This window comes from Pseudomonas sp. CROZ-RG-20F-R04-15 (genome assembly GCF_022662375.1).
Taxonomy (GTDB): domain Bacteria; phylum Pseudomonadota; class Gammaproteobacteria; order Pseudomonadales; family Pseudomonadaceae; genus Aquipseudomonas.
Map to the genome: position 1 here is coordinate 519,044 of NZ_JAKNQL010000001.1, position 111,981 is coordinate 631,024.

A 111,981-nucleotide genomic window follows, 5' to 3' on the forward strand; every position below is an offset into this window, starting at 1 on the left:
GAAAGCGACCAAGGTCGATGGCGTCTACACCGCAGACCCGTTCAAAGACCCGCATGCCGAGAAGTTCGATCATCTGACTTATGATGAAGTACTGGATCGCAAGCTGGGCGTGATGGATCTGACCGCTATCTGCCTGTGCCGCGACCACAAGATGCCGCTGCGCGTATTCAACATGAACAAGCCCGGTGCCCTGCTGAACATCGTCCATGGCGGCGCTGAAGGCACCCTGATCGAGGAAGGTCAACAATGATCAACGAAATCAAGAAAGACGCTCAAGAGCGCATGCAAAAATCCCTGGACTCTCTGGCCCATGCTTTTGGCCAGATTCGTACCGGCAAGGCTCACCCAAGCATTCTGGGCAGCGTGATGGTGCCGTACTACGGCGCAGACACCTCCATCACCCAAGTGGCCAACATCACTGTAAAAGACTCGCGCACTCTGCAAGTCGTGGCGTTCGAGCGCAACATGCTCGCGGCAGTCGACAAGGCAATCCAGAGCGCTGGTCTGAACCTCAACCCGACCAACCTGGGCGAGTTGCTGCTGATCTCCATGCCTGCCCTGACTGAAGAGACCCGCAAGGGCTTCACCAAGCAGGCGCGCAGCGCCGCCGAAGACGCGCGTGTTGCCGTGCGCAACATCCGTCGTGATGCTTTGGGCGAGCTGAAGAAACTGGTCAAGGACAAAGAAATCAGCGAAGACGAAGAACGTCGTGCCGCTGCCGATATCCAGAAGCTGACCGACAAGGCCGAGGCTGATATCGACACGGCTACCAAGCAAAAAGAAGCGGATCTGATGGCCGTATAAGGTTCGAGCTTTTAATGGACAAGACCAAGCAGACTGCGCCGTCCGCGGTGCCGCGCCATGTCGCGATCATCATGGATGGCAACAATCGCTGGGCGAAAAAGCGCTTTATGCCGGGTGTCGCCGGGCATAAAGCGGGCGTGGATGCAGTGCGTGCCGTGATCGAGGTGTGTGCCGAGGCCAAGGTCGAAGTGCTCACCCTGTTCGCGTTTTCCAGTGAAAACTGGCAGCGTCCGGCCGATGAAGTCAGTGCCTTGATGGATCTTTTCTTCAAGGCGCTGCGTCGTGAGGCCAAGCGCCTCAACGACAACAACATCAGCCTGCGCATCATTGGTGATCGTTCGCGCTTCCACCCTGAACTTCAGGCGGCGATGCGCGAAGCCGAGGCCATGACCGCCGGCTCCAACCGCTTCATTCTGCAGATCGCTGCCAATTACGGCGGTCAGTGGGATATCGCGCAAGCGGCTCAGCGTCTCGCGCGCGAAGTTCAGGCCGGACATTTACGTCCGGAAGACATCACCCCGGATCTGCTGCAAACCTGTCTGGCGACCGGCGATCTGCCATTGCCCGACTTGTGCATCCGCACCGGTGGTGAGCACCGCATCAGCAACTTCCTGCTGTGGCAACTCGCCTACGCCGAGTTGTACTTCTCCGACCTGTTCTGGCCGGACTTCAAACACGATGCCATGCGTACTGCGCTGGCCGATTTCGCTTCGCGTCAGCGTCGCTTCGGTAAAACGAGCGAACAGGTCGAAGCTGGAGCCCGGGTTTAATGCTTAAACAACGAATCATCACTGCGCTGATCCTGCTGCCGATTGCCTTGTGCGGGTTTTTCCTGCTGGAAGGCTCCGGTTTCGCTTTGTTTATCGGTCTGGTCGTGACTTTGGGTGCCTGGGAATGGGCGCGTCTGGCAGGCTTTACCGGGCAAGCGTTCCGTGTCGGTTTTGCCGCGGTAGTCGCGTTCATGCTGTTTATCATGTACATCCTGCCCGGGCTTGCTCCGTGGGTGCTGGGTGCGTCTGTGTTGTGGTGGGCGGTGGCGACCTGGCTGGTGCTGACCTATCCACGCTCCAGCGCGCACTGGTCCAGCGCAGCAACCAAGCTGGTGATCGGCCTGCTGATTCTGCTGCCAGCCTGGCAAGGTCTGGTGCAGATCAAGCAGTACCCGCTGGGTAACTTGCTGATCATGGCCGTGATGGTGCTGGTCTGGGGAGCCGACATCGGTGCTTACTTCTCCGGCCGCAAGTTCGGCAAACGCAAGCTGGCCCCGCAGGTCAGTCCGGGCAAAAGCTGGGAAGGCGTTTATGGTGGCCTGGCGCTGAGTCTGCTGATTACCGCCATTGTCGCGTTTGTCCGCGACTGGACCGTCGCCGAGCTGCTTAAAGGTTTGCTTGGCGCTGCACTGATCGTCTTCATCTCCGTTGTCGGCGACCTGACCGAAAGCATGTTCAAGCGTCAGTCCGGCATCAAGGACAGCAGTAATCTGCTGCCCGGTCATGGCGGTGTGCTTGACCGTATCGACAGTCTGACCGCAGCGATTCCGGTATTTGCCGTACTGCTGTGGATGGCTGCACCGTGAGTCGCCCTCAGCAGATTACCGTTCTCGGTGCGACGGGCTCGATCGGTCTGAGCACGCTGGATGTCATTGCCCGTCATCCTGAGCGTTACCAGGTTTTCGCGTTGAGTGGCTTCACGCGCCTCAGTGAGCTTTTTGCCTTGTGCGTGCGCCACGTGCCGCAGTTTGCCGTGGTTCCCGAGGCGGCTGCCGCGCGTGGCTTGCAGGACGATTTGCGCGCCGCCGGTTTACCGACCCGTGTGCTGGTGGGGGAGGAGGGGCTGTGTCAGGTCGCTGCTGCTCCGGAAGTCGATGCAGTGATGGCGGCGATCGTTGGTGCGGCAGGTCTGCGTCCAACCCTGGCGGCCGTCGAAGCTGGTAAGAAAATTCTCCTGGCCAATAAAGAGGCGCTGGTGATGTCCGGCGCCTTGTTCATGCAGGCGGTGCGCAAGAGCGGTTCGGTGTTGTTGCCGATCGACAGTGAGCACAACGCGATTTTCCAGTGCATGCCACAGGATTTCGCCCGTGGATTGAGCTCGGTGGGTGTCCGTCGGATTTTGCTCACAGCCTCTGGCGGCCCGTTCCGACAGACGCCGATGAGTGAGTTGGTGCATGTTTCACCTGATCAGGCGTGTGCGCATCCGAACTGGTCCATGGGTCGCAAGATTTCGGTCGATTCGGCCAGCATGATGAATAAGGGGCTCGAGCTGATCGAGGCCTGTTGGTTGTTTGATGCAAAGCCATCGCAGGTCGAGGTGGTGATTCACCCGCAGAGCGTGATTCACTCGCTGGTCGATTATGTCGACGGTTCGGTTCTGGCGCAGTTGGGCAATCCCGACATGCGTACGCCGATCGCCAATGCCCTGGCCTGGCCAGAACGCATCGATTCGGGCGTGGCGCCACTGGATCTTTTCGCTGTCGCGCGTCTGGATTTCGAAGCGCCGGATGAAGAACGCTTCCCTTGTCTGCGTCTGGCACGGCAAGCCGCCGAGGCTGGCAACAGTGCTCCTGCGATGCTCAATGCGGCTAACGAAGTGGCGGTGGCAGCGTTTCTCGACGGACGGGTCCGTTACCTCGAAATCGCGAGTATCATCGAGGAGGTCTTGAACCTCGAGCCGGTCGTTGCGCTGGCAGATCTCGATGCCGTGTTTACGGCTGATGCCAAGGCGCGAGCTCTGGCTGAGCAATGGTTGATGCGTCACGATCGATAGAATTTGCAACACAATGGCTACACGCGGCACTGAACAGGATTGCGGAGAAAGTAGATGAGCGCGCTCTATATGATTGCCGGCACCCTGATCGCCTTGGGTGTGCTGGTCACCTTTCACGAATTCGGCCATTTCTGGGTCGCGCGTCGCTGTGGCGTCAAGGTTCTGCGTTTCTCCGTAGGCTTCGGCATGCCGCTGCTGCGCTGGCACGACAAGCAGGGCACCGAGTTTGTGGTCGCAGCGATACCGCTGGGCGGCTACGTCAAAATGCTCGATGAGCGCGAAGGCGAGGTACCGGTCGATCAGCTTGATCAGTCGTTCAACCGCAAAACTGTGCGTCAGCGTATCGCCATTGTTGCGGCCGGCCCGATTGCCAACTTCCTGTTGGCGTTGGTGTTCTTCTGGGTGTTGGCCATGCTCGGCAGCGAGCAGATTCGCCCGGTCATCGGTGCCGTTGAATCCGGCAGCATCGCGGCCAGTGCTGGTTTGAGCGCAGGCCAGGAAATTGTTGCTGTCGATGGGGAGCCCACGACCGGTTGGGCTGCCGTCAATCTGCAATTGGTCCGGCGCCTTGGTGAAAGCGGCTCCCTGCAGTTGCAAGTGCGCGAACAGGGCACGACTGTCGATTCACCGCGTGAGCTGAAGCTGGATAACTGGCTCAAAGGTGCTGATGAGCCGGATCCGATCCGCTCTTTGGGTATCCGCCCGTGGCGTCCGGCTTTGCCGCCAGTACTCGCCGAACTCGATCCGAAAGGCCCGGCTCAGGCGGCTGGTCTGAAGACCGGCGACCGTCTTTTGGCGCTCGACGGTCAGGCGCTGAATGACTGGCAGCAAGTCGTCGATACCGTTCGTACGCGTCCTGATACCAAAATCATGCTGCGTATCGAGCGCGACAGTGCTCAAATCGACGTCCCTGTGACGCTGGCGGCACGCGGTGAAAGCAAATCGCCAAGCGGTTATCTGGGGGCGGGTGTAAAAGCTGTCGACTGGCCGCCGGAGATGATTCGCGAGGTCAGTTACGGGCCGCTGGCTGCAATTGGCGAGGGTGCCCGTCGCACTTGGACCATGAGCATTCTGACGCTCGATTCGCTAAAGAAAATGCTGTTCGGCGAGCTCTCGGTAAAAAACTTGAGTGGACCGATAACCATTGCTAAAGTGGCGGGCGCTTCTGCCCAGTCGGGCGTCGCTGATTTCCTGAATTTCCTTGCTTATCTGAGTATTAGCCTGGGCGTTCTGAATTTGCTGCCCATTCCTGTACTGGATGGGGGGCATTTGTTGTTTTATCTGATCGAGTGGGCGCGTGGTCGTCCCTTGTCGGATCGGGTGCAAGGTTGGGGGATACAGATCGGTATCAGTTTGGTGGTCGGGGTGATGTTGCTTGCTCTGGTCAACGATCTGGGTCGACTGTAACGCTTCGCTGAATTGCGAATCTGCCGCATTTTGCGGCAGTTTGTTTATTGCCAGTTGGAATAAGAAAGGACTTCATGAAACGTCTGCTGCTAACTGCGGTTCTCACCGTATTGATGATCGCCGAAGTTCACGCCGAGTCCTTCACTATCTCTGATATTCGCGTCAATGGCCTCCAGCGGGTCTCCGCGGGTAGTGTCTTTGGTGCCTTGCCGTTGAACGTCGGCGAGCAGGCGGATGATCGTCGCCTGGTGGAATCCACTCGTGCGTTGTTCAAAACCGGTTTCTTTCAAGATATCCAGCTGGGCCGCGAAGGCAACGTTCTGGTCATCACGGTCGTCGAACGTCCGTCGGTCGCCAGTATCGAGATCGAAGGCAACAAGGCGATCTCCACTGAAGACTTGATGAAAGGTCTCAAACAATCCGGTCTGGCCGAAGGCGAGATCTTCCAGCGCGCCACCCTCGAAGGTGTGCGTAACGAACTGCAGCGTCAGTACGTCGCGCAAGGTCGCTACTCGGCTACGGTCGATACCGAAGTGGTATCGCAACCGCGCAACCGCGTTGGTCTGAAAGTGAAGATCAACGAAGGTACTGTTGCCGCCATTCAGCACATCAACGTGGTGGGCAACACGGTTTTCCCTGAGGAAGACCTGACTGACCTGTTCGAGCTGAAAACCACCAACTGGCTGTCGTTCTTCAAGAACGATGACAAGTACGCCCGTGAAAAACTTTCCGGTGACCTTGAGCGTCTGCGTTCCTACTATCTGGACCGTGGCTATATCAACATGGATATCGCTTCGACCCAGGTGTCCATCACCCCGGACAAGAAGCACGTCTACATCACTGTCAACGTCACCGAAGGCGAGAAATACACCGTTCGTGACGTCAAGCTCAGCGGTGATCTGAAAGTCCCTGAAGATCAGGTCAAGTCCTTGTTGCTGGTGCAGAAAGGTCAGGTGTTCTCGCGCAAGCTGATGACCACCACATCCGAACTGATCACCCGTCGTCTGGGTAACGAGGGTTACACCTTCGCCAACGTCAACGGCGTACCGCAGCCACACGATGACGACCATACCGTTGACATCCTGTTCGCTGTCGATCCGGGCAAACGTGCCTACGTCAACCGCATCAACTTCCGTGGCAACACCAAGTCCGAGGACGAAGTGCTGCGCCGTGAAATGCGTCAGATGGAAGGCGGCTGGGCTTCGACCTACCTGATCGACCAGTCCAAGACCCGTCTTGAGCGTCTGGGCTTCTTTAAAGAGGTCAACGTTGAAACTCCGGCTGTTCCGGGTGTCGACGACCAGGTTGACGTGAACTACGCCGTTGAAGAACAAGCTTCCGGTTCGATCACCGCCAGCGTTGGTTTCGCCCAGAGTGCCGGTCTGATCCTTGGTGGTTCGATCACCCAGAACAACTTCCTCGGTACCGGTAACCGCGTCAGCGTCGGCCTGACCCGAAGCGAATACCAGAGCCGCTACAACTTCGGCTACGTTGACCCGTACTGGACCGCCGATGGCGTGAGCCTGGGTTACAACGCGTTCTATCGCACCACTGACTACAAAGACCTCGATGTCGACGTAGCGAGCTATGCGGTAGACAGCCTGGGTGCCGGCGTCAACGTTGGCTACCCGATCAGCGAGACATCGCGTCTGACCTTTGGTCTGTCCGCTCAACAGGACACGATCAAGACCGGTACTTACACCGTTGACGAGATTTTCGACTTCGTAAACAAGGAAGGCGACAAGTACCTGAACTTCAAGGCTTCGGCCGGCTGGTCCGAGTCGACTTTGAACAAAGGCGTACTGCCGACCCGTGGCCGTTCCCAGAGCCTGACCCTGGAAACCACCATTCCAGGCAGCGACCTGTCGTTCTACAAACTTGATTACCGTGGTCAGCTGTTCCAGCCGATCAGCGAGAACTACACCCTGCGTCTGCACACCGAGCTGGGTTACGGCGACGGTTATGGTTCGACTGACGGCTTGCCGTTCTATGAAAACTACTATGCTGGTGGTTTCAACTCGGTTCGTGGCTTCAAGGACAGCACTCTCGGCCCGCGCAGTACGCCGAGCCGTGGTACCAACCCGGGCACGCTGGCTGACCCTGATCAGGATCCGCTGCCGTTCGGTGGTAACGTCCTGATCCAGGGTGGTGTCGAGGTTCTGTTCCCGCTGCCATTCGTGAAAGATCAGCGCTCCTTGCGTACTTCGGTATTCTGGGATGTGGGTAACGTATTTGACTCGCAGTGCAAGGACACTACCAATGCGAACGGCTCGACGTCGAACACCAAGTGCAACGACATCAGCCTGAGCAACATGGCCAGTTCCGTGGGTGTGGGTGTGACCTGGGTCACCGCACTGGGTCCTCTGAGCTTCGCGTTGGCCATGCCGATCAAGAAGCCGGATGAGGCTGAAACTCAAGTGTTCCAATTCTCCCTCGGCCAGACGTTCTAAGCGTCTGACCCAAGATAACGACAATGGATTTTGTAGGAGTGCATCGTGCGTAAGTTGACTCAATTGGTTCTCCTGGCCTCCTTGATGGTGGCAGGCCCGGCATTTGCCGACATGAAAATCGCTGTTCTGAACTATCAGATGGCTTTGCTCGAATCCGACGCAGCCAAGAAGTACGCCGTGGATGCCGAAAAGAAGTTCGGTCCGCAACTGACCAAACTGAAAACCCTGGAAAGCAGCGCCAAGGGCATTCAGGACCGTCTGATGGCCGGTGGCGACAAAATGCAGCAAGGTGAACGTGAGCGTCTGGAACTGGAATTCAAGCAAAAGGCCCGTGACTTCCAGTTCCAGTCCAAGGAGCTGAACGAAGCCAAAGCTGTTGCCGATCGCGAAATGCTCAAGCAACTGAAGCCGAAACTGGATAGCGCAGTGGAAGAAGTCATCAAGAAAGGTGGTTTTGACCTGGTGTTCGAGCGTGGCGCAGTGATCGATGTCAAACCTCAGTACGACATCACGCGCCAGGTTATCGAGCGCATGAATCAGCTGAAGTAACCCATGACCGTGACTATCAAGCTCGGCCAGTTGGCCGAGTTCCTCGGCGCCACCCTGCGTGGCGACCCTGAGAAGCAAATTACTGGGCTAGCCACTTTGCAAGAGGCTGGCCCAGCTCAGTTGAGCTTTCTGGCAAACCCTCAATATCGCAAATACCTGGCAGGCTCGCAGGCAGCAGCACTGCTGCTCAAAGAGGCCGATGCTGAAGGTTTTGCCGGTAATGCGTTGGTGGTGCCTGATCCTTATCTGGCTTACGCACGCATCTCACACTTGTTCGATCCCAAGCCAAAAGCCCCTGCCGGTATCCATCCTTCGGCGGTCATTGCGGCAGACGCAGTGGTTGATCCAACTGCCAGCGTCGGCCCATTCGTGGTGATCGAGGCCGGTGCGCGGATCGGTGCGCAAGTGACACTGGGCGCGCATTGCTTCGTCGGTGCCCGCAGCGAAATCGGCGAAGGCGGCTGGCTCGCTCCTCGCGTGACGCTGTATCACGACGTACGTATCGGCCAACGCGTAGTGATTCAGTCCGGTGCCGTGCTTGGTGGTGAAGGCTTCGGCTTCGCCAACGAAAAAGGTATCTGGCAGAAGATCGCCCAGATCGGTGGCGTGACCATCGGCGACGATGTCGAGATTGGCGTGAATACCGCCATCGACCGCGGCGCTCTGGCCGATACCGTAATCGGTAATGGCGTGAAGCTCGACAATCAGATCCAGATTGCCCACAACGTTCAGGTCGGTGATCACACCGCCATGGCGGCGTGCGTCGGGATCTCCGGCAGCACCAAAATCGGCAAGCATTGCATGCTCGCCGGCGGTGTCGGGCTGGTCGGCCACATTGATATTTGCGACAACGTTTTCCTGACCGGGATGACCATGGTGACTCACTCGATTACCGAGCCGGGTGCCTATTCTTCCGGCACAGCCATGCAACCGGCGGCCGAGTGGCGCAAAAGCGCGGCCCGCATTCGTCAGCTCGATGACATCGCGCGGCGTTTGAAACAGCTGGAAAAGCGCGTAGGGGAAGTGACCCCTGACGGCAATGCTTCATCAGATGGCTGATACCATTTCCATATCAAGTGTGCACAGCCGCTAGACTGCCTCCTTGATTTGCTAGAGGAGTGCGCGTCAGTCGCGCTCCCAATCTTTACATAGGCTTCCCCCCGAAATGATGGACATCAACGAGATTCGCGAATACCTGCCTCACCGTTACCCGTTCCTGCTGGTGGACCGGGTGGTGGAACTGGACACTGAAGGCAAGCGCATTCGCGCCTACAAGAATGTCAGCATCAATGAACCGTTCTTCAATGGTCACTTCCCAGCGCATCCAATCATGCCGGGCGTGCTGATCATCGAAGCGATGGCTCAGGCTGCCGGGATCCTCGGTTTCAAAATGCTTGACGTGAAGCCAGCCGACGGCACGCTTTACTACTTCGTCGGTTCCGACAAGCTGCGCTTCCGCCAGCCAGTCAAGCCGGGCGACCAGCTGATTCTTGAAGCGACCTTCATCAGCTGCAAGCGCAAGATCTGGAAATTCGAATGCCAGGCTTCGGTGGACGGCAAACCGGTCTGCTCGGCAGAGATCATCTGTGCGGAACAAAAAGTATGAGTTTGATTGACCCTCGCGCAATCATCGATCCGTCGGCCGTTCTGGCTGACGGCGTCGAGGTCGGCCCGTGGTCGATCATCGGCGCAGGTGTGGAAATCGGCGAGGGTACCGTGATCGGGCCGCATGTGATCCTCAAAGGCCCGACCCGCATCGGCAAGCACAATCGTATCTACCAGTTTTCCTCGGTAGGCGAAGACACGCCCGATCTGAAGTACAAGGGTGAAGAAACCCGCTTGGTGATCGGTGACCACAACGTCATCCGTGAAGGTGTGACCATTCACCGTGGCACCGTGCAGGACCGTTCGGAAACCACGCTGGGCGACCACAACCTGATCATGGCCTACGCGCACATCGGCCATGACAGTGTCATCGGCAATCACTGCATTCTGGTCAACAACACCGCATTGGCCGGCCATGTGCATGTGGATGACTGGGCAATCCTCTCCGGGTTTACCCTGGTTCACCAGTATTGCCACATCGGCGCTCACAGCTTTTCCGGTATGGGCACTGCCATCGGCAAGGACGTTCCGGCGTTCGTCACCGTATTCGGCAACCCCGCCGAAGCGCGCAGCATGAACTTCGAAGGCATGCGCCGTCGTGGTTTCAGCGAAGACGCGATCCACACCCTGCGTCGCGCTTACAAAACCGTCTATCGCCAAGGCCTCACGGTCGAGCAGGCACTGGCCGAACTGGTCGAACCTGCTGCGCAGTTCCCGGAAGTCGCGATATTCCGTGACTCCATCCAGTCGTCGACTCGCGGCATCACTCGCTGATCATGGCCAATCTGCGTATTGCGCTGGTGGCAGGTGAAGCTTCCGGTGACATTCTCGGCGCCGGTCTCATGCGCGCCCTCAAGGCACAGCATCCGGCGGTTGAATTCATCGGCGTCGGCGGTCAGTTGATGCAGGCCGAAGGCCTGACCTCCTACTTTCCGATGGAACGTTTGTCGGTCATGGGCCTGGTGGAAGTACTCGGGCGCCTGCGTGAGTTGCTCAAGCGCCGCAAGGACCTGATCGCCACGCTGATCGCCGAGAAGCCGGACGTGTTCATCGGTATCGACGCCCCGGACTTCAACCTCAATATCGAACTCAAGTTGCGTCAGGCCGGGATCAAGACCGTGCATTACGTCAGCCCGTCGGTGTGGGCGTGGCGGCAGAAGCGTGTGCTGAAGATCCGCGAAGGTTGCGACCTGATGTTGACGCTGCTGCCGTTCGAAGCAAAGTTCTACGAAGAAAAAGGCGTACCGGTACGGTTCGTCGGTCACACGCTGGCCGATACCATTCCGCTGGAAGCTGATCGCGCTGCGGCGCGTGCCGAACTGGGCCTGTCCGACGGTCCGTTGGTGGCGTTGATGCCCGGCAGCCGTGGTGGCGAAGTATCCCGCCTCGGCGCGCTGTTCCTCGATACTGCCGAACGTCTGCGTGCGATGCGCCCGGGTTTGCGCTTTGTCATTCCGTGCGCCAATGCCGAACGCCGCGCGCAGCTTGAAGAGCTGCTCGCAGGCCGCGATCTGCCGGTGACCCTGCTCGATGGCAAATCGCATCTGGCCTTGGCGGCGTGCAATGCGGTGTTGATCGCCTCCGGCACGGCCACATTGGAAGCGCTGTTGTACAAGCGGCCGATGGTGGTGGCGTACCGTTTGGCACCGCTGACGTTCTGGATTCTGAAGCGCATGGTCAAGAGCCCGTACGTGTCCTTGCCGAATCTGCTGGCCCAGCGTCTGCTGGTCCCGGAATTGTTGCAGGATGATGCTACGGTCGAAGCGTTGGCGCAGACCCTGTCGCCGCTGATCGAAGGCGGCGAGGAACAGACCCGTGGCTTCGACGAGATCCACCGCACGCTGCGGCTGGACGCCTCCAATCAGGCGGCGGACGCCGTCCTTAACCTGATCGGTCAAACACGATGAGCAAGACAAGCATGCAGATGGGCCTGGATTTCACCCTGGTTGCCGAAGTTGAAGATTTGGTCGCCGGTGTCGATGAAGTCGGTCGTGGCCCGTTGTGCGGTGCGGTGGTGACAGCGGCGGTGATTCTCGATCCGAACCGGCCGATTCTCGGTCTCAACGACTCGAAGAAACTCACCGAAGCCAAGCGTGAAAAGCTCTACGACGAGATCATCGAGAAATCCCTGAGCTGGTGCATCGCTCGCGCCGAAGTCGAAGAAATTGACGAGCTGAACATTCTCCACGCGACCATGCTGGCCATGCAGCGCGCAGTGGCCGGCCTGCACATTCAGCCGAAACTGGCGATGATCGACGGCAACCGCTGCCCGCAACTGCCGATGCGCGCCGAAGCGGTGGTGCAGGGCGACGGCAAGGTGCCGGCGATTGCCGCTGCGTCGATTCTCGCTAAAGTCAGTCGCGACCGTGAAATGGCTGCGTTCGAATTGATCTATCCGGGTTACGGCATCGGTGGCCATAAAGGCTACCCGACGCCCGTTCATCTGGAAGCGTTGGTGCGTCTCGGCCCGACGCCTATTCACCGGCGCTCGTTTGCCCCGGTGCGTCTGGCTTATGAAGCGCTCGAAGGCCTGACGCAGGTTTAGTCGCAAGGCTGATGTTTTGTTCGAGGCCCGGTACAATCCGGGCCTTGTTGTCTTTATGTAACTGGACAGGATCACTATGCCGGCTTCATTCGTTCATCTACGCCTGCACACTGAATACTCGCTGGTCGACGGGCTGGTGCGGATCAAGCCACTGGTCAAGGCGCTGACCGGCATGAACATGCCGGCGGTCGCGGTCACCGACCAGAACAACATGTGTTCCCTGGTCAAATTCTATAAAAACACCATGGGCGCTGGCATCAAGCCAATCTGCGGCGCCGACCTGTGGCTGTCGAACAAGGACCCGGACGCGCCGCTGAGCCGGCTCAGCCTGTTGGTGATGAACGCCAAGGGTTATCGCAACCTCACCGAGTTGATCTCGCGCGGCTTCATCGAAGGCCAGCGCAACGGCATGATCATCATCGAGCGTGAGTGGGTCGCTGAAGCCAACGAAGGCCTGATCATGCTGTCCGCCGCCAAAGAAGGCGAAATCGGTATGGCCATGATCGGCGGCAACCCGGCTGAGGCCGAAGCGCTGGCGCGTGAATGGATGGTGGTGTTCCCGGATCGCTTCTATCTGGAAATCCAGCGCACCAATCGGCCCAACGATGAAGAGCAACTGCACGGTGCTGTCGCGCTCGCTGACAAGCTCGGCGCGCCGCTGGTGGCGACCAACGATGTGCGCTTCATTAAGCAGGAAGACTTCGCCGCCCACGAAACCCGCGTCTGCATCGGTGAGGGCCGCGCCCTCGACGATCCGCGCCGTTCGAAGAATTACAGCGATCAGCAATACCTGAAAAGCGCCGAGGAAATGATCGAGCTGTTCAGCGATATTCCCGACGCCATCGAAAACACCGTCGAGATCGCCAAGCGCTGCAACATCGAAGTGAAGCTGGGCACGCACTTCCTGCCCAACTTCCCGATTCCCGATGGCATGACCATCGACGAATATTTCCGCAAAGTGTCCTTCGACGGTCTCGAAGAGCGCTTGGCGGTGCTGCTGCCCAAAGACACCACCGAAGATTACGAAGCCAAGCGTCAGGTCTACGTCGACCGCTTGAATTTCGAGCTGGATATCATCATCCAGATGGGTTTTCCCGGTTACTTCCTCATCGTTATGGACTTTATCCAGTGGGCCAAGAGCAACGGCGTGCCGGTAGGTCCTGGGCGCGGATCGGGTGCCGGTTCGTTGGTGGCCTACGTGCAGAAGATCACCGACCTCGACCCGCTGGAATACGACCTGCTGTTCGAACGTTTCCTTAACCCGGAACGGGTCTCGATGCCCGACTTCGACGTCGACTTCTGCATGGACGGTCGTGACCGGGTGATCGATTACGTGGCCGAGAAATACGGCCGCAACGCGGTAAGCCAGATCATTACATTCGGTTCCATGGCCGCAAAAGCGGTGGTGCGTGACGTGGCGCGGGTGCAGGGCAAGTCCTACGGCCTGGCTGATCGTCTGTCGAAGATGATTCCGTTCGAAGTCGGCATGACCCTGGAAAAAGCCTACGAGCAGGAAGAAATCCTGCGTGACTTCATCAAGGTCGATGAAGAGGCTGCGGAAATCTGGGAGATGGCGCGCAAGCTTGAGGGCGTCGTGCGTAACGTCGGTAAACACGCCGGTGGTGTGGTGATCGCGCCGACCAAACTGACCGACTTCTCGCCGATCTATTGCGATGAGGCCGGCGACGGTCTGGTAACCCAGTTCGACAAGGACGACGTTGAAGCTGCCGGTCTGGTGAAGTTCGACTTCCTCGGTCTGCGTACGCTGACGGTGATCGACTGGGCGCTGAAGACCATCAACCGCGACCGCGCCAAGGTCAACGAACCGCCACTGGACATCGCGTTCATCCCGCTGGACGACAAACCGACGTACTCGTTGTTGCAGAAAGCTGAAACCACGGCGGTGTTCCAGCTTGAATCGCGCGGCATGAAAGAGCTGATCAAAAAGCTCAAGCCCGACTGCCTCGAAGACTTGATCGCACTGGTGGCCCTGTTCCGTCCGGGCCCGCTGCAGTCCGGCATGGTGGATGACTTCATCAACCGTAAGCACGGTCGCGCCGAACTGGCGTACCCGCACTCGGACTACCAGTACGAAGGCCTCAAGCCTGTTCTGGCGCCGACTTACGGCATCATCCTGTATCAGGAACAGGTGATGCAGATTGCTCAGGTCATGGCCGGTTACACCCTCGGCGGTGCAGACATGCTGCGTCGGGCGATGGGTAAGAAAAAACCCGAAGAAATGGCCAAGCAGCGCGGCGGTTTCATTGAGGGTTGCAAGACCAACAATATCGACGCCGACCTCGCCGGTAACATTTTCGACCTGGTGGAAAAATTCGCCGGTTACGGCTTCAACAAGTCTCACTCCGCTGCTTACGGTCTGGTGTCGTACCAGACCGCCTGGCTGAAAACCCATTACCCGGCGCCGTTCATGGCCGCGGTACTGTCGGCGGACATGCACAATACCGACAAGGTCGTGACCTTGATCGAAGAAATTCGCACCATGAAGCTGCGCCTCGACGCGCCGGACGTGAACACGTCGGAGTTCAAGTTCACGGTGAACGATGAGGGCCGGATCATCTATGGCCTGGGTGCGATCAAAGGCGTAGGCGAGGGGCCGGTTGAGGCGATCACTGAGGCGCGTCTGGCGGGGCCATTCAAGGACCTGTTCGATTTCTGCGCCCGGGTCGACCTCAAGCGCATCAACAAACGCACGCTCGACGGCTTGATCCGCAGCGGCGCTCTGGATCGCCTTGGCCCGTACTTCCACGATGAGCAAAAAGCCTACCAGGCCAACATCGACCGCAACCGCGCGGTGCTGCTGACGGCCATGGAAGAGGCGATCAAGGCCGCCGAACAAACTGCACGCACTCAGGACAGCGGGCACTCGGACCTGTTCGGTGGACTGTTCGTCGAAGAAGACGCTGACGTTTACGCCAACCATCGCAAGGCCAAGGAGTTGACGCTCAAGGAGCGGCTCAAAGGGGAGAAAGACACCCTGGGCCTGTACCTGACCGGTCACCCGATTGATGAATACGAAGGTGAAATCCGTCGTTTCGCCCGCCAGCGCATCATTGATCTGAAACCGGCGCGAGATACCCAGACCGTCGCAGGGATGATCATTGCGCTGCGGGTCATGAAGAACAAGAAGGGCGACAAAATGGGGTTCATCACCCTGGATGACCGCTCTGGACGCATCGAGGCCTCGCTGTTTTCCGAGTCGTTCCATGCGGCGCAGTCGTTGTTGCAGACTGACGCGATGGTCGTCGTCGAAGGCGAGGTCAGCAATGACGACTTCTCCGGCGGCCTGAAGCTGCGGGTCAAGCGCGTGATGAGCATGGAAGATGCCCGCACCAACCTGGCCGAAAGCCTGCGTCTGAAGCTTCAGACTCAGGACTTGAAAGGCGATCAGCTACGCTGGTTGGGCGAGTTGCTCAAGCGTCATCGCGGCGCGTGCCCGGTGACCATGGAGTACACCAGCCCCGATGCGAAGACCTTGCTGCAGTTTGGCGAGACCTGGCGGATCGACCCGGCGGATGCCTTGATTCAGGCTCTGCGTGACCAGTTCGGGCGAGACAACGTCTTCCTCCAATACCGTTGACCGGTGAGTGCCATCATGGCGCTCGCCCGCAACCTGAATTTTTAATCTCGACCTCAGCGCGCCTCTCCCTTAAGGTAGGGCGCGAATAGACAACCGGCCGGCCCAAGCTCATTTGGGACACGACCCAAGACGGACGCCTATGAACCCGAATTTTCTAGATTTCGAACAGCCGATCGCCGACCTGCAAGCCAAGATCGAAGAGTTGCGCTTGGTCGGTAATGACAATTCGCTGAATATCGGCGATGAGATCTCCCGCCTGCAGGACAAGAGCAAGACGCTGACCGAAGACATCTTCGGCAAGCTGACCAGCTGGCAGATCGCACGCCTGGCGCGTCACCCGAAACGCCCGTACACCCTTGACTACATCGAGCACATCTTCACCGAGTTCGACGAACTGCACGGCGACCGTCACTTCTCTGACGACGCCGCTATCGTTGGCGGTATCGCCCGTCTGGATGATCAACCGGTGATGATCATCGGTCACCAGAAAGGCCGCGAAGTGCGCGAGAAAGTTCGCCGCAACTTCGGCATGCCGCGTCCGGAAGGCTACCGCAAGGCTTGCCGTCTGATGGAAATGGCCGAGCGTTTCAAAATGCCGATCCTGACCTTCATCGACACCCCGGGTGCTTACCCGGGTATTGACGCTGAAGAGCGCAACCAGAGTGAAGCGATTGCCTGGAACCTGCGCGTGATGTCGCGCCTGAAGACTCCAATCATCGCCACCGTTATCGGTGAAGGTGGTTCCGGTGGTGCACTGGCGATCGGTGTCTGCGATCAACTGAACATGCTGCAATACTCGACCTACGCGGTGATCTCGCCGGAAGGTTGCGCCTCGATTCTGTGGAAAACCGCAGAAAAGGCCCCGGATGCCGCTGAAGCGATGGGTATCACCGCCGAGCGCCTGAAAGGTCTGGGTATTGTCGACAAGGTGATTGGCGAGCCTTTGGGCGGCGCGCACCGTGATCCGGCGGCTGCGGCGGCTTCTATTCGTGCAGAGCTGAGCTCGCAACTGGCGATGCTGAAGAAATTCGATAACGAAGCGCTGTTGAAGCGCCGTTATGATCGACTGATGAGCTACGGTCTCTGATCGAACGCCGATTTAGCTGACAATGCAAAACACTGTGGGAGCGAGCTTGCTCGCGAAGGCGTTATAACAGGCAACGAAAATGTTGAATGTTGAACCGCTTTCGCGAGCAAGCTCGCTCCCACATTGGTTTCGGTGAAGGTGAAAAAATGAGTCAGTTCTCGATTGATTTGCCTTCCCGGTTATTACTGAGCCTTGAGCCTTGGCGCAACGCCACTCATTGGCTTATCGCATTCTCCGGTGGTCTCGACTCCACTGTTCTGCTGCATCTGCTTGCCCATCTCGCAAAATCCGAATCCCTCCCTCCACTCAACGCTATTCATATTCACCACGGCCTCCAGGCTGCGGCTGACGCTTGGCCGCAGCATTGCCAGTCCGTGTGCGATGCGCTGGGTGTTCCGTTGCTGATCGAGCGGGTGAAAGTGCAGCCGGGTGCCAGTCTGGAGCGCGCAGCGCGGAATGCGCGGTACGCTGTGTTCGGTTCACTGACGCAAGCCAATGATGTGTTGTTGACAGGTCAGCATCGCGATGATCAAGCGGAAACGCTGTTGTTCCGGCTGCTGCGCGGTGCCGGTGTGCGCGGATTATCCGCGATGCCGCGGCAGCGTCCGATGGGGCAGGGGACGCTGATTCGTCCATTGCTCGATGTTTCCCGGGCCGAACTCGAAGCGTATGCGCAAGCTCATCAATTGAGCTGGATTGAAGACCCGTCGAATCAGGATCGGCAGTTCTCGCGCAATTACCTGCGGCATCAGGTCATGCCGTTGCTGAGCGAACGCTGGCCGCAAGCGCAGACAAGCATGGCTCGCAGTGCCGCGCATCTGCGTGAAGCCCAAGGATTGCTGGATGAGCTGGCGCAGATCGATCTGACGCAAGCCGCTACCGCTCATGATTTCGAATGGCTGGGATTGCCGTCTCTGGAGTTGGCGTCGCTGGCGGCGTTGTCTGCCGCCCGCCAGCGAAACGCCCTCAGTCACTGGCTTGAGCCGCTGACGCGCCTGCCTGACACCGACCATTGGTCGGGTTGGACGGATCTGTGCGATGCCGCTCCTGATGCGTCACCGGTCTGGCGTCTGGCCGATGGCGAGTTGCACCGCAGTGCCGGTCGTCTGTGGTGGCTCAGCGGTCACTGGCTACGCACGCCGATGATCGACGCCGAGTGGCAGATCCCGGCGTCAGCGCTACGCTTGGCCGATAACGGACGTGTCATGTTCAGCGGGCAGACTCCCGTCGGGCCTTTGCAGATTCGCTATCGGCAGGGCGGCGAAGTCATGCATCTGGCGGATCGCGGTCACCGTGATCTCAAGCGCCTGCTCAATGAGCGTGCGGTGCCGGGGTTCGTGCGTGGCAGATTGCCGCTGCTGTTTCGCGGCGATGAATTGCTCGCGGTGGCGAACCTGCCGGGGCTTGATGGCCATCTGCAGGACGGCTGGAAATTGCATTGGCTGCCAACAGACGAAGATCAAGGTTTGAGCTGAAAGGAGCATTCCGGTAGACTACGCTCCCTTCTTGATACAACTTCTGTGGATTCGCCTGAATTGCAGGAGTTGCCGATTACCAAGCAGTCTTTGCTGGGCGATTCCAAAAAATGTGTAGCGAGCAACGTACCGGTGTTTCACCTGCCGGTCTGTCCCAACGCGGCGGTTTTTTTGAAAGGTGCACTGTGATTAATGCAGGTGATCGGGGGCTTCGGCCTTCCTTCGCTTTCCCCGGCGGCTCGTACCGCTTTAACGCAGACTTCTAGGGTTTTTCATGACGCGCTACATATTCGTCACGGGCGGTGTTGTTTCTTCATTGGGGAAAGGCATTGCATCGGCTTCATTGGCGGCCATCCTGGAGGCGCGGGGACTTAAGGTCACCATGCTGAAGCTGGACCCGTACATCAACGTCGACCCGGGCACCATGAGCCCGTTCCAGCACGGTGAAGTGTTCGTCACCCACGACGGCGCCGAGACCGACCTGGACCTGGGTCACTACGAGCGGTTCATCCGCACGACCATGACCCAGAACAACAACTTCACCACTGGCCGTGTCTACGAGCACGTGCTGCGCAAAGAGCGCCGTGGTGACTACCTGGGTGCAACCATCCAGGTGATCCCGCACATCACCGACGAAATCAAGCGCCGCATCATCAAGGGTGCCGGTGACGCTGACGTGGCAATGGTTGAAATCGGTGGCACCGTCGGTGACATCGAGTCGCAACCGTTTCTCGAGGCGATCCGCCAACTGCGTTTCGAAATCGGCGCCAAGCGCGCGATGCTGATGCACCTGACACTGGTGCCGTACATCGCCACTGCCGGCGAAACCAAAACCAAGCCAACTCAGCACTCGGTAAAAGAGCTGCGTTCGATCGGCCTGCAGCCAGACGTGCTGGTGTGCCGTTCCGATCACCCGATCGACATTTCGTCGCGTCGCAAGATCGCCCAGTTCACCAACGTTGAAGAGCGTGCGGTGATCGGCCTGGAAGATGCCGACACCATCTACAAGATCCCGGGCATTCTGCACTCGCAGGGTCTGGACGATTTTGTTGTCGAGCGTTTCGGCCTGCAATGCGGCAGCGCTGATCTGTCCGAGTGGGAAGCTGTGGTTGATGCCAAGCTGAACCCGGAACACGAAGTGACCATTGCCATGGTCGGCAAATACATGGAACTGCTGGACGCGTACAAATCGCTGATCGAAGCGATGAGTCATGCCGGCATCAGCAACCGCACCAAGGTCAACCTGCGCTACATCGATTCCGAAGACATCGAGAACCAGGGCACTGCGCTGCTCGAAGGTGTCGACGCAATCCTCGTGCCGGGCGGCTTCGGTCTGCGCGGCGTGGAAGGCAAGATCACTGCCGTTCAGTACGCTCGTGAAAACAAGGTTCCGTACCTGGGTATCTGCCTCGGTATGCAAGTGGCGGTCATCGAGTTCGCTCGTAACGTCATGGGCTGGAAAGACGCCAACTCCACCGAGTTCGACCGCGCCAGCGGCCATCCGGTTGTCGGTCTGATCACCGAGTGGGAAGACGCGACCGGTGCCGTCGAAGTGCGTACCGAATCGTCCGATCTGGGCGGCACCATGCGTCTCGGCGCACAGGAATGCCTGCTTGAAGCCGGCTCCAAGGTGCACGACTGCTACGGCAAGGACGTGATCGTCGAACGTCACCGTCACCGTTATGAAGTGAACAACAACCTGCTGCCACAAATCATCGAAGCCGGCCTGAAGATTTCCGGTCGCTCCGCTGACGCGGCATTGGTTGAAGTGGTTGAAGCACCGGATCATCCATGGTTCGTCGCTTGCCAGTTCCACCCTGAGTTCACCTCGACGCCACGCGATGGCCATCCGCTGTTCAGCGGTTTTGTCAAAGCAGCGTTGGCTCAACACCAGAAGAAGGCGTAACCCCGATGGCACAGAAGATCATCCGCGTCGGCGACATCGAGATTGCCAACGACAAACCCATGGTGCTGTTCGGCGGCATGAACGTGCTGGAAAGCCGTGACATGGCCATGCAGGTTTGCGAGGAGTACGTGAAGGTCACCGAGAAACTCGGTATCCCTTATGTGTTCAAGGCCAGTTTCGACAAGGCCAACCGTTCTTCTGTGACCTCCTATCGTGGTCCTGGCCTGGAAGAGGGCATGCGCATCTTCCAGGACATCAAACAAGCTTTCGGCGTGCCGATCATCACCGACGTCCACGAGCCTGATCAGGCCGCGGTCGTCGCTGAGGTCTGCGACATCATTCAACTGCCGGCCTTCCTGTCGCGCCAGACCGATCTGGTCGTCGCGATGGCCAAGACCAATGCAGTGATCAACATCAAGAAAGCCCAGTTCCTCGCGCCTCAGGAAATGAAACACATCCTGAACAAGTGCGTGGAAGCGGGTAACGATCAATTGATCCTCTGCGAGCGTGGTTCGAGCTTCGGCTACAACAACCTCGTGGTCGACATGCTCGGCTTCGGCATCATGAAGCAGTTCGAGTACCCGGTATTCTTCGACGTGACCCACGCGCTGCAAATGCCGGGTGGTCGTGCCGACTCCGCTGGTGGTCGCCGTGCCCAGGTTCTGGATCTGGCCAAGGCGGGCATGAGCCAGTCGCTGGCAGGTCTGTTCCTCGAAGCGCACCCGGATCCGGACAACGCCAAATGCGACGGCCCTTGCGCCTTGCGTCTGGACAAACTGGAGCCATTTCTGGCCCAGCTCAAAGCTTTGGACGAACTGGTGAAGAGTTTTCCGACGGTAGAAACCGCGTAACACTCAATTCTCCGGTAAAGTACCGCACGATTTGTCGCTCATGCCCTCGGGCATGAGCGTTATCGTCTGCAAGTCTGCCCGCTGCACCCCCTTGCCGACGGTAAAAAGATTTCCTCTAGCTGCGTCGTTTTCGTCAACTTTGGAGTGTTTACAACAATGGCAAAAATCGTCGACATCAAAGGTCGTGAAGTTCTCGACTCCCGTGGCAATCCCACCGTGGAAGCGGACGTGCTTCTCGACAACGGCATCATCGGCAGCGCTTGCGCGCCGTCCGGTGCATCCACTGGCTCGCGTGAAGCGCTCGAGCTGCGTGATGGCGACAAGAGCCGTTATCTGGGCAAGGGCGTGCTCAAAGCGGTAGCCAACATCAACGGTCCGATCCGCGATCTGCTGCTGGGCACCGACCCAAGCGACCAGAAAGCCCTGGATCACGCGATGATCAAGCTCGACGGTACTGAAAACAAAGCGACCCTGGGCGCCAACGCCATCCTCGCCGTGTCCCTGGCTGCGGCCAAGGCTGCTGCTCAGGATCAGGATCTGCCGCTGTACGCACACATCGCCAACCTCAACGGTACTCCGGGTGTCTACTCGATGCCGGTACCGATGATGAACATCATCAACGGTGGCGAGCACGCCGATAACAACGTCGACATCCAGGAATTCATGGTGCAGCCGGTTGGCGCCAAGTCTTTCTCGGAAGGTCTGCGCATGGGCACCGAGATTTTCCATCACTTGAAAGCTGTGCTGAAGGCCCGTGGCCTGAGCACTGCCGTTGGCGACGAAGGCGGTTTCGCACCGAACCTGGCGTCCAACGAAGACGCGCTGAAAGTGATCTCCGAAGCAGTGGCTAACGCCGGTTACAAGCTGGGCACCGACGTGACCCTGGCTCTGGACTGCGCGGCCAGCGAATTCTACGAAGACGGCAAGTACAACCTGTCCGGCGAAGGTCAGGTGTTCACCGCTGAAGGTTTCGCTGATTACCTGAAAGGCCTGACCGAACGTTATCCGATCATTTCGATCGAAGACGGTCTGGACGAGTCCGACTGGGCTGGCTGGAAAATCCTCACCGACAAGATCGGCGAGAAGGTTCAACTGGTGGGCGACGACCTGTTCGTGACCAACACCAAGATCCTGAAAGAGGGCATCGATAAAAACATCGCCAACTCGATCCTGATCAAGTTCAACCAGATCGGCACGCTGACCGAAACCCTGGAAGCCATCCAGATGGCCAAGGCTGCCGGTTACACCGCGGTGATCTCGCACCGTTCCGGCGAAACCGAAGATTCGACCATTGCCGACCTGGCTGTGGGCACCTCGGCTGGCCAGATCAAGACCGGTTCGCTGTGCCGTTCCGACCGTGTTTCCAAGTACAACCAACTGCTGCGTATCGAAGAGCAGTTGAATGGCAAGGCCAAGTACAACGGTCGCAGCGAGTTCCGCGGCTAAGTACAAATCGATGGAAGGACACCGGATTGTGTCGAAAAAGTCGTGACAGCGATGGATTTGCCACTAATCTGATGCCTTGAATGCACAAGCCTGGATCTTCCAGGCTTCGTGCTATCAGATGTTTCAAAGTTTTGGCGTGGCTGTCTTTTTTCACTGGATACCTGATATTCGATGCGCAGTCCTTACTGGTTGTTTCTCGTTTTGCTCTTGCTGCTGGCCGGTCTGCAGTACCGCCTGTGGGTGGGCAATGGCAGTCTGGCGCAAGTCGCCGAGCTGAATCAGCAGATTGCTGATCAACATGCCGAGAACGAAGGTTTGCTGGAGCGCAACCGAGTGATGGACGCTGAAGTCAGCGAGTTGAAAAAGGGTATGGAGACCGTTGAAGAGCGGGCTCGTCACGAGCTGGGCATGGTCAAGGACGGCGAAACCCTTTACCAGTTGGCCCAATGATCAATTCCCTTCCGGCCTTCTGGGCCGTGATTCCTGCCGCGGGCGTCGGTGCCCGAATGGCCGCGGACCGTCCCAAGCAGTATCTGCAACTGGGGGGGCGCACAATTCTTGAACACAGCCTCGGCTGTTTCCTCGATCACCCAAGCCTCAAGGGGCTGGTGGTCAGTCTTGCAGTTGATGATCCTTACTGGCCAAACCTGGCCTGCGCCAGCGATCCGCGCATTCAGCGGGTAGACGGCGGGACCGAGCGTTCTGGTTCGGTGCTCAATGCCTTGCTGCACCTGCATGCGCAGGGTGCCGATGACGAAGATTGGGTGTTGGTGCACGATGCGGCACGGCCGAATCTGAGTCGCGATGATCTTGACAAGTTACTCGATGAACTGGCGGATGATCCGGTCGGCGGTTTGCTCGCGGTGCCGGCGCGCGACACGTTGAAGCGGGTCGATAAACACGGTCGTGTGGTTGAGACCGTTGATCGCAGCATTATCTGGCAGGCGTATACGCCGCAGATGTTTCGCCTTGGTGCGTTGCATCGGGCGTTGGCGGACAGTCTGGTGGCAGATGCGGTGATTACCGATGAGGCTTCGGCGATGGAGTGGGCGGGCCTGGCGCCGCGTCTGATTGAAGGGCGGGCGGATAACCTCAAGGTGACCCGGTCTGAAGACCTCGAATGGTTGCGCCAGCGTTGGGCGAATCGACGCTGAGTGCTGTGGCGCCTAATGCGCAGCCTTCGCGACCAATCTCGCTCCCACCTTTGATCTGCGGCTGACACCAAATTTGCATTTACTGCGGTTCCCCTGTGGGAGCGAGCTTGCTCGCGAAGGCGGCCGCACGAACAACCCATCTCTCAGCTTCGATACTCCGGTCGATCAGCCAACCCTTCCTTCAAAAAATCCACCAACTTGCGCACTTTGGGCGACAAATGCCGCTGCTGCGGATACAGCGCCCACACCGCCGTATTCGGTGGCTGATGCGCCTCCAGCAGCGAAATCAACGCGCCACTGTGCAGATGCTCCAACACGTAGTAATCCGGCAACTGGCACAGTCCAACCCCCTGAAGCGCTGCGTCCAGCACCGCCTGCCCACTGTTGCAGCGCCAGTTTCCCTGCACGCGCTGAGAAAACTCCCGGCCATTTTGCTCAAGCTGCCAAATATCCGAGCTGCCGATCAGGCAATTGTGCCGGCTCAGTTCCGACAAGCTGTGTGGCCGACCGTACCGTTCAACGTAGGACGGTGAAGCGCAGAGAAACATCCGCCTCGGCGCCAGTCGTGTCGCGACCAGCCGCGAATCCTGCAAGCGACCCAAACGAATCGCCAGATCCAGACCTTCATGCACCAGATCGAGCTGGCGGTTGCTCAATTCGATATCGATGCGCAGCTGCGGATAAAGCCCCATGAAACGCGTCACCAGCGGCACGATAAAACGTTCGCCGTAAGCCACGGCACACGTCATGCGCAGCATGCCTTTCGGTTCGCTGGTCAGATCGCCGACCGCACGCAAGGCCTCTTCGCGTCCGTCCTGCAAGCGTTGGCAATGTTGCAGAAAGGTCTGTCCGGCTTCAGTCAGCGTCACCCGACGGGTGCTGCGATAAAGCAGACGCGTCTGAAGGCGCTCCTCCAACCGTACGATTTGTCGACTGACATGGGAGGAAGAAACGCCAAGGCGCTCGGCAGCGGCGGTGAACTGGCTGCATTCGGCAACGGCGACGAACTCGTCGATGCCTTCCCAGCGATTTTCGGACATCGGGATTATCCCTGTGTGGCAATAATTTTTTGCTTTTGTCCTGATTATTCATCGTAAGGCCATGTATTACACTCCTTGTCTGGTTTTTTTATTCAATGGATTCACTGGAGAGTCAGCATGATCAAGTCGCGCGCCGCCGTTGCCTTCGAGGCCAAGAAGCCGCTGGAAATCGTAGAAGTCGATGTAGCCATGCCCAAGGCCGGTGAAGTGCTGCTGCGCGTGGTAGCTTCCGGTGTTTGCCATACCGACGCCTACACCCTGTCCGGCGCGGATCCGGAAGGCATCTTCCCGTCGATCCTCGGTCACGAAGGTGGCGCCATCGTTGAAGCGATCGGCGAAGGCGTGACCTCGGTTGCCGTCGGTGATCACGTCATTCCGCTGTACACCCCGGAATGCGGCCAGTGCAAATTCTGCAAGTCGGGCAAGACCAACCTGTGTCAGGCGATTCGCGCAACCCAGGGCAAAGGCTTGATGCCGGACGGCACTTCGCGTTTCTCCTACAAGGGCGAAACGATTTTCCACTACATGGGTACTTCCACGTTCTCGGAATACACCGTGTTGCCGGAAATCTCTGTGGCCAAAATCTCCAAGGACGCGCCACTGGAAAAAGTTTGCCTGTTGGGCTGTGGCGTCACCACCGGCATCGGTGCAGTGCTTAACACCGCCAAGGTCAAACCGGGTGACACCGTGGCGATCTTCGGTCTGGGGGGCATTGGTCTGTCCGTGGTGATCGGTGCCGTGAAAGCCAAGGCAGCACGCATCATCGCCATCGACATCAACCCGGCCAAGTTCGAAATCGCCAGGCAACTCGGTGCAACCGACTGTGTGAACCCGAAGGATTTCGATCGTCCGATCCAGGAAGTGATCGTCGACATGACCGATGGCGGCGTCGACTTCTCCTTCGAATGCATCGGCAACGTGCAACTGATGCGCGCCGCGCTCGAGTGCTGCCATAAAGGCTGGGGCGAATCCGTGATCATCGGTGTGGCCGGTGCCGGTCAGGAAATAGCCACCCGTCCGTTCCAGTTGGTGACCGGTCGTGTCTGGCGTGGTTCGGCATTCGGTGGTGTTCGTGGTCGCACCGAATTGCCAAGCTACGTCGACATGGCGCAGAGCGGTGAAATCCCGCTGGATACTTTCATCACCCACACCATGGGTCTGGAAGATATCAACAAGGCGTTCGACCTGATGCATGAAGGCAAGAGCATCCGTACCGTCATTCATTTCTGATCAATCGTGGCGACACGGCTGCAAGTCTTGAAGGCTTGCGACCGTGACCGCGTAGGAGTCTTTACATGAGTCTGGAAAACATCTCCTGTCAGAAGAGTTTCGGCGGCTGGCACAAACGCTATCGTCATCGCTCCGATGTGCTCGGCTGTGACATGGTGTTCGCCGTGTACCTGCCGCCGCAGGCGGAGCAGGGCGGCAAGTTGCCGGTACTGTACTGGCTGTCGGGCCTGACCTGCACCGATGAAAACTTCATGCAGAAGGCTGGCGCGATGCGCATGGCGGCCGAACTCGGGTTGATCATCGTCGCTCCGGACACCAGCCCGCGCGGGCCGGATGTACCGGGTGATCCGGATGGCGCGTGGGATTTCGGGCTCGGCGCCGGGTTCTATCTGAATGCCACACAGGAACCGTGGTCGCGTCACTATCGGATGCATGACTATGTCGTGCAGGAATTGCCTTCACTGGTGGAGGCGCATTTTCCGGCATCGGATAAACGCAGCATCAGCGGCCACTCGATGGGCGGTCACGGTGCGTTGGTCTGCGCACTGCGAAACCCAGGTCGCTATCGATCGGTGTCGGCGTTCTCGCCAATCAACAACCCTATGGATTGCCCATGGGGCCAAAAAGCGTTTTCCCGTTTCCTCGGTGAAGACCGCTCGAAGTGGAAGGAATGGGATGCCTGCGCACTGATTGCCGACGCGGACGAAAAACTGCCGCTGCTGGTCGATCAAGGTGATCGCGACGACTTCCTTGCCACTCAGCTCAAACCTGAAGCCTTGCAACAAGCGGCAAAACAAGCAGGCCATCCGCTGACGTTGCGCCTGCAACCGGGCTACGACCACAGCTATTTCTTCATATCGAGCTTCATAGACGACCACTTGCAGCATCACGCACGCGCCCTTAAGGCCTAATGCAGGTAGAATCACGCCCTGACAAAAATCGGGGCGTTTTTTTTATGCGTATTGGCCACGGCTATGATGTGCACCGTTTCGCTGAAGGCGATTTCATTACTCTGGGCGGCGTGCGCATTGCACACAGCTTCGGGCTGCTCGCTCATTCCGACGGTGACGTCCTGCTGCACGCCTTGAGCGATGCCTTGCTCGGCGCGGCGGCGCTGGGTGATATCGGCAAACACTTCCCGGACACCGACCCGCAATTCAAAGGCGCCGACAGCCGCGCGCTGCTGCGTCACGTGGTCGCGCTGATCCACGCCAAGGGCTGGAAAGTCGGCAATGTCGATAACACCATCGTTGCCCAGGCGCCAAAAATGGCCCCGCATATCGAATCGATGCGCGCGCTGATCGCGGCGGATCTACAAGTTGAGTTGGATCAAGTGAACGTGAAAGCTACCACCACCGAAAAGCTTGGCTTTGTCGGTCGCGAAGAAGGCATCGCCGTGCACTCCGTTGCCTTGTTGCTGCGCGCATGAATGAACTGCAACTGCTCGGCCCACGGGCCTATGGCGAACCCCTCGGCAGCGCAGTACTGAAAGCCATCGCTGAAGATTTTCAGGTCGATGAAGTCCTCGATATCCCGTTCAGCGGTGACGGCGAGCATCTCTGGATCTGGGTCGAAAAGCGCGGCCTCAACACTGAGGAAGCCGCACGGCGTATTGCCAAGGCTGCCGGCGTGCCGTTGCGCACGGTCAGCTACGCCGGGCTCAAGGATCGTCAGGCGCTGACCCGTCAGTGGTTCAGCGTGCAACTGCCGGGCAAGGCCGATCCGGATCTGTCGACGGCGGAAAACGACACGCTGAAGATCCTCAAGACCACTCGCCACAAGCGCAAGCTGCAACGTGGCGCGCATTCGGCCAATGGTTTTACCTTGCGCCTGACTCAGTTCGCTGGCGACAAAGACGCGATTGAACAGCGCTTGCAGTTGATCACCCAACAAGGCATCCCCAACTATTTCGGCGCTCAGCGTTTCGGCCATGACGGCGGCAACGTCGTTGATGCGCGTTCGTGGGCCGCGCGCAAAGCCTTGCCGGAACAACGCAACGTGCGTTCGCGTTTGCTTTCGACCGCGCGCAGTTTTCTGTTCAACAAGGTGCTCGCCGCACGGGTAGCCGACGGCACCTGGCAAAAAGCCCAAGTCGGTGATCTGCTGGCCTTTACCGACAGCCGCAGTTTTTTTCCGGCCGGTGAGGCCGAGTGCAGCGACCCGCGTCTGGCCATTCTTGACTTGCATCCGACCGGCCCGCAGTGGGGCGAAGGTGACTCGCCGACCGCAGGGGCTGTCCATGATCTGGAGCAGGGGATTGCCGCGGGTGAAGCGGATCTGCGCGATTGGTTGATCAACGCCGGCATGAGCCACGAACGTCGCATCCTGCGGCTGCCCATTGGCGGGTTGACGTGGCATTATCCCCAGCCTGACATTCTGCAACTGGAATTCGTCCTCCCGGCCGGATGCTTCGCCACCGTATTGGTGCGCGAGCTCGTTGATCTGGTGCCGGTGGGGCAGACGGACAGCCCATGCGTATTCTGATTTCTAACGACGATGGGGTAACCGCACCCGGTCTCGCCGCGCTTTATGCTGCGCTGGCGGATTACACCGAATGCGTGGTTATCGCCCCGGAGCAGGACAAAAGCGGCGCCAGCAGTTCGCTGACGCTCGACCGTCCGTTGCACCCGCAATACCTGGCCAACGGCTTTATCAGCCTCAACGGCACACCGACCGACTGCGTGCACCTGGGCCTTAATGGCTTGCTGGAGCGCGAGGCGGACATGGTGGTCTCCGGGATCAATCTCGGCGCCAACCTGGGTGATGACGTGTTGTATTCCGGCACCGTCGCGGCAGCGCTCGAAGGGCGCTTCCTCGAGCGTCCGTCATTTGCCTTTTCGCTGGTCTCGCGTCAGGTGGATAATCTGCCGACGGCGGCGTACTTTGCGCGCAAACTGGTCGAGGCCCATGCCGGGCTCGATCTGCCGCCGCGCACGGTGCTCAACGTGAACATTCCCAATCTGCCCATCGATCACATTCGTGGCATCCAGCTGACCCGACTCGGCCACCGTGCCCGGGCGGCGGCGCCGATGAAGGTGGTCGATCCGCGTGGCAAGGCCGGTTACTGGATTGCGGCCGCCGGTGATGCCGAAGATGGCGGCCCAGGCACGGACTTTCATGCAGTGATGCAGGGCTATGTGTCCATCACGCCATTGCAGCTCGATCGCACCTTCAACGATGCGTTCAGAAGCCTCGACGGCTGGCTGGAGGGACTGCGCTGATGGCCCGTGAACATGAAGACAGGCTGCGCAGCGGGATCGGCATGACTTCCCAGCGTACCCGCGAGCGGCTGATCCAGCGGTTATATGAAGAAGGCGTGTCCAACGCCAAGGTGCTGGAGGTCATCCGCCGTACGCCGCGCCACCTGTTCGTCGACGAGGCGCTGGCACACCGCGCTTACGAAGACACGGCGCTGCCGATCGGCAACAACCAGACCATTTCCCAGCCTTATATGGTGGCGCGCATGAGCGAGCTGCTTCTGGAGGCGGGGCCGCTGGACAAAGTGCTGGAGATCGGCACCGGTTCCGGTTACCAGACTGCCGTCTTGTCGCAATTGGTCGAGCGGGTGTTCTCGGTCGAGCGCATCAAGGTGCTGCAAGACCGGGCCAAGGAGCGTCTGGTTGAACTGAACCTGCGCAACGTGGTGTTCCGCTGGGGCGATGGCTGGGAAGGCTGGCCGGCGCTGGCACCGTATAACGGCATCATTGTCACGGCCGTGGCCACCGATGTACCGCAAGCCTTGCTCGATCAACTGGCTCCTGGCGGGCGCATGGTGATTCCGGTCGGCTCGGGAGAAGTGCAGCAATTGATGCTGATCGTGCGTGAGGAAAACGGCTTTTCCCGGCACGTTCTGGGCGCCGTTCGCTTCGTGCCTTTGCTTAATGGGCCACTGGCCTGAGCATTTGTTTGCGTGCGCTGAATTCCTTTCGTTCGCCTGTGTCTTACTCCGGCAGCGATGGTTTAAACGCAGCAGATTGCCAACTTGCAAACGTGTGCGCGAAGCGATTTCGCTTCATTAAAGGTAAAGCCGATCCGGCCCGTTATACTTGCGACACCTCATGCCGGAATCCGGCATTTCACATTTTTCAGCCACCACAAAGGGAGCGGCGGGTGAGTCTCACAGTCATTGCGCAGCGTATGGGTAACACGAGCTTTCAGCGCCTGGTGACTGGCCTTGTCTTGAGCACCTTGCTGGTCGGTTGCTCCAGCACCAAATCGAGCAATGTGCGGGTGGTCGATCGCAACAATGCGGTGGCCCAACGTCCTGCCGTGACGACCGGCCAGTATGTAGTCCGTCCGGGCGATACGATGTTTTCGATCGCGTTTCGCTACGGCTGGGACTACAAAGCCCTCGCGGCCAGGAACAATATTCCTACGCCGTATACGATCCATCCGGGTCAGACAATTCGCTTTGACGGCCGCACCGGTTCAACGCCGACGGCGGTGGTGAGCAACAGCAGTTCTTCGCCTTCTTCGTCGAGTAAAACCACGGTAATCCGGCGCCAGGCTAATGGCACGACAACCACCACAACCACCGGTTCTGCGGGGGCTGTACCGTCCGTCGCCAACAAACCAGCACCCGCTCCACTGCCTCCAGCGGGCCCGGCCCCGACCGGCTGGGGATGGCCATCTAATGGCATTCTGATTGGAAAATTCTCTTCAAACGGTAGTTTGAATAAAGGAATTGATATCGCCGGAGATTTGGGACAGCCTGTTTTAGCTGCGTCTGATGGGACGGTGGTTTACGCCGGGAGTGGCTTAAGGGGCTACGGCGAATTAGTCATCATCAAACACAGCGAAACCTACGTCAGTGCCTACGGACATAACCGCAGGCTGTTGGTTCGGGAGGGACAGCAGGTCAAGGTCGGACAGACAATTGCCGAAATGGGGTCAACGGGTACAGACCGGGTGAAACTGCATTTTGAGATTCGCCGCCAAGGTAAACCTGTAGATCCACTGCAGTTCCTGCCAAGACGTTGATTTGTAAGCCAGCCTGTTCCGTCACGTAGAGGGGACAGGCTCCAGCGCTGCCAAGGATAAAGGCGTCGCTTGAGCTTGGGGTCGAACTCACCAAAGGACTATAACAATGGCTCTCAGTAAAGAAGTGCCGGAGTTTGACATCGACGATGAGGTTCTCCTTATGGAGACCGGCATCGATTCGGAATCTTCGATGTCGAATGATGAAGGGGCTGCTCCACCTTCCGTTCGTTCCAAATCCAAACACTCCGCTTCACTTAAACAACACAAGTACATCGATTACACGCGGGCACTTGATGCCACGCAGTTGTATCTCAACGAAATCGGCTTTTCCCCATTGCTCTCCCCGGAGGAAGAAGTTCATTTTGCGCGACTGTCGCAAAGTGGCGATCCGGCCGGGCGCAAGCGCATGATTGAAAGTAACCTGCGGCTGGTGGTCAAAATCGCCCGGCGTTACGTCAATCGGGGGCTCTCGCTGCTGGATCTGATCGAAGAGGGCAACCTCGGATTGATCCGCGCGGTGGAAAAGTTCGATCCCGAGCGCGGCTTCCGCTTCTCGACCTACGCGACCTGGTGGATTCGTCAGACCATCGAGCGCGCGATCATGAATCAGACCCGGACCATCCGGTTGCCGATCCATGTGGTCAAGGAACTCAACGTGTACCTGCGGGCTGCACGGGAGCTGACGCAAAAGCTCGACCACGAACCTTCACCCGAAGAAATCGCCAACCTGCTGGAGAAACCGGTGGGCGAGGTCAAGCGCATGCTCGGCCTGAACGAACGGGTTTCTTCGGTCGACGTCTCGCTGGGTCCGGATTCGGATAAAACCCTGCTGGACACCCTCACCGATGATCGTCCGACCGATCCATGTGAATTGCTGCAGGATGACGACCTGTCGCAGAGCATTGATCAATGGCTGTCGGAGCTGACCGACAAGCAGCGCGAGGTGGTTGTACGCCGCTTCGGTCTGCGCGGCCACGAAAGCAGCACGCTGGAAGATGTAGGCCTGGAGATCGGCCTGACCCGGGAACGGGTGCGGCAGATCCAGGTAGAGGGTCTCAAGCGCCTTCGTGAAATCCTCGAGAAGAATGGCCTGTCGAGCGAGTCGCTGTTCCAGTAAGCGCTTCACACGCTCGCCCGCAAGAAGCCCCGACTGGTTCGGGGTTTTTTGTTGGCCTGGATTTGATGGTCATCTCACCCGCCTTTTTCATTGCCAGACATACGGTATGCATTTCCATCCTTTGTAGTCTCGCGGCGTAAGCCTTGTCTTACTCTCTCGTAAGTGTTCCCTATTTTTACAAGACGGCAGACGTCGATTACGGCCGTCGCTGCAAGTTAAACCATTGTTTTGTATGTTTATTTTTTAATGTTAAGTGCTTATGACAACCTTTTTCGGCACTCAGAGCCGATTGCTCTTGTCAGGGAACTCTCTAGTATCTGGGTTGTGTCGACGGACAGACACGCCCTTCAAGGAAGAGGGGAACGGACATCGCAGGACGCGATTCATCAGGACGATGAAAAGGAATACAGGGAATAGGGAAAAAATGTGGGCGGGTCATACCGCCCCTTTTTTCGCCTGCAGAAAAGTAAAAAGGCCCGCGAGGGGCCTTTTCGTTCGAGCGCGGGGCTGATCAGCGTTCGAGGTCTTTGATCTTGCCTTTGACGCCATCCCACTCTTCGGCATCTGGCAACGATTCTTTCTTCTCGGTGATGTTCGGCCAGATTTCAGCCAGCTCAACGTTGAGTTGAATGAACTCCTGCATCTCTTCCGGAACTTCGTCCTCGGAGAAAATGGCTACGGCCGGGCATTCCGGTTCGCACAGGGCGCAGTCGATGCACTCATCCGGGTGAATCACCAGGAAGTTCGGGCCTTCGTAAAAGCAGTCCACCGGACAGACTTCTACGCAGTCGGTGTACTTGCACTTGATGCAGTTGTCGGTGACGACGAAGGTCATTTCTAATTTTCTCCTCAGGCGGCGGCAGCGTTGCCCCTTCACGGTTGGGGTCGCCAGGTTCGGGAGCGATACCTGCTGGCCAGGCTATTAGCCAGCAGCATCCCAAACCGCGCGAGATTCTAACAGCTTGAAGCCGTTTGCGTTATATCCGCTTCTTCAGTGCTTATATCCGGTTCTTCAGTGCATAGAGCATTTCGAGCGCACGGCGCGGGGTCAGGTCATCCAGATCCAGTTTAGCCAGCTCATCGAGTACCGGGTGCGGCAGGCTGGCGAACATGTCGCTTTGCTGTGGCGTCGCCGGTTTGCCTTTGGCGGCAGGTTTCGGCGCTTCGTGCGGCAACGCCGTTTCTTCCAATCGGCTCAGGTGTTCTCTGGCCCGCACAATCACTTCGCTTGGCACGCCGGCCAATTGCGCCACCGCAAGTCCATAGCTCTGGCTGGCAGGGCCAGGCAGCACGTGGTGCAGGAAGACGATGCGTTCGTTGTGCTCAGTAGCATTGAGATGCACGTTGGCCACCAGTGGCTCGGCTTCCGGCAACACAGTCAGTTCGAAGTAGTGCGTTGCGAACAGCGTGTATGCGCGCAAATGAGCCAGACGTTCAGCCGCGGCCCATGCCAGCGACAGGCCGTCGAAGGTGCTGGTGCCGCGTCCGACTTCGTCCATCAACACCAGACTGCGTTCGGTCGCGTTGTGCAAGATATTGGCGGTTTCGCTCATCTCGACCATGAAGGTCGAACGGCCACCCGCGAGGTCATCGCTGGAACCGATACGGGTGAAAATGCGATCGACCAGCGACAGTTCGCAACTGGCCGCCGGCACGAAGCTGCCGATATGCGCCAGCAGCACGATCAATGCGGTCTGGCGCATGTAGGTGGATTTACCGCCCATGTTCGGGCCGGTGATCACCAGCATGCGCGTGTTGTCGTCCAGGCTCAGGTCGTTGGCCACGAACGGCGTGGTCAGCACTTGCTCGACCACCGGGTGACGACCCTGGGTGATGCGCATGCATGGCTCGCTGACGAAACGCGGGCAGTTCAGGTCGAGGTTCAGTGCGCGCTCGGCAAGGTTGCTCAGCACGTCGAGTTCGGCCAGTGCGCCAGCGGTGTCCTGCAATGGTGGCAACTGGCTGATGAGATCTTCCAGCAGCGCTTCGTACAGCATCTTCTCGCGGGCGAGGGCACGGCTCTTGGCCGACAGCGCCTTGTCTTCGAATTCTTTCAGCTCAGGTGTGATGAAGCGTTCAGCGCCTTTCAGCGTTTGCCGACGGATGTAGTCTGCCGGCGCCGATTCGGCCTGCTTGCTCGGCAATTCGATGAAGTAGCCGTGAATGCGGTTATAGCCGACTTTCAGGTGGCTCAGACCGGTGCGCGCCTTTTCCCGGGCTTCCAGATCGATGAGGAACTGGCCGGCGTTTTCGCTCAGCGATTGCAGCTCGTCGAGTTCGCTGTCATAGCCGGTTTTCAACACGCCGCCGTCACGGATCACCGCTGGCGGGTTGTCGATGATGGCTTTTTCCAACAGCGCCGCCAGTTCCGGATAAGTGCTGGTGATCGTCGCCAAACCTTGCAGGTGCGGCGCTTCCAGATCGGTCATCGCCACTTGCAGTTCTGGCAGCGCGCCGAGCGCGTCACGCAGGCGCGCGAGGTCACGAGGGCGGGCATTACGCAGGCCGATCCGCGCGAGAATTCGCTCGATGTCGCCGATTTCCTTAAGCTGCGGTTGCAGTTTTTCGAAGCGATAGCGATCAAGCAGGCATGTTATCGAGGTCTGCCGCGCCAGCAACACGCTCAAGTCGCGCAACGGACGGTTCAGCCAACGGGTCAGCAAGCGGCTGCCCATGGCGGTCTGGCAACGGTCGACGACCGATTGCAGGGTGTTGTCGCGGCCGCCAGCGAGGTTGGTGTCGAGCTCCAGGTTGCGGCGGCTTGCGCCGTCGAGTACCACGGTGTCGTCGAGACGTTCATGGCGCAGGCTGCGCAGGTGGGGCAGGGCGGTGCGCTGGGTTTCCTTGGCGTAGGCCAACAGGCAACCGGCAGCGCCGATGGCCAGGGTCAGGTTCTCGCAGCCAAAGCCTTTCAGGTCTTGGGTGGAGAACTGCTGGCAGAGACTTTTCAGTGCTGAGTCACGCTCGAAATCCCACGGCGCACGGCGACTGACGCCACGGCGTTTTTCCGCCGGCAGGTCTCTTGGCCAGTCATCCGGGATCAGCAACTCCACCGGGTTGATCCGCTCCAGTTCCGCCAGCAGGTTCTCCCAGCCTTTGATTTCCGACACGCTGAAACTGCCGCTGGTGATATCAAGCACGGCGAGGCCGAACAGGCGCTCGTCACCCAGCAGCGCAGCGATCAGGTTGTCGCGGCGCTCGTCGAGCAGCGCCTCGTCACTGACCGTCCCTGGCGTGAGGATGCGCACCACCTGACGTTCCACCGGGCCTTTGCTGGTGGCCGGGTCGCCGACCTGCTCGCAGATCACCACCGACTCGCCAAGCTTCACCAGCTTCGCCAGATAGCCTTCCGCTGCGTGGTAAGGAATGCCACACATCGGAATCGCCTGCCCCGCCGACTGCCCGCGCGCGGTCAGGGTGATGTCGAGCAACTTGGCTGCCTTCTTCGCGTCTTCGTAGAAGATCTCGTAGAAGTCGCCCATGCGGTAGAACATCAGCTGATCCGGGTGCTGATTCTTCAGGCGCCAGTACTGCTGCATCATTGGAGTGTGGGAGGACAGGTCGGAGACGGCTTTATTCATCGGATTGTCAGGCAACTCTTTAAAAGGTGTAGGGCAAAAGCGCGGGCAATGGCCGGGCTTTTCCGCGATGGGCGCAAGGTTACCATGGGCGGTCTGCCGGACGCAGGCATCGCAGCCGAGTGACGGTTTTCTTCATCGAAAAGTTGATTTATGCATATTTATGCAAATCAGCATTTGTCTTCGCGAATAACTTCAAGCACTATGCGCGTTATGCAAAAACGCAACGTAGCCTCCGTCTTAAGAGCACTGCTCGACCAGCACGGGATCTCCCCCACGGAGCTCCACCGTCGCACCGGCGTGCCTCAATCCACTCTCTCGCGGATTCTCAGCGGGAAGATCGTCGATCCCTCGGATAAACACATCTCGAAGATCGCCGAGTACTTCGCCGTGAGCACCGATCAATTGCGCGGGCGCGCTGATGTCGCGCCGTCGGCCGGAGCCGCGCGCGATGACGTACACGCGGAACTCAAGGACATAATGCTGTGGGACGACGATACGCCGGTCGATGATGACGAAGTATCGGTGCCGTTCCTTCGCGAGGTTGAATTGGCAGCAGGATCAGGAAGATTCGTCATCGAAGAGAGCGAGCGCTCTAGCCTGCGCTTCGGCAAGCGCAGCCTGCGTCATAACGGTGTGCAGTTCGACCAGGCCAAATGCGTCACAGTGCGCGGCAACAGTATGCTTCCGGTGTTGCGTGATGGCGCCACCGTTGGTGTGAATGCGGGCAAGTGCGGGATCGGCGACATCATTGATGGCGACCTGTACGCGATCAATCACAACGGCCAGTTGCGCGTGAAGCAACTCTATCGCCTGCCGACCGGCATTCGTCTGCGCAGCTTCAATCGCGATGAGCACCCGGACGAGGACTACAGCTTCCAGGAAATCCAGGAAGAGCAGATCGTCATCCTCGGTCACGTCTTCTGGTGGGGCATGTACGCCCGCTAACCACACCGACTTCAGATAAGCCCGCCAATTGGCGGGTTTTTTTTCGCCTTGATGAAACCGCCAAACCCTTGAGCTGCGGGGCTTCCATGCACCTGCGCATTTCAAGTGCATAAATAAATGCATTTGCGCATTGACTGGATATGCATACATGCATATCCTTGCCACCAAGCCGCTCGACAAAGCGGCTGGCAAGAAAGCTCTTTAGTTCCACAAGAACAGGCAGCGATGAACCGGCCTCAACGGTTCAGAGGGTTGGCAACTGACCCGGGTGTGCAGCGTAAAGCACCAGAAGCAGTTATCCGGCGGGCAGGGACCGCGGTCGGAAAAACAATTTGAACGGACTCGTACCGCGCCAGTAGCGCCGAAAAGTCAGCTTCCTTCTTGAACACAGGATTTGAAGGAAGGCGAAGGAGCGCATTACTGAAAAGCCCGGCTTGCTGCCGGGCTTTTTGGAATGCCTACCGGATGTTTTCACAACCCCCACCTGAAATGACCACACTTTGAGGCGTTCCCAATGAATCTTTATGCACTCGTTGAATACAACAAAGTCGTCCAATTGAAAGAAAGCGACGTCATTCCTGATGTACCTGCTTCGCCAACGTCTGCCTGGGTAGATGTAACCGGGAATACAGAAATACGCGTTGGTTGGGGCGCAACCTTCAACGGAATCTGGACGTTCACGCCGCCAACCGACGAAGACTTGCGCAACGAAGCCGAGCTCCAGAAATGGCAGCTGTTGAATGCAGCTGGAAGCTGGCTGCTGCTTAATTCTCTGGGATTCAAGGCTGATATCGGCGTGGCAACAGCAGAAGAAAAAGCTCTGCTGCTGGCTCACAAGCAGTACTCCATCGCCGTCAGCGACATCTCTAAGCAACCGGGTTACCCGGCGAACATTATCTGGCCCGTCGCCCCTTACTGACGTGTCTGTGTTGGCGGCAGAAACCGGTAGGCATTCCTCCCAATAATCCATTCATTAATGAGAAAAATCATGTTGAAAAAATACCTGACTCCACTTCTGGCAACTGCAGTGCTGCTCGGCACGGGCACCAACGTGCTCGCAGCCAATCTGCTGGTTAATGGCAGTTTTGAACAATCGACCTGCGGCGGTTGCATACTGGATACACCGGCAAAAGCCAATGCCATCACGGGCTGGACAACGTTTTTGTCGGGTGCCGAGTATTTCAATTTGCCCAGCGCGTTCGGCGGATCTGTTGCGGCAGATGGCGTAATGATCGTTGACCTGGCCAACTATGTTTACAGCAATGGTGGAGGCATTCAGCAGAACTTCGCCACCACGGTGGGCGCCAAATATCGACTGACCTTCAGTGCGGGTAACTCTCGGTATGCCAGTCGTTCCGGTGATGGTGTCGTGCAGGTGAAAGTGGCTGGCCAGACAGCCACTTTCAACACCCCCACGGCTAAAGGAGTTGCCGTGGAGTGGGCAACCATTACCTACGACTTCACCGCGACCACAACGCAGACCACACTGGCGTTTTCCAACGAGCAGAACCCCAATGCCAACTTTGCCTTTATCGACAACGTCATTGTTGAAAGGCTTTAACTTCCAATCGTTGAGCGTTGCAGTGACCCTTTTCAAGCATGAAGGCTGCACCCGGTCGGTGTCGCCTCCGAACCTGCTTTCATCAACCATCCAGGAGGCGTGACATGACAACCGAGCAACAAGCGTTGGCAGACATGCCGATCTGGCTGGTCATCCTGCTCGCCGTGGTGGGCGGGGTCTCCGGCGAAATGTGGCGCGCGGACAAGGAGGGCGCCCGCGGCTGGCCGCTTATGCGGCGTCTGGCCTTGCGCTCTGGCGCCTGCATGATCTGCGGCGTGTCGGCAATCATGCTGCTGTACGCTGCTGGCATGTCGATCTGGGCCGCTGGCGCCTTCGGCTGTCTCACCGCAATGGCCGGGGCCGATGTGGCCATCGGTCTGTACGAGCGATGGGCCGCCAAGCGCATCGGCGTCTGCGAAGTCCCACCCCGCGACCAGCCTTAACCTCAAATGTGATTCGTGCCGCCCTTTGGGCGGCAGGGCTGCGCGTGGACGATTGAAAAGGAGGTCATGTATGCCCACACCGATCCAGCAGCCGTCGCAACTGTTCACAGCCATTGCGACGACGCTACGCAACACCGCCGGGCTCAACATCATTGTCGGCAATCACGATGATTTCACTGCACCTGGCGATCAAGCCTGGGTGCTGATTGACTTCGACCGGAATGCGCCTGGCGCCCGTGCCGCAGATGGGCGTATTGCTCATGTCCTGACGCTGTCGCTGCAAGTCATTCCGGCACTTTCAGCCAGCGCCTTTGCAGCGTGCGACCTGATCGCCGTGCTGAAGAACCTGATCACCGACAACCGCTGGGGCCTGCCCGGCGATCAGTCTGATCTGCCGACCAATATCGATGGCTTGCCGTCATTACTCGCCCAGCAATACAAGGCCTGGACCCTAACGTTCGAGCAGACGCTCTACCTCGGCCCGACCTTGCTCGACGATCCACTCGGTACGCCGAAATTCGCCCGCACCTGGGAAGTCAGCAATATCGACGACCCCGACCAATACACCGCGCTGGAGGCCTGACCGATGTTCGACGCATTACTGCGCATGCAGCTCGGCCCGATCATCGAACGCCTGGCCGAAATGGAAGCGGAAATCGACGACCTGCACCGCCGCGCCGAAAGCTTCTGCCGCATCGGCATTTGCCAGACAGTCGATGCGGCGAGCAATACCTGCCAGGTCAGCCACGGTGGCTTGTTGACGCCGGCGATCAAGTTTTTCAACCCCAGCGCCGGCGCACAAAGCGAGTCGCGGATTCCGACGGTTGGCGAGCAGTGTCTGCTGTTCAATTACGGTAGCGGCGAAAGCGGCGCGCAGAGCGTGGCATTGTTCGGCTTGAACAGTGACCGTTTTCCGCCAGCCTCCACAGTGCCGACGCTGACCCGTCGAGTACATCAGGACGGCAGCGAAAGCGGCTACGACGATGCCACGCACACCCTCCACTGGCAAAACGGCCCAGCGGCTTTCAGCGGTTCTCGCGAGTCGCTGGAACTGAGCATCGGCCCGGCACGACTGGCGATGACGCCACAACTGATCACCCTGCAACTGGGTGCCGTCGGCATGACCATCGACCCTTCGGGCGTGCACTTCAGCGGTCCATTGGTCGATCACCAGGGCCGTGTCATCAGCCCCTGATTCAAGAGCCTGCACATGATCGGAATCGATAGAGACAGCGGGGCCAAGGTCGACGACTGGCTGCAGTTTGTGCAGCGCGCGACCCGGGCCCTGACCACGCCGCTGGGCACCCGGCAAAAACGCCCTTTGTACGGATCGTTGATCCCCACGCTGCTGGGGCAGAACCTCGGTGACGACGTTCTGCTTCTGGCCCAGAGCCACGCCACGCAGGCGTTCTACAACAAGCAAAACGGCATCGACGATTTTCAGCCACAAGTGATCGTCGCCAGCCGTCAGGGCGCCGGTCTGTTGTTGCGCTTCGCCGGCACCTGGAAAAACCGTCAACAAACCTTCGAGGTCGTGACATGAGCATGTTGATCCCCGGCCAGAACCAACTGGCCGAACCCGCGCTGATCACCGTTGAAGCCTTTGAAGACTTGCTCGCCGAGTTCAAGGCTTTCGTCATCGAATATGTCGGTGCTCGTTCACCGCAGAGCGCGGCAAAACTCAAGACCAGCCTGGAAAACGAAAGCGAACTGCTGACCCTGGCGCTTGAGGCTTTCTGTGTCCGGCTGCAAACCCACGAACGCAAATACAACGCCCGCATCAAACAGATGCTGGCGTGGTGGGCGACCGGCAGCAATCTCGATGCGCGGCTGGGGGACATGGGCCTGGAGCGGCAGTTGCTGGATGCGGGCGACCCCGCAGCATTTCCGCCGGTGCCGGCGATTTATGAAAGCGACGACGACGCTCGCTTGCGTTATTACCTGGCGCCGCATGCGCCGGCAGCAGGTTCGCGGATGCAGTATCGCCGCGAAGTTTTCACCCTCGGCGAGCGTCCGACGGTGCATGTCGAATCCACTGAGGCGGGTGTGGTGAATGTCACTTACACCTTCAACCCGGACGGCCTCGCTGCACAGGTCAAGGATGGCAATGGTCGGCGCACCGCGCCGGGCGAAGTGCAGGTCACTGTGCTGTCCCGAGACGGCGATGGCACGCCTTCCGCGACATTGCTTGACGGCGTTCGTCAGCACTTCGCGCGGCCTGATGTACGACCGGAAACCGACCTTGTCACGGTCAAGGCAGCCGATATTCAGCGCTATAAGATCCGCGTCGTCGCCAAGATCAATTCCGGCCCGGATTCGGGTCTGACCAAAGTCGCCGCGCAACAGCAATTGCAGGCCTACGCCGACAGTTGCCATCGTCTTGAAGGCCGCGTTGATCCAAGCTGGATCGACTACACGCTGCACAGCGCCGGCGCTGTGCAACTGCAGATTCTCGAACCGCTGGCGCCGATCGTGACGACGGCGTTTCAAGCGCCGTACTGCACCGCAGTCGAAGTTGAGGTGCTGACGCTATGAGTGAGCAAACTCAGCGGCCGACGCTGCTGCCGGCCAACAGCTCGGCACTCGAACGAAGTCTGGATCTGGGCTTCGGCGCACTGCTTGATCGCATCGCGCCGCCGTTCCCGGAACTGATGAACCCAGCAGAAACACCAGTCGCCTTTCTGCCTTATCTGGCAGCGGATCGTGGTGTCGCCGAATGGAGCACCGCCGCACCGGAAGTGGAAAAACGCCTGACCGTCGAACTGGCCTGGCCCACCGCGCGTCAGGCGGGCACTCGCAAGGCGCTGGAAAACGCCGCCAAGGGTTTGCAATTAAGGCCCGAGATCCGCGCCTGGTACGAACAGACACCGCCCGGTGCGCCATACAGCTTTTCCGTACGAGCCTTCAGCGACCAACCCTACAGCGAAGAAATCGACGCCCGTCTCGATCGACGTCTGGCTGATGCCAAGAGCGAGCGCGATGTGCTGACGGTCTCCGTTGGCTTGAGCGCTTTCGGCAATCACGTCATCGGCGCCGCGACGTTCTGCGGCGAACTGACCACGGTTTATCCGGTGTTCATCGAAGGCCTTGAAACCTCGGGAGAGGCGTTCATGGCCGCTGGCATGTACACCGTCGAAACATCCACTATTTATCCTCAGGGGGCCTGAATGGCTGACTATTACACCCTGCTCACCAACGCAGGGATTGCCTACGAAACGGCGTGCAAGGCCGCGGGCACGCCGATCAAGTTGACGCAGGTTTCCGTCGGTGATGGCGGCGGCGCGGTCTACAACCCGGCCGCCACCGCCACTGCGCTGAAACGCGAAGTCTGGCGCGGGCCGCTCAATGCGCTGTTCCAGGACGAGAAAAATCCGAGCTGGCTGCTCGCCGAAGTGACCATTCCGCCGGATGTTGGCGGTTGGTATGTGCGAGAGGCCGGGTTGTGGACTGACACCGGGATTCTCTATGCCATCGTCAAATATCCGGAGTCGTTCAAACCGGTTCTGGCGACGTCGGGTTCGGGTAAAGAGTTCTACATTCGGTCGATTTTCGAGACGAGTAATGCGTCGTTGGTGACGTTGCTGATCGATGACACCGTCGTCAAAGCCACCCGTGCCTGGGTCATGAGTTACCTCGCCGAAGAACTCGGCAAACTCGATGGTAAGCAATCGGTGCGTGTTGCTGCATCCAGCAACATCGCGTTGAGCGGTGCGCAGCAGATCGACGGCGTCGCTGTGATTGCTGGCGACCGTGTGCTGTTGCCGAATCAGACGCTGGCCAAGGACAACGGCTTGTGGGTTGTTGCCAATGGTGACTGGGTGCGGGCGACCGATGCCAACAGCAGCGCCAAGGTTACGCCGGGCCTGACGGTGATGGTGGAGGAAGGCACGGCGAACGGTGATTCGTTGTGGCACTTGACCACCAATGCGCCGATCACTCTCGGCACCACGGCGCTGACGTTCAAGATGCTGGCCGGGCGCACCGGGATTGCTGCCGGAACTTACAAGAGTCTGACCGTTGATGAATATGGTCGGGCGACTGCCGGCGCCAATCCTGAAACCTTGGCCGGTTTTGGTATCAAGGATTCGTATACCAAGGCTGAAGTTGAAGCGCTGATTGCCAAGGCTTCGGCGTTGCCGGTGGGTTCGATTGTCGCGTTTCCGGTTGATGCACCGCCGCCGGGTTTTCTTGAGCTGGATAACAGCGTCAAGAGCAGTGCGACTTACCCGGACTTGAGCGCTTATCTGGGCGGCAAGTTCAACAAGGGGGATGAGGGTGTCGGGAATTTCCGCTTGCCCGAGGCGCGTGGGGAGTTCTTGCGTGGTTGGGATCATGGACGTGGGGTGGATGCTGGACGAGGAATTGGTAGCTACCAGGCAGATGAACTCAAGTCTCATACCCACGTCTTCTCGGCACCGACATCCATTACAGCATCAGGCGGCTCATACGGAATCATTCTATCTGCAGGTGGTACTCCCAATTGGTCTACTACCTACACCGGTGGAAATGAAACTCGCCCCCGCAACATCGCTGTCATGTGGTGCATCAAAGCCTGGAACGCCCCGGTCAATCAGGGAACCATCGACGTAGCCGCGCTGGCGAAGGAAGTCGAACGGCTCAAATCCGCTGTTCCGGTGGGGGCTGTTCTGGCATTCCCTACGGGTATTGTCGCTCCCGGTTATCTGGAACTGGACGGCAGTGTGCAGAGCATTGCGACTTATCCGGATCTGGCCTCTTTTCTCGGTACCACTTACAACAAGGGTGACGAGGGCGCTGGCAACTTCCGGTTGCCAGAATCGCGTGGTGAATTCCTGCGTGGCTGGGATCATGGGCGTGGTGTTGATTCAGGGCGGGGATTGGGAAGTTTCCAGAAAGCAACACTCTTGGCGACTGACGCAATAACCCCTGATATCAAGGCGCTGCAAGACACCACCGTAGCGTTCAAGCTTGGTCCGACTCTCAGTGAGAACAGTCATCCATATGTTGGCGGTGACGTTGTCACTAAGGCCATGTATCCGGACACTGGCATTTCCGTCAGCACGGCTGCGAGAGAAGGGTTGTCATTTTTAGACAGTCTACCTATGTATGAGCGAGGCAATCTCGTTGGAACGCGGCCACGCAACATCGCCGTCATGTGGTGCATCAAAGCCTGGAACGCGCCGGTCAATCAGGGAAACATCGATATCGCTGCATTGGCGGGCCTTGCTCAACAAGCGTCTGAAGTTAATCAAGGCACAGCGAAAGTCGCGACCCAGAGTCAAACCAACGCGGGAACCGACGACACAGTCATTGTCTCACCGAAAAAACTGCGCCTCGGATTTGAGATCAGTCTTGCGGCCAATGGATACATCATTTTCCCCACGTGGCTTGGCGGTCTGATATTGCAATGGGGATTGGCATTCATGCCGGGGACATCTGCCAACTTCAGCTTCCCGATAGCCTTCCGTTCTAATGTTTTTCAAATGGTAGCGACAGATGGTGGAGGTGGCTCCCACTCGTTGGGTGTGAGTCCTTCAACGACTGGATTCTCCGCTTGGGGAAATGTGTCGACGACGAACATTCGATATCTGGCCATAGGTAATTAAGATGCGTTATTACAGCCAATCAACGGGCTGCACTTATTTGGACCGTGTGCATTCGGTGATGCCGGATGACGTGATTCAAATCAGTGATGCCCTCTATCAGGAAGTCTTTGCCAATCCAGCGCCGGGAAAAGCCCGCAGCCATGATGAAAGCGGACTGCCGATCTTGATCGATCCACCGGGTTTGACCGCAGAAGAAAGCGCAGAGCAGGAGCGCGTCTGGCGAGACGAACAGATCAACAGTGTTCTGTGGTTGCGTGAGCGTCATCGCGACCAACTCGATCTGAATCAGATAGCTTCGTTGACGACGGAGCAATTCAGCGAGTTGTTGATCTACATTCGCAACCTGCGTGACTGGCCACAATCGTCAGAGTTTCCGTCCGCCGACGCACGTCCAGTCGCTCCCACCTGGATCGCTGGACAACCCTAATAAACGCCCCGCACTCCGGGGCGTTTTCTTGTCCGCTTAAAACCACTCAACACCCGCCAAGCCCCTCCCCACGAGGGGCTTTCCCGTTTATGGAGAAACGAAAAATGGCAACCCGCCAAACTTACACCGTGCTCGTCCCATTCCCCACCGGCGGTGGGCACTGGTCGAGCATCGGCCAGGAACTCGATCTGCTCGACGTCGAGGCCAGTGCTCTGCACTTCGCCGGTCGACTGGAACTGAAAACCCCCACCACCCAGGCCAAAAAGGCCGCTGCCAAGAAGGCTGACTGACTATGGCTGAAGTTCTGAACTTCGAGCACAACGGCATTACCGTCAATGCCACCGAATCCCCCGAGGCCATGGGTGGCCTGGGTGACAACGTCATCGGTCTGGTCGGCACTGCGCCGAAAGCCGATCCGCTGATTCCGCGTAACGCACCGTTCCGCATCAACAGCTTCACCACCCACGCGCTACTCGATCCGACCGGCGCTGAAGAAGGCACCTTGTACCACGCGGTTTACCAGATACTCAAAGTGGTCAAGGTGCCGGTCTACGTGGTGATCGTCGAAGCGGGCGCAACCCCGGCCGACACCGTCAACAATGTGATTGGCGGCGTCGATCCACTGACCGGGCGCAAGCTCGGTCTGGCCGCGCTGGGCAGTGTCCCGGAAGACCTGACCATCATCGGCGCGCCGGGCTTCACCGGCACCAAAGCGGTGGCCAGCGAGTTCGCCTCGTTCGGCAAGCGCATCAAGGCCCGTGTGGTGCTGGATGGCAAGGACGCCTCGGTCGCTGATCAAGTGTTGTACAGCCAGGAACTCGGCGGCGCCGACCTCGGTTTCGACCGTTGCCTGGTAGTGCACAACATGCCAGCCGTGTACTCGAAAGCAGCGAAGAAAAACGTCTTCCTGTCGCCTTCCAGTCTGGCGATTGCCGCGCTGGCCAAGGTCAAGCAGTGGGAAAGCCCGGGCAACCAGGTGACCTACGCCGAGGACGTTTCGCGGGTCGTTGAATACAACATCCTCGACACCTCCACCGAAGGCGATCTGCTCAACCGCTACGGCGTCAGCTACTACGCCCGCACGGTGCTGGGCGGCTTCTCGCTGCTGGGTAACCGCTCGATCACCGGCAAGTTCATCAGCTACGTCGGCCTCGAAGATGCGATCAGCCGCAAGCTGGTCAAGGCCGGCCAGAAAGCCATGGCGAAAAACCTCACCAAATCCTTCATGGATCAAGAGGTCAAGCGCATCAACGACTGGCTGCAAACCCTGGTCGCCGACGAAACCATTCCTGGCGGCAGCGTCTATCTGCACCCGGAACTGAACAGCGTCGAGAAGTACAAGAACGGCACTTGGTACGTGGTCATCGACTACGGCCGCTACGCGCCGAACGAACACATGGTTTATCAACTCAACGCCCGCGATGAAATCATCGAGCAGTTCCTGGAGGACGTTCTCTAATGTTTACCAACCGCGTAAGACAGGCCATCGCGGCCACCCTGCAAGGTCTGCCGCTGTCGGCGACCGTTGAAGAGTTCACCCCGCCGAAAATCGAATTCGATGTGGAAGAGATGCGTGGCGGCCGCTTCATCGTCGAAGAAATGGCCAAGGGCGGCAAAGCGCTCAACGCCAAGCTGACCCTGCAAGGTCTCGGCGCCGAAGTCATGCTGGCACTGGGTGTGAAGCTGGGCGACGACATCCTGCTGAACGTGCGTGAAGCCGGTCAGGACCAGGACGGCAACACCTGGTTCACCTACCACACCGTCGGCGGCAAGCTGAAATCCCTTGAAGAAACCGCAGTGAAAATGGGTGAAAAACCCAAGACCAATCTGGAGCTGTCCTGCCGCACCTACAACCGCCTGGAAAACGGCGTACCGGTGATCGACATCGACGTACGCACCCAGAAGTTCGTGCTCAACGGCGTCGACATCCTCGGTGATGCCCGGCGTGCGGTGCTGATGCCGTAACTCACGGCTTACAGGCAATCACAAAACCCTGTGGGAGCGAGCCTGCTCGCGAAGCCTTTGGCACATTCAACATCAATGTGACTGAACCACCGCTTTCGCGAGCAGGCTCGCTCCCACAGTGGGCCAGTGTGACTGGCAGAAATTGAGTAACCCCCAAGAATCACCAAGGAATTCATACATGTCGTGGATGCCACCCCAGCATGACCTGCTTTCGCCAATCACCGGCGATGACGGTTCGCAGATCAACCAGATCCAGCTCAAACCGCTGTTCTATGCCGCACAAAAAGAAGCGCTGGAACGCGCCGGCGATGACGAAGACGATCAGTTCTTCGAACTGGCGCTGCTCGCCACTGGCCTGTCGGTCAAGGAGCTCGACCAGCTCAAGCGCCCGGACTACGTGAGCATCGCCCAGTACGTGCACGAGATGTCGACCCGTCCGGCGTCGTACTTTCTGGAGCAGGTCGAAGACGCGGAAAAATCCGCCGATCCCGACGAAGTGCAACTGCTGCAACCGCTCGCCGTGACCGGCCGCACCGTGACCTCGCTGAGCCTGGAAATGCCGGTGCTGCGCGCCACCAAAGTGATGAAGAAACTGAAAACGGCCAAGGAACGCGCCGAGTTCATCACCGCCCATTGCACCGGCCTGATGATCCCTGATCTGGCCCTGATGACTGTCCCGGACTGGACGCAATTGCAGGTGCGCATCGACGATTTTTTAAACCAGCCGGCGGCCTACTTTCGGAACGCGACATCGAAGTAATCCTCGATATCGTCCCGCTCATTTACCCGGTAAGTGAAGCGGAGATTCTGGAATGGGACGCCGAAAAGGCGTTGCGCCGCTACGACATAGCGATCACTCGCCTTGGCGTGAAACAGGAGTAGAGCGGCATGGCAGACGATAACTATGGGTTGACGTTCGCGACGGTCAATCAAGAGGTGCAAGTACCCGGCACCACGGCCACTATGAGGTCTCCAGCGCTGTCTGCGCGAGGCGCCGATTTGGCAGGTTCAGAGCCGACGTTGAAACCGGATGATGTATTTGCCGGGCTTGGTCTGGCGCTGGCGGATGCCACCGCCGAACTACGTCAGTTGACGGCCGAACAGGTTCAGCTCAGGGATGTGCTGGGGTCGATACACACGGTGCTGATGTCACAGCAATCGTTGCAACAGGCATTGAACGACCGACAAGCACAAATGGGCGGTACGGTCCTTGGCGCCGAGCAAAAAACTCCGAGTGCCAGGACCGCCACGCCTCCTTATGAACCTTTGCAACCGGCCATCAATCTCGACGCCGCGATGGCGAGGCTGGATCTGGTCGTCGGCCTTGAAGGCAACCAACGCAAAACATTGCAGGTCGCGCTGGAGAAGATGGCCACCGAGGCAAAGGTGGCTGCCGGCGGTACTACCGCGGTTGAGCTGGCAAGCATCAGCTACGCTGGCGCCAAGGCCGGTGTCGGCAATGATCGGTTGGATGCCGAAGGCAATATCGATCAAGCCGCCAGGCAAAACGACCTGATGGATTTCACCAGAGACACGGCGGTCACGGCGACTGCGTTCGAGATGAAACCACAGGATGCCGCGGATCTGTTGATCGGCTGGCGTACCTCGATGAGTCTCAATCGCGCGCAAACCCTGGATCTCGCCGACGCGACCAGTTTGCTCGACAGTCGATTGGCCGCTTCTGCCGCTGATATCGGCTCGATTCTGGGCACTTACGGTACATCGGCAAAAGGCGCCGGAATGGCGCCCGAGCAAGCCGCGGCATTCTCTGCGGCGTTGCTTAACGCCGGGGTAAACAAGGCCGATGCAGGCGTAGCGCTCGAAAAAATCACGACGACACTGGCACTTGGCAATAAAGCTTCTGCAAGCCAGAAAGAGGCGTTCGCTCAGCTGCAGCTCGACCCCAAGGCCATGGCCGAGAAAATGCAGGGCGATGCTCCAGGCGCGATCATGGAGTTGCTGGAGGCGCTGAAGAAGCAATCCCCGAATGAGCAATCCGCGTTGTCGACAACGTTGTTCTCGGTCGCCCAACCGGTTCGGCAAATGCTCGAGAACACCGCTGACGTGCAGCGCGCCTTTGCACTGGTGGCGGGTAAAAAGGATGAAAAGGATAAAAAACAGTACACAGGGGCGGTTGATCAGACTGCCCTGACACTCGCGGATACTTCGCAGGCACGCTGGAACATCTTCGGCGCCCAGAAGGACCGGCTCTATTCATCCGCCGGCGATACCGTGCTGCCAGTGTTTGACTACCTTGTGGAAAAAGTCGGAGGGGCAGCCGATGGTTTGAGTGAGGTGGCGGAAAAGGCCCCGGCACTCGCTGGCGCGCTGATCCTGATGGCTGCAGGATTGAAGGGTGGCAAGCCGCTGGGCACATTGGCGTCCCAAGCCGCCACGTGGACAGGCCCCGTGATGGCAGGTATCAGATCCGGGTTGGGCAGTCTCTCGGCCAGTGCCGGTGCCCTCGGTACCACCGCCCTGAGTCGTGCCAAATTTCTGGTCTCCGCTCCAGGCCGCAGTCTGATCAGTCAGGGTGCCCGGGTTGGCCGGGTGGCCGGCCCATTGAGCATGCCGTTGACGATGGTCGAAGCCGGCATGAAAGTCGTCCAAGGTGTGGCCGAGGGTGATACGAAAAAAGTGGCCGGTGGCGTAGGCATGGCAGCAGGCGGCCTTGCCGGTGGCTATGCCGGCGCGAGTATTGGCGCCACGATCGGTACTTTCATTCTGCCCGGCATCGGTACGTTGATCGGTGGTGCATTAGGCGGCGCCATAGGCAGTTTTTACGGCAGTCAGGAAGGCGGAGCCTTGGGTGAAAAACTGGCTACCCCTGCTGCCGATCAACTTGCCCCTCCGGCAGAGATCGCCAAGGATCTCTCGAGCGCTCAAACGCAAAATCAGCAGATTACCTACGCACCGTCGATTCAGATCAGCGGCAGCGAAATCGCCAGCTCGGAAAAGGTGGGCGCGATGATCTCGCAGGTTCTGCAAAACCATTTCAGCGGCGAATTTATCCCGACGATGAGCACCAACCCCCTCGCCACCCGCCGTGACGCAGCCCTGACCGATGGAGTCGCCTGATGAAACAACAAATGGCACTGGGCAGTTTCATCTTCGGCCTGTCGCGCAACTTTGCGTACCACCAGTTGCTGCGCAAGTCCGATGGCGGCTGGAGCGAAATACAGATCCTCACCAGCAAGCCGAAATCCAGCCAGACGGGCCAGAAGCCGGAAACCCTGACCATCACCGGCAAATCGATGTACGCCGTGGCCATGGATCGGCTCGATGAACTGCGAACCTTGCAGGCACTGCGCATACCGCTGCCATTGATTGATGGCATCGGTCGCAATTGGGGGCTATGGCGGATCAACAACGTTCAGGAAACCCAGACCCAGATCATCGATGACGGCACGGCGATGGTGGTCGATTGGGTCATCGAATTGGCGGAGTTCAACAATGCGTAAGGTCCGAAGCGTGGCCGGTGATTCGGTGAATCTGCTGCTCTACCGCGAGACGGGGCGCAGCGATGACGCTGCCGAAGAGGCCCTGTGGAAACTCAATCCGACCCTCGCCGAACACGGACCGATTCTGTCCGCTGGCGTCTGGGTGGTACTGCCGGAACTCGATACAAAACCCGCCGCGATCAAACCGCTCACAGCCTGGGATTAAGGAGGTTGCATGACACTGGGTTTTACCCCGGCGGTAGAAATCTACGGCTCAAACGCGGCGCTGCTCAATCAACGCCTGATCAGTTGGGAGCACATCGATGCCGCCGGGATCGAGTCTGATCAACTGACTCTGACCGTGGACCTTGAAGGTCTCGACGGGCTGCCGAACCTCGGAGGTCGAATCGGCCTGAAGGTCGGCTACCGAGAAACCGAAATGGTCGACAAGGGCCAGTTCAAAGTGACACGGCTGACGCCGACGCTGTTCCCGTTCCGCCTGACACTGGTGGCCACAGCAGCACCGTTCAGCAAGGATGACGAGACCGGTTTCAAGCAGCGCCGCACCGCCAGTCATGGTCCAACAACGCTCGGCGGACTGTTTCGCGAACTGGTGTCGCGGCATGGTTTCTCACCGCGAGTTGCCCCCGATGTGTCACTGATACGGATCGAGCACATCGACCAAACCAACGAAACCGACATGGGCTTTCTGACGCGGTTGGCGGCAAAGTACAACGTGGTCGCCAAACCGTACGATCAGATCTACGTGCTGGCGCGCCCCGGTCAGACCAAATCACTGTCCGGCAAAGTGCTGGCGAACGTGATCCTGTCAGTGACAAGCAACAATCGACCCGGCGATCACGCCTTTGTCAGCGCGACGCTGGAAGAGGCCGCGCGGGCGCAGAATCAGGGCTGCATAACCCGTTGGCTGGATACTGCTACGGGTATTTTGCAAGAGGTCAAAACCGGACTTTCGCCGTACAGGATCCTGCGCCAGCACCAACCCAGCGAAGCCGACGCCATCGCCGTGGGAGAAGGCGAAGTGCGCAAAATGCTCCGGCAAAAGTACAAGGTGAAGATCACCTGCCCCGGCGATCCACGGCTGGCCGCTGAAGGCCTGGTGCTGCTCGATGACACCTGGCCGGACTTCATGCGTGGGCGCTGGTCGATCGACAAGGTCACCGCCAGCGGCAATCGCGAGAACAGCTATCGCTGCCTGATCGATGCGTCGTGCCTCGACCCGAAAGCCGAAGCCAAAGACTGATTCCTCAATCTCACAGCGGTGAAGATCCCTGTGGGAGCGAGCTTGCTCGCGAATGCAATCTGACATTCAAAAGAGTCATCGACTGAAACACCGCTTTCGCGAGCAAGCTCGCTCCCACAGGTTTTGCAGTGCGCTGCAGATCGCATTCATTCTGGAGTATCCCCATGAAGATCACCCCGATCCTCACGCAATTGCGTGGGCAATGCCCGGGCCTTGCCAATCACATTTCAGTGGGTGTCGATCTGGCGCTGCTACAAGGCAACCCGGAACTGCCGACACCCTCGGCCCACGTGCTGCCACTGGCCGACTTGGCGAGTGAAAGCACCACCCAAAACCTCACCACCCAACCGATCCGCGACCGCTTCGAAATCGTCCTCGTGCTTGACGCCACCGACGCTACAAATGCGCTGGATCTGTTGCACGACCTGCGCGCCGAACTGTGGCGCGCGCTGGTCGGTTTCAAACCTGATTCCACCTACAACGTCATCGTCTACGACGGCGGCGAAATGGTCTCGATCAACAGCAGCCGCGCCTTCTACCGGCTGCGCTTTTTTGCCGAGTTCCAGCTCGGCCGCAATCTGCCAAGTCAGCCTGCGGAGAGTTGGCACGAACGCGAACTGGACGGTTTGTCGTCCTTTACCGGGGCCACCGTGCGGGTCGATGCAATCGACCCCGCCGACCCCAACCTGAAACGCCCGGGCCCCGATGGGCGCGTGGAAATGACTTTCTCTGGAGACGTAACCCCATGAGCAATCGCATCACCGTACTGCCGGCCGCCGGCCGCGTCGTACCTGACCCGGAGGCGGGCGATCTGCTGCCGCTCGAAGGCCGTGAAGTGCTGGACAGCGCCTGGTGGCGCCGACGTCTGGCCGACGGCGACATCACCCTCAAAACCGCACCAGCCAAACAAAAGGGAGCCAAATAATGGCGATCGGATTCAGCAATATCCCTGCGGACATTCGTGTACCGCTGTTCTATGCAGAGATGGACAACTCGGCCGCCAATAGCGCGAGCTCGACCCTGCGTCGTTTGATCGTTGCCCAGGTCAACGACAACATCGCCCCGACCGAAGTCGGCAAACTGGTTTTGGTCTCCAGCGTTGCGCTGGCCAAGAGCATCGGCGGCCAGGGCTCTATGCTCGCCTCTATGTACGAAACCTTCCGCAAGGCCGACCCGATCGGCGAGATCTGGTGCCTGCCGCTGCACAACGCTGAAGGCGCGATCGCCAAAGGCGTGCTGACCCTGACCGGCACCGCCACTCAGGCCGGCGTGCTCAATCTGTATGTCGGCGGTGTGCGTGTGCAAGCCACCGTGGTCAACGGTGCCACCGCTACGCAAGCGGCCACCGCATTGGCGCAGAAAATCAACGCCACCGCCGATCTGCCGGTCAGCGCTGCCGCTGCCGAAGGTGTGGTCACCCTGAACGCCAAATGGACTGGCGACAGCGGCAACGACATCAGCCTGCAATTCAATCGCCTGGGCAAGAGCAACGGCGAAGACACCCCGGCCGGCCTGACCACTGCGATCACCGCCATGACCGGCGGCGCCGGCGTGCCGGATCAAGTGGCGGCGATTGCCGCTCTGGGTGACGAGCCGTTCGAGTTCATCGCACTGCCATGGTCCGATCTGTCGACCCTCAACACTTGGCAAGCGGTCATGGACGACAGCACCGGTCGCTGGTCGTGGGCCAAGCAACTGTTCGGTCACGTCTACAGCGCCAAGCGCGGCACCGTTGGCACTCTGGTTGCTGCCGGCCAGGCACGCAACGACCAGCACATGACCATTCAGGCACTTGAACCGGGCGTTCCGCAACCGTTCTGGGTACAAGCCGCTGCATTGGCTGCACGCACTGCCGTGTTCATCTCCGCCGACGCCAGCCGTCCGACCCAAAGCGGCAGTCTGCCGGGCGTTGATCCGGCACCGGCCAGTGAGCGCTTCACGCTGACCGAGCGTCAGTCGCTGCTCAACTACGGCATCGCCACCGCGTACTACGAAGGCGGCTACGTGCGCATCCAGCGCTCGATCACCACCTACCAGAAAAACGCTTACGGTCAGGCCGACAACTCCTACCTGGACAGCGAAACCATGCACCAGTCGGCGTTCATCGTGCGCCGTCTGCAAAGCGTGATCACCAGCAAGTACGGTCGCCACAAACTGGCCTCGGACGGCACCCGTTTTGGCGCTGGCCAGCCAATTGTCACCCCGGCGACCATTCGCGGTGAGCTGATCGCTCAGTACGCAAAGCTCGAACTGGAAGGTCACGTCGAGAACGCCGAGCTGTTTGCCGAGCACCTGATCGTCGAGCGCGACGTGCAGGACCCCAGCCGCGTGAACGTGCTGTTCCCGCCGGATTACATCAACGGTCTGCGCGTGTTCGCACTGCTCAACCAGTTCCGTCTGCAGTACGACGACGCGGCTTGATCCGCGCGTTTGACGGCAAATTATCAGCCCACCTCGCGTGGGCTTTTTTATGCAAGGGAGTAACACCATGGGTCAACTGATTGCAGGCACCTGCTACGTCAAAGTCGACGGCGCACAACTGACTATCAACGGCGGCTGCGAAGCCCCGCTGATGGCAGTCAAACGCGAAACCGTCGTACCCGGCTTCTACAAGGAAACCGACATCGCGCCGTCGTTCAAAGTGACCGCGCTGCACACCGCCGACTTCCCGCTGAAGAAGCTGATCGAAGGCACCGATATCACCGTCACCTGCGAATTCAGCAACGGCAAAGTCTACGTACTGGCCGGCGCCTATCTGGTCGAAGAACCGGTCTCCAAAGGCGATGACGCCACCATCGAACTGAAATTCGAAGGCATCAAGGGGACCTGGCAATGAGCGGCGCCGTGAAGCTTCAGGTTGCGATCGAAGCTCACGGCGAGCCCCTGACCGAACTCGTCCTGCGCCGTCCGACGGTGCAGGAAGTGCGAGCGATCAAGGCGCTGCCGTACAAGATCGACAAGAGCGAAGAAGTCAGCCTCGACATGGACGTGGCGGCCAAATACATCGCCGTGTGCGCCGGCATTCCGCCGTCGTCGGTCAACCAGTTGGATCTGGCTGACCTCAATGCGCTGAGCTGGGCCGTTGCGAGTTTTTTCATGAGTGCGGCGTCGGCGCCATCACCGACCTGATTGCCGTCGCCTATGACCTGGCCTGGTTCTGGAAGGTTGACCCCGAACAGATGATGGCCAGGCCACTGGATGTGCTCCGCGAATCGCTGGAGCACGCGCAACGGATCAATGCGATGCAGCAGGTGCAGTGATGGCAGACGAAGAGAAAAAAGTGAAAACACCGGTGCTGATCACGGGCATCGATGAGCTGTCGCCCAAACTCGGCGCCCTTCAAGCCAAGGTCGAGGGGTTCAAGAAAAATCTCGAACAGGCTGGCCTCGGCAAACTGGACATCAGCGGTCTGTTCAAGGGCGGCAGCGTGATCACGCCGTTCGTGGAGGGGATCAAATCGGCGGCGGCGTTTCAGGGCAAATTGACTGAAGTCAGCGATACGGCAAAAACCGTCGACCTGCCCGCCACACCGAAAGTCGCTGCGCAAAACATGAACGTGTTCAGTGCGTCGATGGAAAAGGTTTCCGCAGCCGTGGACGCGGCACTGGTGCCGGCGGTGGGGGCGTTGGTGGTCGGGCTGGAACCGATGCTGACCCAAGTCGGCAGCCTGCTCGCCGACAACCCGAAACTGGTCGAAGGCCTGGCGGCGGGGGCGATTGCCTTTTCGGCGATGCAAACCGCCGTCACCGGTATGACCCAGGTGATGGACGTCATGAGCATGGTGCTCAAGACCAACCCGATCATGTTGATCGCCATGGGCATCGCGGTGGCGGCCGGTCTCATTTATGCCAACTGGACGCCGATCAGCGCGTTCTTCAAGGGCATGTGGGAGGGCGTGAAAAACATCGGTGTGAGTGCGATGGCGACGTTGCGCTCGATCCTCGATTGGCGACCGCTGGATGCACTGGCGGCGCTGTGGTCACCGCTCGCGGGATTTTTTTCCGGGATCTGGGACACGGTCAAAGCGGTCACCGCGCCAGTGATCGACTTCTTCAAATCGGTGTTCTCGTGGACGCCCGCCGGCATGATCCTGGAAAACTGGGCGCCGTTGACCGGTCTGTTTTCGGCGATCTGGGACTTGCTCCAGGCCTTGAGTGTGCCGGTGATGGCGTTCCTCAAAGGACTGTTCGACTGGACACCGTTGGGGATGATCATCAACAACTGGGGGGCGATCACTGGCTTCTTCGGCTCGATCTGGACGGCGCTGCAACCGGCGGCCCAAGCCATCAAGGACTTCTTCGGCACGTTGTTCGACTATTCCCCACTGGGGATGATCGTCAACAACTGGGGCAGTATCGTGGCCTTCTTCGAACCGGTCTGGGCCGCATTGCAAGCGTCGGCGCAGCAGATCAAAAGCTTCTTCCAGAGCCTGTTCGAATGGTCGCCGCTGGAACAGATCGCGATGTACTGGCAACCGGTCAGCGAAGTGTTTTCGGCGCTGTGGGGCGTGGTGCAGGCGTTGGCCGCACCGGTACTCGAGTTTTTTCACAACATGTTCGAATGGACACCGTTGGGGCAGATCATCAAGAACTGGGGGCCGATCACCGAGTGGTTTGGCGAGTTGTGGCAAAAACTGCAAACCGTCATTGCGCCGATCAAAGAGCTGTTCGACGGCGGCTTTGCCGGACTGATCGCCAAGGTCACCGGAAAGGTGGAAACGTTCACCGAAGCGCAACGCCAGACCAATGCCGAAGGCAAAGGAGAGCTGGCGCCGGCGTTCTTCGGAGCAACGCCGCAAGCAACGGGTAACGGTGCACTGCAAAGTGGTTCGTTGCCACAGAGTTCTGGCGCACTGATTCAACAAAGCGCAATCAACAACCGCACACAACTCGAAGGCGGCCTGACCGTACGCTTCGAAAATGCGCCGGCCGGGTTGCGCACCGATCAACCGCAAACCAATCAACCGGGCCTGGCGCTGTCTTCGCGCATCGGCTATCGCTCGTTGTCGGCAGGAGGTTCCAATGAACTGGCGTGACCGTTTGTTGCCGGCATCCTTTCGTGGTGTCGGTTTCTGGATCGATCAGGCGAAAACCCCGGTCGGTCGCAAGGGGCAGTTGCACGAGTATCCGCAGCGTGACCTGCCGTACTTCGAGGATCTCGGCCAACAGGCGAGGATTCACGACGTCACCGCGTTCATCATCGGCGCCGATTGCCTGGAGCAGCGCGACAAGCTGCTCAAGGCACTGGAGGCGGGCAGTGGCGAGCTGGTGCATCCGTGGCTGGGGCGACTGCAAGTCAAGGTCGGCGAATGCGACATGACCCACACCCGCCAGGACGGCGGGTTGGTGACCTTTACCCTGAAGTTCTATCCAGACCAGCCGTTGCCGTTTCCAACTGCCACGGTCAGCACGCAGAAAGTCCTGCTGGCCAAGGCCGACACGTTGTTGGGCTCGGCAGTGGCGCGCTTCGAACAGGCGATGACGCTGATCAAGGCAGCGCGGATCGGCATTGCCAATCTGCGTAACAGCCTGACCGGCGTTTATGAGGTGATCAAAGAACAGCTCAAGCCGCTGATCGAGCAGTACCGGCAGATCACCGAACTGGTCAAGGCAGTGAAGGAGTTGCCCAAGGAAGTGGCGGCTGAGTTCAAAGGTTTGCTCGGCGATATCAAGGAGCTCAAGGAGTTCGCGAAGGAGGGCTACCGTGGCGTGATTGCCGACGTGTCGCAACAACTCGAAGCGATCCGCAAGGCTGATGCGCCGAAAATCACCACCGGCAAGGACACCAACGCCGCGGCGCAGGCCATGGCCGATCTGGTGCAGGACACGATGCTGGTCAAAGTGGCGCAGTGGGTGGCGTCGATGCCAGTGGCGAGCCCCGCCGTGAAGCTGTCGTCGACACCCTCGGTGGCTCAGCAGGCGGATCAACCGGTGACCCGTCAGGAAGTACCGGTGACCGATGAAATGAAAGCGCTGCAAAAGGCTGTCGGGGTGGCCATTGATCCGATGCTGGACAAGGCCGATCCCAAGCACCACCAAGCCATCAACGATGTCAAGGAAGCGCTGCTGGCGCATCTCAAGGCAGTGGCGTCATCCGGTGTGCGACAGGTCACCAAATCGTTCCAGGAAAGCCTGCCGGCGCTGGTTGTGGCCTACAAGCAATTTGCCGATGCCACACGGGTGACTCAAGTGACTCAGAGCAACGCGATGAACCATCCGGGCTTTTCACCCAACGACGTGAAAGTGTCCAGGGAGTGAGCCATGAGCGAGATGGATAACCGCGTCACGTTGACCGTCAACAACATGGAATACGGCGGCTGGAAAAGCGTGGAGATCACGGCCGATCTGGAGCGCCAGTTCCGCACGTTCAAACTTGACATCACCTGGCAGTGGCCGGGGCAGACGGTGGACCAGCGGATCAAGCCGGGTGACCCCTGCGAAGTGAAAATCGGTCAGGACCTGGTGCTCACCGGCTATGTGTTCAAGGCGCCGATCAGCTATGACGGACGCCAGATCAGCCTGAGCATCGAGGGCAGTTCCAAGACCCAGGATCTGGTCGATTGCGCCGCCAGAAACCAGCCAAACCAGTGGCAGGAGCAACCGCTGTTGAGCATCGTTCAGGCGCTGGCGATGGAGTACGGGCTGATGGTGGTCAATGAAATTCCCGAGACTGCACGGCTGACCAAGCACACGATCGTGCCGGGTGAAACCGTGTTCCAGTCGATCGACCGTTTGCTCTCGTTGCTGCGGGTGTTTTCCACCGATGACGAGCAGGGCCGGCTGGTGCTGGCCAAACCCGGCAGCGGTGGTCGGGCCAGCGATGCGCTGGAACTGGGCAAGAATATCCTGTCGGCCAACGCCCCCATGGATCAGAGTCAGGTGTTCTCCGAATACCGGGTGATCGGCCAGCAGAAAGGTTCGGACAAGAAGAGCGGGGCGGCGGTCAGCGAGGTTGAATCCAGCGCGACCGATCTGAGCTTCAAACGTCGACGCACCACCATCATCAACGAGGGCACCGCGCTGACGTTCGAACTGGCCCAGCAACGCGCCCAGTGGGAGTGCGCCACCCGTATGGGGCGGGCGCAGACCACCACGTATCAGGTGCAGGGCTGGCGCCAGGCCAACGGTGATCTCTGGCGGCACAACACGCTGGTCAAAGTCACGGATCCGGTGCTTGGGTTTGATGGCGACATGCTGATCTCCAAGGTCACTTATTCGCTGTCGGCACAGGGCTCGGTGACCACGCTGCAAGTGGCGCCGCCGCATACCTTCGACGCCAATCCCAGCCCCCCGAAAAAACCCCAGGCCTGACACCCAACCCTGTGGGAGCGAGCCTGCTCGCGAAAGCGCTGGCAGCTTCAACATCAAATCGCCTGACCCAGCGCATTCGCGAGCAGGCTCGCTCCCACAGTGGATCACTTGATGTCTACCTTTGAGGACAATTCATGAGCCTACTGACACGCCTGCTGGCGCGCGGCACCGTCGTGCTCGCCAATTCGGCATCCAAGCTGCAATCGCTGCAAATGCGCCTCACCGCCGGCGAAGTGAACGACGACATGGAGCACTTCGAACCTTACGGTTTCACCAGCCACCCGCTGGCCGGCGCCGAAGGGGTCGTCACGTTCATCGGCGGCGACCGTTCCCACGCCATCGCCCTGGTCATTGCCGATCGCCGTTATCGCCTGCAATCGCTGGCGTCGGGCGAAGTGGCGATCTACACCGACGAAGGCGACAAAATTCACTTCAAGCGCGGGCGGATCATCGATATTGAAACCGCCACGCTGAACATCCGCGCCAGTAGCGCGGTGAACTTCGACACGCCGGTGATCAACCAGACCGGCAAGATCGTTTCCACCGGCGATCAGCTGGCCGGCGGCATCAGCCAGATCAAACACGTGCACGTCGGCGTACAAGCCGGTAGCGGCCAGACCGGCGCGCCGACAGGAGGCAAGTGATGCTGATCAGCCAAAACCTCCACGCTGCACTGACGCGCTCTGTACTGATCAGCCTGTTCACCTGGCGCCGAGCCGCCGATGACGACGCCCTCGACGACGACGAACGTTTCGGCTGGTGGGGCGACACGTTTCCCTCCGTTGCCGACGACCGCATCGGCTCGCGGCTGTGGCTGCTGCGCCGGGTCAAGCTGACCCGACAAACGCAGATGGACGCCGAGTTCTATGCCCGCGAAGCCTTGCAGTGGCTGATCGACGACGGCCATTGCAGCGCCATCGACATCATCAGCGAACGCCTCGACGCCCAGCGCCTGAACCTGCGCACGGTCCTGACCCTGGCCGACGGCGAACGTCTGGACATCAACCCCGATAACAGTTGGCAGGTGATCTATGCCGTTTGAAACCCCTTCGCTGCCGGTGCTGATCAAGCGCACCCAAAGCGACCTGGCCGGCGATTCGCTGCGCCAGTCCGATGCGCAAGTGCTGGCCCGTACCCTCGGTGGCGCGGCTTATGGTCTGTACGGTTATCTCGACTGGATTGCCGAGCAGATTCTGCCGGACAAGGCCGACGAGTCGACCCTGGAGCGCATCGCCGCTCTGCGTCTGAACCAACCGCGCAAACCGGCACAAGTGGCCACCGGCACGGTGAGTTTTACCGCCACTGCCGGCGCGGTGCTCGACGCCGATACGCTGCTGCAAACCAATGACGGCCGCACCTACAAGGTCACCGCCGCGCGCACGACCGTCAATGGCAGCAACACCACCACGATCGCCGCGCTCGATGCCGGCAGTCTGGGCAATGCCGACGCCGGGCTGGCGCTGACACCGGTGCAGCCGATTGCCGGCGTGATCGGCAACAGTTTTGTCGTGCTGGCGCCGGGACTCAGCGGTGGTGTGGCGCGGGAAAGTCTGGAATCGCTGCGTTCGCGGGTGATCCGTTCCTACCGCGTGATTCCCCATGGTGGCTCGGCCAGTGACTACGAAACCTGGGCACTGGAAGTGCCCGGCGTGACGCGCGCTTGGTGCCGTGGTGGCTTCCTCGGCCCGGGTACCGTCGGCGTGTACATCATGCGTGACGACGATCCGCAACCGGTGCCGAACGACGAACAACTGGCCGAGGTTCAGGCTTATATCGAACCCTTGCGTCCGGTGACGGCTGAAGTGCATGTGCGTCCGCCAATTCAGGTACCGGTGACCTATCGCCTGAAGTTGACCCCCGACACCAGCGCCGTGCGCGCGGCGGTCGAAACTCAACTGCGCGACTTGCATAACCGCGAGGCTGACCTCGGCGAAGATCTGTTGATCAGCCATATCCGCGAAGCGATCAGTAGCGCCGCAGGTGAAACCGACCACGTGCTGACAGCTCCCGTGGCCAACGTCACGGCCAACGACAGCGAACTGCTGACCTTTGGAGGTTGTGTATGGGGGGCATAAGAACCGCCGCACAATATCAGGCGCAACTGCGCGCCTTGCTGCCCAGTGGCCCGGCGTGGGACCCGGAGCGTGTTCCGGAACTGGAAGAAGTGCTGCAAGGCGTCGCCGTCGAACTGGCACGCCTCGATGCCCGCGCTGCCGATCTGCTCAACGAGATGGACCCGGCCGGCGTCAGCGAACTGGTGCCGGACTGGGAGCGGGTGATGAACCTGCCCGACCCATGCCTAGGTGCCACGCCGCTGTTCGACGACCGCCGCCTCGCCGTACGCCGACGCTTGCTCGCGGTCGGCAGCCAGGCTGTCGGCTACTACCTCGAAATCGCCAAAAGCCAGGGCTACCCCAACGCCACCATCACCGAACTCGAAGCCCCGCGCATGGGCCGTTCGCGTTTCGGCTCGGCGCACTGGGGCACGTGGGAAGCGCAGTTCATGTGGACGCTCAACACCGGCGGGCGCTTGCTGCTCGGCCGGCGTTTCGGCGCGAGCTACTGGGGCGAGCGCTTCGGCGTCAATCCGGGGTCGGCGCTGGAATGCCTGATTCACCGCAGCGCACCGGCGCATACCAAGGTGCACATCAATTATGACTAGGGAGGAATAAGCCATGGATTATCCGAACAGTGTGCCCAGCGCCGGCTTGGTGAATGGGAAGTTTGTCGATGAGAACCCGATGACCGGAACCCCGGGATCGCTGATTCCGGCGGATTGGGGTAACGGAGTTACGCAAGAAATTCTCAACGTGATCAATGCGGCGGGTCTGACGCCGGACGAGAAAAAATACGATCAGTTGCTGCAAGCGATTCAGTCGGTGACGGCCAAGGGCTGGAATCAGGATCTGGCGTTGCCGCTGGTGGCATTGCCGCTGCCGACGGTGGCTACCGCCGATGGTCGGCTGACGGTCAGCCCGGCTGCGGCATCCACCAGTGGTGGCAGGGTTTCGATTGCGGCAGGCACTTATATCAGTCTCGGTCAGGAAGTCGTGAATGGTCAGTTGGGTCGTTCGCGCACGTTTGTGACGTCTGCCTGGAGCAGTGCGGATCTGTTGCCCAGCAGTCACTACTTTTTACGCGTGCAAGTTTCCGGCGGTGCGCTGACGTTCTACGTGCAGCGTGGCAACATCCATGACGTGACGCCCGAATCGTTGAAAGGAACGGTAAACGGTGCCGCCGGTGGCGGCTTCCAGTCGACGGCACTGGACATGTGCCTGGCCTGGATCGTGACTGGTGCGCCGGGCTCGGTGCCCACGGTTCGTACCATCTACAACCGTGCTCGCTTGACCTGGACTCAGACGGTCAACGGAACGGGCGCAATTTTCCTGCCGCTGGATCCGCACGCACGTTCTGCCCGATTGGTTGCCGGCAATCCAACGCCGTCCTCGACGGCAGTGACGTCGGTTGCCTTTCCGTCAACGGGATGGGCGGGCGGTAACTATTGCTTCCTGTCACCCATTATCGCGGGGAGTTCCAACAACCCCGGGGGCTGGAACCCCGCAACGATTGCCCCTTGCGTGTTGTTCTCCAACAACATCGTCAACGACGTGACGGTTTCAACGCTGGCCGCCAGTTTCGATCATGCCAATTTGCGCTCGCTGTGGCAGTGCTATCAGGCAGAGCACAACCTTGGCCAGTCGAACGCCGAGAGTGATGAACTGCTACTGAGCATGGGTATCAAGAGCCATCCAGTCACTGATTACAGCGTCGGTATCGCGGTCAATTTTGCCGAAGCCGTCAACGTCCAATTGTCCTGGGAGCTTATTCGATGATCGTTATTCAAGAGCTTCATCAGTTCGACGGCGAAATGCGCCTTCCTCAGCCTTCTGCCGCCCATGACTGGGACGGTCAGGCATGGGTTCTGAACGCTGACAAACAGACTGAATTGAATGCGCAGGAAGTTGAACAGATTTGCGTCAAAGTCGACGCCGCTGCCGACAGCACTCGCATCGCATTGGCCGGCGACCCGCTCAAAGCCATGGAATACGCCCAGGCCGCCGCTGACGCTCAGGCCTATCAGGACGCCGGTTACCCGAAAAAGGAAGTGCCGCTGTCGGTCGCGGCGTGGGTGGCCAAAGGGCGCACTGCCAAACAGGCCGCCGAGCAGATTCTGAGCAAGGCTGATCAACTGACCGACCATTTGCTGACACTGCGTACGTTGCGCCTGAAGGCCAAAGCGCAAATTCGCGCGCAGGCTGCCAAGGGCAATATGGATCTGGCGCGCAGCGCTGGTGACGAAGTGTTGGTCGCCATTCGCGAACTGGTCAGCGGCCTTTCCAGCTAAGCCGAAAACCTTCATTCAGCGTTACCCAAGCCCACGTCGTTGTGGGCTTTTTATTTTCAGAAAACAGACCTTGGACAGGCACGCAGAAGACGCTGTGTCGACGCCGGTCATTTGTCATTTCAAAGGAACGAACAAACTATGGATTATCCAAAAAGCGTCCCCAGCGTCGGCCTGGTCGATGGCCGCTTCGTCGATGAAAACCCGGTGGCGGGTACGCCGGGGTCGTTGATTCCGGCGGTTTGGGGCAACAGTGTGACTCAGGAGATTCTGAGTGTGATTACTGGTGGTGGGTTGGTGGCTTCCGAGGCGGATACCGGGCAGTTGTTTAAGGCGATTCAGTCGATTGTTGGCAGCGCTAGTCCGATGCGTTCGGTGATTACCCGGCTTGCAGCTTCCAAGTCACTGGCTGAGCAGGAACTCGGTCTCGTTTTGATCGATGGCAGTCCCGCTCCCGTGACCCTGACTTTACCTCCGGCGGATCTTGCTCTGGGTGTACGCGATGTGATTCTTCGTCGTGTCGACAACAGCGGCAATCGCCTCGTTGTTCAAGCATCCGGCACCGACAGGATTCGCTTTCACACCTACCTGTCGGCCAGCGGTTATCCGTTTCTGGTGTTGATGGGTGGAGGTGACTGGTGGCATCTGCGCAGTGACGGAGCCGGGAGCTGGTGGCCGATAGGACGCTTCGACAATAACGCCTTGGGCCGCCCGTTGTTCGAGACCACCACAACGCTTAACCCGGGTGGTTATGGCGTTCCCAACGGTGATCTGTTCAAGCGGGCCGAATGGCCGTGGCTGTGGGATTTTGCTCAGGCGTCCGGGGCACTGACGACCGAAGCTGCCCGTGCAGGCCGAGAAGGTGGCTGGACCAGTGGCGATGGCGCTTCGAACTTTCGAATTCCCGAGATTCGGGGCGAGTTTTTGCGGGTGCTGAGTGAGAACAGAAACGTTGATGCAGGACGTGTAATAGGCAGTCTGCAAATGCACGCCTTGCAAGGCCACAACCATTATCTGCCGACGGGAACCGGGGCGACATTCAAGCCTGCTCCAGCGATTCCGGATACCGCCTGGGACGTTACTACCAACGTCAATATTTTACCGACCTCAGCAACGGTGGCAACGACCTATCCAAATCCCGCATTCGACAATGATGCCTACATCGGCAATATCGGCAATTTCGCCGGCGAAACCCGACCGCGAAACATCGCCTACCCCGCGCGAATCAAGCTGATATGAGGTGCATATGTTCAATTATTTGATAGACGACAGCGGTGCATTGACCGGACCTGTCGAGTTTCCGCTGGTGCCCGGGATCGGTCTGCAACTGCCAAGCAATGCGGTGACGCTGAGCATCGAACTCTCCCCAGCGCCCGAGGGGTTTGCCTGGGCCTATGACAACGGCTCGCTGCAACAGCAGATCGATTGTCGTGGCGATGTCTATCGCACTGACACAGGCATTCGGGAAACCTGGAATGCGCTTGGCGAATTGCCGGAGGGCTTCACCCAGTTGCCTTTTCCGGGTGGCTTCCACGTCTGGGTGGGCAACGCATGGCAGGTCGATGAGGCCGCGCAACTGGCGGATCGCAAACGCATCGTTCTCGCTAAGCGCGACGCACTGCTACGCGATGCAGTGCTGCGCATCGCGCCTCTGCAATACGCCGAAGACATCGGCGATGCCAGCCATGACGAACAACTGCTGCTGATCGAGTGGAAGCTCTACAGCGTCGAGCTGAACCGCATCGAAAAACAGGCCGGTTTCCCCGATGAAACTACCTGGCCGGTCGCACCCGGCACGGCCGTAGCCAACTGATTCGGCACAGGGAGCAGTGCAATGGACTATCCAAAAAACATTCCCGGCGTGGGGCTGGTCAACGGCGGCTTCGTCGATGAAAACCCGCTCGCCGGAACACCGGGATCGTTGATTCCCGCTGCGTGGGGCAACAGCGTCACGCAAGAAATTCTCAACGCGATCAAGGCTGCCGGATTGACACCGGATGAAGCCAGAACCGATCAACTGGCCAGCGCAATCGGTGCGCTGGTCGACTTCAGCAAGCTGAAAAACACTCCGACGACCTTGAGCGGCTATGGCATCACCGATGCGGGGGGACGACTGCTGGCGGTCAGGCAGATAGACACGGTGGGGATCACGGTCTACGTGCCGAATCCCAGAGCCAAGCGCATACGTGTGCGATTGGTCGGTGCGGGTGGCTCCGGCGGCGGATGCACGCCTGTGCCGGCCAACAATCAAATCCTCGGCGGTGGCGGTGGCTCAGGTGCGTACGCCGAAAGCCTATACGAGGTGACGGCCCAAATGCTCGCTGGCGTGCCGGTTTCTCTTGGCGCCGGTGGCGCTGTCAGCAACACCACAGGCCTGTCGGGTGGCGGTGCTTCTTTTGGCACTTACATGAGTGTTTCGGGTGGCGGTGGTGGGCAAAAGCTCGGGATCGTGGTCACGGGTACGTCGTCCGGATTCATTCAGGGGGGCGTGGGCGGCACGGTGACCGGCGGCAATCTCTGCAGCGCTCGGGGCATCACGGGCGGATTTGGAATGAGCAACGCCAATTGGGGCCTGCTCTCCGGTTGCGGGGCTGCCAGTGCGTTCGATGGCGGCGGCCCGTTCACTGGATCAAATACGGTTGGCAACGCAGGCATTCGCGGTTCCGGTGGCAGTGGCGCGTGCTCGGTCAACCCTTCAGCTTCCGTCGTCAGTGGCGCTGGCGGCAACGCCTTTTGCGAAATATGGGAGTACGAATAATGGCCGTTTATGCACGGATCGAGAATGGCGTGGTGGTCGAGCGGATCGACACCGGTGACTACGCAATCAGCGAGCTGTTTGCGCCGTCTTTTGTTGAGTCGATGGTGCGAGTGCCAGACGACATGACGGTCGACATCGGCGCCCTGATCAGCGAGTTGACGACGGCTACCGAACCACCGCCCGGGCAGACAAGTCCGGTGATCCTCCAAGCGCCCGTTGTTGCTGAGCAAGGGCTTGGAACAGTGGAGCGTACCTGGCGCGAGATGACTCTTTCAGCGACCGAATGGCTGGTGACTCGCCATCGCGATGAGCAGGAACTGGGGCGCGGAACCTTGCTCAAGGCTGCGCAATACCTGGAACTGCTTGAGTACCGGCAAGCGCTGCGCGACTGGCCAGATTCGGTGCTTTTTCCGGCAGCGGATTCCCGACCGTCAGCGCCGCTTTGGCTAGCCAGTGTGATTGGCTGAGGCCTGTGCACCCATTGTATTTAAATCAAGGAGATGAACATTGGACTACCCCAAAAATGTGCCCAGTGTTGGACTGGTCAACGGCCAGTTTGTCGATGAGGACCCAATTGCCGGTAAACCCGGCTCGCTGATCCCGGCGACGTGGGGCAACAGCGTCACGCAAGAGATTCTTAACGTTGTTCAGGCGGCCGGCCTGACGCCGAATGAGTCGTCGAACAATCAGTTGTTGGCGGCATTGCGCAGCCCGACATTGTTCACGACTGCGCCGCAGTTTGATGGTGGACGCTCGGCAGCAACATCTGAGTTTGTGCAGCGGGCGCTGGGCAGTTATGCCAGTGCTCGCAGTATATCCGCCGCCACCCAATTGACTCAGGCCGATGTCGGCTGCTCGATCGGTCTGGGCGGTAACGCGGCTTATACCGTGACGCTTCCGGATGCCGCTGCGGTGCCGAACGGCGCCACGATCAGCCTGCATTGCCGTAATAGTGCACCCGTCACCGTGGCCAGTAAAACCGGCACGCAGATCAGTCCGCAAGGGGCCTATCTGGCGTCGATCGTGTTGAATAATGGTGAGAGTGCGAACTTCGTCAGAGAGTCTGGAGTGTGGGTGGTGTATGGCACCGCTGCGCTGAAGTACTCAACCAATTACGCCGCACAGTTCGCCACATCGGGATATCAAAAGTTTCCCAGCGGTTTGATCGTGCAATGGGTAACAGGGGGCTCCGATGCGAATGGCAACATGACGGTGTCGTTGCCGATCAGGTTTCCCAATGCTGTTCTCGGCGGTGTCGCCAATGAAGGCTATCCGGCAGGTTGGAGTAGCTCCAACGTAACCGTTTGGGCATTTGACGGCGCGAACTCCACGACAACGACAGTGGTTGCGCGGGTCCGAAATGTGCTGGCTGGAAGTGTAAAGGCTGAGCCGGGAATTTCGTGTCGCGTTCTGGTTTGGGGGTATTGATCATGACGATTTATTTCTATGCACAAAGTCTTGGCTTTGATCGAGTCGATAGCGCACTTCCCGAAGTGCCTGACGGGGCGGTGGAAATTACCCAGGCGCAATACGTCGAGCTGTTTGCGGGACAAGCTGCCGGCAAAGTCATCAGCGCCAGTCACTCTGGCCAGCCTGTGTTGACCGATCCTCTCGATTCCCCGATTGCGCTGGCCATCCGTGAACGCGCATGGCGCAACCAGGTGCTTCAAAACACCCAATGGTTGGTGTTCCGCGACGCTGAAGAGCTTGAAGTGGGTGAAGGGGCAACCCTGCGCGCCGAAGAGTTCAAGCAGTTGTTGGCTTACCGGCAAGCGCTGCGTGAGTGGCCAAATGATCCGGACTTTCCAAACGCACTGTCGCGTCCGGTCGAGCCCGATTGGCTGGAAGGCCTGCTGCGGGCAAACGGCTGAGGAATCAACATGGATTATCCAAAAAGCGTTCCCGGCTCCGGCCTGGAGAACGGCAAGTTTGTCGATGAAGACCCGGTTGTGGGCAAGCCCGGTTCACTGATCCCGGCCAGGTGGGGAAACAGCGTTACCGAGGAAATTCTCAGTGCGATTACTGCTGCCGGTTTGACTCCGGATGAACAGCAGACCAATCAACTGGCGCAGGCGATTCGGCTGTTGTCGAAGCCCGATCCGTTGCAGCAGTTCCCGGTGCAGGTGTACCGCAAGAATCTGCTGATCAACGGCGGATTCGATATCTGGCAACGCGGGACGACCAATCAGGCACCGAATATTGGTGGTTACGTGGCTGATAGGTTTCGCTGTGACTGGAACGGTAATGCGGCTGTAGCGATCAGCCGGCAGAGCTTCGTTCCGGGGCAGACCGAGGTGGCCGGTGAGCCGGCGTATTTCCTGCGCTGGCAGCAGACCACGGCGGGCGTCGGTGCAACGGAGCATAAAATTTCCCAGGCTATCGAGTCGGTTCGAACCCTGGCCGGTAAAACAGCCACCGTTACCTTCTGGGCGCGATCCGATGCTCCGCGCGCACTGAAAGTGGCATTCGCGCAAATTTTTGGCGCAAGTGGTTCGGAACCGGTGACGAAAGCGGTTGACGCCTTTCAACTGAACACTGCCTGGACCCGGTACAGCGCAACATTTCAGGTGCCGACCATCGCCGGGAAAATGCTTGGCACGAACGATTGCCTGAGACTGGCATTCGACCTGCCGCTCAACGTCGTGCAGACGGTCGATCTGGCGCAGATCCAGTTGGAAGAGGGGCCGGTTTCCACGCCTTTCGAATACCGTCCGGTTGCTGAAGAGTTGATGCTGTGTCAGCGATATTTCGAGAAGTCTTTCGCCAATCGTCTACCGGTTCAGGCGAACAATGGCACCAGCACGTGCATTCTTTCGTTTAGCCAGTCCGCGGGTGCCAACGCTGGCCAATATGGCTTGGCCATCCACATGCAGATACTGAAGCGCGTGCAACCTACCATCGTGCTGTATTGCCCTGCAAATACAGGTAATCAGGTCTGGAACTACACGGTACAAACAGCCTGTACGGGAACATTCGTGCACGGTGTGACGCAGCGTACTTTCGCGCTTAGCACGGTGACATCACCCAACAGCGTGCCTGGTAACGGGTTGCAGATTGAATGGACAGCGGACGCTGAAATCTAGGAGTGACACATGACATACCAATTGACAGCGTGCGGCGTATTGCGCGTGGAGGATTCAGCATTCATCCCCCAGGATCCGACCAATCGCGACTGGACTGAGTATCAGGCTTGGCTGTCATCGGGCGGGCAAGTGCTGCCATTGGACGAAACACCTGAGGCGGCAGCGGGCACCCTGAAAACTCTGGCAAATAAATGGCTGGCAGGTATTGGCCGTCAACCATGATTCAATCAGGGCAATATCCAGGGAGGATCAAGCATTATGCAAATAACTGAAAAAGACCTGATCGACATCATGCCCAACGCCCGCACCCAAGCGGGCGTTTTTGTTTCTGCACTCAACACTGCCATGACTCGGCGGCGCGTCGACTCGCCCAAACGCATCGCGGCGTTCCTCGCGCAAGTCGGGCACGAGTCGGGTCAATTGCGCTATGTGCGTGAACTGGGCAACAACCAATACCTGAGCAAATACGACACCGGCACGTTGGCCTTGCGTCTGGGCAACACTCCCGAGGCTGACGGCGACGGACAAAAGTATCGGGGGCGCGGGTTGATTCAGATTACCGGCCGTTCGAATTACCGTCAGTGCAGCCTCGGTCTGTTCGGCGATGAGCGTTTGCTGTCGTTGCCCGAGCTGCTCGAACAACCGCAATGGGCCGCCGAGTCCGCGGCATGGTTCTGGGAACAGAACGGCTTGAACGAACTGGCCGATCGCGATCAGTTCAATACCATCACCCGGCGCATCAACGGCGGGTTGAACGGTTTGCAGGATCGCCTGGAAATCTGGGCGCGGGCGAGGGCGGTGCTATGCCAATCCCCTGGCGAATGATCGGCATCCTGTTGCTGGCCGCGGGTGCTTTTGCCGCGGCCTGGCAGTTTCAGGAGTGGCGCTATGGGCGGCAATTGGCGGAGCAGGCCCGGTTAAACGCCGAAGTCCTCAATCAACAGAATTCTGTCGCCGCCATCGCACGACAGGCCGAGCAGGATAAACGTCTGGCGCTGGAGCAGCGGCTCGCGACCAGTGAACAAACCCACTATCGAGCGCTGAGCGATGCCCAACGTGATCAGGATCGCCTGCGCGATCGTCTTGCCACTGCTGATGTGCGCTTGTCAGTCCTTCTCGACGCCAGCGACGTTGCCCCAGGCTGCAACATGCCAGCCTCCACCGGCGCCGGCGGCGTGGATCATGCAGCCGTACGCGCCCGACTTGACCCGGCGCATGCTCAACGAATTGTCGCCATCACCGACACCGGCGACCGTGGACTGATCGCCTTGCAGGCGTGTCAGGCGTATGTCAGAGCGCTGGCGCCCGAACATTTTGAATGAGTCTGTGTATTGAAAGCGCAACCGGCTCGTGTACGGTGGAGGCATTCCACACGATCCGGAGCACGCCGTGAAAGAGATCACTCAACTGGCCGCCGACCTTGGCCGACGTCTGCAACTGCTCAATGCCCATGTGACCACCGCCGAGTCGTGTACCGGTGGCGGGATAGCCGAAGCCATCACACGGATTCCGGGCAGTTCGGCGTGGTTCGAGGCGGGTTATGTGACCTACTCCAACCGGCAGAAAACCCAGCAACTGAATGTGCCGGCCGATTTGTTCGAAACGGTGGGCGCGGTCAGTCGCGAGGTGGTCGAAGCGATGGTGCGTGGTGCCCAGGACAAAAGCCTGGCGCGATTTGCCGTGGCGGTGAGTGGTGTGGCCGGCCCGGACGGCGGCTCGCCGAACAAACCGGTCGGCACGGTGTGGCTGGCCTGGGGCGTTGGCGAAACGGTCACCAGCGAGGTTCAGCACTTCCCCGGCAACCGCGATGAAGTCCGCCGACAAACGGTGAAGGCCGCGCTAGAGGGGCTCCTGCGACTAGCGGCACGAGAAATCGAAAATCAGGGGTAGGCGATCCGCGAACGCTGTGGAATAATACTGGCTACTTATACAGGTGTTGGCCGTCAGGCCTTATTGATTACGTGAGGACTTTAATGGACGACAACAAGAAGAAAGCCTTGGCTGCGGCCCTGGGTCAGATCGAACGTCAATTCGGCAAGGGTGCCGTAATGCGTATGGGCGATCAGGACCGTCAGGCGATCCCGGCTATCTCCACCGGCTCTCTGGGTCTGGACATCGCACTCGGCATCGGCGGCTTGCCAAAAGGCCGTATCGTTGAAATCTACGGTCCTGAATCTTCCGGTAAAACCACACTGACCTTGTCGGTGATCGCCCAGGCTCAAAAAGCCGGCGCGACCTGCGCATTCGTCGACGCCGAACACGCCCTCGACCCTGAGTACGCCGGCAAGCTGGGCGTCAACGTCGACGACCTGCTGGTGTCGCAGCCGGACACCGGTGAACAAGCCCTGGAAATCACCGACATGCTGGTGCGCTCCAACGCCGTTGACGTGATCATCGTCGACTCCGTGGCAGCACTGGTACCAAAGGCTGAAATCGAAGGCGAAATGGGTGACATGCACGTGGGCCTGCAAGCCCGTCTGATGTCCCAGGCGCTGCGTAAAATCACCGGTAACATCAAGAACGCCAACTGCCTGGTGATCTTCATCAACCAGATCCGCATGAAGATCGGCGTGATGTTCGGTAGCCCGGAAACCACCACCGGTGGTAACGCGCTGAAGTTCTACGCTTCGGTTCGTCTCGACATCCGTCGTACCGGCGCGGTGAAGGAAGGCGACGAAGTGGTCGGCAGCGAAACCCGCGTCAAGGTTGTGAAGAACAAGGTCGCTTCGCCGTTCCGTCAGGCCGAGTTCCAGATTCTTTACGGCAAAGGCATCTACCTCAACGGCGAGATGATCGACCTGGGTGTGCTGCACGGTTTCGTCGAGAAGTCCGGCGCATGGTATGCCTACGAAGGCACCAAGATCGGTCAGGGCAAGGCCAACTCGGCCAAGTTCCTGGCAGACAACCCGGAAATCGCCGCGAAGCTCGAGAAGCAACTGCGTGACAAACTGCTGACTCCTGCGGTGATCGACTCCAAGGCTTCTGCAGTCAAAGAGACTGAAGACGACCTGGCCGACGCTGATATCTGATTGCAGCGATGACCACCGCCGTACTCGATACCCTCGTCGCGGTGCGGCGAACCGCCATGGACCTGCTCGCACGCCGCGAGCATGGTCGAGTCGAGCTGACGCGAAAACTGCGTCAGCGCGGCGCTGAGGCGGAGATGATCGAAACAGCCCTCGACCGTTTAACGGAAGAGGGGCTGCTTTCCGAAGCCCGTTACCTTGAAAGCTTTGTTTCCTACCGTGCCCGTTCCGGCTATGGCCCTTTGCGGATTCGCGAAGAGTTGAGCCAACGCGGTTTGCAACGTGCCGATATCGAACTCGCCCTGCGCGAAAGCGGTATCAGCTGGCAGGAGCAACTTCAGGACACGTGGCGCCGCAAGTTCTCCGGACATTTGCCGATTGATGCGAAAGAGCGGGCCAAGCAAGGCCGGTTCCTGGCATATCGGGGCTTCTCGATGGAGATGATCAACCGTTTGTTCAGCGGTCGAGGGATGGACGATTAAACCGCTTAAATAAAAACGGCCCGCTATGAAAATAGCGGGCCGTTTTTTTTGCCCTCAAATTACCTTGGAGGGTTCGCGTGAACGTTGCGCTGTTTGCGGTTTTGAATCAGCCCAGTTTTCCGGCAGGTTGATGTAATCGATCAACTCCCTCAGGCGTCCGTGAGTGCGGGCATTAAAGGCGAAGGCCAGCCGCGCCAGATGGCTGAACTGCGCATCATCGTGTTCCTCACCGCTGTAGTCGTGTTGATGGAACTGGTCACTCAGGCACAGATCGGCGAATTCTTCCTGCATGTGCTCCAGCGCTTGATCGCTGAGCTTGTGATGCATGCGAATCACGAACTGACGCTTGAGCCAGCGACTGGAGTGGAAGTTGCTGTAGAACTGGTTGATCTGTTCCACCGCTTCCTCGACGGTGTAAACCAGACGCATCAGTTTCATATCGGTCGGCAGGATGTAATGGTTCTCTTCCAGTTGCTGGCGGATGAAGTCCATCGCGCCTTGCCAGAATGTGCCGCCCGGCGCATCCAGTAGCACCACCGGCACCAGTGGGCTTTTACCGGTCTGGATCAATGTCAGTACTTCCAGCGCTTCATCCAGTGTGCCGAAACCGCCCGGGCACAAGACCAGTGCATCGGCCTCTTTGACGAAGAACAGTTTTCGCGTGAAGAAAAAGTGGAAAGGCAGCAGATTGCCGGTACCGTCGACGGTCGGGTTGGCATGCTGTTCGAAGGGCAGGGTGATGTTGAACCCGAGGCTATGATCGCGGCCGGCGCCTTCATGGGCGGCGGCCATGATGCCGCCCCCGGCCCCGGTGATGACCATCATCTCCGAACGGGTCAACGCCGCGCCGAGCTCTCGGGCCATGGCATACAGCGGATGTTCGACGGGTGTACGCGCCGAGCCGAACACCGTGACTTTGCGTCGGCCCTTGAATTGTTCCAGAACCCGGAACGCCTGCTCGAGTTCGCGCAGGGCTTGCAGGGTGATCTTGGCGTTCCAGCGGTTGTGGTCTTCCTGGGCCATGCGCAGCACGGTCAGGATCATGTCGCGGTAGATGGGAAGGTTGGGGCTGTTGGGGGAAACGCGGCTGAGTTGTTCTTCAACCTGGCTGATGAGGTCGGGACCGCTTTCCTGAAAATGACGGCTCAAGAGGTCATTCGGTTGGTAAGGCATTCAACGTCTCCTTCTGCACAGAGCGGATGGCCCTGACGAGCGGCGTCAGTGCCGCGCTGCAAAAAACACACGATCGGCAGTTCCTTGCCTGCCGTTGAAAAGTGATCGGGAATACTCTGAATCTAGACCCTTGCGCGCAATCGCGCTGACTTGATCATTGCGCCGCAACGTTTTGTCTGGCAACCGTTTATTGATTTTCCGCCGCTGCGTCACCGCTCGTCTGAACGTGCACCGAGTGGCAATCCCTCTGATTAACTAACGTACAGGCGCCGTACGACAGCTTTGCGTCACGGTGCGCGTGATTCAAGGATTTGCAGGTGGCAAGGAGGCGGGGCGCATGGCCAGAGTGATTCTGGAGATCGATACGCAGCTGTATCGAATGTTGAAGGCATCAGCCGAGACCAATCATCTCAGTCTCGAAGAAGAGTGCTGCCGGCGGTTGGCGGGCGGCGAGCGCCGTTCGCACTATTTACAGGCCTTGCTGGCCGAACTGCGCGCCGAGGATGAACAGCGGCGCGCCAATTCGCGATGATTACTTCTTCTTCGCCGGGCCGGCTTTCGGGCAATCCGATTCCTGATAGCTGGCGGAGCCGATCGCTTTGTTGGTTTTCACTTCGGTGAAGTCGTAACGCATGATCGCGCCCTTGGCCATCAGCTTGCGAAACGACGGGTTGTTGCACACTGAAGCGCCCAACTGGAAATACACGGCTTTAGGATCAGCGCGCATCTTGTCGGCGTGGCTCTTCTGCACGCTCAGGTGGTTGATTAGCTGCGTGCCTTCAACGGTGAAGCCCTGATCAAGAATATCTTCGCTGATGGCGCGTGGCGTGCCGACGCTGCTTTGGGCGGCGACGTTGCGCAGCTCGCGGTTCAGATTCTGCTCACTCAGGGAGGCAGCCTGAGCGGTGAAGGACGACGCCAGCAGAATGGCAGCGGTGGGAACGATAAGGCGCAGCATGAAACTCTCCTGGTTCAGTGACTGGTGGTTCGACCAGCCACGTGACTGTGCGTTCAGTGGCGGCGAATTATAGGGGAGCCGGTCGGGAGGGTACAGGCTTGTGCCCGTCGCTCTGGTAAACTGCCGGCCTTTATTGCCCTGCCGAGTGTTGTTCGTGTCGAGTTTCCCTGTCTGCCGGCGCTGCCCGCGATGAATCATGCCCCCAACGCCGTCGCCCGTCTGCGTGACCAGCGCGAAGATGAAGGTATCAAGCCGATTCAGGCCCGTGGCTTTCGCTCCGAGCGCTGCCGCGATTGTCGGGTGATCATCAGCCATTGTCTGTGCGCGTGGCGGCCAAGCGTTGAAACGCGCTCGGGCGTGTGCCTGATCATGACCGGCAAGGAAGTGTTCAAACCGAGCAACACCGGTTGGCTGATTGCCGATGTGGTGCGCGATAACCACGCGTTTATCTGGTCGCGCACCGAGCCCGACCCGCAGATGCTCGCACTGCTCAATGACCCGCAATGGCAGCCGTATCTGGTGTTTCCCGGCGAATACGTTGAACCATCGCGAGTGACCAACACCGTCGCTGCCGATAGCAGCAAGCGCCCGCTGTTCATTCTGCTGGATGCGACCTGGACCGAAGCGCGGAAGATTTTCCGCAAGAGCCCGTATTTCGATCGCTTGCCGATTCTTAGCCTGCTGCCGGATAAACTTTCACGATATCGCTTGCGCCGCTCGACCCGCAGCGAGCATCTGTGCACCGCCGAAGTCGCGGCGCTGTGCCTGGAATTGGCCGGTGACTCGGACGCCGCTTCTGCGCTGGACGCCTATTTCGACGTGTTCAGCCAGCATTACCTCGGCGCCAAGCAGCAATTGGACATGAATGAGTCCACCCCCGCCCATGCCGAGTTGCTGCCCTATATACGAAAGCCGCAGCCGGAGTTGGCCCGATAGTGGCCCATACTGTACAAGCCAGCGGCCGTGCTGCTTGACCACCCCGTCTTCGCTGGGCATGCTTGGCGCCGATTAGGGTGCGGCCAAGGTTTGAAACGCCGTGTTTGCTGTTGATTGGCGTTGAACGTGCCCCTGTGGATATCGCTTGAAAGCGGCATCTTGAGTTGCTTTGGCCAGACCGGAATGCACCGCGTCTGCCATCAAAAACAGGATCATTTGAAAAATGGCCACATACGACATCCTGATTGCCGATGATCACCCCCTGTTTCGTAGTGCCCTGCATCAAGCGGTGACGCTGGGCCTTGGCCCGGATGTACGGCTGGTGGAAGTGGCGAGCATCGCCGAACTGGAAACCCGCCTGACTGAAAAGGCTGATTGGGATCTGGTCCTGCTGGACCTGAACATGCCCGGCGCTTTCGGGTTTTCCGGGTTGGTCATGCTGCGCGGACAGTACCCGCAGATTCCGGTGGTGATGGTTTCGGCGCAGGAAGAAGCTTCGGTGATGGTCAAATCCCGTGAGTTTGGCGCCAGTGGCTTTATTCCCAAGTCCAGCGATCTCAGCGTGATTCAGGAAGCGGTGCGTAAAGTGCTCGATGGTGATGTGTTCTGGCCGCCGCAGGCGTTCGAAGCGGTCGCCGTTTCCGATGAAGCCAAGGCCGCCAGCGATGGCCTCGCCAGCCTGACGCCGCAGCAGTTCCGCGTACTGACCATGGTCTGCGAAGGCCTGCTGAACAAACAGATTGCCTATGAGCTGAGCGTGTCCGAAGCGACTATCAAGGCCCACGTCACGGCGATCTTTCGCAAGCTGAATGTGCGCACTCGCACGCAAGCGGCTTTACTGCTGCAACAACTTGAGTCAATTCCGAGCCAATAAAGGCTGGCCTCTTCACGCTTTTTTGACTTTTGTTGCTCTAGCTTTCCCACTCCTTTTTGGTTGGTTTCTACTTTATGTCACCTTTCAAGGGCCAGACCGGCCTGAAACGCATCCTCAACGCTTCCGGTTACTCGCTGGACGGCCTGCGCGCAGCCTTCACCGGTGAAGCAGCCTTCCGCCAATTGGTACTGCTCAATGTGGTGCTGGTTCCGCTGACGTTCTTCCTCAATGTCAGCCGCGTTGAGCAGGCACTGTTGATCGCTGTGTGTCTGCTGGCGCTGATCGTCGAGTTGCTGAACTCGGCAGTGGAAGCGGCCATTGACCGCATCTCGCTGGAACTGCACCCGCTGTCGAAGAACGCCAAGGACATGGGCAGCGCCGCGCAATTCGTGGCACTGAGCATGATCGCACTGGTGTGGGCAGTGATTCTGCTCTAAGCGATTGTCGGCAAGACGATCTCGTCGCTGCGCTGCACCCCGGCGGTGAAAGCGCGGCACAGGTCGAGAAACTCGCGCATGGCGGAAGTCTGATACTTCTGCTTGTGCCAGATGAAGTAGAACTGTCGCGCCAGATCCAGATCCGGCGTTTCCACCGGCACCAGACTGCCGCGCCGGAACGCATCACGCAGCGCCAGCCGCGAGATACAGCCAATCCCCAGTCCTGATTCCACCGCGCGTTTGATCGCTTCGGTGTGTTCCAGCTCCAGACGAATATTCAGCGAGCTGCGGTGGTGACGCATGGCCTGATCGAAGGTCAGCCGCGTGCCGGAACCCTGTTCGCGGAGAATCCACGCTTCATGCGTCAGCTCTTCCATGCTTGCAGTACCGCGTTGGGCCAGCGGATGCTGCGGCGCGCAGAACACCACCAACTCATCTTCGACCCAGCTCTGCACTTCGATGTCCGGGTGGCTGCAATCGCCTTCGATTAGACCCAGATCAATTTCGTAGTGGGCGACTTGTTGCACGATATTGGCGGTGTTCTGCACGTGCAGCTTCACCTGACTTTCCGGGTGGCGCTGCATGAAACTGCCGATCAGCAGCGTCGCCAGATAATTGCCGATGGTCAGCGTCGCGCCCACCGACAGCGAGCCGAAACCGGATTTGCCGTTGAGCAGGTCTTCGATTTCCTTGGCCTGATCGAGCAGGGCCACCGCCTGTGGCAACAGCTGTTTGCCGAGGGCGTTGAGGCTCAGCCGCTTGCCGGCGCGGTCGAACAGCTGGCAGCTGGACTGGCGCTCGAGCTCGGTGATCGAGGTGCTGGCAGCCGACTGCGAGAGGTTGAGCAGACCCGCAGCACGGGATACGCTTTCCTGCTGGGCGACGGCGACGAAGACTTGCAGTTGACGGAGAGTAAATCGCATATCGATATAACCGATAACCCTTATCTTAATAATCCAGTTAACAGATATTGTCGTCGCTATTAGAATGCGATGCAATTGCGCACCGTCGCCTTCAAAAGCCAGCGCTGACCCAATCTCCAGGAGTCAAACGTACATGAGCAACATGAACCACGAGCGTGTCCTCAGTGTTCATCACTGGAACGACACTCTGTTCAGCTTCAAGTGCACCCGCGATCCGGGCCTGCGCTTCGAGAACGGTCAGTTCGTGATGATCGGCCTGCAACAGCCTAACGGCCGCCCGCTTATGCGCGCTTACTCGATCGCGAGCCCGAACTGGGAAGAGCATCTGGAGTTCTTCAGCATCAAGGTGCAGGACGGCCCGCTGACCTCGCAGTTGCAGCACTTGAAGGAAGGCGACGAGATCATCATCTCGAAGAAGCCTACCGGTACCCTGGTTCTCGACGACCTGAACCCGGGCAAGCACTTGTACCTGCTGAGCACCGGTACTGGCCTGGCGCCGTTCATGAGCGTGATTCAGGACCCGGAAACCTACGAGCGCTTCGAAAAAGTGATCCTGGTTCACGGTGTGCGTTACGTCAACGAAGTCGCCTACCGCGAATTCATCACCGAGCACCTGCCGCAGAACGAGTTCTTCGGCGAAGCGCTGCGTGACAAGCTGATCTACTACCCGACCGTGACCCGCGAGCCATTCGAGAATCAGGGCCGTCTGACCGACCTGATGCGCAGCGGCAAGCTGTTCAGCGACATCGGCCTGCCGCCGATCAACCCGCAGGACGACCGCGCGATGATCTGCGGCAGCCCGAGCATGCTCGACGAGACCAGCGAAGTGCTCGACAGCTTCGGCCTGAAGATCTCGGCCCGTATGCGCGAGCCGGGTGATTACCTGATCGAGCGTGCGTTCGTCGAGAAGTAAGCACTTGCCCTTGTGGGAGCGAGCCTGTTCGCGAAAGCGGTCTGTCATCAACATTGATGTTGACTGATACGGCGCCTTCGCGAGCAGGCTCGCTCCCACAGTTGGTTTTGTGGTGTGACAGTAAAAAGCCCGCGTTGCCTGTGAAGGCCGCGCGGGCTTTTTCGTTTCCGGGGATTACGCCTCGGCGGGGATAACTTCGAGCACACGGATCTGCTCAGGCGTCGGGTAATGCCAGCGCACGTCCAGATCCCAGAACTGTGCGCCGTACTCGCGCTCCGGTGCCGGGGTTTGATACGCCGGGCGAGGATCCTGCGCCAGGCACTGTTCGATCAGCTCAACCAAAGGCTCGTCGAGGCGCTGAGCGTGCGTATGCGCCTGTTTCAGCGCCGAGTCCGTCCACTGCACGTCAATCAGCTGCGGCGCAGCGCTGGCGATGCTGTTGGCAGCGTCGGGGATGATGTCGGCATAAGGCACGTAGGGTTTGATGTCGAGAACTGGCGTGCCGTCGAGCAAGTCGATCCCGGAAATGAACAAGCGATTGGCTTCGACCTTATCCAGTTTCACTACCGATTGGCCAATGCCGTTGGGCCGGTGAGTGGCGCGGGTGGCGAACACGCCCATGGACTTGTTGCCGCCCAGGCGCGGCGGACGGACTTTCAGTCGCGGTTTGTCTTCCAGTGCCTGATGGAACAGAAACAGCAACCAGACATGACTGACCTGCTCCAGCCCTTGCACGGCGTCACCCTGATCGAACGGCGCCACCAGTTCGAGCACGCCACGGGCGGCGGGGGCCAGTTGTGGCTGGCGGGGGATGGCGAATTTCTCCTTGAAACAGGAGCGCACGAAGCCGATGGGGGAGACGCTGTAAGTCATGGTTTGCATTCGAAGCGGGGCAGGGTGGGCATGATAACCCGACGGGCCTGAAGTCTGGTGCTGGCAGGGCTGGCCTCTTCGCGAGCAGGCTCGCTCCCACATTGGGTCAATGGCGTGCACAAGATCCCTGTGGGAGCGAGCCTGCTCGCGAAGGCCGCACCGCCGATCTCAGAGACTGAACCCACCATCCAGCGGAATAATATTCCCGGTCATATAAGCCCCAGCCGTACTCGCCAGACTGATCGCCAACGCCGCCATCTCCTCTTCACGCCCCCAACGCTTCATCGGAATCAACGCCGTATCCTCAGCCAGCGCCTGCTGATCATTGCCAATATGCTGCGTCATCTTGCTCGGAAACCTTCCCGGCGCGATCACATTGACGTTGATGTGCTGACTCACCAGCTCCCGCGCCAAAATCCGCGACAGCTGATGCAGGGCGGCTTTACTCGGCCCATAGGCATACGCCTGCTCACCAAATGAAGAAATCCCCGCCACCGAGCCAATGTTGATGATCCGCGCCGGATTCGCCGCCGAGCCAGCCTTGCGCAACAGCGGCAAAAACTGCTGGATGCAGGTGAACACCGAAGTCACGTTGAGCTGCATGACCTTTTCCCAGCCCTTGACCGGATAACTCTCCAGCGGTGCGCCCCACGTGGTGCCGGCGTTGTTCACCAGAATATCCAGGTGAGTGATCTGCTCGCCCAGTCGTGCGGCCAGCTCCTGTACGCCTTCTTCCGTCGCCAGATTTGCCGCGATGCCATGACATTTGCCCAAGGCACTGAGTTCTTCGGCGGTTTGATGACACGCTTCGGCGTCGCGCGAGCAGACGTAAACGCGCGCGCCAGCCTCGACAAAGGCCTTGGCGATCATTTTGCCGATACCACGGGTGCCGCCGGTCACCAGAGCGGTGCGGCCTTGCAGGGAAAAGTACGGGTGCATGGCGAGTCCTGAGGATTAGGGATCAGTACACCCTAGTCGTCAGCCGCAAAAAGCGGAGCCACTATTTTCGAAAGGAATGAGCGGTCATGCGCTGCGGCGGCGACCATCAGTCGCCACCGCAGAAGGGCATCAGGCCGGGCGAACGCGCAGGGTCAGGCCCTTGAGGAAGTTGCGCAGCAACTGGTCGCCGCACGGGCGGTAGTTGGTGTGGCCGACCTTGCGGAACAGTGCGCTCAGCTCAGGCTTGGACACCGGGAATTCGGCGGCCTTGAGGATCGCGTGCATGTCGTCTTCTTTCAGTTCGAAGGCCACGCGCAGCTTTTTCAGGATGATGTTGTTGGTCACCGGCACTTCGATCGGCTGCGGCGGACGACTTTCGTCCTTGCCACGCTTGAAGATCACCAGACCGTCGAGGAAGTGTGCGATGACTTCGTCCGGGCAGCGCACGAAACCTTCTTCGTCTTCTTCTTTCTTGTCGAGCCAGGTCACTACGTCGGCGAGCGCTACTTCCATGCCGCCGAGCTTGATGATCTCGACAACCTTCTTGTCGCTGATGTCGAGCATGTAGCGCACGCTGCGCAATACGTCGTTATGAATCATTTGAGTAATCCTGATAAGCGTTGTGGGCAGCGCGCAGGCGCGCTGCCGGAATGTGTGGCGGCAGTGGAAGTCTTAGAACTTCTCTTTGCCGGACAGGTAGCGCCATTGGCCGACCGGGACTTTGCCGATCGAGACGCCGCCGATGCGGATGCGGCGGATGCCGATGACCTTCAGGCCGACCGCTTCGCAGAACTGGGCGATGATGCCGGGCTGCGGGTTTTTCATGGCGAAGCGCAGCCGGTTTTCGTTCTGCCAGCTGGCCTTGACCGGCGGCAGCTCTTTGCCCTTGTGCGTCAGGCCGTGCTGCAGGCGATTGAGGCCGTGGGCGACCATGTCACCTTCGACTTCGACTACGTATTCCTGCTCGATCTTCGCCGCGTCGGCGGTGAGCTTGCGCAGGATTTTCCAGTCCTGAGTGAACACCAGCAGGCCGCTGGCCTTGGCCTGCAGGTCGGCACTGGCAGTCAGGCGCAGGAAGTGCCCGCGCAACGGGCGTTTGCCGTAGCGGTGTTCTTCGCTGAGGGTTTCGGCGCTCAGCGATTGCATGGCCGTTTCGATGTCCATGCCGGCTGGCGCGTTGAGCAGGATGGTCACTGGCTCCGGTGCGGTTGCCTTGGCGTCCTTGTCGAGCTCGACCTTCTGGTCGCCGACCTTGAATTGCGGCTCGTCAATCACTTCGCCGTCCACGGTGACCCAGCCGCCCTCGATGAACAGCTCGGCCTCCCGGCGGGAGCAACCGACCAGTTCGATGAGGCGTTTGGAGAGGCGAATCGGGTCAGTCATGACAGGGCCGTAACAAAAAAGGGGTGGGCATTGTACCTGTGTGGCGCCGGTTAAGCCCGGTTCCATTTACAGGCTGTTCACAATTCCCTGTGGGAGCCAGCCTGCTGGCGATTGCATCACCGCGGTGTATCTGACTGACCGCGGCGCCTGCATCGCGAGCAGGCTCACTCCTACATGGGGTTGTGTTGTGTCAGCCGTTGCCTGAGCGTTGCTGATTTTGGCGCAAACGCATGTGCAGCAACGGATACGGCTGGCCCATGCCATCGACCTCCGAGCGGCCGATGACCTCGAAACCCTGCTTGAAGTAAAACCCCAAGGCCTGCGGGTTCTGTTCGTTGACGTCGAGTTCATCGGCATTCAGATGCTGCATCGCGTAATTCAGCAGTTTCTTGCCCAATCCCTGGCCACGATGATCGGGATCGATAAACAGCATTTCAATTTTGCCCGCCGCAACACCGGCAAACCCGGTAATGCGCTGATTGGCGTCCTTGGTGCAGATCAACATCACCGCATCCAGATAACGCGTGAGCACCAGATTGCGCAGCAATTCGATGTAGCTGTCCGGCAGAAAATCATGGGTTGCGCGAACCGAGGCCTCCCAGACCCGGGTCAGTTCCTGATAATCGCTGAGTTTCGGCGTATGGATGACCGAATGGTGACGCATGCCCGTCTGCCTCTTGTCCGTTTCAAGGGAGTCCGTCCCCCGCTAAACGATAGCCGTAAAAAAGCCCCGCATCTTGTAAAAAGAGTGGGGCTTTTTGTATTTGTTGCGGTGTCTGCCTTCCCCCTCACCCCAACCCTCTCCCCCAGAGGGGGCGAGGGGAAAGGGAGCTGATCTTCGTGCTTTTCAAACCTGAGTTCGACCGGATAGCTCAGGTCGATGTACCTCGAAAGAACAACACGGTCAGCTCCCTCTCCCTCTGGGAGAGGGCAGGGGTGAGGGGCTTTTGACCTTAGATCTGCTCAGCCCACAGATCATATTCGTCAGCATCAGTCACTTTGCACCAGACCTTGTCACCCGGCTTCAAATTGCTGCCGTTATCGATAAACACATTGCCATCGATTTCCGGCGCATCGAAGAAGCAGCGGCCAACCGCGCCTTGCTCGTCGACTTCGTCTACCAGCACTTCGATCTCACGGCCAATACGCATTTGCAGACGCGCCGAGCTGATCGCTTGCTGGTGCGCCATGAAGCGATCCCAACGGTCCTGCTTGACCTCGTCCGGAACAATCTCCAGATCCAGATCATTGGCCGGTGCGCCTTCAACCGGCGAGTACTGGAAGCAGCCGACGCGGTCGAGCTGCGCTTCGGTCAGCCAGTTCAACAGGTACTGGAAGTCTTCTTCGGTTTCGCCCGGGAAGCCGACGATGAAGGTCGAACGGATGATCAGGTCCGGGCAGATTTCGCGCCAGTTCTTGATGCGCGCCAGGGTCTTGTCTTCGAACGCCGGGCGTTTCATCGACTTCAACACTTTCGGGCTGGCGTGCTGGAACGGGATGTCCAGGTACGGCAGGATCTTGCCGGCGGCCATCAGCGGGATCAGCTCGTCAACGTGCGGGTACGGGTAAACGTAGTGCAGACGGACCCAGACGCCGAGGGTGCTCAGGGCTTCGCAGAGTTCGGTCATGCGGGTTTTCACCGGCGCGCCGTTCCAGAAACCGGTGCGGTATTTCACGTCAACGCCGTAAGCGCTGGTGTCTTGCGAGATCACCAACAGCTCTTTAACGCCGGACTTGACCAGGCGCTGTGCTTCGTCGAGTACATCACCGACCGGACGGCTGACCAGTTTGCCGCGCATCGACGGGATGATGCAGAACGAGCAGCTGTGGTTGCAGCCTTCGGAAATCTTCAGGTAGGCGTAGTGGCGCGGAGTCAGCTTGATGCCTTGCGGCGGCACCAGGTCGATCAGCGGGTTGTGATCTTTACGCGGCGGTACGACTTCGTGCACGGCGTTGACCACTTGCTCGTACTGCTGCGGACCGGTCACAGCCAGCACGCTCGGGTGTACGTTGCGGATATTGCCTTCTTCCACGCCCATGCAGCCGGTGACGATGACCTTGCCGTTTTCCTTGATCGCTTCGCCGATCACTTCCAAAGACTCAGCTTTGGCCGAATCGATGAAACCGCAGGTGTTGACCACGACCACGTCGGCGTCCTGATAAGTGGACACCACGTCATAGCCTTCCATGCGCAGCTGGGTCAGGATGCGCTCGGAGTCGACCAGTGCTTTCGGGCAACCCAGAGATACAAAGCCAACCTTTGGATTGGCCGGCGCAGGAGTGGTGGACATGTCTAACCTCGGTATTTTGTGACATCGCTTTCTGGGTGCGAAAGCCGACGGACGGGCGCTTAGGGCGCGCCTCTGATCAAAAAGTGCGCAATTCTAGCGGCGGGCAACGCACTTGACCAGCTTTATGCAGGGAAATACGACGAGTGCTGCGCTATGCTTCGCGCCGTTGAGCTTTACCAATTTTTTACAGTCAACAAAACGTCTGTAACAACAGGTAAAACAGCGCATGCTGCACCACAAAGCATAGTGCTTCATTCAAAGAAGCCGGTTCTGAGAAGTAGGAGTGTTGGATGGGTCAGGCAAGTAGTCATGCGGCAGGCGCCGAGGGTTCGGCCACCAAGCCGCTGAGCATGCTGGTCGCGGCGGTCGGGGTAGTTTACGGCGACATTGGCACGAGCCCGTTGTACACCCTCAAAGAAGTGTTTTCCGGCGGTTACGGCGTTCCGGTCAACCACGACGGCGTGCTAGGTATTCTGTCGTTGATCTTCTGGTCGCTGATCTGGGTCGTGTCGATCAAATACATGATGTTCGTGCTGCGCGCCGACAACCAGGGCGAGGGCGGCATCATGGCGCTCACCGCACTGGCACGGCGAGCGGCGGGGCATCGCAAGAAGCTGCGCTCGTTGCTGGTGGTGTGCGGGCTGATCGGTGCTGCGCTGTTTTACGGCGACAGCATGATCACCCCGGCGATTTCAGTATTGTCGGCCATTGAAGGTTTGGGGCTGGCATTCGATGGCATCGACCATTGGGTGGTGCCGCTGTCGCTGGTGGTGTTGGTCGGACTGTTTCTGATCCAGCGCCACGGTACGGCGCGGATTGGCATCCTGTTCGGGCCGATCATGGTCACCTGGTTCCTCGTCCTCGGCGCCCTCGGTGTGTATGGCATCAGCCACACGCCGGAAGTGCTGCATGCGATGAATCCTGCGTGGGCGGTGCGTTTCTTCACCGTGCACCCAGGCATGGGCGTGGCAATCCTCGGCGCTGTGGTGCTGGCGCTGACCGGTGCCGAAGCGCTGTACGCGGACATGGGCCACTTCGGCCGCAAGCCGATTGCCCGCGCGTGGTTCATCCTGGTATTGCCAGCACTGGTGCTGAATTACTTCGGTCAGGGCGCCTTGCTGCTGGACAACCCGGAAGCGGCGCGCAACCCGTTCTATCTGCTGGCACCGAGCTGGGCGCTGATTCCACTCGTTGGTTTGTCGACGCTGGCCACGGTGATCGCTTCGCAAGCAGTGATTTCCGGCGCGTTCTCCCTGACGCGTCAGGCGATTCAGCTCGGTTACATTCCGCGTATGTACATCCAGCACACCTCCAGCGACGAGCAGGGCCAGATCTACATTGGCGCGGTGAACTGGGCGCTGATGGTCGGCGTGGTGCTGCTGGTGCTGGGCTTCGAATCCTCCGGCGCACTGGCTTCTGCCTACGGCGTGGCGGTGACTGGCACCATGCTGATGACCACCATTCTGGTGTCGGCGGTGATGCTGCTGCTGTGGAAATGGCCGCCGATCCTCGCGGTGCCGGTGCTGATTGGCTTCCTGTTGGTGGACGGTCTGTACTTCGCCGCCAACGTGCCGAAGATCGTTCAGGGCGGCGCCTTCCCGGTGATCGCCGGTATCGCGCTGTTCGTGCTGATGACCACCTGGAAGCGCGGTAAGCAACTGCTGGTGGAGCGCCTCGACGAAGGTGCGCTGCCGCTGCCGATCTTCATCAGCAGCATTCGCGTGCAACCGCCGCATCGGGTGCAGGGCACCGCCGTGTTCCTTACCGCGCGCTCCGACGCCGTGCCGCATGCGCTGTTGCACAACCTGCTGCACAACCAGGTGCTGCATGAGCAAGTGGTGTTGCTGACGGTGGTCTACGAAGACATCCCGCGTGTACCGCCATCGCGACGCTTCGAAGTGGAAGCGCACGGGGAGGGCTTCTTCCGGGTGATCCTGCACTTCGGCTTCACCGACGAGCCGGACGTGCCGCAGGCACTGAAGCTGTGTCATCTGGATGATCTGGATTTCAGCCCGATGCGCACGACTTACTTCCTCAGCCGAGAAACGGTGATTGCCTCGAAGCTTGAGGGCATGGCGCGTTGGCGTGAAGCGCTGTTTGCGTTCATGTTGAAGAATGCCAATGGGAACTTGAGGTTCTTCAATTTGCCGTTGAACCGGGTGATTGAGTTGGGGACGCAGGTGGAGATGTAAGCCTGACCTCAACTGAAAAGCCCTCGTCAGCCTTGTGGTTGGCGGGGGCTTTTTTGTGGGCGTCTGGTCGAGCTGGTATTTGGTCGGTGGCTGGAAACAGGAAGTTGCACTGTGTTTAATTCAACGCAATACTCTGTGCATTATTGTGCTAATCAGCAAGTGAGTGAGAGGTAGTTATGACGGCATTACTAGAACGTGCTGACCAGGCAATTTCCGTCACTGCCATGGTCAGGAGCTTCAGTGCGAAGCTCAAGGAAATCTCCAGTCGTGCAACTGAGCGTTTGGTTATCTTCAAAGACAATCAACCGGCCGCTGTCATCATCAATGTGCAGGCCTATCAAGAGATGCTGGATGAACTCGAGAACCTGCGCATCGAAGCGGCAGCCCGGGAGAGATTGATCAATTTTGATCCGGCCCAAGCGGTCAGCCATGACGATATGCGGGCCAGGTATGCCAGGAAGGACTAAAGGAGTGCTGGATGGTTTGGGGAGTGATTTATCATCCGGAAGTCCAAGGGGATCTGGATCAACTGGGATCTGCGGCAGCCAACCGGATTCTTGATGTCATTGAAGAGCGGATTATTAATGGTGAGCCAGACAAGTCTGGTAAACCGCTCAGAGCCAGCCTTGCCGGATGTCGCAGGATTCGCACGGGCGACACGCGCATTGTTTATCGGGTCAATGGCAGGGCGATTCAGGTGTTGATCGTCGCAGTTGGGGTGCGGCGAGATGAAGAGGTTTACGACGCCGCCGAGCGTCGAATCTGATCAATGTGTCGAACCCAATTAAAAGATAGCCCTCGCCGGTTTTTCAACTGGCGGGGGCTTTTTTGTGCCTGCGCTTTTACATGCTCTCGGGTGCATCTAATTCAGATTCAGCCTTTGTTCGCGGAGGACGAGGAGTCAGTGTCTGAATCACATCATCAAGCAAAGCCTTGCCCATGAGTGTGAGGTAATGCGCAGCCCAGGCGTGGCGGTCGGTGTCTCTGATGAAAGCAGCATCCTCGGCGAAGGATTTCGCGAGGTGCAGCAGGTCGGAGGATTGGGACAAGGCATCGATGATCGGGATGCCGGAGCGGACGTTGAAGAACGCATGATCCGCGTTGTAGAGGAAAGGGGTGAAGACGATGGTTTTAAGATCAGATGGATTGTTCATTGTCAGTTCCCTTGATTTCGAGAGCTGCCGCATCCGATACCAAGCGAATGGGTGGCAGCTGTGCGCAGGTTGGTAAACCGGGGAATCAAGGAAACCGGCACGCCCGAAAGCGTCCCACGCACAGCTGCCATAACACAGGGGCTCGGGCGGGATAACGCCTGAGTCGTGTCGGGTGCGCTGTTGCGCCTTATTCCACCGGGTTACCAAGCCCGATCGCTGAATGGGTCAGCGACGTCCGGAGAGTATCCCGTGAAAAAACAGCGCAATAGGGCAGTAAGCCGCTCCAACGTGAGTTTCGGAGTTTGCCTACAAGGTCTGTGGGCGTCATCTGATATTGCGAGACCAGAAGTAAACGAAACTAAACGTTGCTGGCGGTTTTGCGGGTATTTGTTCAGCAGAGGAATGAGTGTGGAGTTGACGATTCGATAATGCCAATTAAGCAGGTGTCCACGTTTTATGGAATGTGGACACTTGGTTTTTTTAGCTTCCTGAAGAGTCAAGAGATTTGCGAGCCTTGGCACAAAACTGCTGAATCCAGCGCAATTCCCCTGTGGGAGCGAGCCTGCTCGCGAAGGCGTAGTGTCAGTCGGCGAATCTGTAAACTGACCCACCGCTTTCGCGAGCAGGCTCGCTCCCACAGGGGATTTAGGTGGCAGCTGGAATGTAAAAAGCCCCCGCAACTGCGAAGTTGCGGGGGCTTTTTTTTGGTGGGGCGTTTCAGATCACTCTTCGGCGACCGAGTCCTTGCTCTGGCGCTTCTCGATCAAATCCACCAAGCGCTTGGCCAGCGCCGGGTAATTCTCGTCGAAGTGGTGGCCTCCAGGCAGTTTCACGGCTTCGCCAACAGCAGTCTTGTCCGTGCAGCCACTTTCATCCGCCTCTTCTTCACCGTAGATGCACACAACTTTGGCCGGTGGCAGCTTGGCCATTTCCGGGCCGGTGGCGGCTTCTTTGCCGGCGTTGCCCAGCCAGCCCTCAACTTCGATTTCGAAGCTGCCGGTGCGGGCGAAGGCCAGCAGGATGATTGCGTCGACGCGTTGCTGCTCGGTGTCTGGCAGGCGGTTGTAGATCGCTGGCAATACGTCAGCACCGAACGAATAACCGGTGAGGATGAAGCGTTTGGTACCCCATTTCTGCCGGTAGTGTTGCATCAGCTCGGTCAGGTCCAGTGCGCTTTGCTCCGGGCTCTTGTGCTGCCAGTAGTAGCGCAGGGTGTCGATGCCGACCACCGGGTAGCCAATCTTGGCCATTTCACCGGCCACGTCGCGGTCGAGGTCGCGCCAGCCGCCGTCACCGGAGAGGAACAGGGTCACGGTGTCTTTCGCCTGGCCGGCCGGCACTTCAACCACTGGGATCGCCAGACCGCCGTTGGCCTTGTCGCCGCCGACGAGGATCTTGCGCAGCTCGTTGTTCAGCACTTGCGGCAGGTTGATGTCGTAGTCGCTGATGCTGGTTTCGGCGTTCGGTTGATCGCGCACGAAACCTGCGCTGGCGTCGTCCGGGTTGTCGTTCCACGCTGCCAGCCAGTGGCCGTGGGCGGCGGATTTCGGCAGCAGGTGGGTGCAGCCACCTTTTTCCAGGGCCAGATCCACGGAGATGGCTTGGGCCTTGTCGTCTTTCTGCTCCGATAACCAGCGCCAGGCCAGCACAGCGCCTGGGCCGATGCCGCTGACCAGCGTGGCCGGGCCATTCAGTTCACGCAGACCCGATTGCAGGGCGCGGCTTTGCAGCAGGCAGTCTTTCGGCAGAATCACCTGAACGATCTGCGCCGAAGCGCTGCGGCTCAGGGTGGTCAGTTGTTTTTCACTGAGTTTCTGGTCGTCGTTGACGGCTACCAGCACCTGCGCCTTTGGCTTGGTGCCAGGAATGACGCGGGTCATGGCGGCGCCATCGGCCGGGGTCAGCTGTTCGACGGTCGGTTCCGGTGCCGGGCGTTTCAGGTACCAGTAACCGCCGCCGGCAATCACGGCCAGCACGATCAGTGCGGCCAGGATGTACTTCAGGGAGCGTTGAATCATCAGCGTTTCACCAATCCAGTCAAGCCGCCCGCGATCAGGGCAGCAGTGTCGGCCAGCGCCACCAGCGGATCGAGTCCGGCGGGCACGGCCATATAACGGGGTTCCCAGTCAGGCTGGAACTTGTCTTTGAAGCGGCGCAAGCCTTGGAAGTTGTACAGCTGCTCACCACGGCGGAAAACCATCGAGCCCAGACGCTGGGTCAGCGGTGCACCACGCCGGGGTTGCAACCCCGACAACGGCACCATGCCCAGGCTGAAACGCGCGTATCCGTGACTCTTATAGTGTTGAATCAGGCCGACCATCATGAATTCCATGGTCAGCTTGGGGGCGTCCGGGTGCGCGCGCATCAGGTCGAGACTGGCCAGGTCATGGCTGTAAGTCTCGAGCAGGTTGGCGAACGCCACCGGGCGCCCTTCGAAGCGAATCACCGCGATGCGGAAATGCTTCAGGTATTCGTCGCTGAAACGGCCGAGGGAGAAGCCTTTCTCACGCACGTTCTTGCCGGTCAGCCACGCATCGGAAATCACTTTCAGCTCATCCATCGGCGCCTGACCCGGCTCGTGAATCTCCAGCGACAAGCCATCGCGGGTGCCACGGTTCCAGGTGTAACGCAGATCCTTCATCTCTTTGCCCTTGGCTTCCAGGTCAAAGCGGTGCAGGTCGACCCGGGCTTCTTCGCCCAATTTGATCGCGGTCAGGCCGATGTCCATGTAGTACGGCAGGTTCTCCGCGCGCACCTGGTAGAACACCGGGCGGGCGTGGTGAATGTCACAGAGGTCACGGAACTGCCAGATCATCTCGGCGCGTTGCTGGCCGGGGCCGATCGGGTCGTACAGCGCCACGAGGCTGCGGCCACGGCGTGCGTACATCAGGAACGCTTCGTCGTTCTGGTGAAACAGCAACGCCTTGTCTCCGGTCAGCGCGAGGCCACCGTCGGGTTGTGACGAGGCCATCAGGATCTTTGCCGCGCGATCGAGTTCGTCAGGCGTCGGAAGGTGAATGACCGGGCGCGCGGTGCGCAGCAGCCAGGTCAGCGCGATCACCAGCAACAGCACGGCGGCGCCGAGCAGCGAGCGCAGGCCACGTGGCGCGTCAGCATCAAGGGTGAACTGCCACCACAGTTGATGGCTGTACGGCACGTCCTGATAAGCGAACAGCAGCAGCCACGTCGAAGCGCCCAGCACACAGAGGCTGGCCACCAGATACAGGGGGGAGAAGGGCAGTTCGGTCAGGCGGCTCGGGCGATAGAACGAGCGACGGAACACACCGAGCAGCGCAGCCGTCAGTGTCATCAGCGTCGCCTCTTCCCAGTCGAAGCCTTTAAGCAGTGAGAGCAGGGCGCCGACCAGCAGCAGAATGGTGGTGAGCATCCACGCCGCCGACAGGCGACGACGCAGACCCTGAGCGAGCATCAGACAGAGCACGCCGATCAGGCTGGCGCCGAAGTGCGAGGCGTCGACCAGACGATGCGGGATCAGAAAGCCGATGTGTTCCAGGCGCGTATCGATTTCCGGAGTCGCCCCGGAAAACAGCAGCACCACGCCAGACAAGAACACCAGCACTGCCAGAATCGGTGCCGCCAGACCGGAGGCTGCGCGCATGGTTTGAGTCTGGAACAGACGCTGACCTTCGTTGATCAGCAGGAATACGCAGGCGACCAGCAGCGGCAGCACCACATAGATCAGGCGATACAGCAGCAGCGCCGCTGCCAGTGGTGCGGCACCGAGCGTGTCGGCGAAAGCGGCCAACAGGATCGCTTCGAATACACCAACGCCACCGGGTACATGACTGAGTACGCCGGCAGCCAATGCCAGCAGGTACACCAGCAGGAACGCACCAAACGGTGGCGCCTCTGGCAGCAACAGATAAAGGACAGTGGCGGCAGCCGCAACGTCGAGGGCGGTAATGATCAGTTGCAAGAACGTCAGGCGACGCCCCGGCAAGCGCAACGTGCGGCGGCCAACCCTGACCAGCAGGTTGTCGCGCAACGGTTGTTCCGGCAGGCGCCGACGATAGATGCCGATAGCCAGTACTGCGCCAAGCGCCAGCACAACAGCGGCGACGGTGCCGAGCAGGCCTTCGGACAAACCCAGCGCCTGAGAGGCCGCAGGCAGGTCACTCAGCGTCGCGAGCGCTGCCAGCGGCGGCAGGGCGCAACCCAGCGACAGACTGGCGAACAAGGTCATGTGCGCGACTTCCGACGCCCCCAGACCCAAACGCGCATATAAACGGTAACGCACCGAACCGCCGGACAGCAGCGACAGGCCGATGGCATTGCCGATCGCAAACGCCGTGAAGCCGCCCAGCGCCAATGTGCGCGGTGGCAGTGTCACACCGGCATAGCGGCTGGCCGACCATTCGTAGCCGAGCAGAATAATGAAGCCGACCACGGTCGCGCCGAAGGCGCCGAGCAGGGCAGGTTTCGGTACGTCGAGAATCGAATCGTGCAAAGCATCGAGATCGAGTTCGGCAAGCAGATGACGACAGGCAATCAGCGCAATCGCGAACAACAGCAAAGTGACCGCCAGACCAATCGGTTGCCGGTATTTGCTCAACCGATCCAGCAAGCGCAAACGCTCGGGTTTGATCGGATGTTCCGCTGTGACGGTGTCTTGTGGATCAGACGAGTTGGCGCGCATCAATCACCTCTTGGATTGTGCGCGACAGGATGGAGGTATCCAGCCAAGTTACCAATCCCTGTAGAAAAAAATAATCACAAAATACTACGCCTCTCGCCGGGTATCGGCGAGGGCAGTTCCTGGATTGCAGACGTCTTGCCTGCGACTTAAGCATAGTCGCAAGTGAGGACTTCTGAAGATCCCAAGCGGTTCACTGCACAGTGACAGATCATTGTTGCGAAAGGACTTTTTCAACAGATACAAAAAAGGCCACTCTTTCGAGTAGCCTTTTTTGATGTTTGGTTGCGGGAGCCGGATTTGAACCGACGACCTTCGGGTTATGAGCCCGACGAGCTACCAGACTGCTCCATCCCGCGTCTGTGTGGCGGCATTCTACAGACGAACGACGGGGTGTCAACCGCTAATCCCGTAAAGGGTCAAATAAGTGTGCAATCGCGTCAAACGGTCGCAGGTCGAGCGATAAGTTTCGGAAATGCAACGAATTCCTGTTTGGCGATCGCTTCTCTATAAGAAGAGGCAATCGACAAAACAGACGCGCACAAAAAAGGCCACTCTTTCGAGTAGCCTTTTTTGATGTTTGGTTGCGGGAGCCGGATTTGAACCGACGACCTTCGGGTTATGAGCCCGACGAGCTACCAGACTGCTCCATCCCGCGTCTGTGTGTCGGCATTCTACAGAGGAACGCCGGGGTGTCAACCTTCAATCTGGATAAAATCTGTTGAGGTTCAATCGGTTAGCGCTTTTTCTCGGGTGTTTTTCAGGGCGCAGGGCAGGCAGGGCAAGGATTTCAGCTCTATTGGAGGTCGTTTGTCGATTGAGAAAATAAATTCAAAGGCCCTTTCCTACATACAGAAAAGAAGATTCATACCACTGGTGCTATATACAGGTGTCAGTGAGATACTGCCCATCCGGTTCGCCACGTTTCCTTTTCTGACATGACTCAGCGAAAAATCATCCACATTGACTGCGACTGTTTCTACGCCGCCATCGAGATGCGCGATGACCCGCGTCTGGCCGGCAAGCCGTTGGCGGTGGGTGGCTCGGCGGACCGGCGCGGGGTAATTGCTACCTGCAATTATGAGGCGCGAGCGTACGGTGTACGTTCGGCAATGGCGTCGGGGCATGCTTTGAAGCTGTGCCCGGACCTGACCATCGTCAAGCCACGCATGGATGCCTATCGCGAAGCCTCGAAAGAAATTCACACGATCTTTGCCGATTACACCGACCTGATCGAGCCGCTATCGCTGGATGAGGCCTATCTGGATGTCTCCGACAGCGCGCATTTTGGCGGCAGCGCTACACGCATTGCCCAAGATATTCGTCGCCGGGTCTCCAATCAGTTGCACATCACCGTTTCCGCTGGCGTGGCGCCAAACAAGTTTCTGGCCAAAATCGCCAGCGACTGGAAGAAGCCCAACGGTTTGTTTGTGATCACGCCTGATCAGGTCGAGGACTTTGTCAGCGATTTGCCGGTAAGCAAACTGCACGGTGTCGGCAAGGTCACCGCCGACAAGCTCGGCAAGCTGGGGATCGTCGACTGCCAGCACTTGCGCGAGTGGGACAAGCTGGCGCTGGTGCGCGAGTTCGGCAGTTTTGGCGAGCGACTTTGGAGTCTGGCGCGTGGGATCGATGATCGTTTGGTGCACAACGACAGTCGGCGTCAGTCGATCAGCGTGGAAAACACCTACGACGTGGATCTGCCGGACTTGCGCAGTTGCCTGGATAAGCTGCCCGAATTACTGAAAACCCTGAAAACCCGCATGGCACGGATCGACAGCAGTTATCGACCGGGCAAGCCGTTCGTCAAAGTGAAGTTTCACGATTTTACCCAGACGACGCTGGAGCAGGCCGGGGCGGGGCGGGATCTGGGCAGTTATCAGTTGATGCTGACGCAGGCGTTCAATCGCGGCGGCAAACCAGTGCGGTTGTTGGGGGTTGGGGTCAGGCTGGAGGATTTGCGCGGCGGGTTTGAGCAGATGGAGTTGTTTGAGCGTTAGATTTGCGGTGTTTGTCAGGGTCTCTTCGCGAGCAGGCTCGCTCCCACATTGAAATGCGTTCCAATGTAGGAGTGAGCGTGCTCGCGATTGGCTTTAATTCGGTCCCGGATCCGCCACCAAGCGCCCGGCATCCTTGGTCAAAGACTTGAGAAACTCAGTCTGCAACTCAGGATCGTTGCGCGTCAGTTCGATCAGGCTTTGTTCCAGTTCGCTGGCTTCTTCTTCCAGACCCAGCTCCGACAGACGTTTGACCCGGTGTACCCACTGGCTCACTTCGTCGTCTTCCAGATCGTCGTAAATCAGCCCGTGCGCTTCCAGCAACTTGCCACGCAAATGACTGCTGATCATCAGCGATGAGTCGGAGTGCACGTCATCCTTGGCGTCTTCGACGCTGATCTGCAGTTTGCCGACGTGATTGAGGTCATTTTCGGCAAACGGACTGTCGAGCAGATTCAGGCGCAGCACGCCGTTGCGATCGGTGGTCATGTCGAAGGTCTGTTTGCCAGCCTTGACCTGCACCGGCCGCTCGCTCCACGGCAGGCTCGAATACTCCGTGCGCTTGTCGCGCTGGACTTCATCGATGCCGGCGAGGTTCTGTTGTGCACGACCGTTGGACTGTACGTTCATGAACGGGTTGAGCCCGGCAAAACCGTAGCTCAGCCAGTCCTTGGTGATGCTGTCCGGCAGGCTGCCGAGGGCGAACACATTGACCACGTTGGCGCCGACGCCGCCGACCACGGCTACCGCGCCCAGCGGAATCTCGTAGATCTCCCGCCAAGGCTGGTAAGGCGTGTAGCGATCGTAGCGACGCGTCACTTCGAACTCGGTGACTTCAAAAGTCTTCTGTTCGTTGATCTTCACGCGTCGCTGCGGCAGCTCAAGCTCCTTAGGCTCACCGACATCAATCTGCAGGCTATGGTCGAGCAATTTTCGCTCGACCCGCTCTTCGTGCTCGCTGCGTTGTGACATGTGATTGGCACAGCCGCTGACCAGCAGGGCACCGCACAGGGCGGTGCCTCCGAGGCCTAAGGTGTTTCGCTTGAACATGACGTCTCTATCTGGTTTCAGCGGCGGATACGGGCCTGCAGGAAGGACAATACGTCAGCCACCGGCAATGCTTGCGCTTCGCCTTCGGTACGACTCTTGTATTCCAGGTTGCCTTCGGCGAGGCCGCGGTCGCTAACCACGATCCGGTGTGGAATGCCGATCAGCTCCATGTCCGCGAACTTGATGCCCGGGCTGGTTTTCTTGTCGCGATCGTCCAGCAGCACTTCGAAGCCGGCCGCTGTCAGTTCGGCGTACAGCTTGTCGGTGGCTTCGCGCACCTGCTCGGTTTCATAACGCAGCGGCACCAGAGCGATCTGGAACGGCGCCAGGGTGTCGCTCCAGATGATGCCGTTTTCGTCGTTGTTCTGTTCGATGGCTGCAGCCACCACGCGGGATACGCCGATGCCGTAGCAACCCATTTCCAGGGTCACTGGCTTGCCGTTCTCGCCCAGCACTTCGCACTTCATCGCCTTGCTGTACTTGTTGCCCAGCTGGAAGATGTGCCCGACTTCGATGCCGCGCTTGATTTCCAGCGTGCCTTTGCCGTCCGGGCTTGGATCACCGGCGACCACGTTACGCAGGTCTGCGACGGTTGGAACTGGCAGATCACGCTCCCAGTTCACGCCGAAGTAGTGTTTGTCATCAATGTTCGCGCCGATACCGAAATCGCTCATCAGCTCGACCGAGCGGTCGATGATGATTGGCAGCGGCAGGTTCAGCGGGCCGAGCGAGCCTGCGCCAGCGCCGATGGCGTCACGCAGTTCAGCGTCGGTGGCCATGACCAGCGGGTTGGCCACGCCTGGTTGCTGGGCAGCCTTGATTTCGTTGAGTTCGTGGTCGCCACGGATGACCAGCGCGATCAGCTTGCCTTCTTCTTCGGCGCGCACGATCAGGGTCTTGATGGTCTTTTCAATCGGCAGATTGAATTTTTCCACCAGGGCCGCGATGGTTTTGGTGTCTGGTGTGTCGACCAGACGCAGCTCCTCGGTCGCAGCGGCACGCGACGTTTCGCGTGGCACGGCTTCGGCTTTTTCGATGTTCGCTGCGTAATCGGAACCGTTGCTGAAGACGATATCGTCTTCACCGGACTCGGCCAGCACGTGGAATTCGTGGGAGCCGGCGCCGCCGATCGAACCGTTGTCGGCTTCCACCGGACGGAATTTCAGGCCCAGACGGGTGAACACGTTGCAGTAGGCCTGGTGCATGCGGTCGTAGGTGACCTGCAGCGAGGCTTGATCAGCGTGGAACGAGTACGCGTCTTTCATGATGAATTCGCGGCCGCGCATCAAACCGAAGCGTGGGCGGATTTCGTCGCGGAATTTGGTCTGGATCTGGTACAGGTTGATCGGCAGCTGCTTGTAGCTGCTCAACTCGTTGCGCATCAGATCGGTGATCACTTCTTCGTGGGTCGGGCCCGCGCAGAAATCACGACCATGGCGGTCTTTGATGCGCAGCAGCTCAGGGCCGTATTCTTCCCAGCGCCCCGATTCCTGCCACAGCTCGGCCGGTTGGGTGCTCGGCATCAACACTTCCAGAGAGCCGGCGGCGTTCATCTCTTCGCGAACGATGGCTTCAACCTTGCGCATGACTCGCAGGCCCATGGGCAGCCAGGTGTACAGGCCTGAGGCGAGTTTGCGGATCATGCCGGCGCGCAGCATCAGCTGGTGGCTGATCACGACCGCGTCGGAAGGCGTTTCTTTCTGTGTGGCGAGCAAAAATTGACTGGTGCGCATGGTTGGCCGTTGTCGGTTGCTATGACTGGAAATGACTCCGCAGTGTACCGGCGAGTTTTGCCGACGTACAGGCGTGAGGTCAGTGGGCAGGCACGACGGCGGGATTCCTCCCGCCGTTGCCGAAATCTCTTACGATTCTTCTGTGACCGGTGTCGGCACAGGCTCGGGCGTTGGCGTCGGACCTTCGCGGCGGCTTTCCTGAAACCAGTGCAGGGCGATCAGCACCAGTGTCGGCACACCGAGCAGGGCGGTGATCAGGAAGAAACTGTGATAACCGAACTTTTCCACCATGACCCCGGAATAGCCGCCCATCAGACGCGGCAACAGCAGCATGATCGAGCTGAGCAAGGCGTACTGCGTGGCAGAGAACTTCAGGTTGGTCAGGCTCGACAGGTAGGCAACGAAGGCTGACGTCGCCAGGCCCGAGCTGAAGTTGTCGAGGGAAATGGTCACCACCAGCATCTGCAGGTTCGGGCCCATGTCGGCGAGCATGACGAACAGCAGGTTGGTGGCCGCGGAAGCAACGCCGCCGATGAACAGAATCGGCAAAATGCCGAAACGCACGATCAGCAGACCGCCCATGCCGGCGCCAACCAGCGTCATGATCAGGCCGAAAATCTTGCTGACACTGGCAATCTGATCCTTGGTGAAACCCTGGTCGATATAGAACACGTTGGCCATGACGCCCATCACCGTGTCCGACATCCGATAGGTGGCAATCAGACCCAATAACAGAAACGCCTGCCAGCGATAACGCAGAATAAAGTCGTTGACCGGCGTCAGCACCGGCGCCAGGCCGCGACGGCCCATGGTCGACAGGCACAGGCCAGTCAGCAACGTGTAGAGAATGGCGCGCAGAAAGGCGCGGTCTTCGAGCAGCAGGTCGAGCGGACTCATGCCGCCGAACAGCACGCCGGCGAAATCGGTGTTGTACAACTGGGTGAACATCGCCGGGACGGAGACCAGCAAAACGATCAGCACAAATACCGACATCAGTTGGTGCATGAAGGTGTAACGCCCGGCCTGCAACTGAGTACGTAGCGGCACAGGCGGCTCACGCATGAACAGCGTGGTCAGCAGCGCGGGCACCATCAAGGCACCGAACAGTGCGTAAGTGCCGGCCCAGGCCGAATGTTGATAGTTGAAGCCAGTGGAGCCGAAGCCCTCCGCGAAGAACAACGCCCCGGCGGTCGCGAGCAGTGCCGCCACGCGGTAACCCGACATATAACTGGCGGCGAGGGCGGCCTGGCGATTGTCTTCGGCGATTTCCAGGCGATAGGCATCCACCGCAATGTCTTGAGTGGCGGAGGCAAAGGCGACGACAACGGCAATGGCGATCAACCAGGACAGATGCTTCTGCGGATCACAGAAACCCATGCCGATCAGCCCAAGAATCACCAAGGTTTGCGAGAGCACCAGCCAGGAGCGGCGTCGGCCAAGCTTGCCCAGCAACGGCAGGCGCCATTGGTCGAGCAGGGGCGACCAGACCCATTTGAACGCATAGGCCAGGCCGATCAGGCTGGCATAGCCAATGGTTTCACGGGCCACGCCGGCTTCACGCAGCCAGACGGAAAGCGTTGAAAACACCAGCATGTACGGCAGGCCGGCGGCGAAACCGAGCAACAACAGCACGAGCGTCGAAGGACTGGCATAAGCGGCTAGCGCGGCGCGCCAGGTTTTACGGGGCATGGGCTGAAGTCTGCCTCAAGATTGCGAAAACAAAGCGCGCACTCTAACCGCTGTGCTCTACCGGACGCCAGCCATGGCGCTGAATATCCACACGATTGTTCAGGACGGTGATGCCTTCCATGCGCAATCGTGCCCGTTGTTCATCGCCCGACGGGCTGCCCACCGGCAGGCTGATCCGACCGCCGGCACCCAGTACACGGTGCCAGGGCAGCCTGGTATCACCGGGCAACTGACTCAAGGTGCGGCCGACCCAGCGGGCGGCGCGCCCCAACCCGGCCAGTTCAGCTAACTGACCATAGCTGACGACTTTGCCTTCGGGCACTTGGGCGAGCGTCGAGTAGAGCGCCGTGCGTCGGATTTGCGCATCGTTTTCAACACTGTCGAGCGGGTCTTTCACGTACACGGTTCCTGAGCATGAACAGTTTGATGGCTTTCAGAGTAATCGGTGATCAGCCAGTTGAGAAATGAACTCATCAGAAATAGTCCGGTCAGTCCTTGTCAGGGTCTTATTCCTACGGATAATGCCGACCTTTTTCGCAAACTTGAGCCTTCGATTCGCTTATGTTGTCCAGATCCTTGCTGTGCCTTGCTGTCTTCAGTGCGTCCACGCCCCTGCTTGCCGACACCGTCTGGTTGAAGAACGGTGACAAGTTGAGCGGTACCATCACCGTGTTCGATGGCGGCAAGCTGTTGATTCAGACCAAATACGCCGGTGCGGTGACGATTGACTGGAAAGAGGTGAAGACGCTCGACAGCGATCAGCACTTGCTGGTCAAGCAGGATGCCTACACCGGTGAAGTCTCCAAATCGCTGACGGCCGCCGAAGATGGCAAGGTCACCCTGGCCAACGGTGAGGCGCCGAAAACCGTCGAGCTGGCGAGCATTCAGCAGATTCTCAAACCGAAACCGGTGGTCGAGGATCTGGTGTGGAAGGGCAATGTCGACCTGGCGCTGGACTATCAGCGCGCGGAGAAGGACACCGATGACTACGATGTCGGCTTCAAGACCACGGCACGGCATGGCCGCTGGCGTCATACCGCCGAGGGTGAATACAACCGCGAAGTGCAGGACGACGAGACCACCACCGACAACTGGCGCGCCGAATACGCACTCGACCGCTTCCTGACCGATAAGTGGTTCTGGCAGGGCCGTCTGAACTACAAGCGCGATCACATCGAAGAGCTGGCGCGTCAGCGCGTGGTCGGTACCGGTCCTGGCTACCAGTTCTGGGATGACGAGTTGGGCGCGTTCTCGCTCGGCTCGCTGTTCAACCGCACCGATTACGAGTATCGCGACGGTAGCAAAGACAACTTCTATTCCGTCGCGATGAAGTGGGATTACAACCGTTACCTGATCGGCAAGAAAGTCGAGTTCTTCACCAATGGTGAAATCGGCAAGCCGCTGTCGGATGTGGCCAACTACGCGCTGGATGCGGAAATGGGCCTGCGTTACAAGGTCACCGACTGGGCCTCGCTTAACCTCAAGGCCGAGCGTGACATCATCAGTGGCACCAACGATGCCGATCTGAACAAGACCCGTTACACCGCGGGGTTTGGCGTGGCCTGGTAAACCTTTCATAAAAAACGCAGCCTTCGGGCTGCGTTTTTTTGTGCCTGTACAAAACAGACGCCCACAAAAAAGCCCCGCTTTTAAGGGCGGGGCTCTTTTCTAAAGAAGCTACAAGTTAGATAACTTGTACTTCTTCAGCTTGCATGCCTTTCTGACCGCGGGTAGCGATGAAAGAAACCTGTTGGCCTTCTTTCAGGCTTTTGAAGCCGTCGGATTGGATAGCTTTGAAGTGAACGAACAGGTCGTCACCGGATTGTGGAGTGATGAAGCCGAAGCCTTTTTCATCGTTGAACCACTTAACGGTACCGGTTTGGCGATTAGACATGGTGTAACTCCTTGAACAAAGATAACTGCGACTCAGGAAGATCCCTGGCCGAGACTGAGTGCAAAGAGCAGGAAAAATTCTTGTAGATGGTTGGATCGAAATTCAACATATCGTGTAGAGATTCTCAGTGACACAAGCAACACAGTGACGCCACCTTAACCCAGTTTCCGAGAAGTGCCAATGCTTCTTGCGAAGGTTTCTCTGTTTTCGGGATCGGCGGTGTGACGGTTCGTCGCCAGAGCGCGCAAATGATGGGGGATCGGCGAGAATTGCAGGCCGCACTTTGAACCCGGCGGCGCGCCCGGTAAGATGCCGGACAGAATTTTTCCACCTCGCTATTCAGGACACCCGCCATGAGCATCAAATCGGACAAGTGGATTCGCCGCATGGCGCAGGAACACGGCATGATCGAACCGTTCGTCGAGCGCCAGATGCGCGGCAGCGACGACAACCGTGTGATCTCCTACGGTGTGTCGAGCTACGGCTACGATGTGCGTTGCACCAATCACTTCAAGGTGTTCACTAACATCAACTCGTCGATCGTCGACCCGAAAAACTTCGATCCGGGCAGCTTTGTCGACGTCCACAGCGACGTCTGCATCATTCCGCCGAACTCGTTCGCGCTGGCCAGCACCGTTGAATACTTCCGCATTCCGCGCAATGTCTTGACCATCTGCCTGGGCAAAAGCACCTACGCGCGTTGCGGCATCATTGTTAACGTGACGCCGCTCGAGCCTGAGTGGGAAGGCCACGTGACACTGGAATTCTCCAACACCACCAACCTGCCGGCGAAGATCTACGCCAACGAAGGCGTGGCGCAGATGCTCTTCCTCGAATCCGACGAGGAATGTGAAGTGTCTTACAAGGATCGCGGCGGCAAGTACCAGGGCCAGCGTGGTGTGACCTTGCCGCGCACCTGATCGGTCCATCCGACAGATCGCGGGAATTCTTTGGCGGGCAGACACTCTATGGGGTGTACTGCCCGTTTTTGCTTTCGGCAAAACGGGCCTTCGCCGAGGAGTGCCCCATGAAGATCGATCCGCAAATCACTGCCGAACTGGCAAGGCTTGAGCCCAATCAGGTTGGCGTATTGGCCTGGTCATTGTTGGCGCATCCGTCGCTGAGCATGGCTGGCGGAATTCCCGGACAGCCCGATCCCGATACGCCCAACGAACAACCGACCGAGCCGGGCGAACCGACCCTTCCGGACGAGCCGCCACCGGCTCCGGTTGCCTGATCGGCATTGAAAATCAATGGCCAGTCAGATGAGGTCTGCAAAGACTTCAACTGACTGGCCATATTTCGTTATCGCCGATGACGAAAATCCTCGAACGCTCTTCCCGCTCGACCGCGTACCCGCCGGTAAAGGCTCCGAATGCCGGTAGCAGGCTGATGCGTTCGCCGAGCCGGAAACACGCCAGACGCAAGCTCTGCCGACCTTTGCCGTGCAGTCGGTAGACCGGGTGCACGTGACCGGCCAGTACGTGTCTCTCTGGATGTGGGTCGGGTTCATGTTGCAAGGCGAATGGCCCGATCAGCAGCGGCTCCGGCACCACCCGGATATTCAGTGATTGAGGCGGGTCGCCGGCGCGTTTGTCGTGATTGCCACGGATCAGCGTCATCGGCAGATCAACATGACGCGCCCGCCATTGCGCCAGCGCGTGCAGCGTCCCCACAGCATGCGAGCCGGGCCCGTGGAGGAAATCGCCAAGAAAGATCAATTGCCGGCAGGGCAGTTTCGCCAGCAATCGATCAATCACCGCGATATTGCTCGCCGTGGTGCCTTGCGGGACCGGTTGGCCAAGGCTGCGGTAAGCGGCGGCCTTGCCGAAATGCACGTCGGCAATCAGCAGTGCCTGTTGCGCCGGCCAGTACAGCGCTTTTTCCGGCAGTAACCATAGGTCTTCACCCGCCAGGCGCACAGGGAATGGCGCGCTCATGACGATTTAGCCTTGTCGGCGGATTTCTCCAGATCGCCGACCATGCGCCTGATGCGATCAGCGAGTTTTTCCGAACTCATGCTTTCGCGCATGCGTTCTACCAGCAGCGGAAACCCTAGCGGTGTAGGACGTTTAACCTGATGCACGTCCAGTTTCATCTGGTTGATCCGCTCCAATGTCTGTTCCAGGCGACGAATATCCAGTTCTTCCCGCAGGACTTCTTCCCCGGCCTGCGCCAGCAACAGATTATCGGCGTCGTATTGTTTGAATACTTCGAAGAATAATCCGCTGGACGCTTGCACCTGACGGGTGCTTTTTGGCGCACCGGGGTAGCCGGCGAAGACCAGCCCGGCAATCCGCGCGATTTCACGGAACCGGCGCAAGGCCAGTTCGCCAGCATTCAAACTGGCCAAAACGTCCTCCAATAAATCATCGGCATTGAAGAGATCGGTATTCAGATACTCGTCCCAGTCGATCGGCGTAGCGCTGAGCAATTCCAGGCCGTAATCGTTCACCGCGATGGAGAACGTTACGGGCTGGCGCTGACTGACGCGCCACGCCAGCAGACTCGCCAGGCCCAGATGCACCTGCCTTCCGGCAAATGGATAGAGGAAAAGGTGCCAGCCTTCGCGGGATTTCAGCACTTCGGCCAACAGGTTTTCGGCGGTGGGCAAGCCGGACCAGCGCATCTGGGTTTCCAGCAACGGGCGCAACGCCTGCATTTCCGGGCCGACAAACTCACCTTGCGCGGCGGCACTGAAACGCCTGACCACCGCTTCTGCCAATTCGCTCGACAGCGGCATCCTCCCGCCATTCCAGCGCGGTACGGCGGCTTTTTTCGCAGTACTGCGTTTGACGTAAGCCGTCATGTTTTCCACCCGTACCAGTTCCAGCAAACGTCCCGCAAACAGGAAGCCGTCGCCCGGTTTGAGTCTGGCGATGAAGCCTTCCTCGACACTGCCCAGCTGTTTACCGCCGCCGCCCTTGCTCCAGAACTTCAGCTGGATGCTCGCGTCGCTGACGATGGTGCCAATGCTCATGCGATGGCGCCGAGCCAATCGCGCATCGGGTACACGCCAGACGCCGTGCTCGTCCGGTTCAACCCGGCGATAGTCCGGATAGGCTGTCAGAGACATCCCGCCATGGCGTACGAAAGCCAGCGCCCAAGCCCAATCGGCGGGTGTCAGGTCACGATAAGCCCAGGCGCTGCGGACTTCTTCGTACAACTCATCGGGTAAAAATCCGCCACCGAGGGCCATGCTGACCAAATGCTGCACCAGCACATCCAGCGGTTTGTGCGGTGACAGGCGTGCTTCGATACGCCGTTGTTCGACGGCGTCACGGGCGGCGGCCGCCTCGAGCAATTCAAGGCTGTGCGTCGGCACCAGTGTCACTCGCGACGTGCGTCCCGGTGCATGACCAGAGCGTCCGGCGCGTTGCATCAAGCGTGCGATACCTTTGGCCGAGCCTATTTGCAAGACGCGCTCGACCGGCAGGAAATCCACGCCCAGATCCAGGCTTGAGGTGCAGACCACGGCTTTCAGTTGCCCGTCCTTCAAGGCCTGTTCGACCCAGTCGCGCGTCTCGCGAGCCAGTGAACTGTGATGCAGAGCGATCAAACCGGCCCAGTCCGGCCGAGCCTCCAGCAGTGCCTGGTACCAGATTTCCGATTGCGCCCGGGTGTTGGTGAAGACCAGGGTGCTGGCGCAAGCGTCGAGTTCAGCAACGACCTGCGGCAACATTTTCAGACCGATGTGCCCGGCCCAGGGAAAACGCTCGATGGTCGGTGGGAGGAGGGTGTCGACCCTCAGCGTTTTTTCGCTTTGTCCCTGAATACTGATGCCGCCACCCTGCGGAATCAGCACCTGCTCGGCGTGGGATTGATTACCGAGGGTGGCGGATACGCCCCAGACAATCAGCCCCGGTTGCCAATGGCGCAGGCGGGCGAGGGCCAGTTGCAGTTGCACGCCGCGCTTGTTGCCGAGCAGTTCGTGCCATTCATCGACGACGATCATGCGCAAACTCGACAGCGCGACTTGCGCATCGGCGCGGGCCAGCAACAGCGTCAGGCTTTCCGGAGTAGTGATCAACGTGGTCGGCAGGCGCCGGCTTTGCCGGGCGCGTTCGCTGCTGCTGGTGTCACCGGTGCGCAGGCCGATGCTCCACGGGATCTGCAGGTCATCAATCGGTGTTTGCAAGGCGCGCGCGGTATCGGCGGCGAGGGCGCGCATGGGCGTGATCCACAGCACGGTCAGCGGCTCTGCGGGGGCTTTACGTTTACGCGGGGATTCAACAACCGCTGCGGGTTTGGCGAAAAGATTGAGCGCGGCAAACCACACTGCGTAGGTCTTACCGGCACCGGTGCTGGCGTGGAGCAGGCCGGATTCACCGTTCTTGACCGCCGCCCACACCTGTTTCTGAAAGGTGAACGGCTTCCAGCCACGGGCGCTGAACCAGGTTTTTGCGAGGTCGAGGGATTTCGCCATGCGGGCTGCGCGCGCTCTGGAGGTGTTCTTCCAGTGACCACGGCGCAGGCGGACAAGTTTGATTTTTGTAGACGATGAAAAACGAATGTGGGAGCGAGCAGGCTTGCTCCCACAGGGGGATTGTGTACGGCGCTACTTGAGGTTACCGCTGAGAAATTGCTTCAGGCGTTCGCTTCTAGGGTTGCCCAGCACTTCTTCGGGCGCACCTTCTTCTTCAACCAAGCCTTGGTGCAGGAACAACACCTGGCTCGAAACTTTGCGGGCGAAACTCATTTCGTGAGTCACCATGATCATGGTCCGGCCTTCTTCGGCCAGCCCTTGAATCACCTTCAACACTTCCCCCACCAGTTCCGGATCAAGTGCCGAGGTCGGCTCATCGAACAGCATCACCTCCGGCTCCATCGCCAATGCCCGGGCAATCGCCACGCGCTGTTGCTGGCCGCCAGAAAGAAACGCCGGGTATTGATCCGCCACCCGCGCCGGCAAACCGACCTTGTCCAGATAACGCCGGGCGCGATCGTCGGCTTCCTGTTTGCTGCAACCCAGCACCCGGCGTGGGGCCATGGTGATGTTTTCCAGCACGGTCATGTGGCTCCACAGGTTGAAATGCTGGAACACCATCGCCAACCGCGTGCGCAAACGTTGCAGCTCATCGGCGTCGGCAACGTGCATGCCGTGGCGGTCGGTGACCATGCGGATGGCCTGGCCATCGAGGCTCATGGCGCCGTCGTTGGGTTGTTCGAGAAAGTTGATGCAGCGCAAAAAGGTACTTTTGCCCGAGCCACTGGCGCCGATCAGGCTGATCACGTCGCCAGTCTTGGCCTTGAGCGAAACGCCTTTGAGCACCTGATGGTCGCCATAGCTTTTATGCAGGCCTTCAACGGTCAGTTTGTACATGGGACGAGCATCCTCAAGGCGAAAGTAGGTAGCCGCTGCGGTAGGCTTCGGCGCCCGCCACGTGGGCGATGACCATGCCGGCAGTGGCCATGCGGCGCAGCGAGCGTGCGTACAGCAGGCCGGCGGCGGTGCAATGTATGGGGGTGACCCGGTCGTTGATCGGGTCGATGATTTCGGCGATCTGTTGCCCGGCCTGCAGGTATTGCCCGGCTGTGGCGGTGTATACCAGCAAGCCGCCGACCGGCGTGGTCACTGGCTCCACACCGGCCAATGGCGTGGCGGGGTAAGGCAGCGACGGCTGCGGTTTGGTCTCGCCGACAATCGCGTCGGACTGGATCAGATAGTCGATCAGCGCCTGGCAATCGCGGCTGGCCAGCGGATGGGTGACGTCACCCTGGCCGCGTAATTCGACAGTCACCGAGAAACTGCCGAGCGGAATCTCGAAGTGTTCGCCGAAGCGCTCCTTCAATTGCCACCACAGCAGCGTGAAGCATTCATCGAACGACTGACCGCCGGAATCGGTGGCCAACAGGCTCGCCTGTGCTTCGATGTAGCGCGCCAGCGGTTCGACCTGCGGCCACGCTTCGGGCGTGGTGTAGAGGTGCACCACCGACTCGAAATCGCAGTGCAAGTCCAACACCATGTCGGCATCGCAGGCCAGCCGTTGCAGAGTCAGGCGCTGGGATTGCAGTTGCGTGCTGGCGGTCTGGCGGGCGAGGGCGTTGCGCAGATGCGTGCGGATCAATTCGAGGTTGTGCTGCGGATCGTCGTTCAGCTTGCCTTCGATGGCATTGCCGATTTCTTCACTGAGGTCGACGAACCAGCGGTTGAAGTTCTGCCCGCTCTCCAGTTCGTAGCGGCCCAGCGGCACATCCATCAGCACTTGTTCGAGGCCGACCGGGTTGGCCACCGGCACCAGCACGATCTGGCTGCGCAGGCGGCCGGCCGCTTCCAGCTCGGCCAGCCGCTGTTTGAGATGCCAGGCCACGAGCATGCCCGGCAGTTCGTCGGCATGCAGCGAAGATTGAATGTAGACCTTGCCCTTGGCCTGCTCCGGGCCGAAGTGGAAGCTGTGGATCTGTCGTGCGGTCCCCGGCAGCGGGGCCAGCAAGTCATGGATCAGGTGGCGCATTTTTTATCTCTTTATTCCTGAGCTGGGCCTAGTGAGTCGGGCCGAGGAAGGCCAGCCATCGGCGTTCGGCAAGGCGGAACAGGCCGACCAGCGCAAAGGTAATGGTCAGGTAGATCAGCGCGGCGATGCCGAACGACTGAAAGGTCAGGAAGGTCGCCGAGTTGGCGTCCCGGGCGACTTTCAGGATATCGGGAATGGTCGCGGTGAAGGCCACGGTGGTCGAGTGCAGCATCAGGATCACTTCGTTGCTGTAATACGGCAACGAACGGCGCAGCGCCGAGGGCATGATCACGTAGGCATACAGCTTCCAGCCGGTCAGACCGTAGGCCTTGGCCGCTTCGACTTCGCCGTGGTTCATGCTGCGAATCGCCCCGGCAAAAATCTCCGTGGTGTAAGCGCAAGTGTTCAGGGCAAAGGCGAGGATTGTGCAGTTCATCGCATCGCGAAAGAAACTGTCGAGCAACGGCTGCGCGCGCACGGCGGCGAGGCTGTAGATCCCGGTGTAGCAGATCAGCAGCTGGATATACAGCGGCGTGCCCCGGAACAGGTAGGTGTAGAACTGCACCGGCCAGCGAATGTAGAAGTGCGGCGAGACGCGCGCGATCGACAACGGAATCGACACCAGGAAACCAATGAAGATCGAGGCGCTGAGCAGCCACATCGTCATCGCCAGCCCGGTGATGTTCTGGCCGTCGGTATAAAGGAAGGCGCGCCAGTATTCCTGCAGAAGTTCGATCATCGTACGGCCTCCCGAGAACCGGCGGCATAACGGCGTTCGAGCCAGCGCAGGATGAAGTTCGAGGCACTGGTGATCAGCAGATAAATCAACGCGGCCAGGACCAGAAAGTAGAACAGTTGATAGGTGCTTTTACCGGCGTCTTGCGCGGCTTTGACCAGATCCGCCAAACCGATGATCGACACCAGCGCGGTGGCCTTGAGCATCACCATCCAGTTGTTGCCGATGCCCGGCAGGGCGAAACGCATCATTTGCGGGAACACCACAAAACGAAAGCGCTGGCCACGTTTGAGGCCATACGCGGTGGCCGCTTCGACCTGACCGCGCGGCACCGCGAGAATCGCGCCACGGAAGGTTTCGGTGAAGTACGCGCCATAAATGAAGCCCAGAGTCAGCACCCCGGCGCTGAACGGGTCGATCTCGATGTATTCCCATTCCATGTAATCGGTGAGGGTCGTCAGCCAGGTTTGCAGGCTGTAGAAGATCAGCAGCATCAGCACCAGATCCGGCACGCCGCGAATCAGCGTGGTGTAGAGCTGGGCAGGCAGGCGCACCAGTTTGACTTTGGACAGTTTGGCGCTGGCGCCGAGCAGGCCGAGCAGCACGGCCACCAGCAGCGACATCGCCGATAATTTGATGGTCATCCAGGTGCCTTCCAGCAGCAAAGGACCGAAGCCTTTGAGGCTGAAGGCGGAGAGCCCCAGATTTTGCAGGAGGGTTTCGAACATAAATCAGCAACCTGAGCGGATGGAAAAGGCGCCCATCGAGGATGGGCGCCGGGGCATTATTTGCCGCTGTACAGAATCAGATCGCCAAAGTGTTTCTTTTGAATCTCGGCGTATTTGCCGTCGTCGTGTAACGCTTTGATACCTTTATCTAAAAGCGCCTTCAGCTCAGTGTTACCTTTCTTAATACCGACAGCGGTTTTGGCTGGCAGCAATTCGTTGTCGACCGGCTTGCTGACGTCATAGTCAGCGCCCTGTGGCGACTTCAAAAAGCCCAGTTCGGCTTGCAGCATGTCCTGGATACCGGCGTCGAGACGGCCAGAGGTCAGGTCGGAATACACCTGATCCTGGTTCTGATAGGCCTGGGTTTTCACGCCGGCCTTGTCCAGCACGGCTTTGGCGTAGGCTTCCTGAATGGTGCCTTGCTCGTAGCCGACGGTTTTACCCTTCAGCGACGCGACGTCTGCGGTGATACCGGAACCTTTTTTCGACACGTAAGCGGTCGGGCCGGAGAACAGCTCGCTGGAGAAATCGATGACTTTCTCGCGGGCCGGGGTCACGGTCATCGACGAGATCACACCGTCGAATTTATTGGCCTTGAGGCCCGGAATCATGCCGTCGAAGTCACTTTCGACCCACTTGCACTTGACCTTCAGTTCGGCGCAGATCGCGTTGCCCAGGTCGATGTCGAAGCCCACCAGGCTGCCGTCAGCCGCTTTCGACTCGAACGGTGCGTACGAAGGGTCAACGCCAAAGCGCAGCTCTTTGTATTCCTTGGCCAGCGCGGAGCCAGCGGCCATGCACAACGCCAGTGCAGAAAGGGTCAGCAATGCTTTTTTCATTATTCAATCCCTAAGAACCAATATGAGCGCTTGTGGCGCAGAATTATTGTTACTGGAACGCGTACGACCTATAGAAAGTAGCAATTTCCGAACCAGAGTCCCGAACAAGTGTTTTAAAAGGTTGAGCGGGGAGAGGCGAGGGGAACTGAGTGCACGGAAATGGGCATTGCCCAAAGCGTGCACCGATTTGTGGCCGCGTCATGTGTTGTCCCGGGAAAAGGGGTCAGGCCAGCAGATTCTGCAAAGTGGCCAAGCTATCCGCTTCATCCACGGTCTTGTCCTGGCGCCAGCGCAGCATTCGCGGAAAACGCACGGCGATCCCGCTTTTGTGTCGGCGTGACAGGGCAATACCTTCGAAGCCCAGCTCAAACACCAGACTCGGCTTCACACTGCTGACCGGGCCGAACTTCTCCACCGTAGTCTTGCGCACGATGCTGTCGACCTGACGCATTTCCTCATCGGTCAGCCCCGAATACGCCTTGGCAAACGGCACCAGCGCACGCTGACTCGAATCGGGCGGGCCGTCCCACACGGCAAAGGTGTAATCGCTGTACAGACTGGCCCGCCGGCCATGGCCGCGCTGCGCGTAAATCAGCACCGCGTCGACGCTGAACGGATCGACTTTCCACTTCCACCAAACGCCCATGTCCTTGGTTCGCCCCACGCCATACAGCGAATCCCGCGCCTTGAGCATCATTCCCTCGACACCCAGTCGCCGCGAAGACTCGCGTTGGCGGGCGAGGTCCAACCAATCAGTGCCGGTCAGCACGGGTGAGGCCAGCAGCACCGGGCTGTTGCAGCGGGCAATCACCGCTTCCAGTTGCGCCCGACGTTTCGCTTGCGGTTGGTTGCGCCAGTCTTCGCCCTGCCATTCCAGCAAGTCGTAGGCGAGCACCACCACCGGGACGTCGTCGAGGATTTTCTTGTCGAGAGTCTTGCGGCCGATGCGTTGTTGCAGCAGAGCGAAGGGCTGCACGGCCGGCGGTTCGGTCGATTGCGGATCGAAGGCGTCTTCAGTGCGCGGATGCGTGCTTTTCCACACGACGATTTCGCCGTCGATCACCGTACCGTCGGGCAAGCCGTGTACCAGCACATCCAATTCGGGAAAACGCTCGGTCACCAGTTCCTCGCCCCGCGACCAGATCCACAGCCGGCCTTCACGCTTGACCACTTGTGCGCGGATGCCATCCCATTTCCATTCAATCTGCCAGTCGCTGGCCGGACCAATCAGGGCTTCGAATTCTTCCACCGGTTGCGACAAGGCATGGGCGAGGAAGAACGGGTACGGTTGGCCGCCACGCTGGGCATGTTCATCGCTGGATTCAGGGGCGATCAGTTTCAGGTAGCTGGCGGCGCTCGGCCGGTTCGACAGATCGGTGTAACCCACCAAACGCTGCGCCACGCGTTTGCTGTCCAGCCCGGCCATCGATGCCAAGGCGCGGGTGACCAGCAATTTCGAGACACCGACGCGGAAACTGCCGGTGATCAATTTGATGCACAGCATCAGGCTTGATCGATCCAGTTGCGCCCACAGGGCCGGCAGTTGTCGGCTTAAGAACTCCGGGGTTTCACCACGCAGCGGCAGCAGTTTTTCTTCGATCCATTCGGCGAGGCCGGCGTTGGAGCTGTACGGGTTTTCGGCGAGCACCAGTGAAATGGTTTCCGCCAGGTCGCCAACCGCTTGATAGCTTTCCTCGAACAGCCACGGTTCCAGGCCGGAGACCTCAACAGCCAGTTCACGCAGGATTCTCACCGGCACCAGTTGCCGGGGCCGGCCACCGGACAGGAAGTATACCGCCCACGCAGCGTCATGCGGTTCGGCCTGGGCAAAGTACGTCTGCATCGCCGCGAGTTTGGCGTTGCTCGACGTGGTCGCATCGAGTTCGGCGTACAACTCGGCAAATGCTTTCATGCGGGCATCTCGGCGATGGTCGGTTCGGTGGCGATGTTTTCTTCTTCGTCATCGCCGTATTCGGTGTTGAAACCTTGGGCATCCAGGCCTTTTTCACGCAGATGCCGCACCAGCACGCCGATCGAGCCGTGGGTGACCATCACCCGTTCCGCACCGGTCTGTTCGATGGCCCACAACAGGCCGGGCCAGTCGGCGTGATCCGAGAGCACGAAACCACGATCGACACCGCGCCGCCGCCGCGTGCCACGCAAACGCATCCAGCCGCTGGCAAACGCATCGCTGAAATCGCCGAAGCGGCGCATCCAGTTGCTGCCTCCCGCCGAGGGTGGGGCGATGACCAGGGCCTGGCGCATGATCGGGTCGCTTTTTTTCACGTCGCCGGCGTAGATCGTCGGCGGCAGGTACACGCCAGCCTCGCGGTAGACCCGATTCAGCGGCTCGACCGCGCCGTGGCTGAGGATCGGGCCGAGGGTTTCATCGATACCGTGGAGAATCCGCTGGGCCTTGCCGAACGAGTAGCAGAACAACACGCTGGCCTTGCCGGCCGCGATGTTCGCGGCCCACCACTGATTGATCTCGCCGAACACCTGCGCCTGCGGCTGCCAGCGGTAAATCGGCAGGCCAAAGGTCGATTCGGTGATGAAGGTGTGGCAGCGCACCGGTTCGAACGGGGCACAGGTGCCGTCGGGTTCGATCTTGTAATCGCCCGATGCGACCCAGACTTCGCCGCCGTATTCGAGGCGTACCTGTGCCGACCCGAGCACGTGGCCGGCGGGATGAAAACTCAAGGTGACACCGTGGTGCGTCAGGCGCTGCCCGTAGGCGAGGGTTTGCAGGTTGATGTCCTGACCGAGGCGCGCACGCAGAATCCCTTCGCTGGCGCTGCTGGCCAGGTAATGCTGGTTGCCGGTGCGCGCGTGATCGCCGTGGGCGTGAGTAATGACCGAGCGCTCGACGGGGCGCCAAGGGTCGATATAAAAGTCACCCGCAGGGCAATACAAACCTTCGGGACGCGCGATAACAAGGTCC

General features: G+C 59.2%; 117 protein-coding genes and 2 tRNA genes (2 of these 119 only partly in view). 87 read left to right on the forward strand and 32 right to left on the reverse strand.

The window, feature by feature from the left end:
* The 21 genes from pyrH to ispD form a co-directional block, all read left to right on the forward strand.
* A protein-coding gene (gene pyrH / locus L8H52_RS02220; RefSeq protein WP_003222124.1) for a UMP kinase crosses the window boundary here: on the forward strand, positions 1–250 show its 3' end. It extends 494 nt beyond the left edge of the window; only the last 250 of its 744 coding nucleotides appear in the window; the start codon falls outside the window, past its left edge; the stop codon is at positions 248–250.
* Entirely contained in the window at positions 247–804 is a 558-nt protein-coding gene (gene frr / locus L8H52_RS02225) for a ribosome recycling factor (protein ID WP_007908855.1), read from the forward strand. Before pyrH ends, frr begins: the two co-directional genes overlap by 4 nt.
* Before the next feature lie 14 nt (positions 805–818).
* The gene (gene uppS / locus L8H52_RS02230) at positions 819–1,574 is read left to right on the forward strand and encodes a polyprenyl diphosphate synthase (RefSeq protein WP_242204917.1); all 756 of its coding nucleotides are present in this window, start codon (positions 819–821) and stop codon (positions 1,572–1,574) included.
* The gene (locus tag L8H52_RS02235) at positions 1,574–2,380 is read left to right on the forward strand and encodes a phosphatidate cytidylyltransferase (protein ID WP_242204916.1); all 807 of its coding nucleotides are present in this window, start codon (positions 1,574–1,576) and stop codon (positions 2,378–2,380) included. Before uppS ends, L8H52_RS02235 begins: the two co-directional genes overlap by 1 nt.
* Complete coding sequence (gene ispC, locus L8H52_RS02240) at positions 2,377–3,567, forward strand: 1-deoxy-D-xylulose-5-phosphate reductoisomerase (protein WP_242204913.1); 1,191 nt, start codon at positions 2,377–2,379, stop codon at positions 3,565–3,567. Before L8H52_RS02235 ends, ispC begins: the two co-directional genes overlap by 4 nt.
* Positions 3,568–3,621: 54 nt before the next feature.
* The gene (rseP, locus tag L8H52_RS02245; protein WP_242204911.1) at positions 3,622–4,974 is read left to right on the forward strand and encodes a sigma E protease regulator RseP; all 1,353 of its coding nucleotides are present in this window, start codon (positions 3,622–3,624) and stop codon (positions 4,972–4,974) included.
* Positions 4,975–5,048: 74 nt separating this feature from the next.
* A complete protein-coding gene (gene bamA, locus L8H52_RS02250; RefSeq protein WP_242204909.1) occupies positions 5,049–7,424 on the forward strand; it encodes an outer membrane protein assembly factor BamA in 2,376 nt (791 codons plus the stop codon).
* 45 nt (positions 7,425–7,469) lie between these two features.
* A complete protein-coding gene (locus L8H52_RS02255; protein ID WP_007908849.1) occupies positions 7,470–7,973 on the forward strand; it encodes an OmpH family outer membrane protein in 504 nt (167 codons plus the stop codon).
* A 3-nt stretch (positions 7,974–7,976) separates the two neighbouring features.
* Positions 7,977–9,032, forward strand: a complete 1,056-nt coding sequence (lpxD, locus tag L8H52_RS02260; protein ID WP_242204907.1) for a UDP-3-O-(3-hydroxymyristoyl)glucosamine N-acyltransferase — start codon at positions 7,977–7,979, stop codon at positions 9,030–9,032.
* Positions 9,033–9,138: 106 nt separating this feature from the next.
* A complete protein-coding gene (gene fabZ, locus L8H52_RS02265; RefSeq protein WP_016771469.1) occupies positions 9,139–9,579 on the forward strand; it encodes a 3-hydroxyacyl-ACP dehydratase FabZ in 441 nt (146 codons plus the stop codon).
* Positions 9,576–10,352: an acyl-ACP--UDP-N-acetylglucosamine O-acyltransferase gene (gene lpxA / locus L8H52_RS02270; RefSeq protein ID WP_064393182.1), complete on the forward strand. Its 777-nt coding sequence runs from the start codon at positions 9,576–9,578 to the stop codon at positions 10,350–10,352. The genes fabZ and lpxA overlap by 4 nt, the downstream gene beginning before the upstream one ends.
* Before the next feature lie 2 nt (positions 10,353–10,354).
* Complete coding sequence (gene lpxB, locus L8H52_RS02275; RefSeq protein WP_242204906.1) at positions 10,355–11,485, forward strand: lipid-A-disaccharide synthase; 1,131 nt, start codon at positions 10,355–10,357, stop codon at positions 11,483–11,485.
* A gap of 11 nt (positions 11,486–11,496) precedes the next feature.
* A complete protein-coding gene (gene rnhB, locus L8H52_RS02280; RefSeq protein ID WP_242205520.1) occupies positions 11,497–12,123 on the forward strand; it encodes a ribonuclease HII in 627 nt (208 codons plus the stop codon).
* A gap of 76 nt (positions 12,124–12,199) precedes the next feature.
* Positions 12,200–15,721 (forward strand): DNA polymerase III subunit alpha, encoded by a 3,522-nt coding sequence (gene dnaE, locus L8H52_RS02285; RefSeq protein WP_242204904.1) that lies wholly within the window; start codon positions 12,200–12,202, stop codon positions 15,719–15,721.
* 139 nt (positions 15,722–15,860) lie between these two features.
* Positions 15,861–16,808 (forward strand): acetyl-CoA carboxylase carboxyltransferase subunit alpha, encoded by a 948-nt coding sequence (locus L8H52_RS02290; protein ID WP_042557889.1) that lies wholly within the window; start codon positions 15,861–15,863, stop codon positions 16,806–16,808.
* 146 nt (positions 16,809–16,954) lie between these two features.
* Positions 16,955–18,283, forward strand: a complete 1,329-nt coding sequence (tilS, locus tag L8H52_RS02295; protein ID WP_242204901.1) for a tRNA lysidine(34) synthetase TilS — start codon at positions 16,955–16,957, stop codon at positions 18,281–18,283.
* 274 nt (positions 18,284–18,557) lie between these two features.
* Complete coding sequence (locus L8H52_RS02300; protein WP_034156321.1) at positions 18,558–20,189, forward strand: CTP synthase; 1,632 nt, start codon at positions 18,558–18,560, stop codon at positions 20,187–20,189.
* Positions 20,190–20,194: 5 nt separating this feature from the next.
* Positions 20,195–21,040 (forward strand): 3-deoxy-8-phosphooctulonate synthase, encoded by an 846-nt coding sequence (gene kdsA / locus L8H52_RS02305; protein WP_016985082.1) that lies wholly within the window; start codon positions 20,195–20,197, stop codon positions 21,038–21,040.
* A gap of 156 nt (positions 21,041–21,196) precedes the next feature.
* Entirely contained in the window at positions 21,197–22,486 is a 1,290-nt protein-coding gene (gene eno / locus L8H52_RS02310; RefSeq protein WP_007908839.1) for a phosphopyruvate hydratase, read from the forward strand.
* Between the two features lie 171 nt (positions 22,487–22,657).
* The gene (gene ftsB, locus L8H52_RS02315; protein ID WP_007908838.1) at positions 22,658–22,936 is read left to right on the forward strand and encodes a cell division protein FtsB; all 279 of its coding nucleotides are present in this window, start codon (positions 22,658–22,660) and stop codon (positions 22,934–22,936) included.
* Complete coding sequence (gene ispD / locus L8H52_RS02320) at positions 22,933–23,640, forward strand: 2-C-methyl-D-erythritol 4-phosphate cytidylyltransferase (protein ID WP_242204898.1); 708 nt, start codon at positions 22,933–22,935, stop codon at positions 23,638–23,640. The genes ftsB and ispD overlap by 4 nt, the downstream gene beginning before the upstream one ends.
* A 143-nt stretch (positions 23,641–23,783) precedes the next feature.
* Here the strand turns inward: ispD and L8H52_RS02325 are convergent, their stop codons facing one another.
* Complete coding sequence (locus tag L8H52_RS02325) at positions 23,784–24,680, reverse strand: LysR substrate-binding domain-containing protein (RefSeq protein ID WP_242204896.1); 897 nt, start codon at positions 24,678–24,680, stop codon at positions 23,784–23,786.
* Between the two features lie 117 nt (positions 24,681–24,797).
* Between L8H52_RS02325 and L8H52_RS02330 the strand changes: the two genes are divergently transcribed.
* The 8 genes from L8H52_RS02330 (at position 24,798) to rpoS (ending at position 32,007) form a co-directional block, all read left to right on the forward strand.
* Positions 24,798–25,910, forward strand: coding sequence for an S-(hydroxymethyl)glutathione dehydrogenase/class III alcohol dehydrogenase (locus tag L8H52_RS02330; protein WP_242204893.1), 1,113 nt, complete (start codon positions 24,798–24,800; stop codon positions 25,908–25,910).
* 65 nt (positions 25,911–25,975) lie between these two features.
* Positions 25,976–26,821: an S-formylglutathione hydrolase gene (fghA, locus tag L8H52_RS02335; RefSeq protein WP_242204890.1), complete on the forward strand. Its 846-nt coding sequence runs from the start codon at positions 25,976–25,978 to the stop codon at positions 26,819–26,821.
* Positions 26,822–26,865: 44 nt separating this feature from the next.
* Positions 26,866–27,339, forward strand: a complete 474-nt coding sequence (gene ispF / locus L8H52_RS02340) for a 2-C-methyl-D-erythritol 2,4-cyclodiphosphate synthase (RefSeq protein ID WP_034149878.1) — start codon at positions 26,866–26,868, stop codon at positions 27,337–27,339.
* Positions 27,336–28,394, forward strand: coding sequence for a tRNA pseudouridine(13) synthase TruD (truD, locus tag L8H52_RS02345; protein ID WP_242204888.1), 1,059 nt, complete (start codon positions 27,336–27,338; stop codon positions 28,392–28,394). The genes ispF and truD overlap by 4 nt, the downstream gene beginning before the upstream one ends.
* Positions 28,382–29,131: a 5'/3'-nucleotidase SurE gene (surE, locus tag L8H52_RS02350; protein WP_007908831.1), complete on the forward strand. Its 750-nt coding sequence runs from the start codon at positions 28,382–28,384 to the stop codon at positions 29,129–29,131. Before truD ends, surE begins: the two co-directional genes overlap by 13 nt.
* Positions 29,132–29,172: 41 nt before the next feature.
* The gene (locus tag L8H52_RS02355) at positions 29,173–29,808 is read left to right on the forward strand and encodes a protein-L-isoaspartate(D-aspartate) O-methyltransferase (RefSeq protein ID WP_172828219.1); all 636 of its coding nucleotides are present in this window, start codon (positions 29,173–29,175) and stop codon (positions 29,806–29,808) included.
* A gap of 212 nt (positions 29,809–30,020) precedes the next feature.
* Entirely contained in the window at positions 30,021–30,890 is an 870-nt protein-coding gene (locus tag L8H52_RS02360) for a peptidoglycan DD-metalloendopeptidase family protein (protein WP_242205519.1), read from the forward strand.
* A gap of 106 nt (positions 30,891–30,996) precedes the next feature.
* Positions 30,997–32,007 (forward strand): RNA polymerase sigma factor RpoS, encoded by a 1,011-nt coding sequence (gene rpoS, locus L8H52_RS02365; RefSeq protein ID WP_038357938.1) that lies wholly within the window; start codon positions 30,997–30,999, stop codon positions 32,005–32,007.
* A 511-nt stretch (positions 32,008–32,518) separates the two neighbouring features.
* On the opposite strand, the gene fdxA is transcribed toward rpoS, so the two are convergent.
* Both fdxA and mutS read right to left on the reverse strand, forming a co-directional pair.
* A complete protein-coding gene (gene fdxA, locus L8H52_RS02370) occupies positions 32,519–32,842 on the reverse strand; it encodes a ferredoxin FdxA (protein ID WP_007908827.1) in 324 nt (107 codons plus the stop codon).
* 163 nt (positions 32,843–33,005) lie between these two features.
* On the reverse strand, positions 33,006–35,588 hold the full coding sequence (gene mutS, locus L8H52_RS02375; RefSeq protein ID WP_242204887.1) for a DNA mismatch repair protein MutS: 2,583 nt from the start codon (positions 35,586–35,588) through the stop codon (positions 33,006–33,008).
* Between the two features lie 210 nt (positions 35,589–35,798).
* On the opposite strand from mutS, the gene L8H52_RS02380 reads away from it, so the two are divergent.
* The 46 genes from L8H52_RS02380 to recX all read left to right on the forward strand — a co-directional run bounded on the left by L8H52_RS02380 (position 35,799) and on the right by recX (position 72,219).
* Positions 35,799–36,533, forward strand: coding sequence for an XRE family transcriptional regulator (locus L8H52_RS02380; RefSeq protein ID WP_007908821.1), 735 nt, complete (start codon positions 35,799–35,801; stop codon positions 36,531–36,533).
* 514 nt (positions 36,534–37,047) lie between these two features.
* A complete protein-coding gene (locus tag L8H52_RS02385) occupies positions 37,048–37,452 on the forward strand; it encodes a tail fiber assembly protein (RefSeq protein ID WP_242204884.1) in 405 nt (134 codons plus the stop codon).
* 69 nt (positions 37,453–37,521) lie between these two features.
* Positions 37,522–38,094: a DUF642 domain-containing protein gene (locus L8H52_RS02390; RefSeq protein WP_242204882.1), complete on the forward strand. Its 573-nt coding sequence runs from the start codon at positions 37,522–37,524 to the stop codon at positions 38,092–38,094.
* A gap of 104 nt (positions 38,095–38,198) precedes the next feature.
* Positions 38,199–38,537 (forward strand): phage holin family protein, encoded by a 339-nt coding sequence (locus L8H52_RS02395; RefSeq protein WP_242204880.1) that lies wholly within the window; start codon positions 38,199–38,201, stop codon positions 38,535–38,537.
* 70 nt (positions 38,538–38,607) lie between these two features.
* Positions 38,608–39,120 carry a hypothetical protein gene (locus L8H52_RS02400; RefSeq protein WP_242204879.1) on the forward strand — a complete coding sequence of 171 codons (513 nt, stop codon included), beginning with the start codon at positions 38,608–38,610 and terminating at the stop codon, positions 39,118–39,120.
* A gap of 3 nt (positions 39,121–39,123) precedes the next feature.
* Positions 39,124–39,732: a phage baseplate assembly protein V gene (locus tag L8H52_RS02405; RefSeq protein WP_242204876.1), complete on the forward strand. Its 609-nt coding sequence runs from the start codon at positions 39,124–39,126 to the stop codon at positions 39,730–39,732.
* 15 nt (positions 39,733–39,747) lie between these two features.
* Positions 39,748–40,080, forward strand: coding sequence for a phage baseplate protein (locus tag L8H52_RS02410; protein WP_242204874.1), 333 nt, complete (start codon positions 39,748–39,750; stop codon positions 40,078–40,080).
* Complete coding sequence (locus L8H52_RS02415; protein WP_242204872.1) at positions 40,077–41,072, forward strand: baseplate J/gp47 family protein; 996 nt, start codon at positions 40,077–40,079, stop codon at positions 41,070–41,072. The genes L8H52_RS02410 and L8H52_RS02415 overlap by 4 nt, the downstream gene beginning before the upstream one ends.
* Complete coding sequence (locus L8H52_RS02420) at positions 41,069–41,704, forward strand: phage tail protein I (RefSeq protein WP_242204870.1); 636 nt, start codon at positions 41,069–41,071, stop codon at positions 41,702–41,704. Before L8H52_RS02415 ends, L8H52_RS02420 begins: the two co-directional genes overlap by 4 nt.
* Positions 41,705–44,122 carry a phage tail protein gene (locus tag L8H52_RS02425; RefSeq protein ID WP_242204868.1) on the forward strand — a complete coding sequence of 806 codons (2,418 nt, stop codon included), beginning with the start codon at positions 41,705–41,707 and terminating at the stop codon, positions 44,120–44,122. It abuts the gene before it with no gap.
* Position 44,123: 1 nt separating this feature from the next.
* Positions 44,124–44,549: a phage tail protein gene (locus L8H52_RS02430; protein WP_242204866.1), complete on the forward strand. Its 426-nt coding sequence runs from the start codon at positions 44,124–44,126 to the stop codon at positions 44,547–44,549.
* Between the two features lie 104 nt (positions 44,550–44,653).
* A complete protein-coding gene (locus L8H52_RS02435; RefSeq protein WP_242204865.1) occupies positions 44,654–44,839 on the forward strand; it encodes a hypothetical protein in 186 nt (61 codons plus the stop codon).
* A 2-nt stretch (positions 44,840–44,841) separates the two neighbouring features.
* A complete protein-coding gene (locus L8H52_RS02440) occupies positions 44,842–46,008 on the forward strand; it encodes a phage tail protein (protein ID WP_242204863.1) in 1,167 nt (388 codons plus the stop codon).
* Positions 46,008–46,514 carry a phage major tail tube protein gene (locus L8H52_RS02445; protein WP_016985055.1) on the forward strand — a complete coding sequence of 169 codons (507 nt, stop codon included), beginning with the start codon at positions 46,008–46,010 and terminating at the stop codon, positions 46,512–46,514. The genes L8H52_RS02440 and L8H52_RS02445 overlap by 1 nt, the downstream gene beginning before the upstream one ends.
* A 178-nt stretch (positions 46,515–46,692) precedes the next feature.
* Positions 46,693–47,274: a phage tail assembly protein gene (locus L8H52_RS02450; protein WP_242204860.1), complete on the forward strand. Its 582-nt coding sequence runs from the start codon at positions 46,693–46,695 to the stop codon at positions 47,272–47,274.
* A gap of 128 nt (positions 47,275–47,402) precedes the next feature.
* Positions 47,403–49,592, forward strand: coding sequence for a phage tail tape measure protein (locus tag L8H52_RS02455; protein ID WP_242204858.1), 2,190 nt, complete (start codon positions 47,403–47,405; stop codon positions 49,590–49,592).
* Positions 49,592–49,975, forward strand: coding sequence for a phage tail protein (locus tag L8H52_RS02460; protein ID WP_242204856.1), 384 nt, complete (start codon positions 49,592–49,594; stop codon positions 49,973–49,975). The genes L8H52_RS02455 and L8H52_RS02460 overlap by 1 nt, the downstream gene beginning before the upstream one ends.
* Positions 49,968–50,180 carry a tail protein X gene (locus L8H52_RS02465; RefSeq protein WP_242204854.1) on the forward strand — a complete coding sequence of 71 codons (213 nt, stop codon included), beginning with the start codon at positions 49,968–49,970 and terminating at the stop codon, positions 50,178–50,180. Before L8H52_RS02460 ends, L8H52_RS02465 begins: the two co-directional genes overlap by 8 nt.
* Positions 50,181–50,189: 9 nt before the next feature.
* Positions 50,190–51,218, forward strand: a complete 1,029-nt coding sequence (locus tag L8H52_RS02470; RefSeq protein ID WP_242204853.1) for a phage late control D family protein — start codon at positions 50,190–50,192, stop codon at positions 51,216–51,218.
* Between the two features lie 164 nt (positions 51,219–51,382).
* Positions 51,383–51,967 carry a hypothetical protein gene (locus tag L8H52_RS02475; RefSeq protein WP_242204852.1) on the forward strand — a complete coding sequence of 195 codons (585 nt, stop codon included), beginning with the start codon at positions 51,383–51,385 and terminating at the stop codon, positions 51,965–51,967.
* The gene (locus L8H52_RS02480) at positions 51,964–52,143 is read left to right on the forward strand and encodes a DUF2635 domain-containing protein (RefSeq protein ID WP_034154909.1); all 180 of its coding nucleotides are present in this window, start codon (positions 51,964–51,966) and stop codon (positions 52,141–52,143) included. The genes L8H52_RS02475 and L8H52_RS02480 overlap by 4 nt, the downstream gene beginning before the upstream one ends.
* Positions 52,143–53,639 carry a phage tail sheath subtilisin-like domain-containing protein gene (locus L8H52_RS02485; RefSeq protein ID WP_242204850.1) on the forward strand — a complete coding sequence of 499 codons (1,497 nt, stop codon included), beginning with the start codon at positions 52,143–52,145 and terminating at the stop codon, positions 53,637–53,639. The genes L8H52_RS02480 and L8H52_RS02485 overlap by 1 nt, the downstream gene beginning before the upstream one ends.
* Positions 53,640–53,706: 67 nt before the next feature.
* Positions 53,707–54,054, forward strand: coding sequence for a phage tail tube protein (locus tag L8H52_RS02490; RefSeq protein ID WP_007908779.1), 348 nt, complete (start codon positions 53,707–53,709; stop codon positions 54,052–54,054).
* Positions 54,051–54,347, forward strand: coding sequence for a phage tail assembly protein (locus L8H52_RS02495; protein WP_007908778.1), 297 nt, complete (start codon positions 54,051–54,053; stop codon positions 54,345–54,347). The genes L8H52_RS02490 and L8H52_RS02495 overlap by 4 nt, the downstream gene beginning before the upstream one ends.
* Positions 54,348–54,477: 130 nt before the next feature.
* Positions 54,478–56,253, forward strand: a complete 1,776-nt coding sequence (locus L8H52_RS02500) for a phage tail protein (protein ID WP_242204848.1) — start codon at positions 54,478–54,480, stop codon at positions 56,251–56,253.
* On the forward strand, positions 56,240–57,475 hold the full coding sequence (locus L8H52_RS02505) for a DNA circularization N-terminal domain-containing protein (protein WP_242204846.1): 1,236 nt from the start codon (positions 56,240–56,242) through the stop codon (positions 57,473–57,475). Before L8H52_RS02500 ends, L8H52_RS02505 begins: the two co-directional genes overlap by 14 nt.
* A 3-nt stretch (positions 57,476–57,478) precedes the next feature.
* A complete protein-coding gene (locus L8H52_RS02510) occupies positions 57,479–58,528 on the forward strand; it encodes a phage baseplate assembly protein (RefSeq protein WP_242204844.1) in 1,050 nt (349 codons plus the stop codon).
* A 134-nt stretch (positions 58,529–58,662) separates the two neighbouring features.
* Positions 58,663–59,172 carry a phage baseplate assembly protein V gene (locus L8H52_RS02515; protein WP_242204841.1) on the forward strand — a complete coding sequence of 170 codons (510 nt, stop codon included), beginning with the start codon at positions 58,663–58,665 and terminating at the stop codon, positions 59,170–59,172.
* Positions 59,172–59,570, forward strand: a complete 399-nt coding sequence (locus L8H52_RS02520; RefSeq protein WP_034154915.1) for a phage GP46 family protein — start codon at positions 59,172–59,174, stop codon at positions 59,568–59,570. The genes L8H52_RS02515 and L8H52_RS02520 overlap by 1 nt, the downstream gene beginning before the upstream one ends.
* Positions 59,560–60,603: a baseplate J/gp47 family protein gene (locus tag L8H52_RS02525; protein ID WP_242204839.1), complete on the forward strand. Its 1,044-nt coding sequence runs from the start codon at positions 59,560–59,562 to the stop codon at positions 60,601–60,603. Before L8H52_RS02520 ends, L8H52_RS02525 begins: the two co-directional genes overlap by 11 nt.
* Entirely contained in the window at positions 60,591–61,190 is a 600-nt protein-coding gene (locus L8H52_RS02530) for a putative phage tail protein (RefSeq protein WP_016985041.1), read from the forward strand. Before L8H52_RS02525 ends, L8H52_RS02530 begins: the two co-directional genes overlap by 13 nt.
* A 13-nt stretch (positions 61,191–61,203) precedes the next feature.
* Positions 61,204–62,361, forward strand: coding sequence for a phage tail protein (locus L8H52_RS02535; protein ID WP_242204837.1), 1,158 nt, complete (start codon positions 61,204–61,206; stop codon positions 62,359–62,361).
* Positions 62,358–62,873 carry a phage tail protein gene (locus L8H52_RS02540; RefSeq protein WP_242204835.1) on the forward strand — a complete coding sequence of 172 codons (516 nt, stop codon included), beginning with the start codon at positions 62,358–62,360 and terminating at the stop codon, positions 62,871–62,873. Before L8H52_RS02535 ends, L8H52_RS02540 begins: the two co-directional genes overlap by 4 nt.
* A 138-nt stretch (positions 62,874–63,011) precedes the next feature.
* On the forward strand, positions 63,012–64,109 hold the full coding sequence (locus L8H52_RS02545) for a phage tail protein (RefSeq protein WP_242204833.1): 1,098 nt from the start codon (positions 63,012–63,014) through the stop codon (positions 64,107–64,109).
* A gap of 7 nt (positions 64,110–64,116) precedes the next feature.
* A complete protein-coding gene (locus L8H52_RS02550) occupies positions 64,117–64,683 on the forward strand; it encodes a tail fiber assembly protein (protein WP_242204831.1) in 567 nt (188 codons plus the stop codon).
* 21 nt (positions 64,684–64,704) lie between these two features.
* On the forward strand, positions 64,705–65,628 hold the full coding sequence (locus tag L8H52_RS02555) for a hypothetical protein (protein ID WP_242204829.1): 924 nt from the start codon (positions 64,705–64,707) through the stop codon (positions 65,626–65,628).
* Positions 65,628–66,095 carry a phage tail assembly chaperone gene (locus L8H52_RS02560; RefSeq protein WP_242204826.1) on the forward strand — a complete coding sequence of 156 codons (468 nt, stop codon included), beginning with the start codon at positions 65,628–65,630 and terminating at the stop codon, positions 66,093–66,095. The genes L8H52_RS02555 and L8H52_RS02560 overlap by 1 nt, the downstream gene beginning before the upstream one ends.
* A 40-nt stretch (positions 66,096–66,135) precedes the next feature.
* Positions 66,136–67,056, forward strand: a complete 921-nt coding sequence (locus L8H52_RS02565) for a phage tail protein (RefSeq protein ID WP_242204824.1) — start codon at positions 66,136–66,138, stop codon at positions 67,054–67,056.
* 2 nt (positions 67,057–67,058) lie between these two features.
* The gene (locus L8H52_RS02570; protein ID WP_242204822.1) at positions 67,059–67,499 is read left to right on the forward strand and encodes a phage tail assembly chaperone; all 441 of its coding nucleotides are present in this window, start codon (positions 67,059–67,061) and stop codon (positions 67,497–67,499) included.
* 9 nt (positions 67,500–67,508) lie between these two features.
* Positions 67,509–68,711, forward strand: coding sequence for a carbohydrate-binding protein CenC (locus tag L8H52_RS02575; RefSeq protein ID WP_242204820.1), 1,203 nt, complete (start codon positions 67,509–67,511; stop codon positions 68,709–68,711).
* Positions 68,712–68,720: 9 nt separating this feature from the next.
* Positions 68,721–68,933 carry a hypothetical protein gene (locus tag L8H52_RS02580; protein ID WP_242204818.1) on the forward strand — a complete coding sequence of 71 codons (213 nt, stop codon included), beginning with the start codon at positions 68,721–68,723 and terminating at the stop codon, positions 68,931–68,933.
* Positions 68,934–68,969: 36 nt separating this feature from the next.
* On the forward strand, positions 68,970–69,536 hold the full coding sequence (locus L8H52_RS02585) for a glycoside hydrolase family 19 protein (RefSeq protein WP_242204816.1): 567 nt from the start codon (positions 68,970–68,972) through the stop codon (positions 69,534–69,536).
* Positions 69,515–70,033, forward strand: coding sequence for a lysis system i-spanin subunit Rz (locus tag L8H52_RS02590; protein ID WP_242204814.1), 519 nt, complete (start codon positions 69,515–69,517; stop codon positions 70,031–70,033). The genes L8H52_RS02585 and L8H52_RS02590 overlap by 22 nt, the downstream gene beginning before the upstream one ends.
* A 67-nt stretch (positions 70,034–70,100) precedes the next feature.
* Entirely contained in the window at positions 70,101–70,601 is a 501-nt protein-coding gene (locus tag L8H52_RS02595) for a CinA family protein (RefSeq protein WP_242204812.1), read from the forward strand.
* Positions 70,602–70,684: 83 nt separating this feature from the next.
* The gene (gene recA, locus L8H52_RS02600) at positions 70,685–71,740 is read left to right on the forward strand and encodes a recombinase RecA (protein ID WP_007908746.1); all 1,056 of its coding nucleotides are present in this window, start codon (positions 70,685–70,687) and stop codon (positions 71,738–71,740) included.
* Positions 71,741–71,748: 8 nt separating this feature from the next.
* Positions 71,749–72,219 (forward strand): recombination regulator RecX, encoded by a 471-nt coding sequence (gene recX, locus L8H52_RS02605; protein WP_008077166.1) that lies wholly within the window; start codon positions 71,749–71,751, stop codon positions 72,217–72,219.
* Between the two features lie 54 nt (positions 72,220–72,273).
* Here the strand turns inward: recX and L8H52_RS02610 are convergent, their stop codons facing one another.
* A complete protein-coding gene (locus L8H52_RS02610) occupies positions 72,274–73,392 on the reverse strand; it encodes a TIGR00730 family Rossman fold protein (RefSeq protein ID WP_242204810.1) in 1,119 nt (372 codons plus the stop codon).
* A 337-nt stretch (positions 73,393–73,729) separates the two neighbouring features.
* Between L8H52_RS02610 and L8H52_RS02615 the strand changes: the two genes are divergently transcribed.
* A complete protein-coding gene (locus tag L8H52_RS02615) occupies positions 73,730–73,924 on the forward strand; it encodes a hypothetical protein (protein ID WP_034154934.1) in 195 nt (64 codons plus the stop codon).
* Here the strand turns inward: L8H52_RS02615 and L8H52_RS02620 are convergent, their stop codons facing one another.
* Complete coding sequence (locus tag L8H52_RS02620; protein WP_008077172.1) at positions 73,925–74,350, reverse strand: PA3611 family quorum-sensing-regulated virulence factor; 426 nt, start codon at positions 74,348–74,350, stop codon at positions 73,925–73,927.
* 189 nt (positions 74,351–74,539) lie between these two features.
* Here L8H52_RS02620 and L8H52_RS02625 point away from each other — a divergent pair, with 189 nt between their 5' ends.
* Positions 74,540–75,286, forward strand: coding sequence for a tRNA-uridine aminocarboxypropyltransferase (locus L8H52_RS02625; RefSeq protein WP_242204809.1), 747 nt, complete (start codon positions 74,540–74,542; stop codon positions 75,284–75,286).
* Positions 75,287–75,358: 72 nt separating this feature from the next.
* Here L8H52_RS02625 and L8H52_RS02630 read toward each other — a convergent pair whose 3' ends face one another.
* Positions 75,359–75,517: a hypothetical protein gene (locus tag L8H52_RS02630; RefSeq protein WP_157173056.1), complete on the reverse strand. Its 159-nt coding sequence runs from the start codon at positions 75,515–75,517 to the stop codon at positions 75,359–75,361.
* Here L8H52_RS02630 and erdR point away from each other — a divergent pair.
* Together erdR and L8H52_RS02640 are read left to right on the forward strand one after the other, a co-directional pair.
* Positions 75,510–76,160, forward strand: coding sequence for a response regulator transcription factor ErdR (gene erdR, locus L8H52_RS02635; protein WP_008077176.1), 651 nt, complete (start codon positions 75,510–75,512; stop codon positions 76,158–76,160). The two genes, L8H52_RS02630 and erdR, sit on opposite strands and share 8 nt — an antisense overlap.
* 74 nt (positions 76,161–76,234) lie before the next feature.
* Positions 76,235–76,597: a diacylglycerol kinase gene (locus tag L8H52_RS02640; RefSeq protein ID WP_042557932.1), complete on the forward strand. Its 363-nt coding sequence runs from the start codon at positions 76,235–76,237 to the stop codon at positions 76,595–76,597.
* Here L8H52_RS02640 and L8H52_RS02645 read toward each other — a convergent pair.
* Positions 76,594–77,520, reverse strand: coding sequence for a LysR family transcriptional regulator (locus L8H52_RS02645; protein ID WP_242204806.1), 927 nt, complete (start codon positions 77,518–77,520; stop codon positions 76,594–76,596). The genes L8H52_RS02640 and L8H52_RS02645 overlap by 4 nt on opposite strands.
* Positions 77,521–77,653: 133 nt before the next feature.
* Here L8H52_RS02645 and fpr point away from each other — a divergent pair, with 133 nt between their 5' ends.
* Entirely contained in the window at positions 77,654–78,433 is a 780-nt protein-coding gene (gene fpr, locus L8H52_RS02650) for a ferredoxin-NADP reductase (protein WP_007908723.1), read from the forward strand.
* A 174-nt stretch (positions 78,434–78,607) separates the two neighbouring features.
* Here fpr and tsaA read toward each other — a convergent pair whose 3' ends face one another.
* The 6 genes from tsaA to rimO all read right to left on the reverse strand — a co-directional run bounded on the left by tsaA (position 78,608) and on the right by rimO (position 83,919).
* Entirely contained in the window at positions 78,608–79,306 is a 699-nt protein-coding gene (tsaA, locus tag L8H52_RS02655) for a tRNA (N6-threonylcarbamoyladenosine(37)-N6)-methyltransferase TrmO (RefSeq protein WP_077571453.1), read from the reverse strand.
* Between the two features lie 168 nt (positions 79,307–79,474).
* Complete coding sequence (locus L8H52_RS02660) at positions 79,475–80,245, reverse strand: SDR family oxidoreductase (protein ID WP_242204804.1); 771 nt, start codon at positions 80,243–80,245, stop codon at positions 79,475–79,477.
* A gap of 129 nt (positions 80,246–80,374) precedes the next feature.
* Complete coding sequence (locus L8H52_RS02665) at positions 80,375–80,845, reverse strand: DUF1456 family protein (protein WP_007908719.1); 471 nt, start codon at positions 80,843–80,845, stop codon at positions 80,375–80,377.
* A 72-nt stretch (positions 80,846–80,917) separates the two neighbouring features.
* Positions 80,918–81,628, reverse strand: coding sequence for an rRNA pseudouridine synthase (locus tag L8H52_RS02670; RefSeq protein WP_242204802.1), 711 nt, complete (start codon positions 81,626–81,628; stop codon positions 80,918–80,920).
* Between the two features lie 190 nt (positions 81,629–81,818).
* Positions 81,819–82,292 carry a GNAT family N-acetyltransferase gene (locus tag L8H52_RS02675; RefSeq protein ID WP_242204800.1) on the reverse strand — a complete coding sequence of 158 codons (474 nt, stop codon included), beginning with the start codon at positions 82,290–82,292 and terminating at the stop codon, positions 81,819–81,821.
* Positions 82,293–82,581: 289 nt separating this feature from the next.
* Positions 82,582–83,919 (reverse strand): 30S ribosomal protein S12 methylthiotransferase RimO, encoded by a 1,338-nt coding sequence (gene rimO / locus L8H52_RS02680; RefSeq protein ID WP_008088939.1) that lies wholly within the window; start codon positions 83,917–83,919, stop codon positions 82,582–82,584.
* A 290-nt stretch (positions 83,920–84,209) separates the two neighbouring features.
* On the opposite strand from rimO, the gene L8H52_RS02685 reads away from it, so the two are divergent.
* The 3 genes from L8H52_RS02685 (at position 84,210) to L8H52_RS02695 (ending at position 86,877) form a co-directional block, all read left to right on the forward strand.
* Positions 84,210–86,111, forward strand: coding sequence for a potassium transporter Kup (locus L8H52_RS02685; RefSeq protein ID WP_242204798.1), 1,902 nt, complete (start codon positions 84,210–84,212; stop codon positions 86,109–86,111).
* Between the two features lie 176 nt (positions 86,112–86,287).
* Positions 86,288–86,578 (forward strand): Phd-YefM, encoded by a 291-nt coding sequence (locus L8H52_RS02690; RefSeq protein ID WP_064393110.1) that lies wholly within the window; start codon positions 86,288–86,290, stop codon positions 86,576–86,578.
* An 11-nt stretch (positions 86,579–86,589) separates the two neighbouring features.
* On the forward strand, positions 86,590–86,877 hold the full coding sequence (locus L8H52_RS02695; protein ID WP_150811843.1) for a type II toxin-antitoxin system RelE/ParE family toxin: 288 nt from the start codon (positions 86,590–86,592) through the stop codon (positions 86,875–86,877).
* Positions 86,878–86,953: 76 nt separating this feature from the next.
* Here the strand turns inward: L8H52_RS02695 and L8H52_RS02700 are convergent, their stop codons facing one another.
* From L8H52_RS02700 to L8H52_RS02720, 5 genes are all read right to left on the reverse strand, one after another.
* A complete protein-coding gene (locus L8H52_RS02700) occupies positions 86,954–87,265 on the reverse strand; it encodes a DUF3077 domain-containing protein (protein WP_242204797.1) in 312 nt (103 codons plus the stop codon).
* A gap of 722 nt (positions 87,266–87,987) precedes the next feature.
* Positions 87,988–89,283, reverse strand: a complete 1,296-nt coding sequence (locus L8H52_RS02705) for an AcvB/VirJ family lysyl-phosphatidylglycerol hydrolase (RefSeq protein ID WP_242204795.1) — start codon at positions 89,281–89,283, stop codon at positions 87,988–87,990.
* Entirely contained in the window at positions 89,283–91,922 is a 2,640-nt protein-coding gene (mprF, locus tag L8H52_RS02710) for a bifunctional lysylphosphatidylglycerol flippase/synthetase MprF (RefSeq protein ID WP_242204793.1), read from the reverse strand. Before mprF ends, L8H52_RS02705 begins: the two co-directional genes overlap by 1 nt.
* A 279-nt stretch (positions 91,923–92,201) precedes the next feature.
* A tRNA-Met gene (locus L8H52_RS02715) sits at positions 92,202–92,278 on the reverse strand.
* Positions 92,279–92,500: 222 nt separating this feature from the next.
* Positions 92,501–92,577, reverse strand: a tRNA-Met gene (locus tag L8H52_RS02720).
* 280 nt (positions 92,578–92,857) lie between these two features.
* Between L8H52_RS02720 and dinB the strand changes: the two genes are divergently transcribed.
* On the forward strand, positions 92,858–93,919 hold the full coding sequence (gene dinB, locus L8H52_RS02725; RefSeq protein ID WP_242204791.1) for a DNA polymerase IV: 1,062 nt from the start codon (positions 92,858–92,860) through the stop codon (positions 93,917–93,919).
* A 93-nt stretch (positions 93,920–94,012) separates the two neighbouring features.
* Here dinB and L8H52_RS02730 read toward each other — a convergent pair whose 3' ends face one another.
* From L8H52_RS02730 to L8H52_RS02745, 4 genes are all read right to left on the reverse strand, one after another.
* Positions 94,013–94,966: a hypothetical protein gene (locus L8H52_RS02730; protein WP_242204789.1), complete on the reverse strand. Its 954-nt coding sequence runs from the start codon at positions 94,964–94,966 to the stop codon at positions 94,013–94,015.
* 17 nt (positions 94,967–94,983) lie between these two features.
* Positions 94,984–96,699, reverse strand: coding sequence for a proline--tRNA ligase (locus tag L8H52_RS02735; RefSeq protein WP_242204788.1), 1,716 nt, complete (start codon positions 96,697–96,699; stop codon positions 94,984–94,986).
* Positions 96,700–96,828: 129 nt separating this feature from the next.
* Positions 96,829–98,388, reverse strand: coding sequence for an AmpG family muropeptide MFS transporter (locus tag L8H52_RS02740; RefSeq protein ID WP_242204787.1), 1,560 nt, complete (start codon positions 98,386–98,388; stop codon positions 96,829–96,831).
* 43 nt (positions 98,389–98,431) lie between these two features.
* Positions 98,432–98,785, reverse strand: coding sequence for an MGMT family protein (locus L8H52_RS02745; protein WP_034154953.1), 354 nt, complete (start codon positions 98,783–98,785; stop codon positions 98,432–98,434).
* Between the two features lie 164 nt (positions 98,786–98,949).
* Here L8H52_RS02745 and L8H52_RS02750 point away from each other — a divergent pair, with 164 nt between their 5' ends.
* Entirely contained in the window at positions 98,950–99,957 is a 1,008-nt protein-coding gene (locus L8H52_RS02750; protein ID WP_242204785.1) for a DUF481 domain-containing protein, read from the forward strand.
* Positions 99,958–100,072: 115 nt separating this feature from the next.
* Here L8H52_RS02750 and L8H52_RS02755 read toward each other — a convergent pair whose 3' ends face one another.
* Positions 100,073–100,282, reverse strand: coding sequence for a cold-shock protein (locus tag L8H52_RS02755; protein WP_002554837.1), 210 nt, complete (start codon positions 100,280–100,282; stop codon positions 100,073–100,075).
* A 353-nt stretch (positions 100,283–100,635) separates the two neighbouring features.
* Here L8H52_RS02755 and dcd point away from each other — a divergent pair, with 353 nt between their 5' ends.
* Positions 100,636–101,202, forward strand: coding sequence for a dCTP deaminase (dcd, locus tag L8H52_RS02760; protein WP_242204783.1), 567 nt, complete (start codon positions 100,636–100,638; stop codon positions 101,200–101,202).
* 107 nt (positions 101,203–101,309) lie between these two features.
* Positions 101,310–101,519 carry a hypothetical protein gene (locus tag L8H52_RS02765; RefSeq protein ID WP_127926082.1) on the forward strand — a complete coding sequence of 70 codons (210 nt, stop codon included), beginning with the start codon at positions 101,310–101,312 and terminating at the stop codon, positions 101,517–101,519.
* Between the two features lie 46 nt (positions 101,520–101,565).
* Here L8H52_RS02765 and pdeM read toward each other — a convergent pair whose 3' ends face one another.
* The 9 genes from pdeM to L8H52_RS02810 all read right to left on the reverse strand — a co-directional run.
* The gene (pdeM, locus tag L8H52_RS02770; protein WP_242204781.1) at positions 101,566–102,222 is read right to left on the reverse strand and encodes a ligase-associated DNA damage response endonuclease PdeM; all 657 of its coding nucleotides are present in this window, start codon (positions 102,220–102,222) and stop codon (positions 101,566–101,568) included.
* Positions 102,219–104,708 (reverse strand): ligase-associated DNA damage response DEXH box helicase, encoded by a 2,490-nt coding sequence (locus L8H52_RS02775; protein ID WP_242204778.1) that lies wholly within the window; start codon positions 104,706–104,708, stop codon positions 102,219–102,221. The genes pdeM and L8H52_RS02775 overlap by 4 nt, the downstream gene beginning before the upstream one ends.
* Positions 104,709–104,840: 132 nt before the next feature.
* On the reverse strand, positions 104,841–105,605 hold the full coding sequence (locus L8H52_RS02780; protein ID WP_242204776.1) for an ATP-binding cassette domain-containing protein: 765 nt from the start codon (positions 105,603–105,605) through the stop codon (positions 104,841–104,843).
* Positions 105,606–105,618: 13 nt separating this feature from the next.
* Complete coding sequence (locus L8H52_RS02785) at positions 105,619–106,737, reverse strand: succinylglutamate desuccinylase/aspartoacylase family protein (RefSeq protein WP_242204775.1); 1,119 nt, start codon at positions 106,735–106,737, stop codon at positions 105,619–105,621.
* Positions 106,738–106,765: 28 nt separating this feature from the next.
* A complete protein-coding gene (locus L8H52_RS02790; RefSeq protein WP_034154960.1) occupies positions 106,766–107,476 on the reverse strand; it encodes an ABC transporter permease in 711 nt (236 codons plus the stop codon).
* Positions 107,473–108,201: an ABC transporter permease gene (locus tag L8H52_RS02795; protein ID WP_175555170.1), complete on the reverse strand. Its 729-nt coding sequence runs from the start codon at positions 108,199–108,201 to the stop codon at positions 107,473–107,475. Before L8H52_RS02795 ends, L8H52_RS02790 begins: the two co-directional genes overlap by 4 nt.
* Before the next feature lie 56 nt (positions 108,202–108,257).
* Entirely contained in the window at positions 108,258–109,040 is a 783-nt protein-coding gene (locus L8H52_RS02800; RefSeq protein ID WP_129390082.1) for a transporter substrate-binding domain-containing protein, read from the reverse strand.
* A 223-nt stretch (positions 109,041–109,263) separates the two neighbouring features.
* Positions 109,264–110,952, reverse strand: a complete 1,689-nt coding sequence (locus L8H52_RS02805; protein ID WP_242204772.1) for an ATP-dependent DNA ligase — start codon at positions 110,950–110,952, stop codon at positions 109,264–109,266.
* Positions 110,949–111,981, reverse strand: partial view of a ligase-associated DNA damage response exonuclease gene (locus tag L8H52_RS02810; RefSeq protein WP_242204770.1) — the 3' portion only. It continues 2 nt past the right edge of the window; the window shows 1,033 of its 1,035 coding nt (coding positions 3–1,035); only part of the start codon is in view: it crosses the right edge, with 1 base visible at position 111,981; it ends in the stop codon at positions 110,949–110,951. Before L8H52_RS02810 ends, L8H52_RS02805 begins: the two co-directional genes overlap by 4 nt.

Excerpts from the sequence above, each read along its gene's own strand:
- kdsA (WP_016985082.1), top strand. The coding sequence starts at position 20,195 with ATGGCACAGAAGATCATCCGCGTCGGCGACATCGAGATTGCCAACGAC.
- L8H52_RS02415 (WP_242204872.1), top strand. The coding sequence starts at position 40,077 with ATGAGCATGTTGATCCCCGGCCAGAACCAACTGGCCGAACCCGCGCTG.
- L8H52_RS02520 (WP_034154915.1), top strand. The coding sequence starts at position 59,172 with ATGCTGATCAGCCAAAACCTCCACGCTGCACTGACGCGCTCTGTACTG.
- L8H52_RS02300 (WP_034156321.1), top strand. The coding sequence starts at position 18,558 with ATGACGCGCTACATATTCGTCACGGGCGGTGTTGTTTCTTCATTGGGG.
- mutS (WP_242204887.1), bottom strand. The coding sequence starts at position 35,588 with ATGAATAAAGCCGTCTCCGACCTGTCCTCCCACACTCCAATGATGCAG.
- L8H52_RS02730 (WP_242204789.1), bottom strand. The coding sequence starts at position 94,966 with ATGTTCAAGCGAAACACCTTAGGCCTCGGAGGCACCGCCCTGTGCGGT.
- L8H52_RS02380 (WP_007908821.1), top strand. The coding sequence starts at position 35,799 with ATGCAAAAACGCAACGTAGCCTCCGTCTTAAGAGCACTGCTCGACCAG.
- L8H52_RS02580 (WP_242204818.1), top strand. The coding sequence starts at position 68,721 with ATGACATACCAATTGACAGCGTGCGGCGTATTGCGCGTGGAGGATTCA.
- L8H52_RS02695 (WP_150811843.1), top strand. The coding sequence starts at position 86,590 with ATGGTTTGGGGAGTGATTTATCATCCGGAAGTCCAAGGGGATCTGGAT.
- L8H52_RS02765 (WP_127926082.1), top strand. The coding sequence starts at position 101,310 with ATGAAGATCGATCCGCAAATCACTGCCGAACTGGCAAGGCTTGAGCCC.
- truD (WP_242204888.1), top strand. The coding sequence starts at position 27,336 with ATGAATGAACTGCAACTGCTCGGCCCACGGGCCTATGGCGAACCCCTC.
- L8H52_RS02410 (WP_242204874.1), top strand. The coding sequence starts at position 39,748 with ATGATCGGAATCGATAGAGACAGCGGGGCCAAGGTCGACGACTGGCTG.
- L8H52_RS02450 (WP_242204860.1), top strand. The coding sequence starts at position 46,693 with ATGTCGTGGATGCCACCCCAGCATGACCTGCTTTCGCCAATCACCGGC.
- L8H52_RS02405 (WP_242204876.1), top strand. The coding sequence starts at position 39,124 with ATGTTCGACGCATTACTGCGCATGCAGCTCGGCCCGATCATCGAACGC.
- uppS (WP_242204917.1), top strand. The coding sequence starts at position 819 with ATGGACAAGACCAAGCAGACTGCGCCGTCCGCGGTGCCGCGCCATGTC.
- ftsB (WP_007908838.1), top strand. The coding sequence starts at position 22,658 with ATGCGCAGTCCTTACTGGTTGTTTCTCGTTTTGCTCTTGCTGCTGGCC.
- L8H52_RS02515 (WP_242204841.1), top strand. The coding sequence starts at position 58,663 with ATGAGCCTACTGACACGCCTGCTGGCGCGCGGCACCGTCGTGCTCGCC.
- L8H52_RS02690 (WP_064393110.1), top strand. The coding sequence starts at position 86,288 with ATGACGGCATTACTAGAACGTGCTGACCAGGCAATTTCCGTCACTGCC.
- L8H52_RS02355 (WP_172828219.1), top strand. The coding sequence starts at position 29,173 with ATGACTTCCCAGCGTACCCGCGAGCGGCTGATCCAGCGGTTATATGAA.
- rnhB (WP_242205520.1), top strand. The coding sequence starts at position 11,497 with ATGCAGATGGGCCTGGATTTCACCCTGGTTGCCGAAGTTGAAGATTTG.
- L8H52_RS02420 (WP_242204870.1), top strand. The coding sequence starts at position 41,069 with ATGAGTGAGCAAACTCAGCGGCCGACGCTGCTGCCGGCCAACAGCTCG.
- recX (WP_008077166.1), top strand. The coding sequence starts at position 71,749 with ATGACCACCGCCGTACTCGATACCCTCGTCGCGGTGCGGCGAACCGCC.
- L8H52_RS02795 (WP_175555170.1), bottom strand. The coding sequence starts at position 108,201 with ATGTTCGAAACCCTCCTGCAAAATCTGGGGCTCTCCGCCTTCAGCCTC.
- eno (WP_007908839.1), top strand. The coding sequence starts at position 21,197 with ATGGCAAAAATCGTCGACATCAAAGGTCGTGAAGTTCTCGACTCCCGT.
- L8H52_RS02735 (WP_242204788.1), bottom strand. The coding sequence starts at position 96,699 with ATGCGCACCAGTCAATTTTTGCTCGCCACACAGAAAGAAACGCCTTCC.
- L8H52_RS02540 (WP_242204835.1), top strand. The coding sequence starts at position 62,358 with ATGATCGTTATTCAAGAGCTTCATCAGTTCGACGGCGAAATGCGCCTT.
- tsaA (WP_077571453.1), bottom strand. The coding sequence starts at position 79,306 with ATGACTTACAGCGTCTCCCCCATCGGCTTCGTGCGCTCCTGTTTCAAG.
- dnaE (WP_242204904.1), top strand. The coding sequence starts at position 12,200 with ATGCCGGCTTCATTCGTTCATCTACGCCTGCACACTGAATACTCGCTG.
- fdxA (WP_007908827.1), bottom strand. The coding sequence starts at position 32,842 with ATGACCTTCGTCGTCACCGACAACTGCATCAAGTGCAAGTACACCGAC.
- L8H52_RS02455 (WP_242204858.1), top strand. The coding sequence starts at position 47,403 with ATGGCAGACGATAACTATGGGTTGACGTTCGCGACGGTCAATCAAGAG.
- rimO (WP_008088939.1), bottom strand. The coding sequence starts at position 83,919 with ATGTCCACCACTCCTGCGCCGGCCAATCCAAAGGTTGGCTTTGTATCT.
- dinB (WP_242204791.1), top strand. The coding sequence starts at position 92,858 with ATGACTCAGCGAAAAATCATCCACATTGACTGCGACTGTTTCTACGCC.
- L8H52_RS02425 (WP_242204868.1), top strand. The coding sequence starts at position 41,705 with ATGGCTGACTATTACACCCTGCTCACCAACGCAGGGATTGCCTACGAA.
- L8H52_RS02660 (WP_242204804.1), bottom strand. The coding sequence starts at position 80,245 with ATGCACCCGTACTTTTCCCTGCAAGGCCGCACCGCTCTGGTGACCGGC.
- L8H52_RS02535 (WP_242204837.1), top strand. The coding sequence starts at position 61,204 with ATGGATTATCCGAACAGTGTGCCCAGCGCCGGCTTGGTGAATGGGAAG.
- L8H52_RS02570 (WP_242204822.1), top strand. The coding sequence starts at position 67,059 with ATGACGATTTATTTCTATGCACAAAGTCTTGGCTTTGATCGAGTCGAT.
- L8H52_RS02465 (WP_242204854.1), top strand. The coding sequence starts at position 49,968 with ATGCGTAAGGTCCGAAGCGTGGCCGGTGATTCGGTGAATCTGCTGCTC.
- L8H52_RS02235 (WP_242204916.1), top strand. The coding sequence starts at position 1,574 with ATGCTTAAACAACGAATCATCACTGCGCTGATCCTGCTGCCGATTGCC.
- lpxA (WP_064393182.1), top strand. The coding sequence starts at position 9,576 with ATGAGTTTGATTGACCCTCGCGCAATCATCGATCCGTCGGCCGTTCTG.
- surE (WP_007908831.1), top strand. The coding sequence starts at position 28,382 with ATGCGTATTCTGATTTCTAACGACGATGGGGTAACCGCACCCGGTCTC.
- ispF (WP_034149878.1), top strand. The coding sequence starts at position 26,866 with ATGCGTATTGGCCACGGCTATGATGTGCACCGTTTCGCTGAAGGCGAT.
- L8H52_RS02400 (WP_242204879.1), top strand. The coding sequence starts at position 38,608 with ATGCCCACACCGATCCAGCAGCCGTCGCAACTGTTCACAGCCATTGCG.
- L8H52_RS02430 (WP_242204866.1), top strand. The coding sequence starts at position 44,124 with ATGCGTTATTACAGCCAATCAACGGGCTGCACTTATTTGGACCGTGTG.
- rpoS (WP_038357938.1), top strand. The coding sequence starts at position 30,997 with ATGGCTCTCAGTAAAGAAGTGCCGGAGTTTGACATCGACGATGAGGTT.
- L8H52_RS02500 (WP_242204848.1), top strand. The coding sequence starts at position 54,478 with ATGGCAGACGAAGAGAAAAAAGTGAAAACACCGGTGCTGATCACGGGC.
- L8H52_RS02645 (WP_242204806.1), bottom strand. The coding sequence starts at position 77,520 with ATGCGATTTACTCTCCGTCAACTGCAAGTCTTCGTCGCCGTCGCCCAG.
- L8H52_RS02675 (WP_242204800.1), bottom strand. The coding sequence starts at position 82,292 with ATGCGTCACCATTCGGTCATCCATACGCCGAAACTCAGCGATTATCAG.
- L8H52_RS02790 (WP_034154960.1), bottom strand. The coding sequence starts at position 107,476 with ATGATCGAACTTCTGCAGGAATACTGGCGCGCCTTCCTTTATACCGAC.
- L8H52_RS02480 (WP_034154909.1), top strand. The coding sequence starts at position 51,964 with ATGAGCAATCGCATCACCGTACTGCCGGCCGCCGGCCGCGTCGTACCT.
- L8H52_RS02435 (WP_242204865.1), top strand. The coding sequence starts at position 44,654 with ATGGCAACCCGCCAAACTTACACCGTGCTCGTCCCATTCCCCACCGGC.
- L8H52_RS02490 (WP_007908779.1), top strand. The coding sequence starts at position 53,707 with ATGGGTCAACTGATTGCAGGCACCTGCTACGTCAAAGTCGACGGCGCA.
- lpxD (WP_242204907.1), top strand. The coding sequence starts at position 7,977 with ATGACCGTGACTATCAAGCTCGGCCAGTTGGCCGAGTTCCTCGGCGCC.
- fabZ (WP_016771469.1), top strand. The coding sequence starts at position 9,139 with ATGATGGACATCAACGAGATTCGCGAATACCTGCCTCACCGTTACCCG.
- L8H52_RS02705 (WP_242204795.1), bottom strand. The coding sequence starts at position 89,283 with ATGATTCAACGCTCCCTGAAGTACATCCTGGCCGCACTGATCGTGCTG.
- recA (WP_007908746.1), top strand. The coding sequence starts at position 70,685 with ATGGACGACAACAAGAAGAAAGCCTTGGCTGCGGCCCTGGGTCAGATC.
- L8H52_RS02470 (WP_242204853.1), top strand. The coding sequence starts at position 50,190 with ATGACACTGGGTTTTACCCCGGCGGTAGAAATCTACGGCTCAAACGCG.
- L8H52_RS02685 (WP_242204798.1), top strand. The coding sequence starts at position 84,210 with ATGGGTCAGGCAAGTAGTCATGCGGCAGGCGCCGAGGGTTCGGCCACC.
- L8H52_RS02550 (WP_242204831.1), top strand. The coding sequence starts at position 64,117 with ATGTTCAATTATTTGATAGACGACAGCGGTGCATTGACCGGACCTGTC.
- L8H52_RS02530 (WP_016985041.1), top strand. The coding sequence starts at position 60,591 with ATGGGGGGCATAAGAACCGCCGCACAATATCAGGCGCAACTGCGCGCC.
- L8H52_RS02805 (WP_242204772.1), bottom strand. The coding sequence starts at position 110,952 with ATGAAAGCATTTGCCGAGTTGTACGCCGAACTCGATGCGACCACGTCG.
- erdR (WP_008077176.1), top strand. The coding sequence starts at position 75,510 with ATGGCCACATACGACATCCTGATTGCCGATGATCACCCCCTGTTTCGT.
- L8H52_RS02560 (WP_242204826.1), top strand. The coding sequence starts at position 65,628 with ATGGCCGTTTATGCACGGATCGAGAATGGCGTGGTGGTCGAGCGGATC.
- L8H52_RS02800 (WP_129390082.1), bottom strand. The coding sequence starts at position 109,040 with ATGAAAAAAGCATTGCTGACCCTTTCTGCACTGGCGTTGTGCATGGCC.
- L8H52_RS02620 (WP_008077172.1), bottom strand. The coding sequence starts at position 74,350 with ATGCTGCGCCTTATCGTTCCCACCGCTGCCATTCTGCTGGCGTCGTCC.
- pdeM (WP_242204781.1), bottom strand. The coding sequence starts at position 102,222 with ATGAGCGCGCCATTCCCTGTGCGCCTGGCGGGTGAAGACCTATGGTTA.
- L8H52_RS02385 (WP_242204884.1), top strand. The coding sequence starts at position 37,048 with ATGAATCTTTATGCACTCGTTGAATACAACAAAGTCGTCCAATTGAAA.
- L8H52_RS02485 (WP_242204850.1), top strand. The coding sequence starts at position 52,143 with ATGGCGATCGGATTCAGCAATATCCCTGCGGACATTCGTGTACCGCTG.
- L8H52_RS02575 (WP_242204820.1), top strand. The coding sequence starts at position 67,509 with ATGGATTATCCAAAAAGCGTTCCCGGCTCCGGCCTGGAGAACGGCAAG.
- L8H52_RS02475 (WP_242204852.1), top strand. The coding sequence starts at position 51,383 with ATGAAGATCACCCCGATCCTCACGCAATTGCGTGGGCAATGCCCGGGC.
- L8H52_RS02555 (WP_242204829.1), top strand. The coding sequence starts at position 64,705 with ATGGACTATCCAAAAAACATTCCCGGCGTGGGGCTGGTCAACGGCGGC.
- L8H52_RS02330 (WP_242204893.1), top strand. The coding sequence starts at position 24,798 with ATGATCAAGTCGCGCGCCGCCGTTGCCTTCGAGGCCAAGAAGCCGCTG.
- L8H52_RS02625 (WP_242204809.1), top strand. The coding sequence starts at position 74,540 with ATGAATCATGCCCCCAACGCCGTCGCCCGTCTGCGTGACCAGCGCGAA.
- L8H52_RS02445 (WP_016985055.1), top strand. The coding sequence starts at position 46,008 with ATGTTTACCAACCGCGTAAGACAGGCCATCGCGGCCACCCTGCAAGGT.
- tilS (WP_242204901.1), top strand. The coding sequence starts at position 16,955 with ATGAGTCAGTTCTCGATTGATTTGCCTTCCCGGTTATTACTGAGCCTT.
- L8H52_RS02755 (WP_002554837.1), bottom strand. The coding sequence starts at position 100,282 with ATGTCTAATCGCCAAACCGGTACCGTTAAGTGGTTCAACGATGAAAAA.
- L8H52_RS02785 (WP_242204775.1), bottom strand. The coding sequence starts at position 106,737 with ATGCGCCACCTGATCCATGACTTGCTGGCCCCGCTGCCGGGGACCGCA.
- bamA (WP_242204909.1), top strand. The coding sequence starts at position 5,049 with ATGAAACGTCTGCTGCTAACTGCGGTTCTCACCGTATTGATGATCGCC.
- frr (WP_007908855.1), top strand. The coding sequence starts at position 247 with ATGATCAACGAAATCAAGAAAGACGCTCAAGAGCGCATGCAAAAATCC.
- fpr (WP_007908723.1), top strand. The coding sequence starts at position 77,654 with ATGAGCAACATGAACCACGAGCGTGTCCTCAGTGTTCATCACTGGAAC.
- L8H52_RS02665 (WP_007908719.1), bottom strand. The coding sequence starts at position 80,845 with ATGATTCATAACGACGTATTGCGCAGCGTGCGCTACATGCTCGACATC.
- rseP (WP_242204911.1), top strand. The coding sequence starts at position 3,622 with ATGAGCGCGCTCTATATGATTGCCGGCACCCTGATCGCCTTGGGTGTG.
- L8H52_RS02775 (WP_242204778.1), bottom strand. The coding sequence starts at position 104,708 with ATGGCGAAATCCCTCGACCTCGCAAAAACCTGGTTCAGCGCCCGTGGC.
- L8H52_RS02610 (WP_242204810.1), bottom strand. The coding sequence starts at position 73,392 with ATGCCTTACCAACCGAATGACCTCTTGAGCCGTCATTTTCAGGAAAGC.
- L8H52_RS02290 (WP_042557889.1), top strand. The coding sequence starts at position 15,861 with ATGAACCCGAATTTTCTAGATTTCGAACAGCCGATCGCCGACCTGCAA.
- L8H52_RS02495 (WP_007908778.1), top strand. The coding sequence starts at position 54,051 with ATGAGCGGCGCCGTGAAGCTTCAGGTTGCGATCGAAGCTCACGGCGAG.
- L8H52_RS02510 (WP_242204844.1), top strand. The coding sequence starts at position 57,479 with ATGAGCGAGATGGATAACCGCGTCACGTTGACCGTCAACAACATGGAA.
- mprF (WP_242204793.1), bottom strand. The coding sequence starts at position 91,922 with ATGCGCGCCAACTCGTCTGATCCACAAGACACCGTCACAGCGGAACAT.
- L8H52_RS02780 (WP_242204776.1), bottom strand. The coding sequence starts at position 105,605 with ATGTACAAACTGACCGTTGAAGGCCTGCATAAAAGCTATGGCGACCAT.
- L8H52_RS02700 (WP_242204797.1), bottom strand. The coding sequence starts at position 87,265 with ATGAACAATCCATCTGATCTTAAAACCATCGTCTTCACCCCTTTCCTC.
- L8H52_RS02545 (WP_242204833.1), top strand. The coding sequence starts at position 63,012 with ATGGATTATCCAAAAAGCGTCCCCAGCGTCGGCCTGGTCGATGGCCGC.
- lpxB (WP_242204906.1), top strand. The coding sequence starts at position 10,355 with ATGGCCAATCTGCGTATTGCGCTGGTGGCAGGTGAAGCTTCCGGTGAC.
- L8H52_RS02525 (WP_242204839.1), top strand. The coding sequence starts at position 59,560 with ATGCCGTTTGAAACCCCTTCGCTGCCGGTGCTGATCAAGCGCACCCAA.
- L8H52_RS02670 (WP_242204802.1), bottom strand. The coding sequence starts at position 81,628 with ATGACTGACCCGATTCGCCTCTCCAAACGCCTCATCGAACTGGTCGGT.
- L8H52_RS02440 (WP_242204863.1), top strand. The coding sequence starts at position 44,842 with ATGGCTGAAGTTCTGAACTTCGAGCACAACGGCATTACCGTCAATGCC.
- L8H52_RS02460 (WP_242204856.1), top strand. The coding sequence starts at position 49,592 with ATGAAACAACAAATGGCACTGGGCAGTTTCATCTTCGGCCTGTCGCGC.
- L8H52_RS02390 (WP_242204882.1), top strand. The coding sequence starts at position 37,522 with ATGTTGAAAAAATACCTGACTCCACTTCTGGCAACTGCAGTGCTGCTC.
- L8H52_RS02590 (WP_242204814.1), top strand. The coding sequence starts at position 69,515 with ATGCCAATCCCCTGGCGAATGATCGGCATCCTGTTGCTGGCCGCGGGT.
- L8H52_RS02750 (WP_242204785.1), top strand. The coding sequence starts at position 98,950 with ATGTTGTCCAGATCCTTGCTGTGCCTTGCTGTCTTCAGTGCGTCCACG.
- L8H52_RS02585 (WP_242204816.1), top strand. The coding sequence starts at position 68,970 with ATGCAAATAACTGAAAAAGACCTGATCGACATCATGCCCAACGCCCGC.
- ispD (WP_242204898.1), top strand. The coding sequence starts at position 22,933 with ATGATCAATTCCCTTCCGGCCTTCTGGGCCGTGATTCCTGCCGCGGGC.
- dcd (WP_242204783.1), top strand. The coding sequence starts at position 100,636 with ATGAGCATCAAATCGGACAAGTGGATTCGCCGCATGGCGCAGGAACAC.
- L8H52_RS02505 (WP_242204846.1), top strand. The coding sequence starts at position 56,240 with ATGAACTGGCGTGACCGTTTGTTGCCGGCATCCTTTCGTGGTGTCGGT.
- L8H52_RS02740 (WP_242204787.1), bottom strand. The coding sequence starts at position 98,388 with ATGCCCCGTAAAACCTGGCGCGCCGCGCTAGCCGCTTATGCCAGTCCT.
- L8H52_RS02640 (WP_042557932.1), top strand. The coding sequence starts at position 76,235 with ATGTCACCTTTCAAGGGCCAGACCGGCCTGAAACGCATCCTCAACGCT.
- L8H52_RS02615 (WP_034154934.1), top strand. The coding sequence starts at position 73,730 with ATGGCCAGAGTGATTCTGGAGATCGATACGCAGCTGTATCGAATGTTG.
- L8H52_RS02395 (WP_242204880.1), top strand. The coding sequence starts at position 38,199 with ATGACAACCGAGCAACAAGCGTTGGCAGACATGCCGATCTGGCTGGTC.
- L8H52_RS02325 (WP_242204896.1), bottom strand. The coding sequence starts at position 24,680 with ATGTCCGAAAATCGCTGGGAAGGCATCGACGAGTTCGTCGCCGTTGCC.
- fghA (WP_242204890.1), top strand. The coding sequence starts at position 25,976 with ATGAGTCTGGAAAACATCTCCTGTCAGAAGAGTTTCGGCGGCTGGCAC.